Source organism: Lysinibacillus cavernae, from assembly GCF_009724685.1.
Classification (GTDB): Bacteria; Bacillota; Bacilli; order Bacillales_A; family Planococcaceae; genus Lysinibacillus; species Lysinibacillus cavernae.
In genome coordinates this window covers 56,665-172,007 of record NZ_WMEF01000009.1, presented here as the reverse complement: position 1 = coordinate 172,007, position 115,343 = coordinate 56,665, and the positions used below count along the sequence as shown (strand labels likewise).

Sequence of the window (115,343 nt, the reverse complement as noted above, 5' to 3'; positions counted from 1 at the left end):
ACCAATCGCAGATATTTTGCAATTTAATTTAATAAAAGAAGGCTATAAAGTTATTTGTGCTTATGATGGTGATGAGGCATTAAAAAGGGTTGAGGAAGAACAACCAGATTTAATGCTGTTAGATATCATGCTGCCAAAGCGTGATGGTATGGAGGTTTGTAGAGAAGTTCGAAAAAAATATGACTTCCCTATTATTATGCTAACAGCTAAAGGCTCTGAGATTGATAAAGTATTAGGGTTAGAAATGGGCGCAGATGATTATGTGACAAAGCCATTTAGTACACGAGAGCTTATTGCACGTGTGAAGGCTAATATGCGCCGTCTACAAGTGGTTGCTCCTGCAGCAGAAGAGGCTGAAGAAGAGTCTAATGAAATTGTCGTAGGATCTCTTGTCATTCAACCTGATGCTTATTTAGTAATGAAGCGTGATGAGGCGATTGAACTGACGCATCGTGAATTTGAGCTACTTCATTATTTAGGGAAACATATTGGTCAAGTTATGACACGAGAGCATCTACTACAAACTGTATGGGGCTATGATTACTTTGGTGATGTACGAACTGTTGACGTAACAATTCGCCGTTTACGTGAAAAAATTGAGGATAATCCTAGTCATCCTGCTTGGATTGTTACTCGACGTGGTGTAGGTTATTATTTACGAAATCCTGAACAGGAGTAATAGGAATGCAGAAAGTGAGCTTCTTTAAATCCATTCATGTCAAACTAGTGCTGATTTATATTTTATTAATACTGCTTGCTTTACAAATTATCGGTATCTATTTCGCTCGTGAATTAGAACGAAATTTGAAGAGCAACTTCCAAGATTCCATTTTTCAGCGTGTTGACTTGATGCAATATAGTATTCGTGAAGAAATTTTAAAGGAACGCGATGAAAGCATGCCTAAACTAGAGGAAAGCTTAAAATCAATTGTGATGGAGTTTTCTACGGGTTTAAAGGATGTTTCGAATGGGGATATTTTAGAAATTCGTGTCATTGATGATAGACAAAGAATACTTGCAACATCTGAGCTTGAGAATCAAAATTTAATAGGACAACGCTCTAATACTGACCTTGTGCGACGAGCAATATCTGCAGAAACACTCTTTGATATCATAAAATTGGATAATAAAACAAGAAATCGAGTTTGGGTATTAGCAAACCCAATTCGAGCTGGTGCAGGACCAGACGATGAAATCATCGGTGTTCTATATATTGAAGCGAATATTGAATCTGTTTTTGAACAAATGAATGATATTAACCGTATTTTCCTCGGTGGTACGGCTATGTCTTTAGTCATTACCATCTTCCTAGGTATTCTAGTTGCACGAACAATTACGCAGCCAATTGCTGATATGCGAAAACAGGCTCAGGCGATGGCGAAAGGAAACTATTCTCGAAAAGTACGAGTATACGGTACAGATGAAATAGGACAGCTTGCTATCACCTTTAATCATTTAACCAATCGTTTACAAGAGGCGCAATCTACAACAGAAGCTGAACGACGAAAATTGGATTCGGTTTTGAGTAATATGACAGATGGAGTTATTGCAACAGACCGCAAGGGGCGTATTATTCTAATCAATGACCCTGCACTGGAATTACTGCATATTTCAAGAGATATTACATTAGGCCGCCCTATTGCTTCTGTGTTAGGAATTGATCAGGAATATGGCTTTGAAGACTTAATCCACATGAATGATGCAATCAATTTAGACTTCAGTACAGCAGATGCACCATATATATTACGTGCCAATTTCTCTGTTATTCAGAAAGAGACAGGCTTTATTAATGGTCTTATTACTGTACTGCACGATATTACGGAGCAAGAAAAAATAGAAATGGATCGTCGAGAGTTTGTATCAAATGTGTCTCATGAGTTAAGAACACCATTAACAACAATGCGTAGTTACTTAGAGGCACTAGCAGATGGGGCATGGAAAGATGAAAATATTGCTCCTACATTTTTAAATGTGACACAAACAGAAACAGAGCGTATGATTCGTCTAGTAAATGATTTACTACAATTATCGCGAATGGATAGTTCAGATTATGAGTTGAATAAAGATATTGTCTTATTCAATTCATTCTTTAACCGTATTATCGATCGATTTGAAATGGCTAAATCTGATAAAGTGCAGTTTGCACGACTATTCCCAGAAACCTCCTTCTATGTTGAAATTGATACAGATAAGGTGACGCAAGTTATTGATAATATTATTTCAAACGCAATTAAATATTCACCAGATGGTGGTAATATTCGTTTTGGCTTTACTGGACAAGGAGACATGCTGAAGGTCATGATTTCAGATGATGGCATGGGTATTCCTAAAGAAAACGTAGGTCGTATTTTTGACCGTTTCTATCGTGTTGACCGTGCGCGTGCTCGTTCTATGGGAGGAACCGGATTGGGACTTGCTATTGCGCAGGAAATGATTGAAGCACATGGAGGTAAGATTTGGGCTGAAAGTGAAGAAGGACAAGGTACAACGATTTTCTTCACATTACCATATGATGCAGATGAATTTGGTGAGGCAGGTGAGTGGGAATGAAATATATAGAACCCGTTAAATCTGTTGTATTATTTCTACTTGTTATGCTAAGTGTGGTCTTAACCTTTTTGGTTTGGACTTATACGCCTGATTATAAATATATTGAAAAAACAGAGGGAAAAGAAATTTTAATTAAGCCTCAAAAGGATATGGAGGATATTATTCGTCCATACAAGGCTATTTTCCGTTCCGATGAAGAATTTACAGGTACAGTATCTAACGCTGCTATGAAGGATTTAATGAAAGCATTTAAAGGTTGGAATGTTCTAGACTTAGCGCCTGTAAACAACAATCTGGCTCCAAACTATGTGAATCAGATCATTGGCGCAGATAATCGAATGACAATCTTTTTTACTGGAGAGGTTCCTTTTTCAGCCTTTAATACTATTTTTCAATTTGCTGATAAAGAGTTACCAGAAACAACTTTCAATCGTATGATTATAGATTGGAGTAATTATAATAGTAAAGATTTAATGGTTTATTATATTAGTGGCAATAATCAATCGTTATTCAGATCACATGTCAGTGTGCCAAACATGAATCAGTTTATACAAGAAGTCATTGAGCCTGCAAAAAAATATGAAGCGTTTAAAGAAATAGAGCGAGAGGGCTACACATCTCTTTATTTGGCTAACAATAAAATTGAATCTGTAAAATATACGTACTTTATTGAAGATATTACACCAGAACTATTTAAAAATGTGTTATTCCCAGATCCAAACATTGTGCAGCGTAATGTTGAAAGTGCATCCTCTGAAAAATATACAGATGGTATGTCGTTAATGACATTAGATACAAATCTCAAATCATTAAACTATGTTTATCCTGCTGCAGAAAGCAGTATACGAATTGAGCCATCAAAGCTATTAAAGGATAGCTTTGAGTTTATCAATGAGCATGGCGGATTTACAGCAGATTTTCGTTATGCTTCAACAAACACTAATAAAAACCAAATGGATTATCAAATGTATTTGCAAGGTTTCCCTGTCTATAGCAATCATGTTATTACACGAATGACGACAATTTGGGGAGATAGCCGAATTTTCCATTATAAGCGACCATACTTTTCATTAGATATGGATATTTCATTAGAGAAAGAAATTAAAGAATTACCATCTGGTGCAGAAATTGCTGAGAAATTAAATAATTCTAGCAATATTGCCTTGTCAGATACCGATGAAATTGTTTTGGGCTATTATTTAACGCAAAATCAAGATCAGAATATATTTACTTTCGAACCTTGTTGGTTTGTTATTCGTAATGGTACATGGATTAAACTGACACCTGAAGTAATAGGAGGTGTTAAAACTGGATTGGAATAGAACAAAGTCTATTTTTATATTCGTTTTTTTGATTTTAAACATCTTCTTGTATTTTCTTTATGTAAGTCGCTATAATGAAGCGAAAGATATTGAGGTACCTGGTGAAAAAACAATAGAGGCTCGTTTAAAAGATGACAATATTACATATGGTACATTGCCAAATAATATTGAATCTGCCTCTTATATGTCGGCCCAAGTACATAAATTTACGAAGGCTGAATTTAATGATACAAACCAACAAATCAACATTCCGGATGATGATACAAAAGTTCGTGCTATTTTCATGAAACCTGTTAAATTACGAAATGTGAGTGATGATGCAAGCTTCACCGATTTTGTCCTTGCAAACGTAAATGAAGGAGCATCCTATGCCTTATGGAAAGTAGATCGTGAAGAACGTGTCGCAATCTTTTTCCAAAAGACTAATAATCGGATGTTCTATTACAACGGTTCATTAAAAATAAAATGGAATACAAACAATGAAGTAACAATGTATGAACAAACAATGATTGATAATATTGAAGAAATGGAACAGCAGGAAACGGTCATTCCACCACTTCAAATTATTCAAACTTTGTATGCAAAAGGACAGCTCAAGCCAGATTCACGCATTACGCAAATGAAGTTAGGTTACTCAACGCTTGTTAAACTAACTCGTACACAGGTATTGGTGCCAACATGGGAAGTGCGAGTTAAGTTATCAGATGGAGAAACAGAAGAGTATTTTGTGAATGCAGTGGAAGGCAAAGTCATCGAAATCCAGGAGGACAAGCAAGAGAGCGAAGAAGAAGACTGGGGAGTTGAATAATGCGATTTAGTGTTTTAGCAAGTGGCAGTACAGGAAATTCGATTTATATAGAGAATGACGATTATGCCTTTATCGTTGATGCGGGTCTTAGTGGAAAAAAGATGGAGCAGCTCTTTACAAAAGTCGATCGTAATATGAAGCAGCTTAGTGGTATCTTTGTTACACATGAGCACAGTGATCATATTAAAGGCATTGGTGTACTGGCACGAAAATATAATGTACCTATTTATGCAAACGCCAAAACGTGGCAGGCAATGGACGGGCTAGTTGGGGACATTCCTGTAGAGCAACGTTTTGAATTTGAAATGGATACAGTAAAGCATTTTGGTTCTTTAGCCGTTGAATCCTTTGCCGTTTCACATGATGCAGCAGATCCAATGTTCTACACTTTCCATGAGGATGACCGCAAGCTTGTTATAATTACAGATACAGGCTATGTCAGTGATCGTATGAAAGGTATTATCCGTGGTGCAGATTCCTTTGTTTTTGAAAGTAATCATGATGTCAATATGCTTCAAATGGGGCGCTATCCTTGGTCCATTAAACGCCGTATTTTAAGTGATGTAGGCCATGTATCCAATGAAGATGCAGCTATCGCAATGAGTGAGGTTGTATTCGATAAGACTACAAATATTTATCTTTCACATTTAAGTAAGGATAATAATATGAAAGAGCTGGCACGCATGAGTGTCACACAAACTTTGCAATCTTGCGGTATTCTTGTCGGCGAGCATGTTCATCTTTACGATACAGATGCAGAGGAACCAACAAAATTAGTCACAGTTTAATCATGAGGTCTTTAGGCAAAACTTGAAGCTGCTCAACGCATTTTAAAAAATGCATGGAGCAGCTATTTTTATGCTCATTTTATTTGTTTTTCATCTGATTTTAATGTTTGAATTGTAGGATTAGGGTAACAATTAACAAATAGCAGTAAACGAAAGGATGAGGAACATGAGTTATTTTCAAGATGATGATAAAAATAGTGATTTTTTAAAAAATGATGAAATATCGAAATCACCTCTTCAAGAAAGACTGGAGCGCGAGGAGCAAGAAATGCAGGCCAAGCGTCTAAAAAAGAAAGGTAGTGGCGGAGGAAAAGGTGGCTACTTCTTTAGCGGTCTGATCGGTGTTATTATAGGTGCTTTACTTGTATGGCTTATGTTACCTGGACTGGTCAATCAAATGCCTGGTACAACATCAAGTGGTACAGGAGAAAATAATACAACGATTAACCAAGTGGCTACAGAGGTAAAGACAGATGTTACCGCAGCAGTTGATAAGGCTTCAGCAGCAGTTGTTGGGATCACAAATATTCAAGAAATAACAAGTCAGGGCTTTTGGAGCCCACCATCGACAACAACAAAAGAAGCAGGAAGCGGTTCAGGTGTTGTTTATAAAATTGAAGGTGACAAAGCCTTTATCGTAACAAATAACCACGTTATTGAAGGAGCTAAACAGTTAGAGGTCACAATGCCAGACGGAACGAAGGAACCAGCACAATTAGTGGGCCATGATGTTTGGACAGACCTTGCTGTCATTTCAATTAGCTCAAAAAATGTAAAAACAGTTGCGACATTCGGTAACTCCGATGTGTTAAAACAAGGCGAAACAGTGATTGCCATTGGTAATCCACTTGGTTTAGACTTCTATGGCTCTGTTACAACTGGTGTTGTATCTGGTAAAGACCGTTCTGTACCAGTAGATTTAAATGGTGATGGTACGGAGGACTGGCAACAAGAAGTATTACAAACAGATGCGGCCATTAACCCAGGGAATAGTGGAGGAGCACTTGTCAACTTAGCTGGAGAATTAATAGGGATTAACTCCATGAAAATTGCCGAATCCTCTATTGAAGGTTTAGGTTTCTCTATTCCCATTAATTCAGCTATTCCAATTATCGAGGAGTTAGAGAAAAATGGTGAAATGAAACGTCCAACAATGGGTATTTCATTAGCAGACTTAACAGATGTCCCAGCATTTTATCAGCAACAAACATTAAAATTACCAGCTGAGGTGACAACAGGTGTTGTTGTAACGGATGTAATGAACAACTCAGCAGCATCAGAAGCAGGTGTCCAACAATATGATGTTATTGTTGAAATGGATGGCCAAAAAATTGAAACAGCCATTGATTTACGCAAACATTTATATAATGACAAAAAAATTGGTGATAAGCTTGCATTAAAAGTTTACCGTCAAGGTAAAATAGTTGAGCTATCATTGACATTGACTAACGGCAATACATTGTAAAGAATAAATGAAGAGCGGTGGAGATTGAAAAAGTCTCCATCGCTTTTTTTGTGAGGATGAAGAGATATTTTTATAAAATATTGTGGATAACTAGAAAATTGTGAATACTAATTCTACACAGAAATTAGTGAAAAAAAGGCACTTCTTCCATACATGCCATTCCTTTGTTACAATAGACTGTGGATAACATAGACTGAATTGTGAATAAGTTTGTGGAAATTTCGGAAAATAAGGAGACATCAAAAAATGGAAAAATACAGCTGTGAAAGCCATATAGAACACGCTTTAGACATGTTTGTAGCTGAGCAAAAAGCATTCCCAATTATGGATAAAATCGAAGAGGATAAAAAGTTATCCACAAAGTGTAACTACTGTGAACGGCCAGCAGAATATATTGTATCAAGTAAATAACTTTACACAATATATAGAAATGATATGTGGATATGTTGATAACTTTTGTGGATAATTTGTTTGTAAATGAATTGTAAAGGTGGATAACGTGTGAATATAACGATTGTATCAGTCGGCAAACTAAAAGAAAAGTACTTAAAAATGGGTATAGACGAGTACGTAAAACGCCTTGGCGGCTATGCAAAAATGGATTTGATAGAAGTACCAGATGAAAAAGCACCTGAACAACTAAGTGATGCCGAAATGGACATCGTCAAGAAAAAAGAGGGTGAGCGCATACTAGCTAAAATTAGCCCAGACGCCTATGTAATTGCCTTAGCCATCAACGGCAAAATGAAAACCTCAGAACAAATGGCAGCAGATATCGAATCTCTCATGACCTACGGCAAAAGCAAAATCGCCTTCGTCATCGGCGGCTCTCTCGGCCTACACGAAGACGTACTAAAACGAGCCGACGAACAACAATCATTTGGCAAAATGACTTTACCCCACCAACTTATGAAGCTCGTGCTGGTGGAGCAGATTTATCGGAGTTTTAGGATTATGAAGGGTGAACCGTATCATAAGTAAGTGCGGTTTTTGACTCATATTTAATGTAATAGCTTGTGCCTTTTCTTTTACAAGTTGTTCCGTTGCATATACGTGAAACCAACGTTCACTAGTGTGTAAGGAAGCTCAAATTTAATAGACTGATAACACAAAGCGAAAACTCCAAAGGTGATTGTCTCGACAACAATTACGATTCGTGAGTTTTCGCTTTGTGTCGTTATTTAAGCTTCCCAAATTGTATCTAGTGTATATAATGCTTTGTTCAAAGCACGCCGTAATTGCCAAAAATCATCTTGCACTTTAAGGGTGCTTGCTTTTCTTACATTGGTAAATGTACGCTATTTTCGAACTTCTGGTTAATCCTCATTTGCTTGTCTAGGAATAGCATAGGCTCTTTCACTTTTTTGCTTAGCGTTATAGTTTGATCCTAAAACACCTAGGAGAATAATGATTGTACCGAAAATATGATAGGATTGAATCGTTTCGTTTAAGAAAAGGACGCCAGCAATAATCGTAATTAATGTAGCTAAATTATTAAAGACACTCATTTTTGACGCTTCAATTTGCGAAAGTGCATAATTGGAGAAAAAGGAAGTTCCTAAAGATGAAAGTGCTCCAAGGTAAACAATAGCGATGATAAACGTTCCGCTTGAGAACGGTTCGATGAATTGATGCATCGTTTTCGATATCATATGGTTTCCAATAGCTACAATGTTAAAAAAGATAAAGCCAAAGAGCGTCATAACGTAAGTTATCGTAAAAAATGAGTAATGTTGCACAAGTTTACGTGCTAAAACGGTATTGTAAGCACCAGTAAGGGCTGACAGTAACATAAGGAAAATTCCTTTTACATTTTGTGAACCTGTATCTGCTCCATTCATAACAAAAATGAAAATGACACCTGAGACTGATAATAACACCGAGGCCTTTTGTAATGGTACTGTATGTTCTTTCAAATATACTGATGCTAAAATCAGAGTGAAAATTGGTACAGTAGCTAGAATAATACCGGCTTCTGAAGAAGAAGCATAGACTAGACCGAACGTTTGAAATGTGAAAAACAAAGTAGGATAAATTAAAGCTAACGGAAGAAGCTTACATACGTCCTTCTTTGTTACATTTAAGCGAATTTTTTTCAAGACAATAATAGCAGTAGCAATAACAAAAGCTATAGAAAAGCGGTGTGCCAGTGTATCAAGAGGTGATGTTGCAACAAGGCTCAGTTTTACGAACATAAATGAAAAACCGATGATGAGTGCATACATGGTTGCTGCGAAATAAGCTTTTGTTTTTTTAGACATTTTTACAAAGACTCCAATCCTTTTATCCTGCATTATCGGGCAACACCCCCACCTCAAAATTTAGCTGTCGGCAAAAAAGTTAGGTGGGGGATAAAAAACTACCACGGATTAAAGTTTCCCTTTAGTAGATATATTAGCGAAACACTTTAAAGCGCTCTTCATTTGCCAAAAATTCTTTTTCACTTGGCACTGCTTCGATACTTCCGAATGGCATTTGTGCAGTTAATTTCCAATTATCAGGAATTCCCCATTCGTCTTTCACATTTTGATCGATAAGTGGATTGTAGTGTTGAAGGGAAGCACCTAGTCTTTCTTGTGCTAGTGCCATCCATACAGAGTGCTGCGCAATTCCGGTTGCTTGTTCAGACCAGATAGGGAACTGTTCTGCGTATAGAGAGAATTGATTTTGATACTGTTGGATGACGTCTTGGTCTTCAAAAAATAAAATGGAAGCGAAGCCTGCACGGAAAGATTCTATTTTTTCTTCTGTTCGGGCAAAGTTTTCTGCTGGAACAATTGAGCGTAACTGTTCTTCGACTAGGTCCCATAATTTATCATGATGTTCGTTAAATAAAATCACTGCTCGTGAAGTTTGTGAGTTAAAAGCAGTTGGACTATGCTTTATTGCCTCCATAATAATGTCTTGAAGTATCTCTTCTGTCTGTTCTACATTTTTTCCTAGGGCGTAAATTGAACGCCTCTTTTCCATCAATTCAATATATTTGTTCTTCATATTTGTAAACTCCTTTTTTAATAATTTTTCACCACAGTATCCTACCTAAGTTCCTTTCCTTTTTAATACGTTCATTGTAAAATTTGAAATATAATAGTTCAATACTATTTTTTCTATACAAACAATAGGTTTTGGCTATAGAAAAGGAGAGATTGATATGGAGATTAGACAATTAAATTATTTCCTTATGCTGTGTAAGGAGTTACATTTTTCTGAAGCTGCTTTTAAATTGGGGATTTCTCAACCGACGTTAAGTCAGCAGATACGTGTTCTAGAGGGGGAAATAGGGGCACCATTATTCGATCGAATTGGCAAAAAAACAGTGAAAACGGAAGCTGGTGAGTTACTTGAGCACTATGCTCTAAAAGTTCATCAGGATTTAGAAAATGCCAAGAAAGCTATCTCTGATTTGATAGATTTAAACAAGGGACATTTGCGCATCGCAATACTGCCTTCGGATCTTGATTATCGCTTAACCGAGATTTTAATTGATTTTCGAAAGGAATTCCCCAACACGAAAGTGCAAGTATTTCCGACAATAGAAAGTTTAACAAAAGTGCTAGGTAATGAAGTTGATATTGGCATTGGTTTAAAGGTAGAAGCAAATTCTCATTTAGAGCGTATTCCATTCTATACGGAGAGGTACAGTCTATTTGTGAATGAAAATCATGACTTATCTCAGAGGAAGAGCGTCAAACCAGAAGAGTTGGTAGATATACCACTTGTTATGTATCCTCAAGGGAAATGTGGTCGTGACCTAATCGATAAATGGTGCGATAGACAAGGAATAACGATTAATAGTGTTATGGAAACTGGCTCGGCTACATCATTATTTCAACTCGTTCAAAAAGACATTGGTGCTACTATTCAACCTAGCCAACTTATCGAAAACTTCCAATCGCTAGGTATTCGATCAATACCCATTGAAAATGCACCAACGAGGGAACTTGATATCTTCTATCGTAACGACAAATATTTGAGTAAAGCAGCTGAAGGTTTCATGAAAAGAGTTATAGAACGATTTTAGAAGTAGAGCCCTGATTTACTTCTACAATCATTTAAACGATTCATCGACATGTTAAAATGGATGCGCACACCTTTCAAAATTCAAGAGCAAATGAATGCTTTAATAAGTTGGAACGGTAGGAAAGCACAAGCATTACACCCAATCGTTCGTGGTGCGTTGTTACATGCAATTTTTATTGGAATTCACCCATTCATTGATGGAAATGGTCGTACATCGAGATTGTTATTAAATTTAGAGTTAATGAAATTTGGCTATCCACATTATTTTTCGAATAGAAAATCGATTGGTGTATTACGATGCATTAGACAAAGCACATACGACAGATGATTATGGGGACTTTGTAGAGCTTGTTGCGAAAGAAGTTGAGGCTTCGTTAGATTTATTTATGAGTGCCGTGTGAAAATGCACTTATCCATGTTATGTAGAACCATATCATAAGTAAGTCAGGTTTTATCGTATGATTTTTATCAGTAGTTAGACATATTCAGATAAAATGAATATGTCTTTTTTTTAATCTCGTAACGCTTTAACAGTTTGCTAGTTGTTTGGGTAAAAGGGGGAGATACATGGACTTTGAGGAAATCCATCAGGCATATTTCCGTCACTAGTGTCAGATGAAAATATTGCAGAACGGTTTCTATAATATCGTCTTTGAAAGATAGCCATTATATATTATTGTCTACTTGAAAAATAACCTTCGTAAATTCCTTAAAATCATTAATATGCTTCTCTAAAATTGCTTCTAAAATAGCGAGCTCCAGTGCCTGATAATCATGTACAGCAATGTTACGAAAACCGACCATATTCATCATGGTTTTTGCTAAAGGAGCATCAATCAAGCCAGCTTCCTGCAATAGTTTAAACCCTTCACGACTAGCTTTTGGCACGCCAAGTTTACGTTCGCTGACAATATGCATTGCTAAATCAATGCTCGCCTCGCAAGCTCGTTGAATATTTAAAATGATGCTATCCTGCTTCGTGAAATCCTTTAAATTGTATGGATTACCCTCATATACCTCATGGATACGCTTCACACAACGTTCAATCGTTGTCGTTTTATTTAAAATGACATCATTCATCGCCAAATACACTTCCTCTTTCTTTTATTGCATTTATAATTGGAGCACGTTGCTCATTCAAGGTAGCATACATACTATATGCGCGCATTTTTTGACGCGTAAATTCGTTTTCATTTTTTATATAAAATGGCACACCTTCAGAAAAAATTTGCACTGTGAAAACGGTATCAATTTGTTTAATATCGACAAGGTCTACTTCGCGGCCAGAGAGTATTGCTAAGTCTCCAGCAAGCGTAAAACGTTCATAGGATGATAGCTGCTGCTCACTAAAATAAGCAAGGTCAATATCGCTATCTTGACGAGCAGTTCCTTTGGCAAAAGAGCCAAATAAAATAATGAAAGCAGGATTCAATTGTTCATTAATTGTTTGTATTAACTGCTGTTCAACTTCTCGATTTAACATGCTATCACCGTCCTTTATTTTATTATAAAGGTTAGACGAAAAAACCGCACTTAAATCCATTACGGTGAACCTTACCATAAACAAGACGATAACAAACCTTTTTGTAGGACTGCATAAAAACAAAAAAGAACCTAATCTGGTTCTTTTTTTGCTTATTAGGCTGGTTAAGTTAGTCTAATATTGTGATCTTTAATTGTTTTACGCCAAAATTAATTGCATCTTGTTGAGAAGGGAAAAAGACATCGATTCGATTTCCTTTAATGGCACCGCCAGTATCCCCTGCGATTGCTTCACCATAGCCTTCCACATAAACTTTACTACCCAGTGGAATTACAGTTGGGTCAACTGAGATGACCTTCGCATTTGGGTTTGTTTTAAGATTAATTCCAGTAGCAGTAACACCGGAACATCCCTCACATGAAGCCGTATAGGCTGAAGCTTCCACTATAAGTTCCTTTGAAGCTGTATTATTTGTTGATGGAGCAGTTGCTTCAGGTGCATTCTCCTTTGAAGCTGTATTATTTGTTGATGGAGCAGTTGCTTCAGGTGCATTCTCCTTTGAAGTAGTATTACTTGTTGATGGAGCAGTTGCTTCAGATGCATTCTCCTTTGAAGCTGTATTATTTGTTGATGGAGCAGTTGCTTCAGGTGCATTCTCCTTTGAAGTAGTATTACTTGTTGATGGAGCAGTTGCTTCAGATGCATTCTCCTTTGAAGCTGTATTATTTGTTGATGGAGCAGTTGCTTCAGGTGCACTATCCTTTAAAGCTGTTTTACTTGTTGATGAAACAGTTTCTTCAGGAATACTCTCTATTGCAGTTGTATTATTTGTTACTGAAGTTGTAGTTTCTTTTGCTGCATGAGCTTCAGGCTTTATTGGTGTGTCAGTTCCAACCGTACTCGTTTTCGTACCATCAATGATTGATAAATTTAAACCTGGATGAATGAGGTCCGTATGTAATTGGTTCCATTCTTTAATTTGCGAAACAGTGACTTGATGATTTAGGGCTATGTCCCATAGAGTATCACCTTGCTTAACGGTATATTGTTGTGCAATGCTAAGGACATCGCCAGGATGAATAAGGTTAGTAGTTATATGATTCAACGTTTTGATATTTTCCACAGATGTATTATGTGTATGGGATAAATCCCAAAGGGTATCTCCTTTTTGTACGGTAATCGTTGCAGCTTGAACATTAGCACCTAAAGTTGCCGAAAGCATTGCAACTGGTACAATTGAAATTATTTTTTTTAGCATTCATTAATCCTCCATGAGTGTTCTTAGTTGTTAATGTAAAATATCGTAACATAGATTTTTCTGAGAAAAAGAACAAGGAGGTGTTAATTTTATTTCGTCTATGGCATTTATATTGCAATAATATTGCTAACATTAAATGATACTATTTCCGTGATGAAGATACCTGATTTGTTAAGGGCTAAATGTGATAATTTTTAAACATAAAATAAATTTGATAAATGAGGGATAATTATGTCAGTTGTGAACCTGTTAGCTTCTCAACTAAGTCGAAACGATGAAGAGCCAAATATTGAGCTGGCACATAAATTAGTTAATGAAGAAAATTATACGGGCATAGAAGAAATAATTGAAAATCTAACTTGCAAAGATAAAAAGATTCAATACGATTGTATTAAAGTAGCGTACGAAATTGGGCAAGTTAAACCAGAACTCATAAGTAAGTATGTCCTGACTTTTATAGGGTTGCTAAAAAGCCCTAATAATCGTTTGGTTTGGGGCGGAATGATGGCATTAGCAACGATTGCCGAGGGAGCATCAGAAACCATTATGGCTCATCTTAATATATTAAAAAGTGCTATGAAAATTGGTTCAGTTATTACAATTGATAAAGGTGTCCTAACTCTTGCGAAGCTAGCAGCTGTCAGTAAGGAAAACAATGATGTGATTTTTCCAATATTACTCCATCACCTTGAGAAGTGCAGACCAAAGGAAATTCCTCAGCACTCGGAAAGTACGCTATTAGCCGTAACAGATAAAAATAAAGAGCAATTATTGAACGTGTTACGAAAAAGAGAAAAATACCTAACAGCACCACAATTAAAAAGAGTCAAAAAGGTTTATAAAACATTAGAAGCTTAATAAAAGTAAATTTCAAGATAATAGTAAAAATTCCCCTATGTGCCGTGCCATTCAAGTAAATTTTAGCATCATCGATGTTATTAGGAATTATTGAATAAATGTTCATAAAATAAAAACCACGCTTGGCCACGTGATGGAGAACCGTATCATAAGCAAATAAGGGTTTTATTACAAGGGGAAAAAATCGACAAAAGTAAACTCTAAATTTAAAATATGATTAAATCTAATCTATATAAAGAATAATTTAAGAGGTTGGTTACATTGATGAATAAAGGAAAAAAATCAAATTATTTGGCGAAAATTTCTTTAGGAGTTATGGGTGCAGGTTTTCTTATAACGATTCCTTTTCAAGAAACTTTTGTGGGGCGATTATTACAAGGTGGATTTGAGGCAGGACTTGTTGGTGGACTGGCAGATTGGTTTGCTGTTACAGCTCTTTTTCGTCATCCATTGGGTATCCCAATTCCACATACTGCATTGCTTCCAAAAAACCGAGATAGAATGATTACAGCTCTTATATCCATGCTTGAAAAAGATTGGCTGACTAAAGAAAGTATTAAAGAGAAAATCGAACAAATTAGTTTTGCAGATAAACTCATACAAATTGCTGAGAAAGAATTGTCTTCAGTAACTTTGAAAAGAAGAATCAGTCCCATTCTTAATGAGATAATCAGCTTTGTAAATTTAGAAAAACTAGCGCCGTTTATTGAAATGGAGTTAAAGGAATATCTTCATACTTTAAAAGTAGAAAAATTTCTTCAATCTATAATTAACCAAGCACTAAACAAAAAATTAGATGAAAAAGCTTTGGACTATATCTTGATTGAATTGGAAAAGTGGATGGCAAAAGAAGAGATAAAGCGAAACATAGGAATAATGGCCAAACAATTACTTGATAATACAGAGGCAGATGGCTTTTTAAAGGTGGCAATTAGTTCTTTTCGCAATTTAATAAATGAAGAAAAGCTGGGGAATATGCTTCAACCATTTATGCTTAAAAAAATTATTCTTTTACAAAAAGATGATAACCCATATAGGCATTTGATCCTTTCTCGTATTCGTGAAGAGTTAGAAGGCATGCAAGATAAGGAAGAATTAATGGTTGAGATAAACAATTGGAAGAATACACTAGTAAATAATTGGAGTCCGGTAGATCAAATTACTGAGATTTTAAAACAACTTCAGAAAAAATTGATACTTCTAGCCGAAGATGAAGAATTTATTGATAGGTATGTGATTTCATTTATTCAAAACTTTATAAATAGCATACTAGAAACGCCTAAAAAAATGGAAAGTATCGAAAATTGGATTCAAAAGCAAATTTTATACTACATTGATAAGAACCATTCAAAAATAGGAGTACTTGTTAAAGAAAATTTGGAAAAATTGGATAACGAAACGCTTATCAATATGATGGAAAATAACATTGGTAAGGATCTACAATGGATACGAGTGAATGGAGCTATATGTGGGTTTGCCATAGGAATTATCTTAACGATTTTGAAAACTATTGTATAGGATAAATTAGTAAGGGCCTTATTTAAATGCAAATCCATGAACCGTATCAATAATAAGTGCGGTTAACGAAAAGAACCACCTAAAACGGTGAAATTACACGTTTAAGGTGGTTTATTTTATATACCAAAATGAATCACATATTTATTTTATCGAGTACGGTTTTTTTAGGTTCCGTTTTCGAGATAGAACGCTTCGGTCATTTTTATGCTGAGTGCTTTTGTTTTTGGTCTAAAAGATGACTAAAAAAAGTTAGCAGACTGGCACAGACTGCAACTATCCCGCCGACCCATGTTACATTCAGTAAATTCCCTTGATGATATACAATACCACCTAATGCAGAACCAAATGCGATGCCTACGTTACTTGCTACTGGCATAAGTGAAGCAGCGAGTCCTTTAGCATTTGGTTGATAAATTTCGGCCAAATCTATTAAATAAAGCTGAGTAGATGTTGTTAAGAGAATGGCCATTAACGACATTAATGCAATATTTGCCAATCCCAAAATAAAATGATTTGTAGTCCAAAATAAACTTGTCAGTACTATTGCTTGCACAAGAAAAACAAATCGAAGGCGACCGATTGCATTGTGACTGGCAATTTTACTGGCGAGGATGTTACTGAAAATCGAAATAAATCCGTAGCCAAATAAGATGAAACTAATAGAATTATTTGGCGCACCCATTCCCTTCAAAATAGGAACAAGGTACGTAAAGACCGCATAGGTTGCGCCAAATCCAAGAGCAGGGATGAAGAAAGCCATCAAAATTCGTGGCTGGATTATTAAAGAAATCTGATCCCGTATCGAACTACGCACTTGGCTGAGTTTAGTAGGTAAGACAAAAAAGGATGCCAAAAATGCCACCCCACCTAAGATAGTGGTTAACATGAAAGTGGCATTCCAGCCATACCATTCGGCGATGACAACACCAATTGGCACCCCAACGACATTTGCAAGTGTGAAACCACCGAAAACAAATGATATAGCAAGTCCACGTTTGTTAATTGGCATGGTTTCACTTGCAACAATCATAGCTAGAGAGATTAATACTCCTGTTACAATCGCTGTCATAATCCGCAGTACAAGGAGCATGATGTAGCTTGTTGAAATGATGCACAAAGCATTCAGGGCGATGAAAGATCCTATCAAAAACAACATCCATTTACGTTTTGGAAAATGACTTGTTGCGGACATTACTAGTGGTGTGGCGATGGCAAATGTAATTGCAAATGCAGAAACGAGTGTGCCTGCTTTTGCATTCGTCATATGAAGGCTTGAAGAAATATCAGTTAAGATTCCGACAATAACAAATTCACTTGTCCCTAAAACAAAAGTTAATAAAGTAAGTGTTAAGATGAGTAACCAATGTTGCTTGGATAATTTTGTGTGGTGCATAAATACCTCTTTCTTGGATGAGTGTAACTGTGTCACATAGTAGAAACACAACCTAAACATCATATCATAAAATATTTTTGTGAGAAAAACTCCCTCATAATCAAATAGAAGTTAACTAAATGAAATCCATTTTTTCCTAAAGAAGGAATTTTACGATATCTCTCGAACTTTTTAATGAAGAGATCTAGTTCAACAAGCTTGCGCATTTATTTTAAAAAGTTATCTATTCGATAGGTATTGAAAATATGGGGAAAAGGAAGGTTCATGATGATTCAATTCAAAAAAAATAATATTATAGTTTTTCAAAGTGCACTATATATGACGACCACGGCAATCATTCAAACAAATGAAGCAATAATAATGACAGATCCTAATTGGTTACCTGCAGAAATTGAAGAAATTAAAGGTTACATAAACAACATTAAAGGTGATAAGCAACTATATATTATTTATACACATAGCGATTTTGATCATATTATTGGGTCAGGAGCATTTCCAGAGGCTAAGGTAATTGCATCTAAACAATTTGATGAAAATCCAAACAAAGAAAAATGTATTCAAAAAATTAAACAATTTGATCAAGGATATTATTTACATAGAGGCTATTCACCAGTATATCCAACGGTAGATATTGTTGTTTCAGAGGATGGGCATACAGTAGAATTAGATTCGATAACTATGACATTTTATCAAGCACCGGGTCATACGAATGATGGATTATTTACAGTGATCGAGCCTTATGGTTTATTTCTTTCTGGAGATTACTTGTCAGATGTTGAGTTTCCGTTCATCTTTAGCAGTTATCAAGACTATGTAAATACGATCAATAAAGCTGAAAATATTATGCTTAAGCATCAAATAACGACTCACATACCAGGACACGGTTCAACAACACAGAATCAACAGGAAATTCAAAGAAGGATAAATTGTTCAAAGTATTACTTAACACAGCTTCCTCATGATAATGGAGAGTTAGAACAAGCTTTAAGTAGGGAATATCCATTTTTTGAGGGCATGAAAAGCATTCATACTGACAATAAAGAGATAGCCAAATAAGAAGCATCAAAAGAAATTCTGTAGTCGAAAAGTTTTTGAGGGGTATTACAAGTAAAAGCAAACAACAAGGAGAACCGCTATATCCAGTCTCCTTGTTTGTTGCAACTTATAGTAAGATTTATTCCGTTAATTCGTTGGCACTATACGCTGCTAGTAATTCACGGACTTCTTCGGTTGATTTTGCGTTTTTTAAGTGAACTCTTAATTGACTAGCCCCTTTGAAGCCGCGCACATATATTTTAAAGAAACGCTGCAATGCTTTAAATGAACGCACTTCAAATTCCTTGGAATAGTGATCATGGAGGTTGAGGTGCAAGTATAGTAAGTTAAGGTATTCTTTGGCGCTATGCTCTCTCGGTTCCTTTTCAAAGGCAAACGGGTTTGTAAACACACCTCGCCCAATCATTATACCGTCGATACCATATTGCTCCGCAAGCTTTAAACCTGTTAGACGATCAGGAATATCTCCGTTGATCGTCAGTAATGTTTCTGGTGCAATTTCATCGCGTAGTTTTTTAATGTCTGCGATTAATTCCCAATGCGCGGCAACCTTGCTCATTTCGTCTCGTGTACGAAGATGAATAGATAGGTTGGCGATATTCTGTTTAAAAATATGAGTGAGCCACTCACGCCACTCCGCTACATCTGTAAAGCCAAGTCTTGTTTTTACACTAACAGGTAAACCACCTGCTTTAGCTGCTTGGATAATTTCTGAAGCTAATTCAGGACGGAGAATTAAGCCGGCTCCTTTACCTCTTTCTGCCACATTGTCGACTGGGCAACCCATATTAATATCGATTCCTTTAAAGCCCATTTCTTTCATACCAATACTCATTTGACGGAAATGTTCAGGAGTGTCTCCCCAAATATGTGCAACGATCGGCTGCTCATCTTCAGTGAAAGCTAAGCGGTTACGTACACTATCCAAGCCATCAGTATGACAATAGCTTGCCGTATTAGTGAATTCCGTAAAAAATACATCGGGTCTGCCTGCCTCACTAATGACATGGCGGAATACAACATCCGTCACATCCTCCATGGGTGCTAAAATGAAAAATGGCCGCGGTAAATCAAGCCAGAAATTATTTTGATTCATTGATGAATACCCTCTTTCCAAAATGCTATCTTGCAAAAAGATATCATATTACTTTCCTTCTACATAGTTAATTGGCTTAACTTGACTAACGAAATATCATAAGAAACGTATCATATAGTAAAATTAAGCTTAATTTTTAAGCTTAATTGAAAATAGGGCTGGGAAGGGGACTGCCAGTGGTATTTATTAAATTAAATTGTCCGAATTGTAATGGGAAAATTGAACGTAAAGAAGGACAATCATTCAAATGTCCTTTTTGTGAAACAGAAATAATGTTGAAAGAGAATAAGGTCTATTATGTTGACCAAACGATTAATAATTATTATGGAACAACTTCTCCTAATCCAGCTACACGCTCAAAAGCAAATGTTAAGGCGCTACTGATTGTCCCATTTATAATCATCTGTGTCTGCCTTGGATATTTTCTTTTGAGTAGCAATCTAATAGAACACAGCAACCAGGAAGAAATATCTGTTCGAACAATGCCTGAAAGCGAAGTCCTTTTGTTCTTTTTAAAAGATATTTTTGATAAAGGTGAAGTGATGCCGACTAAAGAAGAAATCGCAAGTGTTCGGTATTTGGCAGCCTACTATTCTGAAGAGCAGTGGCATTTTGATTACAGTTTGGACGATCCATTTACAAATAAGCAAGCTAAAATTTCTACTTATATCATTATGGATAAGTTATTAAATACACAAAAAATCCAACAAAAAGACTTTGAAGCTTTTACTGGACTGACTGTATTGAAGCTAATGAATGACTATGAAATTTCCCAAAGTGAGAATGTAAGCTTCCGACATCTGAAAGGCTTAAAAAGCTATACAGGTGGCTTTAATGAACCGTTTAGTGAAATTGCCAAATATTTTAGCGATAAAACTAAAGTTGTAGAGCTCTCTACCCAAATTAGAAGTAATAATGAACTTGCATCATTATTAGAGTTTCCCAATCTTCAATCTCTTGAAATTTCCTATGTGACGGAAACAGTTACAGATTTTCATCTGCTGAATCAGCTGCCATTAAAATCATTGTCTTTAAGTACTATCAACGATGTGAAATGGTTGTCTTCATTAACGGGTTTAGAATCATTAGCATTAGATTATAGTGAAGCAACAGATTTTAGTGCGTTCTATTCACTTAGTCAATTACAAGAATTGAAGCTTTCATCGGTAAGAAATTTAAAAACACTTGATTTTATTCAAAACATGCCTAGCCTTCAAATTCTTGACCTTGAAAATATGGATATTACGAATTTAGAACGGCTTAGAAATAAGTCATCTTTGACAAAGCTTCGTTTATCTTCTCTATATAAATTAGAATCAATTGATAGTGTAAACAGCTTAAGCTCACTTACTGAGTTGTCAATAACTGATTATAATGTCGGTGAATCATCGATAGTAGCACCTAATCTAATAAAAGCGGAGTTAACAGGTTTTTTCATACCAAAGTTAGAGGCACCCGCTTTAAAATCTTTGACTGTGTATTTAAGCACGTCGGAGTCGTATTTAAATGGAGAAGATTTACTGAAATTCCCACAGCTAGAACAACTTACAGCAATGGAATATGGAGATTTTACAGGTATTCGATCTTTAAATAATCTGCCTAGTTTGCAAACAATAAATTTAAATGAAACAGCATTTTATGACGAAACAAATGAATTATTTAATTTGCTGCATGTTAGAACGTTAAATTGCAATGAATGTAGGCTTCAAATAAATAGTCAACAACCATTTGCGAACGACGGGCTGGTAAATTTAACGTTGAATGATGTATCCTTTCGAATAGATAATGGTGACTGGGTGCATGAAGTTGATAAGATCATGCCTTACTTTGCTGGTTTTTCAGCCTTGCGTTCATTCACTATGCAAGACAGTTCACTCCAATCGTTAAGTTTCTTGGGAAATTGGCAACAAATAGAGGTGCTTCATTTGGAAAACAACGCTATTTCAAATGTAGAGCCTTTAGTGAGTCTCCCCAATTTGAAAAAGCTATATATTTTAGGAAATCAGGTGCACAATAAGTCGGTTCTAGACAAGGGAATTATGATTTATTGAGGAATTGTCTTTGGTACAACTTGTAAGCTGATGAATATATAAGAGGCAAGAGAATCTACCTCTTGCTTTCTTAGTAGTGTTATAGTTGTTAGAGGAGGGTTGAATGATGAAAAAGGCAGAAATGATGGATCAGCATTTAGATTCTTATGCAAAAAAAATTAGTAGTTCTGAAATTTGTTATGTTGTTGATTTAATTTTTAAGGTGAATTTAGATGAAACGCCTACTTTATCTAAAGAGATGGAAGGAACGTTACCATTCACAGGAAGAGAGGCAATAGATTTTCAACTACAACAATACGGTAATAGAGAAATAACAGGTGCAGACATTCGCAAATTAATAAATGATATTTTTGGTGTAAATTTAGAGGCGATATCCTCATTAGAGGGATCGAGAATTTCTTTATATTCAAAAGATCAGTGGATTGTGCAACATGAAAAAGATTTATTTGTAGTCTATACAGGGGCAAGAGATGTTGATGTGAAGGTCTTTCCTACAAATTATTTCATGGAACAAACCGGATTAGTCGGATTGCCAACTGACTTACAACACGCACTAACGAATATAGGATATTACTACAATGAGAAGATGGATAGCTACTATTTCTCAAACCCCTCAGGTGAAGCTGTTCCAGATGCTTTCAAAGGACAAACAATAGGAGCTATACTTGGGGTCATTCGACATTCTTTCTCAAAGTTGTAAACAAACAGGTTGGTATGTAAGCTTTTAGTTAGAATTGTATTATACATAGACAGTTTCATAGTGAAATCAAAAAAGTCATATAGAGGGTGTAGCATCCCCCATCTATATGACTTTTCATTTTTAGTTATGAGAACTTCAAAAGTTCTTACTTTCCAAAAGAAGACAAAAATTTAACTCGATCTCCCATCGGAGGTGTATTATGATCTGTTAAAACTACTTCTAAAACTGCTGGTCCATTTAAATTCATTAAGTTATTAATCATATCCTGGTTAATATCTTGTAGTTCTGTTACTTGGAAACTCGGTATACCCATCGCTGAAGCCAAAGCACTAATGTTAATTGGATGTTGCTCAAAAGATGGGTGAGTTCGTTGAAACTGTAACGCATGCCCATGGTACACCATTCCTAAACGAGCATTATTCATAACAATAAATAATATAGGTAGATTATATTCTTTTGCTGTTAAGATTTCCATTCCATGCATGAAAAAGCAACCATCACCTGTGATGCATACAACAGGGCGTTCAGGTTCAGCTAACTTTGAACCTATGGCAGACCCAATTCCACTTCCCATTGCGCCAAAATGGACATTAATAGTAAAGGAATCAAAGTCTAACACCTTCATATGATGAATGACATAAGACATAAATTCACCAATATCAATTGTATACCTAGTGGAGGAAGGTAAATATTTTTGAATAGTTAATAGAACGTTTTTAGTGTTATACGCCTCTGTGTCTTCAAGAATCTCTTTATTTTCTTTAACCTCAATCGAAGTCTTATTTCTTGTTAGACCTTTAGCTCTTAATTCTTCAATAAGCAATAATAAACTTAAATTGATATCACCTAGCACAGGTATATCAATCTCATATTTTCGATTGAACACAGATTGATCAAAATCCATCTGTATAGAAAAACGATTTTTTGTAAGATTTAAGTTGTAGTTATTTGTTGCTGTTTCCCCTAAACTTGAACCCACGATTAATAATACTTGTCCATCACCTTCAGCAATCAATTCTGATGCTGCCCCGTGGCCAGCAAAACCGAAAATGCCAACTAGGAGAGGATGATTCTCTGGAATGTACCCTTTGGCTTGCGGTGTTGTGATAATTGGCCAATTTAGAAGTTCTGCTAATTCTAGTAATTGTTCAACAGAATTTCTTACTCCTTGTCCTACCAAAATATAACCACTTTTTCTTTGTAATAGTTCTTCAGCTACATTTTTAATGGTATCTAATTCAGGAACGATTGCCTCTCTTTTTGGTAGAACTGGTATTTTTACGTTTTGAACTGTTTCGTGTTGAACATCTATTGGTATAGCAATATGTACCGGACCAGGCACTCCAGATATAGCGATTTCGCAGGCTTTCACTACTTCTTTTAGTAAATCCTTGGATTCTTTAACCGTTACGCTATACTTGGTAACTGGTTGGAAAATCGGTTCAGCATCCAACTCTTGAGAGGCATTTAAACCGATTGTGTTAACAGGAACAGCACCGGTTAAAAATAAAACCGGTAAATGCTCCCGCATGGCATTTGCTGCACCTGTTACTAGGTTTGTTCCTCCAGGTCCACTACAACCTATACATACACTCAGTTGGTCAGTGTATTTTGCAAAAGCCGCAGCCATGTAGGATGCTGCGCCTTCATGTTTTGTGACAATTGGTGTTAATTCACTCATATCATTGAGTTCATCGAAAAATGCATTGACCGAACCTGCTGGAATACCAAAAATATATTGCACACCGCTATTTTTTAAATACTCTAAGACTGTACGAGCAGCTTTCATAATAAATCTCCTTTGCTTATAAAATTAAAACCTAATAGAAATATTTTTTCATAATTTCTCCAGCTTTCATAGGCTTATTGAAAAAATATCCTTGCATTAAATGACAATTTTGTGCCAATAAATAGTCGGCTTGTTCTTTTGTTTCGACACCTTCTGCAATAACTTCAAGTTTTAAATTTTGAGCAAGCGTAATAATCGTATTTGTAATAGCTGCTGCATCATCCGTTAACATTTCTTGTACAAAGGACTTATCAATTTTTAATGTGGAAATCGGTAAATTTTTCAAATAACCTAAAGATGAATATCCGGTACCAAAATCATCAATGGCCAAATTTACACCAAGCCCTTTCAATTGTGTCATCGTTTTTAATGTTACCTCAGTATTTTTAACAATTAGATTTTCTGTGAGCTCTAGTTGTAAATACTTAGGTGACAGATTTGTTTCATCGAGGACATTTTTTACTATAGAAAATAAATTATTTTGTTCAAACTGATGGACTGATAAATTCACAGACATACTAATTAAAGGATACCCCTGATTATGCCATTCTTTTAATTGTTTGCAGGCTTCTTTAAGAACCCACTCACCTATAGGGACAATTAAACCTGTTTCTTCAGCAATTGGAATAAACTTATCTGGTGTGATCATTCCATGTTCTCGATGATTCCACCTTAATAGAGCTTCAACACCCTTAATTCTGTTTGTTCTATAGTTTATTTGTGGCTGATAGAAGACAATAAGTTCTTCTCGCTCTAACGCCTTATATAAATCATTTTCAAGCTTGATACTTTCAAAAGTTCTTGTATCCATTCCTTCGCTAAAGAAATGATAGCTAGTACCAGGTGTTTCTTTCGATTTATACATTGCTGTGTCTGCATTTTTGATTAATGTCTCTGTAGTATCACCGTTTTCAGGAAACAGGCTGATACCAATACTTGTTTTAATATAAATTTCATTGTCTATTAAATTGAAAGGTCTAGAGAATGAAGCATTTATACAATTAATAACCTTCAAAATGTCATTTTCACATTTAATAGAAGGTAAATAGATTGTAAACTCATCCCCTCCTTGCCTTGATACAGTTGCATCTTCTGGAACGCAAGCACTTAAACGTTTGGCAACGCTTTGGAGCAATAAATCTCCATAGCTATGACCTAGCGAATCATTTACTAACTTGAAGCGATCTAAATCTAAATAGAGAACTGCTAATTTTTCATTATTCACTTTTGCAGACTTCAGTCCCTGCGTTAGTCTGTCTAGTAAAAGAATTCTATTAGGTAAATCCGTTAAACTATCAAAATAAGCATGGTATTTAATTTTTTCTTCTAGTTGCTTTCTTTGCGTTATATCTTTAAATGTGACAACTTCGCCTACTACCTCGTCACCTTCTTTTATGAAAGAGGTTACATATTCCACAGGAAAGTTGGAATTATCTTTTCTAAAAAATACGTTGTAGCTGTTGCAATTTGTATTTAAAAAGGTTGGAACTATATTTTTAACCTCTGTTTCACAACCACTCATAATAATATCGACTGATTTCCCGATCAGTTCCTTCTCTGTTTCATAACCCAACATGAGTGCACCTGCTGGATTGCAGAACGTAATGTTACGATCAAGATCTAATCCAAAGATACCTTCACCTGCTGAATTGAGAATTAACTCTTTTTCACGGCTAAGCTGCTGTAACTCTGCGACAACCCTTTCAAGCTCTTTATTCTTGATTATTACTTCTGAGGTTCTCTCCTCAATAATAATTTCTTGCTTTTCCATATATAGCAGGTTGGATAATGCCGATGCGGTAGTATCAACAATTGATTGGGCTAACTGTAATTGAGTTTCTGAATAGAAAAAAGGTTTATCTTCAAGATTAACAATAGATATTTGTCCTAAAATTTCACCCATTGAAATCAGAGGAAACATAACTAAACCGTTTATGCCGAAATTACGACAAACTTCATGATTTGGCCTTTCATCCTCAAATACATTTGGGATAAGAATAGCTTTTTTAGTTTCAAAAACCTCCTGCATTAAAGCATCATTGCTTTCATCAATTTTTAATTTATTATGAGTCTTTAGCCAGTTTTCTTCTGTCCAATCACTATCCTTACTCAACTTCGCCGGTTTAATTCTTTTTTCTGCTAACGGATCTAATAGGTGGACACCTATATTCTTATTGTCTAATACCTTTTCTAAGTAGAAAAAACATTTATCAAGGCTCTCTTGTAGGGAAGAGCACATTGATAAGTCGCGTGTAACATCAAGCAACAACTGCTTTTCGTTTAAAAGGTGTTCTTTATAAGCTAAATTGTTGGCGTTTTGAATAGCAACAGCAGCCATATTTACATATGCTTCAACTGTTTGAATTTCTTCTTCTGTTAAATTCATTGGAATGCCATAATCAAATAAAAAAACAAGGCCAAATAACTCCTGTTCAAAGGAAATAGGAAGTACTAATAAAGATTTAATATGAAATCCCTCAACAGCTCTAGGATCAGGTCGACTATCCTTTGAGGTATCAGGAATGTAGATTGTTTTCTTAGTTTCAATTACTTCTTTTGCCAGTAAATCTATTTCGGTGTCAATAATATGCATATTCAATGTCCAACCATTAATCACTTCTGGTTTTCCTACATAACCTCTGAATGTCCCATCTTTTTGCGGCAAATAAATGCCCACGGAATCACAGTTGACGATTTCTTCAGATATTGCTATTGTTACCTGCTCCAATACTTCACGTAAATCTAGCTTCATGTTTATCATTTTCGTAATATTGGCCAGTCGAGAATACCTTGTTTGTTCTATAGACATTTATATGAACCTCCAATTTTTATCATTGTCCTGTAGAAATTATTGTTAAATATTTGCTTTATTCGTATCGAATGTCTCATGATTTTATTTTACAGTAGTAATAAACAGGTAGGTAAAAAAATCTAGAAATTAGTTAAATATCCTTAATAGTATTTTATGTTTTTTCTATTAACTTTATTATGTAGGACTACAATCCTTCTTTAAGTGGTGTTCACTTAATCAATTTATCATTAAATAGTTTAGTAAGAGTCTGTGAATTGATGTGGGAAATAATTAGATTTTTGCTATTTTGTAGAAGTGAATTTTAATTCATCTTGGAGGATGTGGTGTATTTTGTGCTGTCAATGAAGGAACAACCTTTATGCATGAATCTGTTTCCGCCTTAAGAGACATTTTGCTTGGGACTATATTTTCTACCGATTTGGATACCTGAAATTATTAGACCATAAAAAAGTTGCCTTACCCTTTAATTTTGACCACTTAGACTTAATGAATTTCGGAATAATCAACTTCCGAATAAATTTAAAGTACGTGAAGCGAAAGGGTGGTCAAGATGAAAATAGTTATAAGAATTTTGGTTAGCGTAATTATTTTAGTTGGAACTGGATTTTGCGTACTGGTTATCATGAATAGACCGATATCCGAGGAGGTAGTTTCTGAAAAAATCGAAAAACACCTAATAGAAATAGTTGAAAAAAATGATGCATTGTCTAGCGCATTACTAACAATTTACTCTGATCAGACAGGTTACTTTGAACAATTTGCAGTCGGTACTAAAAATCAATCCTCTGATCAACCTGTTCAAATTGACAGTCCATATCATTCAGCTAGCATCGGTAAAACCATGTGTGCTACTGTCTTTGGAATGTTAGTCGACGAAGGGAAAATAAACTTTGATGATAAAATTAATTTGTGGCTAGATGAGGATCTCCTTAACGGTTTATTTGTGATGAATGGCAATGATTATAGTGATCAGGTAACCTTGCAGCAATTATTGAGTCATACGTCAGGAATAGGTGATTATTTTGAAGGTCCAGTAAATAGCGGAAAAACTATGATGGAGAGGGTTTCGTCCAATCCTGACCTCTTATTTACACCAGAAGAGTTGCTTGCGTTTACTAGAGAAAACCAGAATCCTGTAGGACGACCAGGGCAACAATTTTATTATTCAGATACGGGGTATGTTTTGCTTGGATTTATTTTGGAAGCTATCGAGGGAAAAACTTATTCCGATATTTTAGAAGAAAGAATATTTGAGCCGTTGGGCATGAACGATAGTTATTTAATGTTCTATAATGATGGTCCGTCTGACATTATTGGAATATATTTAAATGGCATGGACTATAGCAACAAAAAGGCATTATCGGTAGATTGGGCAGGCGGGGGTGTTGTTACGACTATGAATGATCTGTTAACGTTCATGAAGGCTTTAGGTAATGGGCACTTACTTTCTGATGAAGTTTATAGTCAGATGAAGGACTTCAATCATAGCTTTGAAAAAGGTATTTATTATGGCATGGGCATGATGTATTTTGACTTTAGCGAGTTGTCTTTTCTATTAAGGTTTAGTTCAATAACCGATATTTATGGTGGTGTTGGGGCTACAGGAACCTATATGTTATACGATGAAAAAAAGGACACTATTTTTATTGCTAATTTTGGAGCGTTAGAATATAGGGAAAAGGGTATAGAAGAATTAGTAAAAATTAGAATGATTTATGATAGGATGAAAGTTGAATAAATACGTCTTAAGTTGTCATTAGGAGACATATGGTGGTTCAATTATTGTGTTCACATAAAGTATATGAAAAACTGAAACAAGAATTATCAAAATATCATATTGAAGTTAAGCAAGACAGTGATTTGGTACTCGTTGAAAAAGGATATGATATACCGAATGAAAAGCTAAGCATTGTATTCGATGCTATTGATTACATGGATGTCATTAGGCTACTGGTCACTGGTATTCAAGAAGATAGGCGATTTATAGATACGCTTATAGGTTTAAGTAATAATAAGTTTACAGTTATTGAACGAAGGGATGTTGTATATGTTGAATCGGGTCCTAGTGGTATTAACGCATATACAACCTCTGATCAGTATAGTATCAAAGAAACCTTGCAATATTATGAGAACATATGGGGAGTAAAAGGATTTATACGAATCAACAAATCACAGCTTGTGAATCTGCTGCACGTAAAAGAAATTATCCCCTGGTTCAACTCCAGATTTGTACTTAGAATGAATAATAACATTGAACTGGAAGTGTCAAAAATGTACTCAAAAAAGCTTCGGAATACGCTAAAAATATAGGAGAACAATAATGGAGAAAATTCATTTAGCAAATATTATAAAGTCATTTTTTCTTGGTCTCTTCATTGGCGTTATACTACTGTTATATGGCAATGAAGACGTAATATTTTCATATAAAGTCTCCATGGTATTAGCCAGCGGAAGCATTGGATTTTTAATTGGTTTTATTTCAGAATGGTTAACAACAAAACTGCCAATCAGTATAGCAAATGCACGAACTTACTTTTTAATAAATAACTTAATTGCCTTAATCGTTACTACATTGATTATGGCATCTTTAATGATGACTACAAGCAGTGAAATGCTAAATAAAGGGGAATTCACTACAACATTATGCATTGTGCTTGGCATAATTTGTATGGCAAATTTATTTGATTATCTAATGTATCGTAGAACGCAAAATAAGTTAAAAAAATTTAAATCAATGATTCAGGATAATAAGCTCTAAATTTAATGATTTCGCAAAAATATTTATTCCCTTTATACTGTGATCCGCTCAATGTATTTAGTTTTCCGCAGGGGTTGAGATAAAATGGCGTAGGGTTTCAGAACCCTATGCCATTTTTATTGAAACAGGATGGTTATGATCAAACCCTTAATTTTACTTATTGTTCAAAATAAGATTATCTTCAAAACTTGATTTTGTTATAAAATTGTTCAGCCCATTCCAATCATTTTAAAGTGTGTTAGGACAGTGTGATGGATATTGAAGGATGTCCTACTCCTAATTAGAAAATCTTTTGGATAGGGGGTTATTTGATTTGTCGTAAATAATCCGATAGTTTTATAATGAATAGACGATTAACAAGAGGAGTTGAAAAAATATGTTCGCAAGAAATAAAGGTTTTTATCTAGTGTTATCGATGCTAGCAATCATTTTTGTTTTGACGGGTTGTGGTACAACTAAGGATAGTGAAAAAACAGAAGGGAACAATGCTAAGGAATCGAAAGAAACGGTGGATTATGCATCAGAAGTGAAGGAAAATCCGATTGTGACGATTACAATGAAAAATGATGAAAAAATCGTCATTGAATTAGAGCCCACTGTAGCACCAAATACAGTCGCTAATTTTATTTCATTAGTTAAAGAAGGGTTTTATGATGGTCTTATCTTCCATCGAGTTATTCCTGATTTTATGATTCAGGGTGGAGATCCTTTAGGGAATGGTACTGGTGGAACTGATTATTCGATTGATGGTGAGTTTGCTTCCAATGGTTTTGAAAATAATATGAAGCATGAACGTGGTGTTATTTCAATGGCTCGTTCGCAAGACCCAAACTCTGCAGGTTCACAGTTTTTCATTATGGTAAAAGAAGCATCACATCTGGACGGGGAATATACTGCTTTTGGGAAAGTAATTGAGGGCATGGAAACAGTAGATGCAATTGTTGCTGCTGAACGAGATGGTGCAGATAAACCACTAGAAGATCAGCAAATGAAAAAGGTGGAAGTGGATACCAAGGGCTTTGATTATCCAGCACCTAAGGTAAATAAATAAGCAATGTGATGCTTAAGCCGATTTTTTTTACTAAAAATCGGCTTTTTTTAATGGGTGTAAGCTACAATTTCTTTTGCATTGAAATAAGCCATAAAAAATCATCCTCTATTAGTAGTTGAATGTCTTGCCCCTGATTAATTAGCTGTTCTGCTTTATGCTGTTTGGTACTTATACCACGACGTTTATCTCCGAGAATGACGAAATCAGTTTGCTGTGTAACGACCCCTTGCAACAGTCCTCCACAAGCTTTTACTTTTTTGGCAGCTTCAGAACGAGTCATCGTAGAAAGAGCGCCCGTAAAAACGATTTGTTTATTAAAAAAGGGGTGGATTAGACTTTCGGCTGGATCAGAAAGGAAGATGATTTCTGAGTTACCCTTATTAGTCATGATGGCTCTCCTTAAGGTTCTTTTTTAAATACAATTTGATCAATAAATAAATGTCTAAAATTTGGGTCTATGCTACATTAAAAAGCTAACATAGACATGAATTCACAATTGACTGCTTTTATTACTTTTAGCTGTACTGCATTTGTATTTGTGTTTAAACACAATGCCTTCATTATACAAAAATTGTGCAATTGTTTATGTTATACAGCCTTAAAAACGATATACTGTTTTGCCTCTGCGTTCGGCTTTAGTAGTTGAAGGTATAAATGGGAGGAGACATTATAATTATGATTTGAATAGAGCAGATAAAGCACTGTATTTAGCAAAACATGTAGGACGTAATCGAGTAAATGTTTATAAAAAAAGCTAAAATATACACTCATTGAAGGAATGATGTATATTTTAGCCTTTTTATTACCAATTCGTGTGGAAAACACCTTGTGTATCAATACGCTCATACGTATGGGCGCCGAAATAATCTCGTTGTGCTTGCAGAAGATTAGCATTAGATGAACCAGTTCGATAACTATCATAATATGTGAGAGAAGCGCTTAAACATGGGAACGCATTACCTACTTGAATGCCTTCACATACTACTTTTCTCAATGCGTTTTGATAGCCCTTTGCCTTTTCTGCAAAGTAGGGGTCAATTAATAAATTATCTAGTGCTGATTGATTTTGGTAAGCTTCACTAATAACATTTAAAAACTCTGCTCGAATAATACAGCCACTACGGAAAATTAGCGCGATATCCTTTAATGGCAAGTTCCAGTCATAAAGCTCAGATGTCATTTTATATTGTGTAAATCCTTGTGCGTATGCGCAGATTTTCCCCATATAGAGAGCTTGTCGTACGTATTCTACCCATACATCCTTTTCTAGATTCTGCTGATTGTTGTTTGGTCCTGTTAATACAGCCTCTGCACGAACTCGTTCCTCTTTTAATGATGAAATATAGCGAGCAAATAAGGCTTCTGTAATAATCGATGTAGGAATGCCATTATCTATAGATTGTATACTTGTCCATTTTCCAGTTCCTTTTTGACCAGCTTTATCAAGAATCATATCAATCAGTGGTAATCCTGTTAAATCATCTTTTTTTCTTAAAATTTCAGCTGTAATTTCGATTAAATAACTTTTCAATTCGCCTTCATTCCATGTTTCAAAGATATCAGCGATTTCCTCAACGGATAATCCTACATTTTTTCTTAAAAACGTATAGGCTTCTGCAATTAGCTGCATGTCTGCATACTCGATTCCATTGTGCACCATTTTAACAAAGTGACCTGCACCTTTAGGGCCAATGTACGTACAGCATGGTATACCATTCACTTGTGCTGCGATCTTTGTAAGAATAGGAGCGGCTTTATCATAGACCTCTTGATCTCCACCAGGCATGATAGAGGGACCTGTCAATGCGCCCACTTCACCACCTGAAATACCAATCCCTAAATAGCCGAATCCTAAGGCTTTCAATTCATCGTATCTACGTTCAGTATCTTTATAGTGAGAGTTACCACCATCCATAATCACATCACCTTTTTCAAGGAAAGGCACTACAGACTGAATAACTGAATCAATGGCTTTTCCAGCTGTAACCATCAAAAAAATCTTTCTTGGTTTTTCTAAAGATTGTACAAATGCCTCTATTTCATAGTAAGGAGTAAGCGCCTGTCCTTCAACTTTTTGTAGCAATTTGTCAGTTAAATCTCGTGTGTAATTATAAACGGCTACTTGCTCGCCCTTATTAGCCATGTTTAAGGCAATGTTGCTGCCCATAACACCTAAACCAATAACGCCTATTGTGTTTAACATTTATGCTCGCTCCTTTTTTAACTTTCTTAAACAAATAAACTAAGTAATAAAATAAACCCTAAACCAGCTACAGATACAATGGTTTCTAGCAACGTCCATGTAGCAAAGGTTTCTTTCATGCTTAACCCAAAATATTCTTTAAACATCCAGAATCCAGCATCGTTGACATGTGAAGCAATTAAACTTCCTGCCCCTGTTGCCAGCACTACTAAGGCAAGATTCACATCACTTTGTCCTAACATTGGAATTACTAGCCCAGCAGTTGTTAAAGCAGCAACTGTAGCAGAGCCCAATGAAATTCGTAAAATGGCAGCAATAATCCATGCTAATAAAATCGGTGATAAGGTAGTTCCATGGAATAGTTCAGCTACATAATCACCAACACCACCATCGATTAATACTTGTTTAAAAGCTCCACCGCCACCAATGATTAAAAGCATCATGCCAATATGCGAGATTGCTGTTGTACAGGATTCCATTACTTGCTTAATGGGAATTTTTCTTGCGATCCCCATTGTATAAATAGCCACTAATAAGGAAATTAACATCGATGTACCAGCTTCACCGATGAAGCGGATACCTGCTAGGAAGGCGTTATCTTCAAATCCTATTGTTTTTTGTAGCAGTGTAATAATAGTAGCAAAAGACATTAGAATAACAGGTAATAGTGCAGTGAACACACTAATTCCAAAACTAGGCGTGTCCTCTAGTTCAAAGGTTTTTTGTTCACCTAGAGAGGCAATATTCCCAGTTTTGTTGAATGATTCAGGCACTAACTTTTTAGCCACTTTTGTAAATAATGGCCCTGCTAAAATAACAGTTGGAATAGCGATGATAAATCCATAAAGCAATACTTCTCCGATGTTTGCCCCAAATTCACCAGCAATGACGGTTGGGCCCGGATGAGGTGGTAAAAATCCATGTGTAACAGATAATGCTGCGGTCATAGGGATTCCAAGATACAATATAGATACCTTCAATTGTCTAGAAATGGCGAAAACAATAGGGATTAATAGCACTAATCCTACTTCAAAGAACAGTGCAACACCGATAATAAATGAAGCTGCTACAACGGCCCATTGAATATTCTTTTCACCAAATTTATTCACAAGGGTCATGGCAATGCGCTGTGCACCCCCTGAATCAGCGATTAATTTACCTAGCATAGCACCAAGTCCAAATATTAATGCCAAGTGACCTAACGTGCCGCCTAATCCTGCTTCAATCGTTTTTACAATGACATCTAAAGGCATTCCAAGAGCCAATGCCACAACAAATGAAACAATGATTAATGAGATAAACGTATTTAATTTAAAGCCCATTATTAAAATTAACAGTGCGATAATACCAATACCTACAATAACTAATGGCATGTATTTTCCTCCTCTTTAGTCGGGCTTAATTATGCTCCTTTGATAATGAGCAATAGACGCATAATCGTCTGCTAACACCCTAGATAAACGAATGAAAATTGGAAGCAACTGTCTATATTCTTTTGCCGCCTCTTCCATTGGTGTATGTTTATAGGTGTCACCAATCATATCAGCAACAATCTCAAAGGAATTAATTTTTTCGATAGCATATAAACCTAAAATACAAGCACCAAGACAGGAACTTTCATAGCTTTCAGGTACTACTACTTCCGATTCAAAGATATCGGCCATCATTTGTCTCCAAATCTCAGAGCGTGAAAAACCTCCTGTTGCTTGAATGCGAGTTACAGGGCTTTCCATACATTCGAGTAATGCTAAATACACGGTGTATAAATTGTAGATAACCCCTTCAAGAGCAGCTCGTATCATATGTTCTTTTTTATGTGCCATTGTTAAACCAAAAAATGAACCACGTACATCTGGATTCCATAAAGGTGCACGCTCACCTGATAAATAGGGGTGGAATAGCAATCCATCAGCACCAGGTCTTACACGATCAGCAATTTTCGTTAACACCTCATACGGATCAATACCAAGTCTTTTCGCTGTTTCAATTTCCGAAGAGGCGAATTCATCTCGAATCCAGCGGAGTACCATGCCACCATTGTTTACAGGGCCACCAATGACCCAATGGTTTTCTGTTAAGGCATAACAGAAAATTCTTCCTTTTACATCTGTTTTAGGTTTATCAATGATGGTACGAATGGCACCACTTGTCCCAATTGTGACAGCTATTTCGCCTTCTCGAATAGCGTTAACTCCTAAGTTTGAGAGAACGCCATCACTTGCACCGATGACAAAAGATGTTTGTGGATCTATTCCTATTTGTCTCGCTAAATGGACATTACAGTCTGTAAATCGTTTAGTTGTTGGAACGAGTGTCGATAATTGTGCTCTTGTAATACCTGCTGTCGTTAACGCTTCTTCATCCCAATCTAATGTATGGAGATTCATCATGCCCATGGATGATGCTAATGAATAATCCACAACATATTGATTAAAAAACTTTTTAAAAATGTATTCTTTAATCCCAATATATTTCTTTGTTTTACCGGCGATTTCAGGATGCTCATTTACTAGCCATGTAATTTTGCTTAATGGGGACATTGGATGAATAGGTGTACCCGTTCTTTTATAAATTTCATGTCCATTCCATTCATCTTTAATTTTTTGTGCCCATGCCTCACTACGATTATCCGCCCAAGTAATGACAGGAGTTAACGGCTGGTCATTTTCGTCTACTGCAATGACACTATGCATGGCACTACTAAAGGAAACAAATAATAATGATTTGTCAGAATGGCACTTCATAATAGTAGATATTGCTTGAAGTACAGCCTGAAAAATCTCTTCTGGATTTTGCTCAGCTGTTGAAATATCGGGTGTATATAATGGGTACCCAATGTTTTCTTGTTGAATAACCTTACCTTGTTCACTGAACAAAACTGCTTTTGTGCTAGTAGTCCCTATATCAACACCTAACATATAGTTAGTCATTTTGTGGCTCAACCCCTTTAGATAGCATTTGCTGTGACCGCCATAGGTCTTCTACCTTCCCTTGAACATCATCGAAATTTTCATGTAAAGATTTAATCATGAGCTCACGATCCTTTGCTCTGATAGCATCGATATACATTTCATGATTTTTCACAATGCGATTGAAATCTTCATATTTTTCTTTGAAGCGCATGCGCATAGATAACAAAATTAACCCTTCCATCACGGGCTTTAAATTATTCCAAATCATTGTGATATAAGAATGTTTGATAGAGCGAATAATAGCCTCATGGAACATAACATCCTGATATGAAAACTCGTCCGCATCGTTATATTTAATGGCAACTTTCATCATTTCCAATGTTTTGCTAAGTTCCAATGCTAAGTTGGTTGTATCCATTTTTATGAGACGTTCAAATACAAATGTTTCAATTAGTAAACGAACATCATAAATTTCTTCAATTTCTTTTTCCGATAAACCGATAACAACAGCACCCATCTTTTCTAATCGAATAATATTTTCAGATGCTAGTATTCTTAAGGCTTCACGAATGGGTGAACGACTTACTTCAAAATCAGCTGCTAGTTTGTTTTCAGAAAGAATGGTACCGCTTTCAATTAATCCTGAAATAATGCGCATTCTAAGTTCGTAAGCAACACGATCTCCTGTCGAAGCTTTAGAAAGCCATTTTTGTGGATATAAATAGTCCTTAGATTCGCTCATAATATCACCTTTTTTGATTTTGAGTATACTTGTATACAAGTATTATAGTCAGAAAGAAAATAAGATTGCAAGCGACTTAATATGAACACATTTATTAGTAATAATGGAATTAGTATTAGGCATGGAAGAAAGAGCCTCAACACTATACTTAGCTAAATAAAAAATTTAATGCACATTCTTTCAGTCCTCCATGGACAAACTTTGGAGTGAGAGGTTCGTAAAACATATAAGTGGTTTTATAACTTTTCAAATAAGCGGTGGAGGGATGGTTATGTCAAATATGAATAAAAATCGTAAAAATGCAAAAGCAAAAGAAACGATAAGTGCAAGCACAACAAACCAAAAACTTCATCAGGAAGAGTTTGGATCTGAATTTGAGCTTGATGCGGCTTCAGCACAAGTAAATAACCTTGCTGAAACGCAAGGAAAATCAGGTATCAAGCAACCAGTCAGTGAGAGAACTGCGTGGCACTAGTTTATATTTGACAACTATTCAACACATTGAGCGGAAGAACTAAGGAATAAGCCTTAGTTCTTTTTATAGCCTGGGAAATATTGTGTTTATTTATGATTGAATTAATTTCTTCCGTACATATTTTTTGAGCATTTTATAATACTACATCTAGAGGAATGAAAATTCTTTTAGGAAGGGAAGATGTTAAAATTGGCTAAACACTCAGACACAAGTTGGAAGCAGGATCATCCGAGTACATTGTTTAGTAATTCGGTGCAAAAGGCAGATCGTTTGTTAAAGCATGCAAAGTCACATCCTGAGGAAATAGCTTTAGAACATGCTTTTAATCAAATTAAGCATGCAGAGAATGCACGTTTCAATGCAGAACAATATGGTGAACATTTGGATACTGTTCAGCAAAATAAAGAGTATCTAGAGCAGATTAAACAGCAATTACATGAAATGAAAGACGATATGGGTAGACAATAACAGACAAAATGGCTTAAATCCACACAGAGGGGTTTAAGCCATCGTTGTTTTAATGGTGAAGTTAACACCAAACAATGATTTCATATGGTGTAGTTTGAGCAGGAATACTTCTAGTAGAAGGGCCATAAATGACAATGAGATTTCGATTGGCAGGACTTTTGGAAAAAGGCTGCCCGTTTTTAAGCGACATAACGGTAGTAGGAGAAAGATTTAATTGCAATTGTCCATCACTACTCACAAGCTGCTGATTAAACAAGTCTACCTTTACATTTTGATAATTGCTTTCTTTGACAATAATTAAAGCACGGTATTGAGGTGGGTAGATCATCGGTACAGGTGCATCACCATCATAATAACCCGTTACCCATTCACCTGCTGTAACCACTTCATGATGAACAAAATAAGTAGAAGGAGAAATGACAAAATTGACGACACCGCCAACTCCATCTTCTAAGGTCATCATTTTATAACAACCTTCTTTGTCTCCATTTTGTCCTACTGGAAAATCACTTATTTGTGTGATGACACCTCGAAAAGATTTAAAATTAACCATAGCCATTCCCTTCTTACATATTTCATATTTGTACCGTATCACTTTATTGTATGTAGTATTGGAAATTTAGGTGACAGGCAGTAACTAGGGATTACTATTTTTTATGAACCCATCTATACTGAATATGTTTACTATAAAGCTAGAGGAGTGGAATCTATTGAAGTGGATTTCTAAAAATAAGAAAATCTTTCTATTTTTAATTTTTGTTGTCATTGTTATTGCAGGTGTACTCGATATTAAATATGAGGGCTTGTTCTATCAACTATTACCTACATCAATGCAAACATTTTTATCTGATTTATTTTAAAATGTTGAGAACCGTACCTAAAAATTAGACACGGTTATTTCATCAGGTAGTATGGGCAATCTCCAGGCAGAAATCCAAAGAGCTACCGATTTAATATAGGCAGCTCTTTGGATTAAGCACAGCAAACAAGGATTGGAAAAAATATTGTTATTCTATGCTATCAGCCCAAATCTCCTTACCATCTTCAGAATGGCTATAGGTATGAGGCACCGAAGCTTCAATGATGTCTGCAAATCCCCAATGGGAAGATAAATCTTTATAAAAATCCTTGTACAGGTTCATTTTTGAAATATCCATTTTTCTATTAAGCATCTTATTTAAAAACTTTGCTAATTCTGCTCTTGTGATTAACTCGTTTGGCATGAATGTGCCATCAGGATAACCTTCTATCCATCCCTTAGCATTAGCGGAGTTAATATACGGAAAAGCCCAATGGTTATTTGCCATATCTGTAAAGTGATTTTCTGCAGTAAGAACCAATTCAGAAAATCTTGAGGCTACAGCAGTAAATTCAGCTCTACTTATGAACTGGTCAGGCTTAAACGTTCCATCAGAATATCCTTGCAAGATACCATAGCTCAAAAGCACGTTTATTCCTTCCGAATACCAAGCATTTTCCTTTACGTCTTTGAACGTAGCATGGATTGAATGATGTTGATTTTGCTTAAGCAAACGGAAGAGTATCATAGCAACTTCCCCGCGGGTCGCAGAGTTATTCGGTCTAACGGTTCCATCAGGATATCCTTTAATAAATTGGATGTGAGTGTCCCTTTCAAGTTCAGCCTTAGTGATCTTTATTATTTTGACCTTCACCGTTTCGCTTCGTGTTACTGTATGACTCCAGTTTGTATCCACTAACTGGTAGCCTTCAGGAATTTGTAGAAGGTTAGATCCCAGAATTTGATCGACATAAGGCTTGTTGATGCGCTGGGAAGACACGAATTCACCATCGTCGTTCAGGTATTGGATGGTTACATCCAGCATGGATGGCGGTGCTACGCCGGAGCCTTGAATGCCACCTGGTTCTCCACCGGGATTGCCGCCTGGCTCACCACCGGGATTGCCGCCTGGCTCACCACCGGGATTGCCGCCTGGCTCACCACCGGGATTGCCGCCTGGCTCACCACCGGGATTGCCGCCTGGCTCACCACCGGGATTGCCGCCTGGCTCACCACCGGGATTGCCGCCTGGCTCACCACCAGGATTGCCGCCTGGCTCACCACCAGGATTGCCGCCTGGCTCACCACCAGGATTGCCGCCTGGCTCACCACCAGGATTGCCGCCTGGCTCACCACCAGGATTGCCGCCTGGCTCACCACCAGGATTGCCGCCTGGTTCACCACCGGGATTGCCGCCTGGTTCACCACCAGGATTGCCGCCTGGCTCACCGCCCGGATTAGACCCTGTATATACTGGTCTATACGTGTAGATGACCATATGGTTTGTGTCCTTTTCAACCGTTATAACCACCTGACCGCTACTACGATACTCCGCTGTTACATCCTTTCCATCGACAGTTACTTTTCCTACTTCATAGTCTGGAACTCTAACAGCTTCAGCTTTGTAGTTAGTACCTTGATCTAAATTGTTGTATATTGTAGGTGCTGCCACTTGACTGCCGTCCATTTTCAGGTGTTTAACCGTTACAGCTGAAGATTTGACGTAGTGAAATTGCACTACGTTAGACGTATAATTCCTCGCTGAATTGTTATTGACAATCATGGAAGCGGAGTACCAATCTTCAATCCCCAATCCAGGGATATCGTCAATAGCACCAGCGTACTTGTGCTTTGCTGTTAGCTTGAAAATCACTTTCTTTCCTATATATTTTTCAAATGGAAATTTACCTTCTGATAATGTCAAAGTCACTTCCGGGGAATCCTTATCATCATCATTCAAAGTAACATCATAGGTATTAGACTCAATTTCCTCACCCTCACATAGCAACTTTATGTCGGCAAGACCATTTTCTAGTAGCATGTAATGAAGAACAGGGTTAACAACTACAGACTTGTATCCCGTTGTATCTGCCAGAAACGCTATTTCCGCTTCAAACACGAAGTCTTCGTCAAGAGTCTTTGCTGTTACTTCTTTATAGGAGTGTTCATCAGCGTCTGAAACTTGCAGTTTAATTACGGGAGCATAGCTGCCAATGAACTGACCATTTGGCCAATAAAATGCTGCGAACAAGTCTCTACCGCCAACAGTACTATCCTCAGTATCTAAAATTGTTGCTTCAATCCAATAATCCTCGATATGTCGTGGTTCAATGACCTTAGTTTTGAAGGTTATTTTATAGGAATGTGGCTGCGCAAGCAGATCCGAATCCGTGATTTTAACTTTGATGTTAGAACCATCTTCAGTAAACTCATACTGCGAATCGTTTAAAAGCCCCTTGCCACCTGGAACTATTATCCCAGCTTTATTATAATTAGCCTGCACAACCGCAATAGAGCCAGGTACATACTGATGTTGCTTATCGATTGTATTTATTATAGTCTGGATGTCAAAAATCTGATGAGGATCAATTCTCATCGTCCACTGAATTATGGTGTCTTCCTTTGCGTCATCATTTGCCACACCCCAATATGAAAAAATATATGAGTCTGGGAGTGGAGGCGTTCTCTTAATGGTAACTGGAACTGTAACCGTACTTTGTGCCCCTTTAAAGTCCACTTCAAAGGCCAAGTCAACATTCGCATCGGCATCGTATACGTATAAATTAACGGCTGCCCCCAGTTTAAGTGTAGCTTCAAATGAAGTGTACTTTACTATCCCTTCAGTAAACACGATCGTGATCAGGTTATGAGTTATCGTAACTTGAGCCACAGTCTCATTTTCTTCACCAGTTAAATCAAGTGTTGATGCCACGCCCAGCAGCTCCTCAGGTATCTTTATCGTGACCGTATCGCCAGCTTGAATACCTTCTTCACTTTTTAATGTCACATCCAGATTCACACGTGTCTGAGGTTGTGGTAGTATAGCAGAGCCATCTTTGGCTGTTACCTTAATCCCAGTGAGGATGCTTGTTTCTAATGCTTCCGCTGTTACTGGAGTTTCCTCTGTTACTGGAGCTTCCTTTGTTACCGGAGTTTCTTCTGTTACTGGAGTTTCTTCTGTTACTGGAGTTTCCTCTGTTACTGGAGTTTCCTTTGTTACCGGAATTTCCTCTGCTGACACTACAGAAAGGGGAGTTATTAATGGAAGGATTATCCCCATAATTAAAGTAAGTATCACTGTCAATATTATTAATTTATTTAATTTAAATGTCATTCCCTTTACTCCTCTCCTTGCTTATTTTCTAGATAAAATGAAATACAGCCAATCAATCCAAATAATTGCATAAATTAGCTCCTTTCAAAACTTAGTAAAGTTCAATACAATCGATATGGATTGTACTGAACTGATAGACACTTCTATTATGGAAAAAAAGTTAAGAGGATTGGGTTTCAAAATTGCTTTTTCTGATTCCGTAAATGATATGTTACTTTTCACGTACTTTTAAAAGTTTCATTGTGTAGAACAACACAGCTTGTTTATGTGGGCTCAAAAAGAGAAGAGGGATATATATAATTTTAGTTTATTCCTGTTTTTTGTTTACCATATTGAATGGCTCAGACGATAGTTTAAGCCGTCTTTGTTTTAATGGTGAAGTTAAAACAAAGCAATGATTCCATATAATTAAAGTAATTAAATAAAGAAGTGAAAAAGTAAAACAGAAAACTTATTGTCACTATAAGTTTTCTGTTTTTCAATGGTATTATAGGAAAAATTTCATCGTAAAGAAGGAAGTGAAAGTATAATGGATCAATGGATGAAAGCACTTGAAACATTCTTGAAAGATTGGCAAGGCAGAGAGGATGTCATAGGGGCTCTAGTTTGTGGGAGTTACGTTACTGGAAATCCCTCAAAGCACTCTGATATCGATGTTCATATTATTTTGGCAGACCATGTAGAGTGGAGAGAAAGAGGCAATCATGTGATTAATGGCTTTTTAATTGAATACTTTGCGAATCCACCAGGTCAAATTCGAAGGTACTACCAAGATGATTTTAACGAACGTAGGACTATGTCTATGGTGCAATTTAAAACAGGTAGAATCTTATTTGATTATACTGGAATAATAAATGTATTAAAATTAGAGGCTAATGAATGGTTAGGTAAAAATTATAAAGCAATAAATAATACGCTTCTTGAAATAAAAAAATATAGTTTATGGGATGCACTAGATAACTTAAAGGATTGTTATGAACAAGAAAGAAAAGACTTTACCTTTGCCTATCATAACGCATTAGCAAATTTGTTTATGGAGTACTGTCATTTTTTGAATTTAGAAAGGATACCCTCTTATCAAATTTATGCCTATCTTGAAGATTCAAACTACCTTCAAAAATATAGTAAACGAGCATTTCCAGATGATTCTTTTAAAAACGTGTTTGTCCATGCCATACAGGAAGAAAATGCACAGCAGAGGATGGCGTTATATGAAACATTAGTCGATTATGTGCTAATACAAATGGGTGGTTTTCATATAGATGGCTGGCATATACAAAGCCCAATCGATAGTTCATCTTGAGGAATGTGAGCTAGTCTAGAAACAAGACGGGCACCCTATTCCATGTTATTATATAAGTATAATAATAAAAAAGAATCTATTTTTTATGAAAATGTCAACCATTTTTAGGCCGATTATTCCATAAAGCTTAAAAAATCCTAGTTTTATCTAGAATAAAAAGTGAGTTTTTTTCTTGAATTATGAATAGAAAGGCTCGAAAAAAGCTGATAACTCTCATATAAATAGTTGATATTTTAATCTTGAACTAATTGTGATAAACTGCAATAAGGTAATAATTGATACAGAAATGGTGTGCTCCGAGGTTGGTCCATGGCTTACAGTACTTCTAAAGCGGGAGTGCTTACATCCTTTCTGCAAATCTTAATATATAAGGAAGGTAAAAATGAGTAACAGACAAATTAAATCAGATGTTATCTTAATTGGTGCCGGAATCATGAGTGCAACTTTGGGAACATTACTTAAAGAATTAGCACCAGATTGGAAAATTACAGTGTTTGAAAAGCTTGAGAAAGCAGGCGAAGAAAGTTCTCACGAATTGAACAATGCTGGAACTGGACATGCTGCACTATGTGAGCTGAACTACACTTCAGAGAAAAAAGACGGATCAATCGATATCAAAAAAGCGATTAATGTTAATGAACAGTTCCATGTTTCAAGACAATTTTGGTCGTATCTTGTAAACAATAAGCTGATCAATAATCCACAAGACTTCATTATGCCTTTACCACATATGAGTTTAGTACAAGGGAAAGAAAATGTTGAGTTTCTAAAAAAACGTCATGAAACGATGATAAAAAATCCTTTATTTGAAGGAATGGAATTCTCAAATGACTCTGAAACACTAAAAAAATGGATTCCACTTATTATGGAGAACCGTCCAGAAGATGAAGACATTGCTGCAACGAAAATTGACACTGGTACAGATGTTAACTTTGGTGCTTTAACTCGTATGTTAATTGACCACTTAAAAGCAAAAGATGTGGATGTTAACTACAACCATAGTGTTGAAAGTTTAAAACAAGCTAGTGATGGTTCATGGGAAGTACATGTACATGATTTAGACGGCTGTAAAATGGAGTATCATTCAGCAAAATTTGTCTTCCTTGGAGCTGGTGGAGGAAGCCTAGAATTGCTACAAAAATCAGGTATTCCTGAAGGAAAGCATATTGGTGGATTCCCAATTAGCGGTTTATTCTTAGCATGTAATAAACCAGAAGTGGCTGAACAGCATCATGCAAAAGTATACGGAAAAGCAAAAGTTGGTGCCCCACCAATGTCAGTTCCGCATCTTGATACTCGTTATATTGATAATAAAAAATCATTACTATTTGGACCTTTCGCAGGTTTCTCTCCGAAGTTCTTAAAAACAGGTTCAAATATGGATCTATTTGCTTCTGTAAAACCGCATAATATCACAACATTATTAGCGGCAGGCGTTAAAGAGATGGGATTAACGAAATATCTTATCCAACAACTAATGCTTTCAAAAGAGCAACGTATGGAAGAGTTACGTGATTTCATTCCAAATGCGAATAGCGATGATTGGGATATTATCGTAGCTGGTCAACGTGTACAAGTAATTAAAGATACAGAAGCTGGCGGTAAAGGAACACTTCAATTTGGTACAGAGGTTGTAAGCGCTTCTGATGGATCGATTGCAGCTTTACTTGGAGCTTCACCAGGTGCATCTACTGCTGTACATGTAATGCTTGAAGTTCTTAATAAATGTTTCCCTCAACATATCAATGAGTGGGAAACAAAAATTAAAGAAATGATACCATCTTACGGTTTATCGTTAGCAGAAAACCCAGAGCTTTTAAAAGAAATTAATGCAACAACAGATAAGGCACTTGGTTTAAAATAAAGGTAAATAATGTAGTTTTTTAAGGAAGAGCTCTCAATCTATTTAGGTTGAGAGCTCTTTTTAATTTATGAACATCTTTTCCTGGGAAATTTTGTAGTTACAATATTTATTTAAATGATTAAGCTACAAGACATTGGGACATTTCATGAAATATCAGAGATTGCAATATATATCTATACGGGTAATATAGGTGTTAGTCATAGATGGAATATAGTAAACCAAATCTTAAAGCGTTAAAGTATTAATATCTTTAACGCTTTTTTTATTGTTCTAAACTCGAATCTTTGATAAGCAGAATGCAATAGAGTGTTTGACATATGCGGCACAATAGAACAGTAGGACAGCTACTAGTAATGCTAGAGGAATGCTGAATATAACGGGGAGTTCTACACCATACCAGATGCCCATTTTAATTTGGTCCAGTCCGAATGTCCGTAAAAAGCCAGCTAGTATTGATAAAACGGCGCTCAGGAGTAAGCCAGCGTAAAGAACAGACAATACAACAAGAGCCAATGAGCAGAAAAAAGCTTGTAGCAATTTTAGGAATGTCATTCCTTTTCCCTCCGTATAACATGATGTACCTTTGCGGTAGGAGCAATAGTATATTCATCAGAATAGTAAAGTGTCTCAATCTGACAATTTTCTCCCACAACGACAACTTCACCGTCAACAACCTCTGCTTTTGTATAAGAGAGTTGTAAGTGTCTCCCGTTTATGGTTTGACAACTTAATTTTTTCTTAAATAAAGGAAGAAGCGTAACTTTATCTTTTTCTATTAAAATAGTCTCAGCCATTAACCTGCCTATTTCACTTTCCCCTGACAATTTTAAATGAACATCCGTTGCCTGAATTTCTACAGCCTTTACTATTCCAATTGCTTCGAATAGTTGGCACTGCATTTTTTCTTCAACCACCAATTTTCCCGTACTGTGGATCTTACGGACACGACCAGTTCGTATTTTTAAATTCCCTGCGTTTGTCAGTTCATCCATTTCACAATAATCCTTTAAAGTACATGAACCTGTGCTGTTAAATGTCTGTGTGGTAACAGGAAAGTAAAAGGAGCTATGGCCATGAGTGGATACTTTTTTTAAATGTACTTCTTGGTGTATAGATACAGCTCCTCGAATATTTAATTGCTCATATTCGGCATCCAGATTTTTAATACTGCCATTCGTTAGTGTTAAAGTACGAAGTTTTTGAAACATAAAAAGTCACCTCAGTTTATTTAATTAATATATATTTTAATAACTAAAATATATATTAATTAAAGTATATGTAACTTCCATTTGTCAAGAACCAAGAATACCTAAAGTTGAACAATAAAAAAAGGATTTCAATGTTGTTGAAATCCTAAAAAATTTTATTCATTAATTGATTTACCTCGCGTAAGATATTGGACATGTCTGTGAGTTTATCCTGAGAAAACTTTAAAAAGATTTCTTGGACCTTCTTGTCACCCGTATTTGTTAAAGCCATTTTGACCACACGACGATCATTATTTTCTCTCATTCGTTGTATCAGCTCTAACTTTTCCAGTTTATCGCACATGGAAGTCACAGCCCCAGGCGTTACGCTAAAGAAATCAGCAATTTCTGTTGCCTTCATACCGTTATTTATTTTTAGTTGAAGAAGTAGAATTAACTGGTTTTGTGTTAACGCTTCCCCTTCTGATAAAAGCTCAACAAACATTTTTGACTTTTGCTGTATTTCCAGCATTTCTTTCATAATGATTTCTACATTGTGTAGGTTTTCTACCATTTAATCACACCCGTTAAAATATTTAATAATTGAATTATATAGCAAGTAAATAAATCTTTCCAAGAAGAAATGATTTTATAATTCTTTACGTTATGTGAAGAGGGAATATTTAATTCGTCGCGTTATTTAGCAATTGTCCTTCTAGATAGCAAATTTGCCCCAATATTTGATAGACGGATAACGGCTTTTCCTTATTTTCTTTGTTAATAAGTTAAGTTGTTTATGCTCAGCCGCTGTTAGGTAAGTTTCTTCAATCTTTGTCATATTAATAGGGGGAGAAAACGAGTACGGTGTCTAAGAAATGTGGAAAGAGCATGTAATGACAAGTCATCAAACATGCTCTTTTCAATATGAAGATTTACTTATTTAAAGGTCGCACGCATCCATTCAAAAAATCTATCCTTTTCTTCAAATTGAGGGTAGTGTGCGGATTGTTCATAAGCTATAAATTCCTTTTTTTTCGCATTAATTTGATCAAAGTATGTCTTTGCTGCCTTGGATGATGTTTGATAGTCATAGTCACCCATTACAAAATAGAAGGGCAATTCAAGTTTAATGACCTTAGTAGGGAGTGGGTGCTGCATTACCTCATTTAATAATGTATTTTGAGAGAATGATAAACCATAGTTATAGCGGATAATATCTAATAAATTATACTCCGTACTGAAAAACATCCCTAACATGTTTCCATCCGGATTATCAATGAGTCTTGAAGCCCCACCATATTTGTTTACGTAATTTCGGGGTGTAAATGTCTTACCACTGTTAATTTCTTCAGTTAACTTTTGTAAATGTAAAACATCGTCTGTGTTGCCTTTTAGTTGAGCTTGGTTGATGGTGTAATGTAAACTATCGATTTCACTTTCAATGGTATTACTCATTTGACCAATACCGATATAAGCTTCGTACTTTTCAGGAGCCTTAGCTGCAGCTTGTGTGGCGATATAAGTACCATAGGAGTGGCCAATTAAGATAACTTTTTCTTTGTCTAGACGTTTGGCTATATAATTAGTCAGTGCTAATAAATCCTTCACCAGCAAGTCAGACGAAAGATTAGAATAGTCTTCAAAAAAATGATAGGATTTCCCACTAGCTCGTTGATCATAATTGACTACTGTAAATTCAGTTTCTAATAAATCTTGATATTTTTTAGCGTAAGGTATTTCAGAGCAACCAGGTCCACCATGTACAAAAATGATAACGGGATTATCTTTGTTATGCCCACGTATCATTATTTCATGGTCACTGCCATTGATTTCTACCTGTTCTAAAGTACTAATGCTGTTAGTCTTTTTTAAAGAGGATGTCCATGTTGGAAAAAGAAGTGCCATTAGTAGAAATAAGGTAAGGAACATGACAAGATATTTAATAAATTTTTTAATAGATTTCATAGAATACCCTCTTTACATGCGTTTCATAAAAGTAGCATGATACATTCTTCTTTTATACACATAAAAGTACATACTAAGAGGCCACCATAGCGTAACAAAAATAGGGTAGATTGCCCAAATAACGCTTGGTGAAGAAACAATGTTCACTATAATGAAAAAGATACTAATGAGAATTGTAGCTGTAACGGAGAATGCTACAAAAGTTTTTCGTTGAGCATGATATAAAGCTAAAGGCCACCACATGACTAAAAATGCGGGATAAATCGCCCAAGGATATTGAGGAGACACAATGATATTGAGTAAAGAATAATAAATGATTGTGGATGCACAGCCAAACAGTGCGGTTTTTAATGTTTTTGCTTTTTCATCTAAGTACATAAGGATTGGCCACCAAATAATTGGATAAATAGCGTAAATGAACCATAAATGATTTGGTGCGTATATATAATTCTCAATAATAAGAAATGCGATGATCATGACACTACAAACGATGGAATATTGCTTATACATTTTTTTAGACATAAAAAACAAAGTGATTGGCCATAGCAAAAGTAATAAACAAGGATAGATAAACCACATTGTTTGAGGTGATGTCGTGTAGTTGACGATTCCTAAAAAGATCATCGTCATCAAACTTCCGGCTATAGAAAAGTTAATAAAGTTCTTCATGTTTATTCACCCCATCTCTTACGTGACCACACAAAGTACATGGATAAAGGCCACCAGAGTATCGCGAATATTGGATAGATTGCCCAAATCGTATGTGGTGTGTAATAAAGATTAATAAAAATAAAAAATGCAATAATTAAGCCACTACCCCAAATGGAAAACTCTAAGTTCAATTTAGCCATGTTTTTCTTTGCAGGTTCCTTGACGCCGAGTTCTTTTTTTAAGTCTTCAATATCTCCAAATTCTACAATTGCTTTATTGATGGCATCCTCCTGTTCTTTTCCTTGGTCCATTAAATAAAATACTTTTTCTTCAAGATTTTCAATGATTTCTTGTTTGACCAATTCAGTCTCGTTGTTACGAGGAATATCCTTAAAAAGCTCATCAATATGGTTTTTTATTCTTTTCATTCTAAGCCCTCCATAAATAAATCGATTATTTCTTTTACTTCCGACCATTCTTTCACTAACTCATTTAAATAGGCTTTACCTAATGAGGTAATGCGGTAATACTTTCGTTTGCCACCATGTGAAACATCCCCATAATAGGCTTCAATAATTTCTTTTTTCTCGAGACGTTGAAAAACAGCATACAAAGTTGCTTCTTTAATTTGAAATCGATTGTTTGTACGGAGACTTATTTCCTGAGAAATCTCGTAGCCATAACGGTCTTTTTCTGAAATTAGCCGTAAAATAATCGAATCCAAGTGTCCTCTGATAATATCGCTGCGAACCATAAGTCACCTACTTTATTTTATTGCTCTATCTGTCAGAGTAATATTAACAAACATTACTCTGCCTGTCAAAGTAATTTTTTTCTCTTTTATTATGCAGTTATGTCGAGAGCCTCTCCATGAAAAAACTCCATTCACTGAAAAGCCCAGAAGGACAATTTCATAGCGAATGGAGTGTGATCAATATTTTTACATATACAATGCAGCAAGAAAAATTCCTAAGGATTCATCATAAATGTCATCAAACTGGCTTATTGGCAGAGGATTAGTACCACTTCCTAACTCAACGGTAAAGCCAGGTCTACGCCAATCTTGGATAAACCAATCTTTATAGCCTGCATAGCTCCCAGCAGATTGAATGGGCTCATAGCCACTTACGCGACTAAACTCATTAACAAGCACCTCTGATTCTGGAGGTTCAAGATTTTCAAAGCCCCAATAAATAACGCGGCCCTGTGTATGCAAGGCTAGTACTCTTGAAAAATCGCGTTGCTTGGTCAAGTCAGCTATTGCAATGGCTTCAGGTTCGGATAAAGGACTTTCGCCACTATAGTCTCTTGGTCCAGGTGTTTTAGGATTACGAGCTCTTTCTAGTTCCCATTTTGCAGGAAATTGATCATTCAAATCAATACCATGGATATTTGCTTTCCAACCAGAAAAATCAGAGCTAGCATTATTCCATGCAATTAGTTGATTATTTAATGTTTCATCACTTGGAGGGCCTTGTATAACTAAATCTACACCATCAGGATTCACCATCGGCACTATAGAAAGGTTCGTTTGCTGATAAAGAGAGAATGGAGAAACGCCACGAATACTACTTTGATTGGTGAGGGCGAGCAAATAGTCATTTAAAAATGTTAGAATAATAGGTGTAGTAATCCATTCGTTTGCATGGAATGAGCCGTTATAGTGAACTCGTTTTGCTCCATTGCCGATTAACAGCTCAGGTAGTTCTTTCCCTAAAACGGAACTTCCAATGATTGATCTGAGGAGAAATGGATATACGTTAAGAAGCTTTTTAATATCATTCATCATAATGTTGTAAGTGTAATTTTGCTTTCCTTCAACTAAACGCCATGTAATACGTTGAGGTATACGAATCATCTGCCCAATTTGTAAGCGATTTGGATTGAGACCAGGATTAACGAGTAAAATGGCGACGAGGGGAAGGTTTCGACTTTGTGCAATCTGCCAAAAAGAGTCCCCTTGCTTGATCTGATAGTTGATGGTCACAAACCCAGGAATACGAATGCGTTGTCCAACTCTTAAAAATTGAGGATTTATATTTTGATTGGAATCTAAGATGAGTTGAAGAGGTATTCTAAACACTTCACTGAAATGCCAAAGTGAATCTCCTGGTCTTACGATTATGTCCACATGTACTCTCTCCTTAATTAGAAATGGTTCGGTTCCATATAAAATGTATATGAAAAAGGCATAGACTTATTAATAAGAAATTGGCAAAATTTCTTTGTTACAACTACTAAAAGAAGAGATACTTCGTTGTTTTTGCATGTATACTAGTAACAATAATAGATTTAAAGAAAGGTAGAGGTAGGAAAACCAAATGTTAAATAGATTGAAATTGGGTATACGCTCCAAGATTACATTAGGTTATGTCGTAATCATTCTTTGCTTACTTATAGAAGTTGTCGTACTAAATAATCAAATTACTTCTTTGCAAAAGGAAAGAAATTTTATTATTAAGTACGATTCTAATGTTCAAGCTTTAACCAATGAAATTGAAAAATATATATTGGACATGGAATCGAGTCAGCGAGCTTTCATCATTACAGGTGAATCAAGTTATCTTGAGCCCTATGATAATGCAGCTGAAAATTGGAAAATAGATTTTAATGATCTCTATCAACAAATGAAAGATAAACCAACCCAGCAAGAAAAGTTAAAAGAGATAGAGGAAACTATTGAACATTGGATTGATACTTCTGGCAAGCCAACTATTCAATATAAAAAGGATAATAATACAGAAGCGTTAAATGAGTTTTTTAAAGTAGATAACGGGCGCCAAGATATGGAAAAAATGCGCAAATTATTTGATTCATTCCGCTCAACGGAAAATGCATATACACAAGCAAAGGCAAGTCAGTTAGACAAACAAAATAGTAAATTAACTAGTGGTTTATTTGGCATCTTAATTTTAGTTTCTGTCATTGCCATCGTTATAGCTAGTGGAATTTCTCGTTCAATTGTGAAAACAATAACGGAAGTAACCCAAACAATTCGAGAAATGGCAGCTACGAAAGGAGATTTCACTAGAAGAATCCATGTGAATACAAATGATGAAATAAATGATCTTGCTGATGCAACGAATATATTATTAGAGTCAGTAGAAAAGAGAGAATGGTTACAAAGCAATATTGCTGAGATCGTGACAAAATATCAAGGTCTTTCAGCAATTACAAAATTGGCTGAGACCTTCCTGTCAGAAATAGCGCAGAAAACACAAGCCTCTCTTGGTGCGTTCTATGTGAGAGAAGTGACAGAGAACCAAGTACAGTTCGTGAAGACGGCTGCTTTTGCTGACGGAGATGATCGTGTCGGTATGGATAGTTTTAAAATGGGACAAGGTTTAATTGGGCAATGTGCATTAGAAAAACGAATATTATTTTATAATAATATTCCGGAAGATTATCGTTTAATTAGAACAGGATTAGGTGAAGTAAGACCTCAAAATATTTTATTGATTCCTGTAATCTTTGAAAATGAAGTTATAGCAGTGGTTGAAATAGCGACTATGGCTAAATTTAGTAAATTGCAACAAGAATTAGTGAAGCAGGTCACAGAAAACTTTGGGCTAACAGTGAATAGTGTTTTGGGCCGTATGGAAATAGTTCGCCTATTGAATGATTCTAGAGCAATGACAGAAGAATTACAGGTTCAATCTGAAGAGCTTCAGACGCAATCTGAAGAATTACAAATGCAGACGGAAGAGCTGACAATGATCAATGAACAGCTTGAAGAGCGCACGAAAGACGCCGAGTCAAAATCAAGTGAGCTGGAGAAGGCGAAGAAGGAATTAGAAGAAAGTGCGGAACAGCTTATACTTAATTCCAATTACAAATCTGAATTTTTAGCCAATATGTCGCATGAATTAAGAACACCATTAAATAGCATATTAATTTTATCAGAGATGCTAGCAGAAAATAGCCAACATAACTTAACAGACGAGGAAATAGAGTTTGCTAAAGTTATTCATTCTTCTGGCGAAGATTTACTTGCATTAATTAATGATATTTTAGATTTATCAAAGGTTGAGGCAGGAAAGCTTGATATTATTTTTAATGAAGTGAATATGAGCGAAGTAACTGTGCAAATTGAACATACCTTTGCACCTGTTGCGATGAAGAAAAATTTAGCATTCCATATTTCAAAGACGGATCAAGTTGTGGATGTGTTCTATACTGATGAAAAAAGATTCCATCAAATTCTAAAGAATTTATTATCAAATGCCTTTAAATTCACAGAACGTGGCTCAGTAACTCTGGCGATTAAGCACCTTACTCAACATCAACTAACAAATAATATGTTGGATATAAGTGCAGATTGGCTAGAAATCACCGTGTCAGATACCGGTATAGGTATTCCAAAAGATAAACATCAGCTAATTTTTGAATCATTCCAACAGGCAGATGGAGCTACGGTTCGAAAATACGGTGGAACAGGACTTGGTCTTTCTATTTGTAAGGAGTTTGCCAAATTGCTTGGCGGTTGGATTACGCTACAAAGTGCTGAGGGTCAAGGCAGTAGCTTTACGTTAACGATTCCAAGCTTACCAAAGGGAATCGAGGAGGAGCATTGCCAAAAGCTCGCAATGAATGAAGTCGCCGTTACTGTGGAAGAGGAGCAAATAGAAGAGCAGCCACAGCAAGTAGAGGAAGCACTTCAACAAGAGGTAGAGGTTTTTCAAGGGAAGAATATTTTAATAGTAGATGATGATAACCGTAATATATATGCATTAAAAACGGCATTAGAAAAAAGAGGTATGAACATTCTAGTTGCTAAAGATGGACTTGAAAGTTTAGAGGTAATGCAAGCGAATCCTGACATCGATCTCGTTCTGATGGATATTATGATGCCGAATATGGATGGCTATGAAGCGATGACTATTATTCGTCAACAAATGAAACGAATAGATTTACCAATCATTGCTTTGACGGCAAAGGCTATGAAAAATGATCGCGATAAATCATTGCAGGCTGGTGCATCTGACTATATTAGTAAGCCATTAAATTTAGATCAATTATTCTCGGTTTTAAGAGTCTGGCTAGTTTCTAAAGGGAGTTAAATGAAAATGGAACAATTTCAGCCTTTGGACCAAAATATACAATTAAATAAGCAAACAAATTTAGAAATTGATTTGTTATTAGAGGCTATATATCGTTTATCGGGCTTTGATTTTCGACAATATAATCGATCATCCATTTCACGTAGAATCTACAATAGGATGACAATCAATAACATTCCAACGATTTCACGCGTACAAGAAAAGGTTATTCACGATAAAGAATTTTTAGAGCAGATTTTGAATGATTTTTCGATAAATGTCACTGAAATGTTTCGTAATCCTAGTTTTTTTAAAGCTTTTCGTGAAAAAGTTATCCCGACTTTACGAGAGTACAAAGAAATACGTATTTGGCATGCTGGCTGTGCGACAGGGGAAGAAGTATACTCTATGGCCATTCTGCTTCAAGAAGAGGGGTTAATAGATAGGGCTGTTATTTATGCAACAGATATGAATGAGCAAGTATTAGAAAAGGCAAAGAAAGGTGCTTTTCCTCTTCATAAAATGCAGGCATATACGAAAAACTATATGCTTGCTGGGGGTTCACATGCTTTTTCGGAATACTATAAAACGGACTATCAATATGCCTATTTCCATCCAACGTTATTGAAAAATATTATTTTTGCTCAGCATAATTTAGTGACAGATCAGTCATTTAATGAATTCCATGTTGTTTTGTGTAGAAATGTCCTTATTTATTTTTCACCTAAGCTCCAGAGTCAGGTTCATCAATTATTTTATGAAAGTCTAAGCAACAAAGGGTTTTTATGCTTAGGTGATAAAGAAACATTGCGATTTGAAGAGGTAATTTTAAAGTATAGAGAAATTGATGGTAATGAAAGAATTTATCAAAAAATGTATTAACGAGTAAGAGGCTATCTTCAGCGATAGCCTCTGCTTTTTATTTAAATGGAATTAGTGCTAGCTTGAATCATTAATACACACATATCATCGGGCTGGTTATCTTGTTTGTCTTTAGGCAGTAAGTTGTCGATTAGGCAGTTAGAATAATCCCATTTGGAGGATGTTAGCGTTTGCAAATGCTTTTCGGATTCTATTTCACAGGGTCCCATGGCCTCTAATACGCCATCTGTAAACAACACAATTTGAATATCCTGTTCATACTGAATACATTGTTTTTTAACTTTAATTTCATCGAAAAAGCCGACCGCACAGCTACCTTGATTTAATGGAATACATGTTTTTTCATCAATTAGTGCATAACCAGGAGGATGACCAGCGTTTATGTATTCGATTGTTTTTTGTTCTGTATCGATCACTAAATAAATCGCTGTAAAATAATAGAGATTATTATCTTTTCCATCTTGTAAAAGCGTCATATAACGATTCAGTTCTTTAATGACAAGTTCTGGGTCGTTTAATTGTTTAACAGCCTCTCTTAAAACGGAGGAAATGAACATACAAACGAGCGCTGCGGAAATACCGTGGCCCATCATATCCAATAGAATAACGGCATAGCGATGATCGTCTATTTTGTGCCAATAATACATATCTCCTGCTAGATTAGAGGATGGTAAGTAAGAGACTTCTATACGGATATCTTTTTCATTTAATGGTGGACTGAGAAGGCTCCTTTGTACATGAGTGGCTAAATCCAATTCATATTGTATTTTCTTCTCATGCTGAGTATGCCAGTCTAATTCGGCTTTTAAACGTAATGCCACTCGCATTCTAGCAAGCAGCTCCGTTTTATTAATCGGTTTTGTAATATAATCTACACCACCAATGTCTAGTGCTTCTGCCAGTTTATTTTTATCTTCAAGTGCTGTAACAAATATGATTTGAATATCTTTTAATCTTTCATTTTGCTTAATACGTTTGCAGGCTTCAATACCATCTACTTCTGGCATCATAATGTCTAACAAAATTAAATCTACTGAATTTCCTGTTGGATTTGGTTCCTCTAATTGTAAATAATCAAATAGCTCATAAGCAGATGAAAGAGAAACACAGTTATCATAACCTGCATTTTTTAGTATTTTTTCAATGACAAATAAATTAACTTGATTGTCATCTACTAGAAGAATGGTCATAGTAATTGCCCCTTACTCTGATTGAATTTTGCAGATTATTATGCATGTATATAAATTACTTTCAACTCTATTATTATACAAAACATCAGAGAATAAAGGTATTGTGGCGATTTGAGTGTAAGGTTTACTAGGCATGTAGAGGATTTATATTTTAGCTTTTTTAAACCCTTGATAAATATCAAATGCATTTGCCAAAACGGCAATGATCATGCTGACGAGCAAGATTTTATCAATAGAAAAGGTAACTTTAGCTGAGGTTGTTTCTGTGATAGCTGCAATATATGGAATAGAGGCACTGTGAATAAAATCTTGGTGCGTAGCCATTAAAATAAACAAGATAGTTCCTACACTTTGAAGCAATGCATTGGTTATGGCGATTAGCATTGTCCATTGACCAGCACGCCATTTTAAAAAGGTTAAAGCGAGACTAACGATAATACATAGCAGGATTACAGGAGCAAACGATTGTAAAACATTTTGATTAAAGATTGGCATAACGAATTTCAAACTGCCATTGTCATTCGTTGTATAAATACCTAAGAGACGATAGGCATTCCAATAAACAAAAGCAAAAATAATGGTCCCTAAAAGGCTAAAAATAGTGTCATTTATTGTGATGATCTTATCTTTAGGAATCGTTTTAAGTTTTATTAGATCATCAGGTGACCATTGCTTAGGGTCTCTCAAAAAAGGTAATTGGATCTTATCAGGACCAGATCGATCTAAGATGATAAAAATAACGGTAATCCAAAACAATACGTGAAATAATACAGAAATAATTGCGGCAATGATTATAGCAAATGCTGAAATAATTGTTGAGAGAAGTGCTTCTTCTCCTGAATAGAGCACAATTTTTTCAATTACTTGAACAACAACGGTTATGATAATCGCCCATGGTATGACTAGTTTTATCGTTCTTGTGTAATGATCAAATACATCTGGGCCAATTAGAAAGCGAGGTGTATCATGATAGCTTGCAGCAACTTCTACGGGATTTCCGAGTTTTTTTAGTGCTTCTTTTACATCAGATTCTGAATATTCCTCTGGCAACATATCCTCAATAGTAGCTTTTAGCTCAAGCTCTATCTCTTGACGCTTATTTTTATGTAGCCTTTTAGACACTTCTTGAATATACGAATCAATTAAGGTCATTCATATTCCTCCTTTATTCATTTTCAGGGCTCATTATTTTTCATTGGTAATATATGTTATTATGGGGTATAAAAATTAGTATGAAATCTTCATGAACAACATGCAACAATTTGAAAATGGAGGGAAAATAGTGAGAGTTATAGGGGAATTATTAAAAGAACAAGACTTTTTATCTTTTGTGAATATCGTTGTTGGCGCCTATCCTGGAAGAATGGATGGATCACAGCCAACAAAAGAGCAGTTGAAAAATCTTTTTATGCAAAATCAGAGCAATGACGAATCTCATGGTTATTATGGGTTATGGGAAGATGATAAACTCATTGGCGGTATGCGATTACATGACTTTCAAATGAACCTGTTCTCTAAAATGCTACCAATTGGCGGGGTGGGGCTTGTTGCAGTTGATTTATTACATAAAAAAGAGAAAGTTGCAAAAGAACTAATCCAGCATTTCTTGAACAGTTTTATAGAAAAAAATGTTCATTTTGTTGCTTTGTATCCGTTTTAGACCAGATTTTTATAAGAAAATGGGTTTTGGATACGGACCTAAAATATCTCAATACTTAGTTGAACCTTTAAGCTTTCCGAAGGGACCAACGAAAAGGCATCTCAAATATTTGAAAGTTGAGGATCAACAACAGCTAATAGACTGCTATCACAGAGTAGCGGCTAAAAAGCATGGGATGTTTCTCAAAACAAAATCAGAGCTATCCTCCATTTTTAAGAATGCCGAAAATTATGTGATTGCAATGGAGCAGGAAGGTACTGTACAAGGCTATATCGTCTTTTCTTTTAAGAAACAGAGTGAAAGTAATTTTATGTTGAATAATTTGGTGATTAAAGAGTGGATATATGAGACCCCTCAGGCTTTGTTAGAGCTAAGCACATTTTTAAACAGTCAGGCAGACCAGGTAAATAGAATTGAGTGGAATACGCAAGAAGAAAATGCCCATTTCTTTTTAGGGGACATACGAAATGGTACAAATCATTTAATTCCAAGTGTCTACCATGCAAGTGCCGTGTCAGGAGTTGGACTGATGTACCGTATTATGAATGTGAAAGGCTTTTTTGAAGAGTTAATGATACGCAATTTCAACGGTGTCACCCTGACATTCAAATTAACAGTCAGTGATTCTTTACTAGTTGAAAATAATCAGCAATTCATTATTGAAGCTGTTAATGGCGCAATCAAAATTTTAGATAGTGGTAGCTATGAAGTAGAAGTAACGATAGATATAGCTGAGCTATCCTCACTGGTGATGGGTGTGGTAACGGTCCAAGAGCTGTTTATGCTTAGTCTAATACGAGTTAGTCATGAGCAATACTTGCAGGCATTACAGCAGTTTTTCTTTGTGATTGAAAAGCCTACATGTATAACAGCATTTTAGAATAGAGATGGCTCTTCCTGTAGGCTAGTGCTCTTTTTTTATAAAAATGGATGATCGCGTGGGTCTCTCAAGTGGTGTGATATTAATTATAAAGTAGCTTATTATAAGTATTAAAATAATCAATGAATAAATTAAGGTGTTAAGAGGATGATCGTGCTCCACGATAATTAATCGAATCATAGCTGTAATACCTATATATATAAAGTATCTGAGCGGAAAATGATAATCCTCTTTAAAATATTTAATAATCATTGTGATGAACTCAAAATATAAAAAGAAAATAAGGATATTGGCAAGGAATAGTTTATAATCGCCACCTTCCTTAGCGAATAGTAATATTTTCAGAAATTCAATTAGCTCCTTTAAAAGTAAAAACGATAGGATGAGAGCTAGTAGCACAAGGCAAACATTGAGAAATAGTTGTAAAGATTTTGGTACAGCTTTAATGAGCTGCGAGTAAGTTGGATTTTTTTGATTCATGCAATTCCTCCAATCGAGATTGGTTTTACGAGTCCTAAATACATCATCATATGGTCAAGTAGTAGTATATTATGATATGAATATAACAATTTATCGTAAATCTTTTTTTGGGTTTTTGTAAAGTTTTGGTATATTTTCATGAAAGAAAGTTTTCAAAATAATTTAGTGGTATGCTAAAATAGATGTGCATGAATATAAAAATTTAAAAGGGGTTTTTAGAATGGCAAAAGCTGCAAAAACTGATGCGAAAATTACACCAGAACGTTTAGAAGAAGCGTTAAATGTTCGTGACCGTCTTATTATCGAACTACTTGTACAAGTACTAGATGAAAAGCTAGTAATTGAACGCCCTGTACTACGTGAACGTCTAGGAAACCTTGTAGATCTTGCTGATCATGATGCAGAACTAAAGGAAACAATCCACGCAGTTATCAACAAACTATAATGATAAGAAGAATGCTACGCACAATTCGTAGCATTCTTTTTTTATCGTTCTTTAGTTCCGTGTGTCATGTAAAGCGTTCTACTAAGTCGTACATGCGCTCTGCTTCTGTGTGAAGTTCCATCGAGGAGTGCATGATAGATGTTACTGCTGACTTTTGTTCGTCAATGGAAGCATTAATTTGTTCAGTAGCTGCGGCAGATTGTGTAGCTACGCTTGCAATTTCCTTAATCGCATTTATTACGACAATGCGATTTTCTGCCATTTCATTCATACCCTCATCCAGAGAAGTAAGGTGGGCTGTAATGTCTAGAATGGAGTCAGCTAGGAAAGTAAAGGCTCCTTTTACTTCAGTAATCGACGTTGCCTGGCTTTGTGAAAGGTTTAGGGTATTTATCATTTTAGCATCCGAATTAGCAGTATCGATCTCAATACGTTGCAATAAATTTCTGACACGATTAGTAGCTTCATTAGTGTCTTCTGATAAATGTCGTACTTCCTCTGCCACGACAGCAAACCCTTTTCCATGATCACCTGCACGTGCAGCTTCAATACTGGCATTTAATGCTAATAGGTTTGTTTGCTCAGAAATGGATGTAATCGTTTGTACGACTTGATGAATCTCTTTCATTTGACTTGTTAGACTTGAAAAATTAGCTCTTAACTCTTCTATCACTTGTGTAAATTCACTTGAATTTTGCAGTAAGACATCTACTTTTCGTCTACCATTTTCTTGAGATTGATTGATGATATTCATATTTTCAGTAATCTCACTATATTTATCAGTAGCATTTGAGATGAGTGATGATAGTGTTTCAACTTTACTAATGGCCGTTTCTGCTTCCTCAGCTTGCACAACAGCTCCTTTAGAGATGTCATTGATTGCTTGATGAATTTCGTCAGCAGAAGCAGTAGTTTCCTCTGTAATGGCACTAAGCATTTCTGAGGAAACCCTCATCTGGGATGCACTATCCTTTGTGTTGTTGACCATTTCATGTAAGCTATGTTTCATATCATTCACGTTATTAGCTAGTATGCCTAGTTCATCTTTAGTGGTAACAGGTATGTCATCGCTAGTCAGCTTGCCTTTAGCAATATCCGATGTAATCACCATGATTTTACGTATATAGGCAGTCATCCGACCCGAGAAGAACCAGAAGAGGGCTACGCCAATAACGGTTGCTAGCATCGTCATACCTAGTGTGTAGAATAAAACATTTTTAGTGCCTGCATTAAAATCCATTTCGTATGTACCAGCTGCGATAATCCAACCCCAATGCTTGTCCATTTCTACATAAGTAATTTTAGGCGCAACGACTTCAGGATTTGAGGGTAGAGCCCAATCATAAAGGACATATCCTCCACCAGCCTTTGCTGCTTCAATCATTTCTCGTACAAAATATCGTCCATCCTTTGTTTGTAAATCGGAAATATCTTGTCCTTCGAGAGATGGATGAGTTTCGACCATACCGTTATCTTGAAAGGCATAGAAATAAAAATTATCTCCGTATTTGACAGGATTATCAATGGATCGCTTATTATCTTCAACTTTTTTACCAACAATCTGTGTTCTTGCACTTTCCTGAGCTTCCTCTAAAGTTAAATTACCCTTTTGAACTTGTGCATCTAATTGTTCAATTAATGCAAGTATGCCAAGTGTGCCATTTTTAAGACTTTGGCGACCTATCTGATCCATTTCACTTTTGGCCACAAAATAATTGACTGCTCCGACCAATACTGTTGATATTAGAATAACAATAATAGATAGACTTACCAATTTATTACGAACTGACTTAATCATAGACAAAACCTCCGTTCCTCTATTGCTTAGAAAAATAATACTTTGTAGTTATATTATAATATAAAGTTTTCAAATAAAATAGAAAATTCAGAAAATAAATGTCATTTTATAATAGCGTGTATTCACGGCACTTATAAAGTAATTGGATGAGTAGGTTCAATGTAAGAAACCCCAACGAAGAACACTATGACTTCGTTGGGATTTCGATTTATTAATACACTTTATCTCCGTTGAAGATAGAGTTTTTCACTATAACATAATCAACATTTCGAATAGCTTCTAGCTTTGTGCCACCAGCATAAGAAATAGATGATTGTAAGTCTTGTTGCATTTCGATTAATGTATCTTTAATGCTTCCCTTGTGCTCAACATACATTTTCTTACCTTCAACATTTTTACGTTCGCCTTTTTGGAATTCGGAAGCAGAACCGAAGTATTCCTTCACCGTTTTGCCATCGATTTTGATTGTTTCACCAGGTGATTCTTCATGACCAGCAAATAATGAACCAATCATCACCATTGAAGCACCAAAACGAACAGATTTAGCGATATCTCCATGTGTACGAATACCACCGTCAGCAATAATTGGCTTTGTAGCAGCCTTTGCACACCAACGTAGTGCCGCTAGTTGCCAGCCTCCTGTACCAAAGCCTGTTTTGACTTTTGTAATACATACTTTACCTGGTCCAATCCCAACTTTCGTAGCATCTGCACCAGCATTTTCAAGTTCACGTACTGCTTCTGGTGTTCCAACGTTACCAGCAATGACAAAGCTGTTCGGTAAGTATTTCTTAATATGTTGAATCATACGAATAACTGCATTTGAATGACCATGTGCAATATCAATTGTAATAAATTCAGGTACTAAATTAGCAGCTGCTAATTCTTCGATAAATGCATATTCCTCTTCTTTCACACCTACACTGATTGAAGCAATTAAGCCATTCCCTTGCATTTCTTGAATGAAATTTATACGTGTTTCTGGTTGGAATCGGTGCATGATATAGAAGTAACCGTTTTCAGCAAGTTTCTTAGCAAGATTTTCGTCAATAATTGTTTGCATATTTGCAGGTACTACAGGAAGTTTAAAAGTATGCCCTCCTAAAGTAACAGAAGTATCACATTCTGAGCGACTTTCTACAATACATTTTGCGGGAATAAGTTGAATATCCTCATAGTCAAATACGTTATCCATTATATACACTCCTAAAATACGAATATTTTTAAATATTTGTTTTAAATTGTTCGCCATTTGGTAATTTACATGATTTTCGAGTAAATGTCAAAGCTTTTGCAAAAATAAATAAAAAATTTAAAAATCAAAGTAATAAACTTATTTTGTAGATGCATTATTCTAGTTATAATTTGTGTTATGATTTGTAATCCATGTACAATAGAGTTGTTTCAAAAAATAACAAGGGAGTGTTGGAAATGGCAGTAGAGGTGTATTTAGTTTTTAATGGGAATTGTCGAGAAGCTGTAACATTTTACGAAGATGCTTTTAATACGGACAAGGCTGAAATTATGACGTTTGGAGATTCACCACAAAATCCTGATTACCCATTACCAGAGGAAGCAAAAGATCTAGTCATGCATACACGACTTTCTGTATTTGGTAGTAGAATTATGTTCTCAGATACATTTCCAGGCTCACCGTTCTCAGTTGGGAATAATGTTACGTTAGCAGTTGTTTCTGATGATGACGAGCAAATGCGAAAAGCATTCGATAAGCTTAAAGATGGTGGAAAAGTTACGATGGAGCTACAAGAAACATTTTGGAGTAAATGTTACGGCTCACTTACAGATAAATTCGGCATTGAGTGGCAATTTAGCCATGAAGTAAATGAATAAAATAACATAATTTAAAGCCTGATGATATTATACATCTAATATCATCAGGCTTTTATTAGGTATTAAAGCGATCTACATAGCCTTGTAACTCATCTGCCATATCAAGTAACGTTTTAGCAGAAGAGGCGATTTCCTGCATCGATGACAGTGTTTGTTCGGTTGAAGCAGCAACTTCCTCAGAGGCAGCTGCATTTAGTTTTGCATGGTCTGAAAGTTCAATGGCTGTTGCAGACACTTCCTCAACAACGGCTGACATTTCTTGAGCCGAAGCTGATATATCTTCCATTTTCGGTGCTATCTCTCGAAGACTTTCAACGATACTCGTAAATTTCTTTTTCGTATCCGCAGATAGCTGTAAACCTTCTTGAACGTCAGATGAAGCTTGCATCATCGTTTGAACAGATTTAGCCGTATCCTGTTGAATTCCTGTAATAAGAGTAGAAATTTGCCCCGCTGATTGATGGGATTGTTCTGCTAATTTGCGTACTTCATCTGCTACGACTGCAAAGCCTTTGCCATGTTCACCAGCTCGTGCTGCTTCAATTGCAGCATTCAGTGCAAGAAGGTTCGTTTGGTCTGAAATGGCGCTAATAATTTCTATGATAGAACCAATTTCTTTTGTTCGATCAAACAATGATTTAATCATCGTATCGGACTGTGTCACAGATTCATGAATGGAAACCATTTGATTGACTGTTTGCTCAACAGATTGACCACCTTCCTCAGCTAACTGGATAGCCTGATTAGACAGGTCTGAAACTTGTAGGGCGCTATCTGCTACTTCTACGACGCCTTTTGCAATCTCCTCGATGGAAACAGCATTTTGTTCGATTCCCGTTGTTTGTTTTTCAGTACTGATAGCTACCTGCCGCATAGCCTCTGTCACCTGTTCAGATGCAGCAATATTTTGTTCAGCATTTGCCGAAAGACCTTGTGCAGAGGTTTGGACATGTTGTGAGCTTTGGTCAACATTGCGAATCAACTTTTTTAAGCTAACTTTCATCGAGACAAATGCCTCACCAAGCTGTCCAATTTCGTCTTTAGTATGAATATCAATAAACTCCGTCAAATCACCTTCGCTAATTTTTAGTGCACTCACCTGTAATCGTTTAATAGGGTTAACAATGGATTTAATCATAGATAGCATAAAAATAATACCTACAATAATAGAAATACCAATAATCAGTAATGTGATAGTAAATGTTGCGTTAGCAGCTTCTGTAGCCTCTGCGATAAACATTGTACCGATTACTTTCCAACCTGTAAGTTCATTTGTCTCAAAACGTAAATGACGATCACCCTCAGTAATAATGCCTTCCTGTTGTTCGTAAATTTTTGAAATATATTCTTCTGTAGCTACTGATCCGCTTTCTTTATCTTTTTGTGCGATATATAGCTTATTACTATCTAGTAGGGATGCAAAACCAGTTTCTCCAATACGCGTTTCGTCTGTTAGAGCACTTAGAACAGAAATAGTTAAATCTAAGGCAATTACACCAGAATCATCTGGAAGAGCTTGCATAACTGTAACTACGATATTATTTGTTGATTTTGAGATATACGGAGAAGTGATGGATGCATGTCCTTTATTCTCAATAGCTTCTGTATACCAAGGTCGTTCACGTGGATCATAATCACTTGCATAATCGTGGGCTGGTTCATCAATCATTCGACCTTCCGAAGTTCCAATGTAAATTAATTCAACCTCTGGATGAGTATTCATGTATTCCTGAAATAGATTTTTCAATTCAACATTTTTATTTTCTTGTAAATAAGATTGATTTAGTTTTTGTGCAAAATACTCAATGTCATGTACTTTAGGAGCAATTGTATTTGTAATATTGCTATTCAGCATACGCACACTTTCTTTAGCACTTGCTTGTTGCTCTTCTATAATCTGACTTTTGGTACTTTTAAAGGAGGTATACCCGATTAAAAGTGCGGGAATGAGAAGTATCATTAAAAATGCAAAGATGAGTTTCTTTCTTAAACTAATTCGATTCATACAGTATTCCTCCTTAAACGACAGTATTTAATTGTAATGGAATTGAACAACGGAAGCTTTAGATCATGCCTCTAATAGCTTCATTTTTATTTGTCACATTAGTCGTTCAAATGTTTAATCTGATTCTAAGAGGAAAATGTATAATAATCAATATAGTTTTCTGAAAAATCTGGAAAATAAAGTTATACAACGGTACTTTTTGTAGAAAAATAGCTTAACTTGTAATTTTTCATCTTTATCAAAAGAAAAATCTGAGTTCAATACTGTATTGAACTCAGATTTATATAAAACTATTTAATATTTAAAACGATTCACATAGCCCTGTAATTCATCCGCCATATCAAGTAGCGTTTTGGATGCAGAGGCAATGTCCTGCATAGACGATAGAGTTTGTTCTGTAGAAGCAGCAACTTCCTCTGTAGCCGCAGCATTTAATTTAGCATGATCTGATAATTCAATGGCTGTTGCTGAGACTTCTTCCACGACTGCAGACATTTCTTGGGCAGATGCAGAGATATCCTCCATTTTTGGTGCGATATTTCGTAGGCTCTCAATAATATTCGCGAATTTCTTACTCGTTTCCTCTGTCAATTGTAAGCCGTCTTGAACATCTGCTGACGCCTTGACCATTGTTTGTACAGATTTAGCTGTATCCTGCTGAATACTAGTAATTAGCGCAGAAATTTGTTCTGCTGATTGATGGGATTGTTCTGCTAATTTTCTAACTTCATCCGCCACTACTGCAAAGCCTTTCCCATGCTCTCCTGCTCGTGCTGCCTCAATAGCGGCATTCAGTGCCAGTAAATTTGTTTGATCTGAAATAGCACTAATCATTTCTAAAATGGAACCAATTTCTTTCGTACGATCATAGAGCGTTTTAATCATTGTATCTGACTGCGTAACAGATTCATAAATAGAATTCATTTGCTGAACAGTTTGCTCGACAGATTGTCCACCTTCATCCGCTAGTTGAATAGCGTGACTGGATAGGTCAGATACTTGCATGGCGCTGTCTGCAACCTCAACAACTCCTTTAGCTATTTCCTCAACTGAAATAGCATTTTGATCAATACCCGTTGTTTGTTTTTCTGTGCTGATTGCCATCTGTTGCATGGCTTCAGCAACCTGCTCTGAGGTCGCAATATTTTGTTCAGCATTGGCAGATAAATCTTGGGCGGATGTTTGAACATGTTGTGAGCTTTGATCGACGTTGCGAATTAATTTTTTCAAGCTAACCTTCATAGAGATAAAAGCTTCACCAAGCTGACCGATTTCATCTTTAGAATGAATTTCAATAAACTCGGTTAAATCACCTTCACTAATTTTTAGCGCACTTTGTTTAAGTCGATTAATGGGATTGACAACTGACTTAATCATGAAGAGCATAAAAATAACGCCAACTAGAATTGAAACAACAATGATTATCAAGTTTATATTCAATGTTGAGGCAGCAGCCTTTGCAGCTTCCGCAGTAAACATTGTGCCAATTACCTTCCAGCCTGTTAATTCATTTGTAACAAACTGCAAATGGCGGTCTCTTTCAATGACAGTACCGCTATCTTGTTCATAAATTTTTGCAATATAATTTTCTGTTGCCTCAGTACCACTTTCTTTATCTGGCTGGGCAATATAGATTTTATTGCTGTCTAGGAGAGAGGCATATCCAGTTTCTCCAATACGAATATTATTCGTAATGTCACTTAATGTAGAAATGTTAAGATCTAATGCCATTACCCCTGAACCATCTGGTAAAGCCTGCGTGATTGTAATGACAATGTCACCTGTAGATTGTGTAACATATGGTGCAGTAATTGAGACCTCGCCATTATTATCTAAGGCCTGCTTATACCAAGGTCTTGAACGAGGATCGAAGCCATCAGGATATTCTTGAGCAGGCTCATCAAATAATTTGCCATCAGCAGTACCAATGTAAATCAGTTCTACTTCAGGGTGCATCTGAACATATTCGTTTAATAATGATTTAAGTTCTGAAACGCTATCATCATGAAAGTAGGTTTTACTAAATTTTTTTGAAAAGTATTGCACATCTTTTAATTTTGGTTCAATCATGTTCGTAATATTGGTATTAAGAATGCGTACACTTTCTGTTGCACTTGCGTGTTGTTCTTCTGATATTTGCTTTTCAGCGCTTTGGTAAGAAACAATGCCAATTAACAGTGTTGGAATGAGAAGCATTGCTAAAAACGAAAAAATAAGCTTTTTTCTTAAACTTAGTTGTTTCACTTGTATTATCCTCACATAATATTTTATATTCTATACTTTTCCCTAGAAGGTAAATAATTCTCATTCTATCAGAAATAAAAGAAAAGTTAAGTACTTTAGATTAATTAATTGCTAGTAATAGATAGTAGTATCAATTATTCGAAATTTCCCTAAATTGATTTTGTTAATAGCTATATAAAGCTACTTTTTGATGTATACTAATGCTCAAAAGAGGAGGGAAATATGTCATGATTCATCAAATTGGACAAGTAATGCTCTATGTTAATGACCAGGATGTGGCTGTAAAGTTTTGGACAGAAAAAGTGGGGTTTGTAGTTGTTGCCGAGCAGGAAGAAGCAGGAATGCGTTGGATTGAAATAGCACCAACGACTGAGGCTCAAACATCGTTTGTGTTACACAATAAAGAAATAATAGCCAAAATGCAGCCGGAGTTAAATTTAGGTACACCTTCTATTATGTTTTACGCTGATAAAATTGAAGAAATGTACCAAGATTTTCAGGCAAAGGGCATTAAAGTAGGCGATCTAGTTATGATGCCAATGGGTAGGGTTTTTAATTTTGCTGATCCTGAAAATAATTATTTTGCCTTAGTTGAGAAATAAATATAAATGACAGAAATCTGCTTGTTTTTCGCTAAATTATCTAGTGAAAATGAGCAGATTCCCTTTTTTATCTTATTTAATATAGGTCGTCTCCTATGATAAATCCTCTCCAAAAATGCCAACTGTTTGCCGATCTATTGTAAAGTCATGACCATTCCATTTTAGAATGTTTTCCACATAGCCTAATCCATCGGCATGATATCTGCCCGCAATTTTTTGGTACGCTAAAATTTCATATGTCCCATCTCGGTCATAATCAACAGGGTATAGTCCGCTAAAAGGATCTACCCAACCTTCAATGGGTTGTTTTAATGTGCCATCTGGATTATAAATTTCTGCTAAGTATTCTGCTCCCTTATATTGTAAATCGATTGTGTATCTCATAGCGGGATTCGTACTTTGAACAACAGCCTTGTAGTGGTCTACATAATTGACGCTATATTTAAGTTTGCTATTAAATGATTCTGCATCAAAAATAGAACGAACTTGGTTGTTGATGGAGGAAAATATCTCGCCATTAATAATTCCTCCGCTACCTCCAGTATCAGAGACAACCAAAATATCCTCAATATGATTACTAGTGAAATCGCCTAGAAAAATGGTCGGATTATAGCCCGTATTTTGTTTCAATGGAATTTGTTCGATTTGTCGTGTTTGCCCATAAAAAATAATTAATGTTATATTCTCCCACAAAGGACTATCCGGCTGTTTAGTGCCCATTAAAAAAATAGTTTCAAAAAAGCCATCGCCATTAATATCGCCAAATTTAGTTTGAATCACCTGTGGAGCCAAATTAGATAAGGTGCCAGCATTTTGTGGCGAATGTAAATTATTAGTCATTTATACACCTCTTTCATTAGTCTTAGCATATGTTGTAAACAAAGCTTGGTGCATAAATTGAAAGTTAAAGTTCAAACATTATAATTCATATTAAACTTACAAAAAAACTTGAATTTTACCCATTGACATTTTTAAATGTGAAAAGTATTATAAGTGTCAACGAATCAGAAAATTCAGTACCGAATAGTATCTCACTACAATATGTGGTCAGAGATTTTTTTTACTATCAATTCTTAGTAAATTTATATGATTTATATATATTAGGAAGAAGGAGATTTACTTGAAGAATTTATTTGTAAAAACGGAGGGACAACGATTTTGGTTAGATCAGCTAGCAGCTATTGCAGAGCCAATCAAGGCTGAGGCTGCTGAGGTAGACGAACAATCTCGTTTCCCGTTCGAAGCGCATCGATTACTTATGCAAATTGGCTATCCACAACTAACTTTACCAAAACAATATGGCGGAGAGGGCTTATCTGTCTATGATATGGTCCTTGTACAGGAAACATTAGCAAGCTATGACGAGAATGCTTCGCTATCTCTTGGATGGACATTAGGCGTTGTCGGTGAAATATATGAAACAAAACTATGGACCGAGGATGTATTAACAGCGTTCGCTGAAGAAATAAAGAGAGGTGCCATAATTAATAGAGCTGTTAGTGAGGCGGCAACAGGTAGTCCAACGCGTGGAGGCCGACCAGGAACAAACGCAGTTGCTACAAAAGATGGGTGGTTGTTAAATGGACGCAAAATCTTTACGACTGCGTCACCTGTGCTAGATTATTTCCTTACCTCTGCTTGGATTGAAGAAAAGCAACAAATCGGTTTCTTCCTCATTCATAAAGATTCAGCAGGGCTATCTATTGAAGAAAATTGGGAAATGTCTGCGATGAGAGGTACAAGTAGCCATGACCTCGTGTTAAAAGAGGTCATTGTGGCGAATGAACATTTAGTAGAATTACCAATTCACCCAAGTGGCGGTAAGATAAATGGCTGGATACTACATATTCCAGCTACATACTTAGGTATTGCACAAGCTGCGCGCGACTATGCTGTCCATTTTGCCAATCACCATCAACCAAATAGCTTGAATGCTCCAATCAGTACATTACCAAATGTACAACAGCTTTTAGGAGACATTGAATTAAAACTTCATCAAGCGCGTTTTGTGTTGTATGGGGTGGCTGAAGCTTATGATGATCCAGCTAGACGTGGACTTTTAACAAATGAAATGGCTGTTGCTAAACATACAGTAACAAATATGGCCATCGATATCGTTGATAAGGCAATGCGTGTTGTTGGAGCGAAAAGCTTGCAGCTAACCAATCCATTACAACGCTATTATCGCAACGTTCGTGCGGGTCTTCATAATCCGCCAATGGATGATATGACTATTATTAAATTAGCAACTGCTGCTATTGAACAGCAAAAATTAAATAAAAATCAATGATCATTACATGGAGAATAAGGAGAAATGTTATATGAAGAAGAATAAGGTTTTTCAATTTGCTGCGATTGGATTGGCTTCCATAGCACTATTAACGGGTTGTAATTCAGGAGCATCAGCCGATAAGGATTCAGGCGATGGTGAAAAAGTACGTACAGTAAAGGTTGCCTATGATCAGGCGTCAAAGCCTATTAGTTATATAGACGATAGTGGAAATCCAACAGGTTATGATGTAGAAGTAATGAAATTAGTGGATGAATTATTGCCTGATTATCAATTCGAATATGTAGGGACAACAAGTGATGATTTATTGATCGGTGTCGAGCAAGGGAAATATCAGGTAGGGGTAAAAAATGCATTCTTTACACAGGAGCGTACAGAAAAATTCATTTTCCCGAAGGAATTTTTAGGTTTAAGTAGCGCGGGACTAGTATTGCGTAAAGAGGATGAGGGTGTGAAAACATTAGCTGATTTTGCGAAAAAGGGCTATTCGTTGGCACCAATTGCTGCTAACAACGCGCAATACACAATTATCGATGAATATAATACGACAAACCCAGACAATAAAGTAAAACTTGAGGCTGGTGACGCATTTACGGTCGATGTTGTGCAGTGGGTAAATGAAGGTCGTGTTGACGGTGGTGTCATGATTGAGGGACCATTTAAACAACAAGTACTTGCAGAAGATGGGCCTTATTATAACTTAAAAGATGAGGTTGTCTATAACGAATTTGCAGTCATTAAAACATGGCCACTGTTCAATAAAAAGGAACAAGAGTTTGCTGATGCTTATGACAAAGCTATAGCACAAATTAAAGAACAGAAGAAAACAAATGAATTAAGTACGGAGTTCTATGGTCGTGATTTATTTGAAGTGCTAGAAAATGTTAATCGTTAGTTTAAAACGTAACAATTAATAAGGCTGTTGAGTCAGTTACACTCAGCAGCCTTTATTCATAAAAATAAAAGTTGGTGAGGAAATGGATAAATATTTTGATGCAACATATATTTGGAACGCAATACCGGTGTTATTACCATTTTTAAAAATTACGTTCTTAGTTGCAGGGTCCTCTATTATCTTAGGCACATTATTCGGCTTATTGTTGGCGGCTGCCAAGCTATCTTCAGTGAAATGGTTACAAAAATTAGCAAATCTGTATACAACGATTATGCGTTGTACACCATCCATTGTCTTATTATTTCTTGTCTATTACGGTGTCCCAGCACTAGCAGAAAATTTCGGTCTCAATCTCCATTCAATAGATACCGCTATCTTCGTTGTCGTAACATTCACCTTACAGTTTGCAGCAATTATGTCGGAAGTAATACGATCCGCCTATTTAGCTATTCCAAAAGGGCAGTTTGAAGCAGCTGTTAGTGTGGGTTTAACACCATTCCAGGCCTATCGTCGAATTATGTTCCCTCAGGCACTTGTCGTTGCTTTGCCAAACTTTGGGAATGGGATGATTGCTTTATTACAAGAAGGTGCACTTGCTTATACAATCGGTCTAATTGATATTGTCGGTAAGGCCAATTTAATTATTGCAAGTAATATTAATGCACATGCCCTAGAAGTTTATATTGCATTAGCTATTATTTATTGGGTGTTATCTATTATTATTGAAAAAATATTTACTATATTAGAAAAAATATTTGGTAAGGGTAAGAAGACCTTAGAAACAACTTAAGGAGGCGTAACTGTGAATTATCAATTTTTACTTGAAACATTTTTTGTGGCATTATCTGGTGTTCCCATCGCACTCCTTGTCACAGTTGTTGCTTTGTTGATAGCTCTGCCACTTGGTTTTTTGCTGGCACTTACTAGGATTAATAAAATTCCAGTTATCCATCATCTAGCAAAAATTTATGTTTCTTTCGTGCGAGGAACGCCAATCATTATACAAATCTTTATTATCTATAGTAGTATCCCGTTACTATTAAAAATTATTTTTGAAAAATATCATATTGCGTTTGATATTTATAAAATTAATCCAATTTGGTATGCGTTTATTGTGTTTGCATTCAGCTCAACGGCCATCTTAATAGAGGTGTTTCGTTCGGCGTTAAGTACCATTGAAAAGGGACAATTAGAGGCAGCACATTCAGTAGGCTTGACAACGTTCCAAGCATATACTCGCATCATCATTCCGCAAGCATTAGTAGTTGCACTGCCAAATATTTGTACAGCTACGGTTAATCTCATTAAAGCTACCTCTTTAGGTTACGCAATGTCTCTACCTGAAATTACGTTGAAGGCAAAAGTAGCAGCGAACGTTGGCTACAATTACGTGGAAGCCTATCTGGATATCTTTATCGTGTACTTAATTTTATGTAGCACAGTTGAATACTTATTTAAGCGATATGAAAAATATTTAAGCAAATACAAAGTGGCAAATGCCTAAGGGGTGAACGAGCATGTTAGAAATTAAAAATATTCATAAATCATTTGGTGGCAATGAAATTTTAAAGGGCGTTGATTTAGCGATTGATAAAGGTGACGTTGTTGTTATTTTAGGTCCTAGTGGTTCAGGGAAAACAACATTATTACGTTGTATCAATTTTTTAGAAAATGCTGATCAAGGGCATGCGACATTCGGTGATATTCAAGTCGATTTTCAACATGTAAAGAAAAAAGACGTACATGCGATTCGCCAGCGTGTCGCATTTGTCTTCCAAAATTATAATCTTTTCACAAATAAAACGGCGTTAGAAAATGTCACGGAAGGGTTAATTATTGGACGTAAAATTCCTAAAGCACAGGCAGTGGAGATTGGTAAAAAGGCACTTGATAAAGTAGGCTTATCAGAAAAATATGATGCCTATCCAAGTCAGTTGTCGGGTGGTCAGCAGCAACGAGTAGGCATTGCACGTGCAGTAGCGTTGAATCCTGATATTATTTTATTTGATGAACCAACGTCTGCACTCGATCCTGAATTAGTAGGTGAGGTACTGCAAGTCATGAAAAATATTGCAGCTGAGGGTACAACGATGCTTGTAGTGACACATGAAATGGGCTTTGCCAAAGATGTTGCCAATCGTGTTATTTTCATGGATGGAGGCGTTGTTGTAGAGGAAGGTAGCCCTCACGATATTTTCGTAAGCCCAAAAGAGGAGCGCACAAAGAAATTTTTAAAACGTGTAATCCCAGAAGATTACACGTTCTATATATAAAAATAACAGGAGGATCTGTAACGTACAGATTCTCCTGTTGCCTATTATTGAAGGAAATAAGTTAATTTGTTAATGGAGTATATGTGCAACTCGTGCATAGCTCTTGTGCAGGCTGTATAGAAATAGTTACGTTCGCTTTCCCTTGAGTAATTAGCAGCGGATGCATTGTAAATGAGTACAGCATCAAATTCGATGCCTTTTGCCATATAAGCTGGAAGTAATAATATGCCCTTTTTAAATTGCTTGGTGTTGTGGGTAATTAGTTGAATATCTATTTGATCGCCTAATTGTTCAAATACAGCGGAGCATTCAGCTGCAGTTTTACAAATGACAGCAATTGTTTCAAATTTGGCAGATAGATTGTTGATGCTTTGAATAATTTGATCAATTAATTCCACTGCATTCGGCACAATGGTAATCGATGGTTCTGGACCATTGCGGTTAAATGCCTCTACCACACTACCGTTATTCAAAATTTTCGCAGTGAGTTGAATGATTTGTTTTGTCGAACGATAGCTTTTCGTTATAATCATTTTTTCTGCATGCTCGCCATATAATTGAGGGTCCAGCAGGGAAGGGTTATCAAAGGTGTGCGGATGAATTGTTTGATGCCCATCTCCTAAAATCGTCATACGTGCTTTTGGAAATAAATGCTGTAATACGGTCAGCTGGAATGGTGAATAATCTTGTGCCTCGTCAATTAGGACATGACGGATCATTGTATTTGTCTGTTGCCCTTCAATTTTGTCCTGTAAATATAAAAATGGCGCTGCATCCTCATAAGCAATCAGACGTTTTGCTAAATTAGGGAGTGTTTGCTCGCAAATATCCTCCCAATTGTCGGGCATAAGGTGTTGCATTTCATTATAAATAGCACTATTCAGATCAAAGAGTTGACGATACGTACCCATTATATGAACAAACTTTAACTGACTAACAGAGTTACGTAATGGTTTAAAGTGTTTTTTTACAAGTTGTCTCGCTAATTTTTTCTGTTCTTGATCAAAATCATCGAATGAGTTTTCTGTATAGCGTCCCTCATATAAAAGCTCGCTGTAAGACTTGGAGTAGTCTTCCTTGTCTAATAGCTCAGTCGCTTCTTCTACCCATGACTTTGTGCGTTCTGCCCTTTCAAATTTCGTTAGTTGTTGCAATAGCCATTCTTTTACTAACTGTAGTCGGTTCGGTATCGACATGGTAGAAGGGAAAGAATAGAAGTACTCTGTAATTTCCAGTGCAGTAATAATTCGATCTCCACGAAAAACAATATTTTTAAATAACAAACCTTCCTTGGATAAATGACTTATATATTGGTCCAACAATTGTTTGTAAGCTAGACTGGCTTTGAAAGAAATGCTATTTAACTTAGTTAGATAAAGGTCATCATCCTTTTCAGTTAAAAGATCTTCGAGTTGCTCATAAGGATATTCCAATTGGAACTGTCGACCTAGTCGCTTTTCAGCATACTCTATAAAAGTTAATTGCTGCATATTATCTTCACCTAGATCAGGTAAGACCGTATGGACATATTGATTAAAAAGTTGATTCGGTGTGATCAATAAAATTTGATCGGCAGTCATTTCATTGCGATAGCGATACAATAGATAGGCTACGCGTTGTAGAGCAACAGCTGTTTTACCACTACCTGCAACACCTTCTACTATGAGGTATCGTGAGTTAATATGGCGAATAATCTTATTTTGTTCACCTTGAATCGTTGCAACGATACTGCGAATATGCTCATTTGCATTTTGTGCGAGGATATCAAGCAATAAATCATCACCAATTGTAAGACCTGTATTAAACATGGATTGTAGTTGACCATTTTTAATTATAAATTGCCGTTTTAGTAGCATTTCACCGTGAATTTCTTCTGCTGTTGTTTCATAAGAGGAATCGCCAGGAGTGTAATCATAATACATACTTGATATAGGTGCTCGCCAGTCATAAATGACTATATTTTCATCCTTTGCATCCAATAATGTGGCAACACCTATATAAATTTTAAAAGGTTCTTTATGACCGTTTTGTAAAAAGTCAATTCGAGCGAAATAGGGTGATTGCTGTAAACGTTCATAAACCTTCACATTTCGAATTGCGCGTTGCTGTGCAAGCTCTGAATCGGATAGAAGTTCTACCTGTTGCTTAATCGCAAAAAACGTTTCGTCAACATCTTCAGCGGTATCTAAATTGACTCTGACATCATTCCAAAAAGTTTTCTTTAATGCGACAGCATTTTCTTTGAAGCCCTTCTCTTTACTTAGTAATTCTTTGATTTTGTAATCAATGATGGTTAAACAATGCTCAAGGTAATGATTTTCTTCTAGCCATTCTTTTTGATTTTCCAAAGTTTACTCACATTCCTCTCCATAGTTATTCGCTTCCTTTGACAGTAACCCTCACCTATATAGATGGTGAAATGAAGGTAATTGTGATTCTCTTTCAATGGTTGTCCAAACACCTTTTGAATAAAGCAAAAGTATCAAACGCAATGATCTCAAGGGGAATTAGGATGGTTATTGAATCAGGAAATTTATCATACATCTACTTCAGAAAGAAGTATAGTCTAATAATACTTATGAATTTATGCTATAATAAAATTAGTAAGAAACATAAAATTTATCGTTAAAGGCTGTTCCACAAATAGGTGGAGCAGTCTTTTTTATATGTTAGAAAGCCCAACATTATTCCTACTTTCAAGAAATTGTTATTCATTTTGCAATTTTTATTTGTACTAGAAGCAGAAATAAATTTGAGGAATTATCATATATTGATGTTCCTCATTCTTCCTTTTAAATTGCTTGCAGCTTTAGTAATCTGGTATTGAAGACTTAAGGATTGTTCTTTTAATACGATATAGAAAATTGAAGGGAGGTGAAAATGATGAAGGTAATCTTTACAGTGGGGTTGCCTGGAAGTGGAAAGAGTACATTTGTGAAGCAGCTTGCAAAAAGAGAAAATGCGGTTGTCCTCTCGAGCGACGCTATACGACAGGAGTTGTTTGGTGATGCAACCAAGCAGAAACCACGTGTGATTTTTCGTGTATTATATGAGCGACTTAATGACTTTGTGGCAAAAGGTTTTTCTGTCATTGTAGATGCCACAAATATTGAACGGGAGCGAAGAATGTTTGCGCTTGGCAAATTACCAAGCACAATTAAGAAGGAATGCTATTACTTTGATACACCTTATTCAACCTGTGTGGCAAGAAACCAACAACGGAAGCGGCATGTACCATTAATAGTGATGGAGAAAATGAGGAAGCATTTAGAATTTCCAACTGTAGGAGAAGGGTTTGATGAAGTGCATATTGTACACAAATCAAGTCCCTATGAAGTTTCTCGACAACAATTTATTTCACTTATTCAAAGCCAACCTACTTATGAAGAGCTTTTTCATACACTTCAATTAGTCCCACTTTTTAAAGAAATTTATCAATTCAATCAAGAAAACCCATACCATCAATTTTTATTATGTCAGCATACGTATTTTGTTCTTGCGTATATCAATGAATACTATATGGAAAGCGACAAACTGGCACTACAAATAGCTGCATTGTTCCATGATGTTGGCAAGCCATTTTGTAAAAAATATAAACCATTGCAACAGCGCTATGGCTATTTTGGACATGAAAATGTATCTGCCCAAATGGTTTGTCATTTTTTATTAGCGTTGGGCTTTGAAAAGGACTTTGTTTTAAAGGTTGTTCATTTAGTGCAATTTCATATGTTAATCCAGTATGGGGGCGATAGAGGTGGAAGCCAAATCTATCATTTGTTAGATGGCGATTTACTAACAAGGCTTTACTTTTTCCGTGAGGCAGATCAATTTGCCAAATAAACAATAGAGAAAGGAAGTGGAGATATGACGAAATTAAAGAAATACCCAAGGAGCTTTCATTTACCGTGGAGTAGAGGCTATACCCATGACGATAAGGTTGCTAAAAATGTAGATCATTTTATAGGAAAAGAAGTAGTTGTGACAGAAAAATTAGATGGGGAAGGTACAACACTTTATAGAGACTACATGCATGCCAGAAGCATCAATTCAGCCAACCATCCTTCTAGACATTGGGTAAAAACATTTCATGCGAGTTTTGCTTATCAGATTCCAATTGATTGGCGATTATGTGGAGAAAATGTTTATGCTAAGCATTCAATTTATTACAAAGCATTAACTAGCTACTTTTATTTGTTTAGTATTTGGAATGAAGAGAATGTTTGTTTAAGTTGGGATGAGACGGTTGCTTTTGCAACTGAGTTAGGTATTGAAACGGTCCCTGTTTTATATCGGGGTATTTTCGATGAAGAAGAAATAAAGCATACTTTTACTGGTAAATCACTCTTTGATGGTGAGCAAGAAGGTTATGTCATTAGAAATGCAAACGCATTCCATTATGATGATTTTCGATATAATTTAGGGAAACTTGTGAGACCGCATCATGTTCAAACAAGTGAACATTGGTTACAAGAAGAAGTCATTCCTAATCGTTTAAAATAAAGCAAGATAATTAATGATAAAATGAAAGGACTGAGAAAAATGTAATACTATAAAATTTGATCAAAAATACTATATATGAGGAAGTGTGCATGGGCTGCATATCCCTAATGAAAAGGGATTACAGGTTCGATTCCTGTCATCTTCACTATAAATAAAAAATGAACTCTCGTCATTAGTAGGAGAGTTCATTTTTTGTTTGTTATTTTGTGTAATTATCGAAGTAACCTTGAATGTAAATCATAGGTGTTCCTTTGTCGCCTGACCCAGATGTCAGGTCAGATAGGGAACCAATTAAGTCTGTTAAGCGACGAGGTGTTGTTCCTTGTGCAGCCATTTGACCTGTTAAATCTTCATCTTTATTTTGAATGTATTCAGAAATCGCGGCTTTTAATTCTTCTCCTCGAAGGTCTGCAAAGTCGTTATCTGCTAAGTATTTCAATTTGACCTCGTTAGGCGTACCATGCAAGCCTGCTGTGAATGCTGGTGAAACAACAGGATCAGCAAGCTCCCAGATTTTACCCACTGGGTCTTTAAATGCACCATCGCCGTAAATCATAACTTCTACAGATTTTCCTGTCGCTTCTTTGATTTTTGCTTGAATCTCGTCAACAATCGGTTGGCACGTATGGGGGAATAATTTAACACTATCCTCTGTTGCTTTGTTAGAGCCAAGAAGACCATACTCAGCATTGAAACCAGAACCGTTGATGGATTCAGCTAAAATGTTATCCAGGCTGTAAACTTTTTCAGCACCATTCGCTGTTAGCATACGCTTCGTGCGGAAACGTGTATGAATATCACATGTTAATACACTCTTTGTATAATTTAAAATTGTTTTTGGGTTGTTGGAGAAGATGACTTCACATGTAGCCCCTTCTGCTTCAATTAATTCTTTATAGTATTCAATGTAGTCTACACCAGTAAATGTGTGTTTTTTATAGCCAAAATGCTCACGGAATTCAACCTCATTTAATGTATCAGTCCAAGGATTAATTCCTTTTACATCTAGCTCATCGATATCTACAAGGTGATTACCTACCTCATCAGATGGGTAGCTTAGCATTAATACAACTTTATTAACACCCTTAGCAATACCACGTAAACAGTTTGCGAAGCGGTTTCGACTTAAAATTGGGAAAATAACACCCACTGTATCATCACCGAATTTTGCCGCCACGTCTACAGCGATATCATCAATAGTTGCATAGTTACCTTGTGCACGAGCCACGACAGATTCAGTTACTGTGACAATATCACGATCCTCTATAGAGTAACCTTCAATTTTCGCAGCATTTAACACTGTATCTACAACAATTTGTTCAATATTATCGCCTTCGTTAATAATAGGACCACGAAGACCTCTTACTACTGTACCGATTACACGTTCCAATTTAATCTCTCCTCATACTATCAATGTAAAGTGAAATAAAATCCATATGATTTTACTATAAGCCTCATTGATGATATAAGTAAAATTAATAGTTCGTATAATAGCTATAAGAGGTGCTTATATGATAGGTAAATTAGATTTATATCGTGTTTTTTGTGTTGTAGCTAAAAATAATAGCTTTTCAAGAGCCGCTAAGGATTTATATATGACACAGCCAGCTGTCAGTCAGGCTATGATGCAATTGGAGAAAGAGCTCGGTACACGTCTTTTTAACAGAACGCCTAAAGGTGTGACATTGACAACGGAAGGTAGTCTACTTTTTGAATATACGAATTCAGCTTTAGGGCTTTTAGATGCTGGTGAAGAAAAGTTACTAGAGTTCAAAAATTTAACTACAGGGCAATTAAAGATAGGTGTAGGAGATACCATTTCACGTTTCTTCTTAATGCCTTATTTAGAAGCATTCCATACAATGTATCCGAGTATTAAATTGCAAATGTTAAATGGTACAACCTCTGAAATATGTAATTTTATCAAATCGGGTGAGGTAGATATTGGATTTTGTAATTTTCCAATAGAAAATTCGACATTACAGTTAACGGTATGTACAGACATTCAAGATATTTTTGTGTGTGGGGAGAAGTATAAGACACTCTCGTCTAAATGTTTAAGCTATGAGGATCTTTTGAAATTCCCGCTTATTTTTCTTGAGAAAAAATCGAATTCACGAAGATATGTAGAAGATTATTTATTTACAAAGGGAGTTCGCATTGAACCAGAGTTTGAATTAGGATCACATGATCTTGTGCTCGAGTTTGCTCGTAGTAATCTTGGTATCGCATGTGTAACAAAGGAATTTTCAAAGGATTATCTTCAACAAGGGCACCTTTATGAACTAGCATTAAAGGAAAATATTCCAGCAAGAAGTATAGGTATGTGTTATTTAAAGACAGTGCCTCTTTCTAGAGCAGCGACAAAATTTGTCGAAATCATTGAATATAAGCGTTTGAATACAAGAAGGTCAATAAAGAAAGCTTAGCAACGAAAAGTTGGCTAAGCTTTTTTTAATAAACTAGTAATTAGCATATCAACATTACGTTTATTTTTCATGGTTGGTGAGCAAAGATAAGAAAATGTCCGCATAAAATGTTGGCCTTCAAGGGGCAAAATGATCATATCCTCATTTTTTAATTCGCGTTCAATGACACAGGCAGATAATAAGGAAAGACCAAGTCCTTGCATAACACTCTCTTTGACCCCCTGATTACTGCTAATGGTCAAAAGCGAGTGTATTTGTAGACCATTTGCTCTGAATAAATGATCTAAATAATAACGTGTACCTGAGCCTTCCTCACGTGCAACCCAACTTTGCTGTTGCAGTTTATCGGCAGTAATAGGTTGTTGTTTTGTAAGAGGGTGGTTACTTGCACTGACAATAAATAATTCATCCTGCATAAATGGTTTAATCAATAGTTCATTATCCTGAGCCTGCCCTTCTATTAGACCGATATCAACTTGCAGTAATTTTGTATATTGAATGATTTCTTTTGTATTGCCAATAATAATTTGAAGCTCAAGTTGAGGGAATTGCTGTTGTAAGCTTGCTATGATGGGGGGCAATATATATTCTCCAATCGTAAAGCTTGCACCGATTACTAGTGTTCCTTGTACCTCTTGGTGATAGGCTGCAATATCTTCTCTTGCCGCTTCAGCTATAGCCAGAATTTGCTTTGCACGTTTATAAAGAATCTCACCGGTTGGTGTAATTTGCACCGATTTTGGTGAGCGAATAAATAAGGTTGTTTGTAATTCTTGCTCTAGATTTTTAATGTGTAAGCTAACACTTGGTTGTGAAATATGAAGTATTTCCGAGGTCTTTGTAAAATTATTGACTTCAACCAGTGTGATGAACGTTTTTAAAGCATCATATTGCATATCTCCACCTCAATTATTAGAAATATTAATAATACCTATTATATATATGTATTTTACTAATAGTGAGCTTTTTAATAAAGTAATAATCAACAAGGGAGAAAGAAGTGAACAACATGGTAAATAGACAAAATAAAGTAATATCCACCCTTAATCCAAATTTTTTGAAGGGAATTTTGTTAACACTCCTTATTGCATTAGTAGCAAAATATATTGCCACATTTCCTTTCTTTTCGATATTGGGACAGTTGGTTATTGCCATTATATTAGGGATGGCTTGGCGTGCAGCATTTAAAGTCCAGGATTCATGGCAAGTGGGAATTGCATTCTCCAGCAAGAAGCTGTTACGGTTTGGTATCATCCTATTGGGCATGCGTTTAAACTTAGCAGATATCTATCATGCAGGAGCAAACGTTTTTTTAATTGCAGTCATTAATTTGCTATTTGCGTTAATAGTTGTGTATGGACTAACAAAAATTTTTAAGGTTGATCAGAAGCTAGGGATTTTAACAGCTTGTGGTACAGCAATTTGTGGAGCTGCTGCTGTAGTGGCAATCGCACCTCAAATTAAAGCGAATGAAAAGGAAACAGCAGTAGGGGCAGCAATTGTTGCCTTATTAGGAACAGTATTTACGCTGATTTATACGGTACTTTATTCTATCATCGACTTAACACCAACTGCGTATGGCATTTTCGCAGGTGGTACCTTACATGAAATTGCCCATGTGATTGCGGCAGCATCTGCAGGCGGAAATGAAGCCATTGATATAGCGGTCATTGTAAAATTAACACGTGTTGCACTGCTTGTACCAGTAGCCATTATGATCGGTATTTTCTATCGAAGAATGGACAAAAGTGAAGAGAAAAAAGCATTTTCACTTTCTATCATTCCATGGTTTATTTTAGGATTTTTAGCGATGAGTGCTATCAATTCGTTAGGGATTATTCCTGCTAATGTAGCACAAGCCTTCGTAAATACTGCTTATATTTTAATTGCCATGGCGATGGCTGGCCTTGGTTTGAACGTTGAGATTAAAACGTTTAAGGAACTTGGTGTAAAGGCATTTATCGCTGGCTTAATTGGTTCAGTATGTCTATCCATATTGGGCTATATACTAGTCATTATTTTATAAGAGAAAAAGACCCTGCATGGTATTCAGTCATGCAGGGCTTTTTAGATAGAATCAGAAGATCATGTATAAGAAATTTAATTGCCGTTTATTAACGTAAAGCTTCAATAGAAGATGCTAATTCAGCAACAACTATTTTGCTGCCGATAAGTGGACTGTCAGCTTTTTCTCCCTCAGAACCTGAATTTGGACGATGATGAGCTGCAGCAAATGCATCGCTATTACGCCATGCTTGGAAATGCTCCTTGGTTTCCCAATACATATTAACACTCATTTCGTCATAAGTAGGATCATCGGTTGAAATTAACACCTCTACTTTATGGAAGCCTTCAAATTGTTGGAGTGGACCTGGCTTAGTAAAGTTTGGTGCCATTCTCGCAGCAAAACCTGGTTTCACTTGAATACGATTAGTCACAATAATCATACTTTTCCCCCTTTAATCTCATTTACTAGGTATTTGAATGAGTTATCACTGATTATCATTCGCAATCAATGATAAGTGGCTTAGGAAGACATTGTCAATAGATGTCCTCGGTATATTCGCTTACAGAAGTTTATGGGATGCGTATAGGCTGACATTTAACTGACATAAACCGGTGCTATAATAAACATAAGAGCGTACTAGTGGCGAGGTGAATGACTATGGCAAACATTTTAGTAGTAGAAGATGAATATGCAATAAGTCAGGTTTTAAAGGTTTATTTACAAAAAGTGGGTTATAGTGTAACGCAATGCTTCAATGGTGGAGAGGCCTTAGACATGTTTCGTGAGACACAGCCAGACCTAGTGTTGTTAGATATTATGTTACCAGAGAAAAATGGTTGGCTCATCTTAAAAGAAATAAGAGAGCGAAGTACCTGCCCAATTATTATGTTAACAGCATTAGGAGAGGTTAATTACCGCTTAGAAGGATTTGATCACGGTGCAGACGATTATATTGCTAAGCCCTTTATAGCGGATGAAGTCGTTGCAAGAGTGAAGGCTGTTTTAAGACGTGCTGAAGGAAACCCTAATTCATCCACTATAAAACGTTATGGGACTTTAGAAATTGATAGTAAAGCACATAGAGTGCTTCTGAGTGGAGAGGAGATTGTATTAACACCAAGAGATTTATCGGTGCTTTTGTTTTTAGCTGACCATCCCAACCAAACGTTTACACGAGACCAGCTAATCGACCAAGTTTGGGGTTGGGAGTATGAAGGTAGTGATCGAGCCGTAGATTTAGCAATAAAGAGGCTTCGTAAGGCATTAAAAAAATGGGATGAGATAGAAGGAGAAATAAAGACACTACGAGGATTGGGGTATCAGCTAAGTGTTAAAAAAAAATAAGCGAATATCTTTACTCCAATATTGGACAAGCCGTTATTTACTAACACTGTTTATTGGATTAGCTATTATTTCCTTGATCTCTGCCGTGTGGATTCGTCATGCGACATTTGAAAATCGTTTAGAGATGATGGAGTTTTTAGCAGATGAGACGGTCTATCGCTTAACAGATACAACGGGTCCTAATACTGGACCAAACGGTATTCCTGGTTTCATTGGGGATCGAGAGCGCTTTAGCATGAGAGATATTGATCCTATTTTGTATGTTATCGATATAGAGGGGAATATACTGACAAGTAATCGCCCTGTTCCTCCTGGTAGTGCTAAAAATATTGCTAGCTTGTTGGATGGAGAAGAGGGTACGAAGGAAATAACGGGTGGCCTAGAGCCTGTTCAATATGTGGTTAAAAGGAAAATAGAAAATAATAATCAGTTAATTGGCTGGGTGCTCGTTATGGAGAAGAAAGACAATTTAACAAGGGTGAATCAAGCATATGGTCAGCTGGCATTATTAATTGGGGCATTGGCCTTATTAGGCTGGATTGCAATTTACTTTTTGTCAAAACGTTTAGCCCGTCCAATCAAACAGGTGGCGGAGGCAGCAAAACATGTACAGGAAGGCAATTATGCTGTTGATCTGCCTCAGGATAGTAAGGAAAAAGAGGTGTATGAGCTAGTTACGTCCTTTAAAAATATGGCAAGCAAGTTAGAGCAATTGGAGAAAACTAGAACAGAATTATTAGCGGGCGTCACCCATGAGTTGAAAACACCTGTCACTTCTATAAGTGGTTTACTACAAGCTGTAAGAGATGATGTTGTAACAGGTCAGGATGCAATGGAATTCATTGAAATGGCTATGGTTGAAACGACAAAAATGAAAACGATGGTTGGTGACTTACTTGCTTTTAACCATTTTGCTGTTGATGCTATCCCTGTGAAGCTAGAGTCTGTAAATGTTAATCAGCTCTTGCGCGATGCGGTGGCACAGTGGGAAGTAATGCAGGATGATGAAAATGTAAAAGTAACTGTACACTTAATAGAACAATCAATAAATGTTCAGGCAGATATTGTCCGTATCCAACAAATCATTACAAATCTCTTAACTAATGCTAAACAGGCGATGGACAAAGGAACGATAACGCTGAAGCTGCTAGATCAAGGGAATACGCTTTCGATGATTGTGAAGGATTCAGGTTATGGTATCCCTCTAGAGGATCAGGCATTTATTTTTGAGCGTTTTTATAGAGGAGAGAATAAAAAATACTCTATTCGAGGATTAGGTTTAGGATTACCACTTAGTAAAATGATGGCACAATCAATTGGTGGAGACTTACGATTAATCGAAAGTAATACTTCTGGAACATCCTTTGAATTAGTATTGCAAAAAGCTACTACGCTGTAAGAGCGTGGTAGCTTTTTTATGTTGTGCTTCTAGTATCTCAGAAACGACACGTAAATGGCTTTGTAAAAAAATAGTTGAATATGTAAAGCTGACATCTGCCTGACACAAATGCACTTTATAGTAGACGGTGTAGACGAGGAACGAACAGAAGAGGATAACCGTAATGAAGAGTTCGTCATGTACTAGTTAGCAAATAACGCAAGAGGCAAGGTTGCTTACTGAGTTTGTACACCGTCAGTATGACACTAATAAGTAGGGAAGGTGATGGAATGCCTATAGTAACTTCATATAATCCAAATGGTCGCAAGGAAATTAAACAGGCGATCTCCTATCCAGATTATGCGTTAATAAAGACCAAGCTTCAGCATGTTATGCAAATAGACAAGCATGCGGGCATGGATGGTAAATATTTAATTCGAAGTACGTACTTCGATAATTTTGCCAATAAAGTGCTAACTGAGAAAAAAGAGGGCTTTATCAATCGAGATAAATATCGGGTACGAATATACGGCAAATCAAGTGCCGTTATTAATTTGGAGCGGAAGAGTAAGCGTAACAATATAACTTTTAAAACAAAGTGCGCGATATCTCAAGCCGAATATGAAAAAATGCGTGTCGGACAAATATCCTGGATGGAGGCTGACGACCGAGGACTGGTTCGAGACTTATATCAAGAGATGAACTATAGCCAACTTAGACCAACAACGGTAGTGGATTATGAGCGAGAGGCATATGTTTATCCGTTTGGAAATGTGCGCGTAACTTTTGATAGTAAAGTGCAATCCAGTTTGCGTAATACAGATATGTTTAATCAGAGCTTACCGATGGTGGATGTACTGGAGCCGAATCTTGTGATTTTAGAGGTAAAGTATGATGAATACTTACCAGATATCATCAAGTATTTACTACAATCTGTGGATACACGAGCTGAGGCATATTCAAAATATCAACTTAGTCGTATGTACGGCTAATAAAAAGGAGAATAAACGATGGATTCAATTAAATTTAGTGATATTTTTAAATCCAACTTTTTAGAAAAAACAACATCATTTTCATTAATCGATTCAATTATTGGTTTAGTCGTTGCATTTTTTATAGGGCTTTTCATTTACGCCGTTTATAAGAAAACCTTTAACGGTGTTATTTACTCACATTCATTCAATATTTCATTACTTATTATGACAATGGCAACAGCACTAGTAATAATGGGAATCAGTTCAAACGTTCTGCTATCACTTGGTATGGTTGGTGCTTTATCTATTGTACGTTTCCGTACACCTATTAAGGACCCTATGGATTTAGTCTATATTTTCTGGGCCATTGTTTCAGGTATTTTATGTGGTGCAGGTTTTATTCCATTAGTCATTATTGGCGCTGTGTTAATCGGGCTTGTATTACTAGTGTTTGTTAATAAAATTACTGTAGAAAATCCTTATTTATTAATTATAAAATTTGAAGAAGAGCTAGCAAACGCTGAGGTGGAGCGAATTATCGCCGCACAAACAAAAAAATTCGCACTCAAATCGAAATCGATTATGCAAAATGACGAGATCGAAACAACTTATGAAATTCGTGTAAAACAAAATGATGCGAAACTGATGGATCAATTGACAAAAGTGTCTGGTGTGAAATCGGCCATCATGCTTAGTTACGATGGGAATTTTACAGCGTAATGACCTCTATAAGAAAAAGGACTATGAAGAGAGGTGCCAGCTATGATTAAAACCCGGATTGTCTACCTATGTATGACGATTCTACTCCTTCTCTTTGTCGTGATATATGCTGTACTTCCGAATGTAGGCATTGAAACGAAAAATAGCGAGTTCTCTTATGAGAATTTAGTTTTTAATAAGAATAAAGTAACCACGGTTGATATCGAGATTGCTGAGGAAGATTGGGCTGACATGCTCGAAAATGCCGCGGCTGAGGAGTTAAAACAGGCGGATATTACAGTAAACGGCAAGAAAATTGAGAATGTTGCAATTCGAACAAAGGGAAATCTAACATTACAATCGGTTGTTAATAGTGACTCAGATCGCTATAGTTTAAAAATTGATTTTGATTATTATGATGATACACAAAGCTTATATGGCTTGAAAAAAATAAATTTAAATAATAATTATAGTGACTCTACATTAATGCGAGAGTATATCTCCTATGAATTGATGGAGCAGATGGGTTTACCAACGCCAGCACATTCCTATATGTATGTCACAGTAAACGGTGAGGAACGAGGTTTGTTCCTAGGAGTAGAAGCAGTCGATGAGACATTCCTAGCTAATAACTACGGTTCAAATGATGGTTTTTTATTTAAGCCTGATGGGATAGGTAGTGATTTAAAATATATTAGTGACGATATCGCAGACTATACAGGAATAGGATTAAAAACAAATGAAGGGAATATTGATCAATCCAAGCTTGTTGAAATGGTAGATGCTATTAATAATGGCGGAGATATAGAAAAATTTATTGATGTCGATGAAATGCTCCGTTATTTTGCCGTCAATACTGCACTTGTCAATTTAGATAGTTATCAAGGGAATTTGAAACATAACTACTATTTGTATGAGCAAAACGGGATGTTTTCAATTATCCCATGGGATTACAATATGTCCTTTGGTGGCTTTGGTGCTGGAGGAGGTAGAGGTAAAATGGGTGGAGGAGATGGTCAAAATCCAGCCAACGCTTCTACTAATATGCAAAGACCATTTGCCCAAAACAATGAACGACCTGATCAGGCAGACGGTGGTGATAAGCAACAACAAGGTGACGGCTTCAACATAGGAATGGGCATGTCAGGCAACCTGTTAGACGAAAGTGCTATTAATTTTAGTGTGGAGACTCCTGTTTCTGGTACAACTTTAGAGGAGCGGCCATTGCTGAATGCCTTGCTTGCTAATGAGGCGTACCGTGCTAAATATGAGGAGTATTTAGAAGAACTAGCGACAACATATTTAACAGAAGATAATGTGCAGGCTATTACAAAAAAGGTAGCTGTGTTAATAACTACCTACGTCGAAGCCGATCCAACCAAATTCTCTACTACGGAGCAGTTTTTAGAGGCAGTTGAAGGCGAAAATAGCTTGCCTGAATTTGCTAAACAGCGCTCCGAATCTATTTTGAAGCAGTTGTCTGGGGAGCTTTTTGTGGAAACGTCTACCACAACTCAAGGTAATATGGGCATGCAGAATCTTAATGAAAATGGTGAAATGAATTTTATGCCGGATAATTTTGATCCGAGTCAGCTACCAGAGGATTTTGATCCATCAGAAAGCCCGCCGTTTAACAGGGAAGAAAACGGTCCAGGAGAAAGACAGAATGGCGAACCTATGCAACGTCCTGATGGAAACGGTCCTCCAATGGGTATGCCTGGTTCAACCGATGAAGCACCAAATCAAGCAACGGTTATTGATAAAAATACGGTATTAACAATAGTTGCATCCTTAGTAGTGCTCATTCTAGCAATCTTCTTTGTTTTTAAATTTAAACGTAGAGGTCGTTAAAAAATAACCATATCCAACACTTTTGGGTATGGTTTTGCTTTACATCGTGCTAAAATAAAGCATTCTTTTCTGAGGAGTCTTTTCATATGAATGAACAGCAATTTGATAAATATTTGCAGATCAACACTGTGGGAGAACAATATGGTTTTCCAAAGCTTGCACACTATCATCGTTATGAACCAACGCCATATATGGGGCTGGAACAATTATTTGCAACGTATGATATGCCTGATAACGCTGTGTTTATCGATATGGGTTGTGGGAAAGGCCGAGTTCCAATTTATGTGCATCATAAGTTTCATATTCCAACGATTGGGATAGAAATGGATGCAGGCTTTTATGCAGAGGCTGAAGAAAATAAGCGCACTTATCTTCAAAAAAGGCGAGTACATGCGCCCATTTCATTTATCCATACAATAGCAGAGGCTTATGAAATAAAACCATGTGATAATGTGTTTTTCTTTTTTAATCCATTTTCGATTCATATTTTTCGTACAGTCATTCATAATATTTGGGAATCCTACGAGCGGCGAATGCGAGATATTCATATAATTCTATACTATCCGCCTTACGATTATTTACAATTTTTACATCATGGAACCCCATTCGAATTACTTCATGAAGTGCATTTAGAAAATGAAACAAATATTAATGAGCGCCTTTGTGTGTTCTTATTAAAAAAAGCTTAGAGCAATGGAAAACCAGCTCTAGGCTTTTTATGTTTGAATGACTCTGCCGTTCAGTAAATATTTTCAGGGAAATAATCAGATAAGAAAACAAATGCTCTAGTATAGAGACCTTATTGTAAGAAAATAATTTCAACTGATAGTTTTTTACTATTCTAAGTTTATAATTAAAAGATAATTCACAAATAACTAATTATACTGAAAAATCACTCTAGACTAAATATAAAGAATGTTTTACAATGTAAAAGGCTTATATGAATAATATTTTTCATTCGTTTTAGATAGTTATAAATAATTATTTTTGCTATTGAGTTAATGAATTTAATTGTTTATAATTATCAGAAATATCTAATATTTTAGAAATTTTCAGGGGGAATTTAATTATGAAAGAGAACAAAAAGCTTAAGAAGTTCGGTTCACTTTTAGTAGCATCTTCATTACTTGCTGGTGTCCTTGCTGGTTGTGGTGCTGGTGATGATTCAAGTTCTGGTGGAGGCTCATCATCAGGAGGAGGTTCCTCTGATGGCGATACCATTAAAATCGGTGCCAACTTAGAACTTTCAGGAAATGTAGCATCTTATGGTTCTTCTATCGGGCTTGGCGCAGAACTTGCTGTAAAAGAAATTAATGATGCTGGCGGTATTGATGGTAAGAAAATCGAACTAATTAAAGTAGATAATAAATCGGAAAACTCTGAAGCAACTTCAGCAGCTATTAAACTAGCAACGCAAGATAAAGTAGTAGCAATGTTAGCTCCTGCAACTTCAGGTAATACAGTAGCAACTGTTCAAATTGCAAATGACAATAAAATTCCGATTGTTACTGGTTCTGGTACAGCACCAAATATAACAGTAAACGAGGATGGCAGTGTTAATGAATATGCATTCCGTACATGCTTTATTGACCCATTCCAAGGAATTGTAGCAGCTAACTTTGCCTCAGGTGAACTAGATGCGAAAAACGTAGCTATTTTCGCAGATAATGCATCAGACTATGCAAAAGGTTTAGCAAAATCCTTTAAAGAAACGATCACTAAGAGTGGCGGAAAAGTTGTAAAAGAAGAGGCTTATGTGGCTAAGGATACAGACTTCCGTACACAATTAACAAATATTAAAGCAGCAAATCCAGACTTTATCTTTATCCCTGGATACTATGAGGAAGTTGGTTTAATCGTTAAGCAAGCACGTGAAATGGGTATTGATGTACCTCTGATGGGTGCTGATGGTTGGGATTCTCCAACTTTAATAGAACTAGCTGGTGCTGAAGCACTGAATAACACATACATCACAAACCACTACTCTGCAGAAGATCCGGATCAAAAAATCCAAGATTTCGTAAAGGCATTTAAAGCAGCAAATGGTGACAAAGCACCTGACGCATTCAACGCACTTGGCTATGACTCAATTTACTACATTGCTGATGCGATTAAACGTGCAGGATCTACAGATGGAGAAGCAATTAAAAACGAATTAGCTGCAACAAAAGATCTTTCTTTAGTAACAGGTACTTTCTCAGTTGACGAAAACCATAACCCAATTAAAACAGCAACAGTTCTTGAATTTAAAGACGGTAAACAAGTGTTCAACTCTAAAGTTAATCCTTAATGTTTTGTCAGTAAGGGGGAGGCGGGTAAACACGCCTTCCTTTTTTGTGTTTTAGATAACTAGAATGATTGAGTAAAACATAACTTTCTAGTATAGATGCATGTACTGTTTTTTCATTTTTCAGAAAATTCAAAGGAGTGAATGCGCATGGAATGGATACAGCAACTTGTGAATGGTATTTCACTAGGAAGTATCTACGCGTTAATAGCGTTAGGGTATACGATGGTATACGGAATTATCAAGCTGATTAACTTTGCCCACGGTGATGTTTTCATGATTGGGTCATTTATTGGCTTTTACGCAATTGCTAAATGGGAGCTTGGCTTCTTCCCAGCACTTTTATTGGCAATGGCAGTTTGTGCAATCTTTGGTGTCTTAATCGAACGTATTGCTTATAAACGTTTACGAAATGCAACACGTATCGCAGCTTTAATTACAGCAATCGGTGTATCGTTATTGATTGAGTATACAACGATTTTCTTCAGAGGTGCGCAACCAGCAGCTTATCCTGAAGTTTTTAAAAATAAATCATTTGACGTTTTTGGTGTGCAAATCAGTAGTACATCGATCTTAATTTTATCAGTGGCAGTTGTACTGATGATTCTTTTACAATTCATCGTACATAAAACAAAAATCGGAAAAGCGATGCGTGCCGTTTCTCATGATGCGGATGCTGCACGTTTAATGGGGATAAATGTTGATAATACAATTTCTGCAACGTTTGCTATTGGTTCAGCTTTAGCTGGTGCGGCAGGTGTTATCTTCGGTGTTTATTATACAAAAATTGACCCGTTAATGGGCGTTATTCCAGGGGTTAAAGCATTTATCGCAGCCGTTCTTGGTGGAATTGGTATCATTCCAGGCGCTATGGTTGGTGGTATGTTATTAGGTGTTGTGGAGTCATTAGTAAGTGCACTAGGCTTCTCGTTATGGCGAGATGCAGCGGCATTTGTCATTTTAATTTTAATTTTAATCTTCAGACCATCGGGTATCTTTGGTAAAAATGCCCGTGAGAAAGTGTAGGTGAGCGGTTTTATGAAAAAGTCTAAAGTTTTCTGGGGCTATGCCGTAATAGCGCTAGTCATCTATGCAGTTATCCAATTGTTGATTACGACTGAAGTAATTGATATGTACTATAAAAATATGTTGATTACTATGTGTATTAACATTATGCTGGCTGTCAGCTTGCATATTGTTATTGGGGTTACTGGGCAATTCTCGATTGGGCATGCTGGGTTCCTTGCAGTTGGGGCATATGTGTCGGCTATCATTACAACAAAGTTAATGTTGCCATTTCCGTTGGCTATCTTTTTAGGGGCGCTAGCAGCAGCAGTTGCCGGTTTAATAGTAGGGATTCCAACTCTGCGTTTAAAAGGAGATTATTTAGCGATTGCTACTCTAGGATTTGCGGAGATTATTCGTATTGTCTTTTTAAATACGGATTATGTTGGTGGTGCAGCAGGGATGCAGGTTAAATATTTATCTAACTGGACATATGCATTCTTTGGCGTAGCTTTAACTATTCTCGTCATCTCAAACTTTACAAATTCTCGTCATGGTCGTGCATGTATTTCTATACGTGAAGACGAAATTGCAGCTGATGCTATGGGTATTAATACAACTTACTATAAAGTTGTTGCATTCGCGATTGGTTCTTTCTTCGCAGGGCTAGCTGGGGCTATTTTTGCGCATAACTTTTATATTATCCAACCGACAACATTCGGTTTCTTAAAATCATTTGATATTTTAATTTATGTTGTGCTTGGGGGCTTAGGAAGTCTTTCTGGTTCGGTGATTGCTGCGATTTTCTTAACAGTAATATCTACTTATCTAGCAAACTTCCCTGAGACTCGTATGATTATTTATAGTTTAGTTTTAATTATTGTGATGCTTTATCGTCCAACAGGCTTGATGGGAACAAAAGAAATTACGGATCTATTTAAGTTTGGTAAAAAAGGAGGTACAAAATAATGACTGGAAACCTTCTTATTAATGTTGAAAACATGGGTATTCAATTCGGTGGTTTAAAGGCGGTACAGGGTGTTAATATGTACCTTAATCAAGGCGAATTAGTAGGACTTATTGGGCCAAACGGTGCTGGAAAAACAACCAGCTTTAATATGCTGACAGGGGTTTACACACCAACGGAAGGTACAATTACTTTTGATGGTAAGAAAATAAATGGGCTTGCACCATACCAGGTTACGCAGAAGGGGATTAGCCGTACGTTCCAAAATATTCGCTTATTTAAAGAGTTATCAGTTCTAGACAATGTTAAGGTAGCCAACCATTCTCTTGCTAAGCATTCCATGTGGTCTTCTATTTTTCGGTTACCAACCCATTTCAAGGGCGAGGCAGAAATGGAGAATCAATCGATTGAGTTCTTAAAAATCTTTGGCTTAGATGTCTATAAGGATGAGCTAGCAAAAAATTTGCCATACGGGATGCAGCGTCGTTTAGAGATTGCTCGTGCATTAGCTGCGAATCCAAAGCTACTATTACTGGATGAGCCAGCAGCAGGGATGAACCCGCAGGAAACACATGATTTAATGGAGTTAATTGCATTCATTCGTAAAGAGTTTGGCTTAACAATTTTGCTAATTGAGCATGACATGAGCTTAGTTATGGGTATCTGTGAACGCATTTATGTACTCGATCATGGACAATTAATCGCTGACGGGACACCAGAAGAAATTCGCAACAATCCAAAGGTAATTGAAGCGTACCTTGGTGAGGAGGTTATCGGCTAATGCTAAAAGTACAAAATATCGATGTTTATTATGGCAACATCCAAGCATTAAAGGGCCTCTCTTTAGAAGTAAATGAGGGTGAAATTGTAACGTTAATCGGTGCAAACGGTGCTGGAAAAAGTACATTGTTAAAGACATTGTCAGGATTATTGAAGCCCAAAGGTGGCATTATTGAATACGAAGGTTTCTCTATTGCTGGGAAAGCGGCACAAACAATTGTTAAATCCGGTATTTCTCACGTTCCAGAAGGTCGTCGTGTTTTTGCGAATATGTCAGTAGAAGAAAACTTAGAACTCGGTGCGTACCTGCGTAATGATAAAGCTGGTATTAAAAAAGATATGGATCATGTTTACGAGTTATTTCCACGTCTTTTAGAGCGCCGCAAACAGCAATCAGGTACATTGTCAGGTGGGGAACAGCAAATGCTTGCGATGGGCCGTGCCTTAATGGCAAAACCAAAGCTGTTATTAATGGATGAACCTTCGATGGGCCTTGCACCACTGATGGTTAAAAATATTTTTAATATTATTGAGCAGGTCAATAAAGAGGGTACAACCGTATTGCTAGTTGAGCAAAATGCTAATATGGCTCTATCTGTCGCTAACCGTGCGTATGTTCTTGAAACAGGCCGTATTGTTTTATCTGGTTCAGCAAAAGAGCTTCAAGAGAGCGAGCAAGTAAAAGCAGCTTATTTAGGTGGTTTATAGAATTTAAAGGGCATCTCGAAAATGAGATGCCCTTTCAGCTATGTTGACTTTTACTCCGAGTTGGTGCTTTCCACAAGCTTTGCTCCAATCTCCACGTCCGATTCAAGGTAAGGGCAATACCACATATCGAAATGCCTCCCTCAAGTGATGTGCCTACACTTCTCATGATTAACTTATCATACAGTTGATGTCTTTTTCGGCTGTTCTTATTATAGAAAAATCAAAGGTAGCATTTTTACTTTATTATTTGGTAAGGTGGACAAAAGGAGTGATGCTTTTTGAAGTATTCAGCACAATATTTTATTAAACAATTAAATCTAGCCGAACATCCAGAAGGGGGCTATTACATTTCATCATTTCGGGCCTCAGACGATATAGCAGTGAGAGATGTTCAGAGGCCCATTTATACAAGTATTTATTTCTTATTACGCTCACAAGATATATCCCATTTACATCGATTGCAATCAGATGAGTTATGGTATTATCATGCAGGAAGCCCACTAACAGTTCATATGATTTTCCCAAATGGTACATATGAAGCGAAGAAGCTTGGCTTGAATGTAGAAGCAGGAGAGGTACCGCAAATTGCAGTACCGAAAAATACAATTTTCGGCTCATCAGTGGAGGAGTTAGATACATTTAGTTTAGTTGGATGTATGGTGGCCCCTGGCTTTGATTTTGAGGATTTTGAATTGTTTACACAGCAAGAGCTTTTAACTGATTACCCTCAGCACGAGGAAGTTATTCGTAAAATGGCATATACATCAATTAAGTAAAAAAGTAGCCGTCTCAATTTATGAGACGGCATAGTTTGTTCACCAAAAAATTTCTTCTGGATATTTGAGTTGAATTTGAATAACATGTAATGCTTGTTTTGTCGCAATGGCAGCTTCCATTAGGTTTGATTTTAACGCTACATATTCATGGTCCTCTACCATTAATCGCACAGCAAATGCCGCTAAATGTGCTTTACGTTCTTCTTTACTTAACTGGATATATTCTAGATTCAGAACATCCACGTATTGTGTAGCAAAACGGAAGGTTAATGGATTTTTAGCATGTAGCATTCGTATAAATACAATATAATCTTCCTCGTTAATCTCTTGCTCTAAACAACCAGCTATGGCAGCTTGAAACTTGCGTATAGTAGCAATGTCATTATCCCATATAGACGCATTGTTTAACTTCTGGTGCAAATCAATGAAGTCATTTAAGGTGATAGCGCTAAAGATAATTTCTGGCCAAAGAATTTCTGTTGAAAAATAAACATTCTTGTTTGGAAAGATCAGTTCATGTTGTGTAAGGACATTCTTGTTAAGGCCATTACTCACAAACTCTAGGTGATGTTCGCCAAGCATCGCATGTCTTAGTTTATAGCAAACGCTTAAAATACGCAGTCGAGGACCTTGATAATCATAGTATTTATTCTCATCACCGGTTACTTTGTAAATCGCATTAATTAGTTCATCTAAATCCCAAAAATCACCGCTAATTCGTACGCCTGTTAGTTGCTCTGTACTTTGAATGGATATCATAGTCTTCGCCCTCCCCCTTAAGCGTTTATTTTGGTGTGTAGTTGAGTAGTTTGAATAGTTCTGTTCGTTCTTTATCTGTTAAATCACGCCATTGGCCCACTTTTAAATTACCAAGCTTAATATTCATAATACGAATACGCTGTAGACGCTTAACTGAATAACCCAAGGCTGAACACATTCTTCGGATTTGACGATTTAAGCCTTGTTCTAAAATGATTTTAAAAACTTTGTCTGATATCTTTTCAACATAGCAGGGTAATGTTGTTGTATCTAGAATATCGACACCAGCTCCCATTTTTTTGATAAATTGCTCTGTTATAGGTTTATCAACTTGAACAATATATTCTTTTTCATGGTGATTTTCCGCACGTAGAATTTTATTGACGATATCACCATCATTGGTTAATAGCAATAGCCCCTCAGATTCCTTATCAAGACGTCCGATGTGAAAAATACGCAAGGGGTGATTTACAAAATCTACGACATTGCCTTTTATATGACGTTCTGTTGTACTTGTAATGCCGACAGGTTTGTTCAGACCAATGTAGACAAGCTGTTGTTCTTTCTTTACCTCTTTTCCATCAACGCAAACCATGTCGCCGTTGTCTACTTGACTACCAACTGTCGCTTGTTCTCCGTTAATCGTCACTTTTCCTTCTGCTATCCATTTATCAGCACCGCGACGAGATATAATGCCTGTTTCACTTAAATATTTATTAATACGCATATTGTTCTCCTATATTTTATATTATTTTTAAGTATACCTTAACGCCGTGCATACCGTGAATTCTAGAAGCTTTTCTAGCAAAAATAAATTGGTTGGAAAAGTTTTTCAAAAAGTTGAAATTATTTTATGTTTCTGACAATATAGTAGGTGAGAGGGTTTCTATGAAAATATTGTTATTCCGATATAAAATAACGTTTTTTGTAGATAGTTCTCATTAAATTGTGTAAAGGGGAGAAGTAAAATGGTTTATGCATTTCCAAACACTGAAGGATCGGTAGTTCAATTCAAAGAGAAATATGATAATTATATTGGTGGCGAATGGACACCCCCAGTGAAGGGTCAATACTTTGATAACGTTACTCCTGTTACTGGACAAGTTTTTACACAAGTAGCACGTTCCACAGCTGAGGATATTGAACTGGCACTAGATGCAGCACATGCTGCTAAAGATGCATGGGGAAAAACATCACCGACAGAACGCGCAAACATTTTACTTAAAATTGCTGACCGTATCGAGCAAAATTTAGAAAAGCTAGCCGTTGCCGAAACATGGGATAACGGTAAAGCGGTTCGCGAAACATTAAATGCAGATATCCCTCTTGCAATTGATCATTTCCGTTATTTTGCTGGAGTATTACGTGCTCAAGAAGGCTCAGTAAGCCAAATAGATAACGATACAGTTGCTTATCACTTCCATGAGCCGATTGGTGTAGTAGGCCAAATCATCCCGTGGAACTTCCCGTTATTAATGGCAGTATGGAAACTTGCACCAGCACTTGCAGCTGGAAACTGTGTCGTATTAAAACCTGCAGAACAAACACCAGCATCCATTATGGTGCTTGTTGACTTAATAGGAGACTTATTACCATCAGGTGTTATTAATATTGTTAATGGATTTGGCTTAGAAGCAGGGAAACCGCTTGCATCCAATCCACGTATCGGGAAGATTGCCTTTACAGGTGAGACGACAACAGGTCGCTTAATTATGCAATATGCTTCTCAAAACCTTATTCCAGTTACATTAGAATTAGGCGGTAAATCACCAAATATCTTCTTTGAGGATATTATGGATAAAGATGATGCGCTATTAGATAAAGCAGTTGAAGGCTTCGTATTATTTGCTCTAAACCAAGGGGAAGTATGTACATGTCCTTCACGTGCACTGATTCAGGAATCTATTTACGATAAATTTATGGAGCGTGTATTACAGCGCGTAGAAGCCATTAAAGTTGGCAATCCACTTGATCCAAACACGATGATGGGTGCGCAGGCTTCAAGTGAACAAATGGAAAAAATTCTTTCTTATTTAGATATTGGTAAGCAAGAAGGCGCAGAATGTCTAATTGGGGGAGAGAAAAATAGTGTAGGAGAAGGCTTTGAAAATGGCTACTACATTAAACCAACTGTCTTTAAAGGACATAATAAAATGCGTATTTTCCAAGAGGAAATTTTCGGCCCAGTTGTTGCTGTAACAACGTTTAAAACGAAAGAGGAAGCATTAGAAATTGCGAATGATACATTATATGGCCTAGGTTCAGGTGTTTGGACGAGAGATATTAATACAGCCTATCGCTTCGGTCGTGAGATTCAAGCGGGCCGTGTTTGGACAAACTGTTACCATGCTTATCCTGCACATGCTGCGTTCGGTGGCTATAAAATGTCAGGTGTTGGTCGTGAAAATCATAAGATGATGTTATCTCATTACCAACAGACGAAAAACTTATTAGTTAGCTATAGTGAAAACAAACTTGGTTTCTTCTAATTCGTAGGGAGGTGCATGAGCGTGGTCGAACGTGTATTAGCTACTGCAGAAGCGCTTGCACTAATCAATCTATTAAAAGAAAAACATGGACCTGTTATGTTTCATCAATCGGGAGGATGCTGTGATGGCTCCTCGCCAATGTGCTATCCACAAGGTGACTTGTTATTAGGTGATCAGGATGTGTGCCTTGGTGAGATTGGTGGTGCTCCTTTCTACATGCACAAAAATCAATATGATTACTGGAAGCATACACAAATCATATTGGATGTTGTTGATGGCAGAGGTGGGATGTTCTCATTAGAGGGCGTTGAGGGAAAACGTTTTTTAACAAGGTCAAGAGCCTTCACATCAGAGGAGTTACAAGAGCTAGGGTTAATTTAATGATGTATTTTTACAGCGGCAGAAAAACTTTGCCGCTGTTTTTTATATTAATTTTTGAGGAAAAGAGTATGTAAAGCTATATTGTTAGTTGAGTTTCGTAAAAATAAAAATAGCTGTAATCGATCCTTTAAGGTCACAGTAAACAATAATTTTCTTGTGGTTTTTGCTATCATCTTCATTTCCTCCTTTTAGTGTTGTTAATATTTCCTATTAAATCAAACAAATTAAGTAACATACATTAAATTAAGTTTACTTTTTATGTTAATTGTTACAAAGAGGGTGAATCTTTCTCTCAATATGTAACGTAAAATGGGTAAAGGAGTGTGCTAAATATGGATTACGTAATGATTGAAAATGAATTTACAAATACGGTAGAGGATGTATCAAAAGCTGTTGGCTGGACAGTGGATCGAAAAATTGTTTTAGCTATTGCCAGTACTTTTGTTTCATCAGGAAAAACTTTTGATGCAGTGAAGTATAAAAATGTATTGCAAGAGATGAAAAAGCAGTCCTCATGGATGTCTCCTTTACGAACAACAGTTGGTTATAGCATTGCAGCCAATTTAATGGAGCAAGAGGATACTGAAAAAGCAGTCGAGAATTTACTTACAAATGTGAATATCATGAAGGATGCAAAATTTAGAAGCGGGAATTTTAGCTATATTGGCGCACAGTTTTTAACAGAGGATGAAAAGGACAAAGAAGCGCATGCACGGGCAGCTAGAGCCTTATTTGACGCGATTCGTAAACATCACCCGTTTTTAACATCCTATGAGGACATTCCATATGCAGTATTGTTAAGTAGCCCATCTGATGATGTTGAATTACGTGCAGAAACAATGAATCGCTACTATAAAGAATTAAGAACATATAATTTTAATGCTGGTAATGAACTCCAATGGCTATCACAGGTATTAACATTTTCATCACCACAATTTGATCGTCAACTAGCACCAAATGTTGTGACAATTCGCGATACACTCAAAAAGCAAAATGTAAAAGTAAAGGCTATGCATTATCCTTTACTTGGATTTTTAGCCCTATTAGATATTACTAATAATCAGCTTCAAGGTATTGTTGATTTATATCACGAGTTAAAGGATTTGAAATTATTAAAATGGTATCGGGAATTTGTACTTTTTATGGCTGTACAAATTGCTATTTACGATATGGCTAAAGTGGAGAAATCCCTGTCCATGACCATTATGTCTTCTATTGAATTATTAATTCAAGCACAGCAAGCGGCGATGATAGCGGCGGTAAGTGCAGCCGCCATAGCATCTAGTTCAAGTTCTTCGTGATAGAATAAAGGAGAACTTGATTATTTGGAGGTGCATTTGAAGGATGAAGGAAACTAAACTGTGGATTAATGGTCAATGGCAAGATGCGGAAGAAAACTATGAGCTAACATCTCCTTATAGTGGTGAGGTAGTTGCTCTTGTGGCAAAAGCATCGGTTCAAGATGTAGTGAGAGCTATCGAAGGTGCACAGCGGGCATTCCAATCATTTAAAAAGACAACAGCCTACGAACGTGCCGAAATATTATATAAAGTTGTTGATATTATGCGACAGCGAAAAGAAGAATTTGCAGAGATTTTAGCATTAGAAGCAGGGAAGCCAATAGCAGCAGGATTAGCAGAAATTGAACGTACCATCGCAACCTATCAATTTGCAGCAGAGGGAGCTAAACAGGCAAAAGGTGAGACTGTACCGATGGATGCAGCACCTGGAGCAGGAGATCGTATAGGCTGGACAAAGCGAGAACCCTTGGGCGTGATTTCAGCCATTACACCATTTAATTTTCCGTTTAATTTAGTGGCTCATAAATTAGGGCCAGCATTTGCAGTAGGTAATACAGTTGTATTAAAGCCAGCTACACAAACGCCATTAAGTGCCATTGCTATGGCAGAGATTTTCAGTGAAGCAGGTTTACCAGATGGAGCGTTGCAGATTGTCACAGGAAGTGGCAGCGAGCTCAGTGATACCCTTGTCACACATTCACACGTTAAAAAGGTTACTTTCACAGGCAGCGGTAAAGTTGGTTTGAGAATAAAAGAAAAAGTTGGTTTGCGTAAAGTAACTCTAGAGCTTGGTTCTAATGCAGCGGTAATTGTTGAACCATCTACCCCAATTGATAAAATTATCAGTCGTTGCGTAAGCGGTGCTTTTAATTTTGCTGGACAAGTATGTATTTCATTACAACGAATTTATGTACATTCGTCCATTATTGAAGAATTTACTAAAGCATTCGTTGCAGAGACTGAAAAACTTATAGTAGGGGACCCATTAGATAAAAATACAGATGTTAGTGCCATGATTAATTCAAACGAAGTTGAACGAATCAGAGGGTGGGTTGAAGAGGCACAGAAACAAGGTGCAGTTATAGCAACAGGTGGCGTATTTACAGACCGTACTTTAACACCAACAGTTATGACGAATGTGACAGCTGATATGAAAATTGTTTGTCAGGAAACATTCGCACCAATCGTCTCAATTGTTTCATATGAAACATTAGACGACGCGATTCGACTAGTGAATGAGTCGGACCTTGGTCTAAACGCTGGTATTTACACGAATATATTGTCAGATGCCTTATATGCGGCAGACGAATTACAGGCAGGTGCAGTCATTATTAATGATATTCCGACATTCAGGGTAGATAACATGCCATATGGTGGAGTGAAAATGAGTGGTTATGGACGGGAAGGAATTAAGTGGGCAATAGAGGAAATGACCGATTTGAAATTTATTTCGATGAAAAAATCGTTCTAAATTTGCATCAGCTCTTTTTCTGCGATACGATGACGAAAGAACATACATGAAGGGAAGTTACAAGAATTATGCCAAACAGCGCAGTACCAATGAGCCAATCACGTACGGTTCAATCGCGTCTCGTATTACCCCCAGACACAAATAATCACAATTCTATTTTCGGTGGAAGAGTGTTAGCCTATATTGATGAAATCGCTGCTATTACAGCAATGAAACATGCGAAGGGACATGTAGTTACAGCTTCTATTGATTCGGTTGATTTTTTATCTGCCGCACATGTAGGAGATATTCTGGATATTGAAAGTATTGTTTCGTCTACAGGACATTCTTCAATGGAGGTTTATGTTCGCGTTGTTTCTCGCAATATTGAGACTGGTGAGGAAAAATTAACGACAGAATCATTTGTTACTATGGTTGCAGTAGATGAGGAAGGGAAACCCGTACAAGTTCCTGCGATTTATCCTGAAACAGATGAGGAAAAACGTTTGTTTGAAACAGGACCAGCAAGACGAGAGCACCGTAAACAAAAACGTGCATTGCCACATTAAGTACAAAGGGAACTTCGCTTATAAAAGTGAGGTTCCCTTTGTGGTTTTACATATTTAGCTCATTTACAACATTAATGAGGGAATCAGAAGATGATGAAACAAGCGTAGCTCCCTGTGATAATTCTGTGATTAAATTAGAGATGGCTGAAATATCTCTTGATGTATTTACATATTGCTGTTGAATACCAGAAACAGCGTCGGCGATATCATTAAATGATTTGGATAAATTTTCCTGTGTATTGACACTGTGCTGAATTTTTTGATCAACATTAGTCACTGAATTGGCCATAGTCGTAATATTACTTTCTGTTTCTTTAATGAGATGCGATACGTTTTGTACAGCATTTTTTGTTTCCTCTGCAAGTTTACGAACTTCCTCAGCTACAACTGCGAAACCTTTACCGTGTTCTCCAGCTCGAGCAGCCTCAATTGACGCGTTTAATGCTAATAAATTTGTTTGATCAGCAATGCCTGTAACAAGTCCAACAATCTCAGAAATTTTTTGAGAAGAGGTACGTAACTGATTCATTGTTACCTCAAGACTGTTGACACTTTGCAGAATGACTTGGATTAAATCATTTTGTTCTTTAAGCTGCTGTTGGCCACGTCTTGACTTTTCTTGTGTATCCGCAACGAAGCTCAATCCTTGCTTTGTCGCTACAGCAATATCATCTGTTTGAGAGGATATCACTAATAATGACGCTGCTGTTTCTTCACTAATGGCGTTAAGTTCCTCCGCTGTACTTTGAATTGTTGTAACAAGGGCATTTTTTGTCTCATCAGCAACAGAACGAATGCGCTCTTCCTCTTTTTCATAGGCCTCAATAACAAGCTGTTGCTCAAAATTAATAATTTTACAAAAAGCATTTATGGCACGAATTGCATCTTTTTTCGAGATATCTACTTCGTCTACAAAATTGGTGAAAGTAGATGTTAGTGATTGGAATGATGCAATATACCATTTAGATTGCAAGCCAATTCGAACGTGAGTCTCAGCAATGGCTTTTCTTTCTGCAATGTAGGCATCATTAATATGACTTTCAAAAATATCACTTAAATGTTTATGTAACGTAATTTTCAAACGATCAATCTGCGATGTTCTATTAATAATGTCGAGTAAAGTTTGGCTCAAACTAATAGCAGCATAAAATTGCTCCACCATTGCAGGAATTAAGTCCTTTGCTAACGGCTGTAGTTGCTTAATGATAGCTAAATCTTCAACTGTTAAGTTTAAAAGTTGCAATTGTTTTTGAAGATTTGGGTGGTTCGATACATCTAGTTGTACATCGCTCTTAAAATTTTCAGGTGTTAATGTAACGGAATAGCTAGAATTGCTGTTTTTTGAAAACCAACTCATTTTTATTTGCTCCATTCTTAATATCCATAATAAATTGTAAGTAAAAAAGCACTTTTGAAATTTGTTAAGTTTGTAAATTTGATAAATAAATAGTATTAAATCTATTTTACTATTATTTGCTGAATATTTGGTTAAAAATTTGGTTATTTCTTTAATTTTTTACTTTAATGTCAGTTCAATTAGTGAAGCAAAGTAAATTTGAATTTAAAATAGGAAACCTGTAAAATACGAACTGTTTAGCAAGGTAGAAACTGTACATAAAAAGGATTGGAGGAGGTACTACATGGAGAAGAAACGCTTTAAATTTGTTATTCCAGTTATGGTTATTGTTGCAATTGGTGCGGTTTATATGTTACGAAACTATTATGCGGAGGTACCAAATGTTGAGCAATTATTAATTGTTATATGCGCAACATTAGTGTCGGGGGTACTAGCATACTTTTTATTCCCACAACAGGGTGAAAATAAAATTGATGACCGTGGACCCTATTAAACCTGGATAAAAGAGGCTGCTCGTTTTATTACAAAACGAGCAGATTTTTTAGCAATTAGGGCTTAAATAGTTTAAACCAGCCTTTATGTTTAAAGATGACAAGCATAAAGATAGCGATAATAATCATGATCCCTAGTACAATAAAATAGCTATATTGCCCATGAAGCTCAGGCATATGATCGAAATTCATCCCATATACACCGGCAATAAAGGTTAGCGGGATGAAAATGGTTGACACAATTGTTAAGGTCATCATAATACCGTTCATGCGACTTGAACTCATGGCCATATAACTATCCCGCATATCCGCTGTAAGCTCTCGATTGGATTCAACCATTTCTGTTAGTTTAAGTAGATGGTCGTATATATCTCCAAAATAAGCCCTTTCCGATTTGTTTAATGAAAAACGATAAGAATTAAGTACTCGATATAAAAGATCGCGCATCGGTAAAATTGTCCGTCTTAAGTCAAGCAAATCACTACGAAACTCGAAGACAATCTTCATGGCATTTACGTTGCTTTGGTATGTAAGTTCGCCTTCTAGTGCACTTAAATGATCTTCAATTTTATAAACAAGTGGGAAATAGCTATCAACGATTTTATCGATTGTTTGATACGTTAAAAAAACAGTGCCACGTTCCCAATTCTTCGGTTGGTTTTCCAACATCTTTTGTACCTTATCTATTTCAGGAACAGGGCTTTTATGAAATGTCACTATAAACTTATTGGAGGCAAAAATATTAACCTCCTCCGCAGCTAACGTTTCTTCGTTTAATCGATGGATAACGAAGAAATGAAAATCATCATAAAAATCGAGCTTTGGACGCTGTAATCGCATTAAGCAATCTTCAATAGCTAGTGGGTGGAAATGGAAAAATGTATCTAACAATAATTCTTCCTCAGCTGTAGGGCAATTAAAATCAACCCAATACCATTCGAATTCTTGTTGATGTATGACTTCCAAAGGGAAATCTTTTAGCAGTTGTTGTTGCTTTGTAATTCCAATGGTGCGTATCAATACTTTCACCTCAAATTATTTACTACGTACGAAATATATTTTTAGAGCTCCTCTTTAAAGCATACCCAACCACCAAACAAAGTAGTGGCAAAAAATCTAGAAGGTTTAGTAAAGCCTGCTTGTTGTAACAGTGTTAAAATATCTTCTTCACACATAAACGAAAGGGAGCGAATGGATTTTTCCATCTCTGCTATATCAGACACGGAAAGCTTTGTATGCTGTAGCCAATAAGAACGCCATAAATCAAATTGAAGTTCCGTTTCTAAAGAGCCTGGCTGACCATATTTTGATGCAAGGACGAATGGTGCTCCAGGTTTTAAATGTCTTGCTATTTCCTTTAATGTGGACAGCTTTTCTTCATATCCCTGAATAAAATGAAGAACAAGGACACAGCTAGCTGCATCATATTTTATGGAGGGCAGTGGCGTATCCAGTATTGTTCCTTGAAGGAATGACATAGTATTGGTTAGATCGTGTAAACGTTCTTTAGCTATTTTGAGCATGGATTCTGATGGATCAATGCCAGTGAAGGACCAGTGTGGTCTTCCTTCAGCAAGCTGTAAAATTTCATTGCCGCTCCCCGCACCCACAATTAACATGTCAGCCTTTTCTGGCAATGTGGAATGATAAAAGGTTTGTATTAAACGCAGCATCGCATCATAGCTTGGTAACGTGCGGCGAATACCCTTTTCATATTCGTTTGCTAATGTGTTGTTAAATTCCAACTTTCATCACAGCCTTTCAAAAAGTTTTTGAAAAAATCTTTTTTAATGTGAAACTATTACGGGTATAGTTCCGTAAATAGTAGTACATAAAACAAAGACAAAGTACAAAGAAAGGGTTGATATATATGGAGACGAAATGGTCTAAAGTAATCATACACGCAAGTGCATTTTTTGCGCCATGGTTAGTACCCATTATTTTCTTCTTAATTAGTTCGGATGAGGAGGTAAAGGCAATTTCGGTTCAAGCATTGCTGTTCCAAATTGTCATTGGTATTTTAATCGCTATCTCAGTTGTTTTAAGTTTTGTCCTCATTGGATTACCATTCTTAATCATTTTCGGCATTATGCTATTTGTTGTACCGATTATCGGTATCGTAAAAGCATTGTCTGATGAGCCATGGCGTTATCCAATTGTTGGTCGTTGGGTATAATTTTTATAGACGCAAGTATATGCTAGTTGCATATGCTTGCGTTTTTTCTATGGCTAATAAGGGTACATTAGGTATATGAGCAAACGATAAAACCTAACGGATTCGATTGAAAAAGTGCTATTTTCAGCGCTTAAATAGGCATTTTTAAGACTTTTCATTTTTCTCTGGGCGAAATCATTGCATTTTTTTTCAAGCGTTTTGTATAATATACTCAAAGAAAGTCAAAGATAGTCAAAGTCAGTGAAGCAAGCGAGGTGTATTCCTAAAATGCGTAATATATCAGACATCATAGAAGGTTACTTAAAGCAAGTACTTGAATTAGGTGGAGAAGGGCATATTGAAATTAAACGTAGTGAGATTGCTGATAAATTTCAATGTGTGCCATCACAAATAAATTATGTTATTAATACAAGATTTACTGCTGAGCGAGGTTACCTTGTTGAGAGCAAACGTGGTGGTGGTGGATACATACGAATTTTACGTGTCCGCGCGAATTCACAGATTGATTTAATTGACGATGTTCTCAGGCAAATTGAAGGTGGGGCATCGCAAACGGTTGCTGAAGATTTAGTATATCGGCTCATTGATGAGCAGGTAATTTCAAAGCGAGAAGCGAAATTAATGTTAGCAGCAATTGATCGCTCAACGATCGATTTACATCTCCCTTTAAGGGATGTCATTCGAGCAAAAATAGTACGAGCGATGCTGACAACAATTAAATATGAACAGCTAAAATAGTGAGGTGATGGAAATGATATGCGAACATTGTAAACAACGTAATGCGACAGTTACTGTAACACAAGTTCAAAATGGGCAAAAGGTGGAACACCATTATTGTGACGTCTGCGCCTCACAGTTCCATCCATTTCATGCAGAATTTAAACAAGAGCCAGTATCTATTCAACAGTTATTATCTAACTGGTTTGGCTCGCCTACATGGCAAAAGGTGGGGGAAAAACAACAAGTACAACCACAGCAGCAAACATGCCCACAATGTGGATTTTCGTATAAACAATTTTTAAAAGAAGGTAAATTTGGATGCCCTAGTTGTTATGACACATTTAGTGAGCATTTACCTAAGCTCTTTAATCGCATACAGGCAGGCCCCCAACACATCGGTAAAATGCCTGGTGCTCGCAGTAATGTGTATGTTATTAAAAAGCAAATTGAGGATATCCGCAAGCGTATGAAATCCGCTGTGGATGAAGAACAATTTGAAGAGGCAGCAAAGCTTCGTGATGAAGTGAAAGAGTTAGAGAAGCATCTACAATTTGAAGGTGGTGATGTGTCATGATGATTGAATCATTTTTAGAGCGTGCGACCCCAACTTGGATGCATATCGAGGATGATTATTCAGATATTGTCATTAGTACACGTATTCGCCTTGCTCGAAATTTAGATGGTTATCGTTTCCCATTAGCTTTCTCAGAGAATGAGGCATTGCAGGTGGAACAGGCAGTTACACATGCAGTGAGTGATAGCCCAACGCTTCAAAATGATTATGCTTATTTTGCTATAAAGGATTTAACGTCTATGCAACGTCAAATTCTTGTAGAAAAGCATTTGATTAGTCCGCAACTTGCTAAGAAAGAGCAAGTGGGCTCCATACTTCTCTCTGAAGATGAATCTGTAAGCATTATGGTGAATGAAGAGGATCATTTACGCATTCAATGTATGACAGCAAGTTTTCAACTTCAAAGTGCCTATGAACAAGCAAATAAAATTGATCGTATTCTAGAGAAAGTATTACCTTATGCATTTCGAGATACTTTTGGCTATTTAACAAGTTGTCCCACGAATATTGGAACGGGTCTTCGAGCATCCGTCATGATGCATTTACCCGCTCTTACATTAACGGGACAAATGAATCAAATTATTAATGCCATGACACGCTTAGGAATGACTGTAAGAGGTATATATGGTGAAGGAAGCGAAAATTTAGGAAATGTTTATCAAGTGTCTAACCAAATCACACTTGGAAAGACAGAAGAGGACATTTTAGCAGACATACAAAGTGTCGCTGAAAAAATTATACAAAAAGAACGCCATGCAAGAGGTAAATTGATGGAAAAAGCAGAACTTGCTCTAGAAGATAGAGTGTATCGAGCTTTAGGTACCCTTACTCATGCAAGAATTTTAACAAGTGAGGAAGCTGCTACCTGTCTATCTAACGTTCGCTTAGGGGTAGATTTACAGTTGATTGAAGGTATTCAAGCAACAACCTTAAATGAATGTGTTGTTAGTATGCAACCAGGTTTTTTACAGCACTATGCAGGAGAGGTACTGCCCCCTGCTGAACGAGATCGTGTACGAGCAGAAATGCTCCGTGAGGCATTATTTCAAGAACATGCGAATAAGCCTATAAATGGGGAAAAAGGAGAGGATTTATATGATGTTTAATCGTTTTACACAACGCGCGCAAAAAGTATTACAGCTTGCTCAGGAAGAGGCTATTCGTTGGAAGCACGAATCCATTGGCACAGAGCATATTCTATTAGGGCTTATACGTGAAGGCGGCGGTATTGCTGCAAAAGCGTTAGAAGCCATAGATATTAGTCCTCAAATGATTGAAACGGGTATTGAAGAATTAGTTGGTAAAGGTAAAGAAGATGTTGGCCCAATTGTTCACTATACGCCAAGAGCTAAGAAAGTTATTGAACTATCTGTTGACGAATCACGTAAATTAGGTCATTCGTATATCGGCACAGAGCATTTATTATTAGCCCTTATACGTGAAGGTGAAGGGGTTGCAGCTCGCGTTTTAAACAATGCGGGTGTGGGCTTAAATAAAGCACGTCAGCAAGTATTATTGCTACTAGGTAATAACGATAATGCACAATCTGGACAACAAGCAGCTCAGGCTGCCAATACGCCAACGTTAGATAGTCTAGCACGTGATTTAACACAAATTGCACGTGAAGGTACGTTAGATCCTGTTATTGGACGAAGCAAGGAAATTACACGCGTTATTGAGGTATTATCACGTCGTACAAAGAACAACCCTGTACTAATTGGTGAACCGGGTGTTGGTAAAACAGCTATTGCAGAAGGATTAGCTCAGCAAATTATTAATAATGAAGTACCAGAAATCCTTCGTGACAAACGAGTAATGACGCTGGATATGGGGACTGTCGTTGCAGGTACAAAATATCGTGGTGAATTTGAGGACCGTTTGAAAAAGGTGATGGATGAAATTCGCCAAGCTGGCAATATCATTTTATTTATAGATGAATTGCATACATTAATCGGTGCAGGTGGAGCAGAAGGTGCAATTGATGCATCCAATATTTTAAAACCATCTTTAGCACGCGGTGAGCTTCAATGTATTGGTGCAACAACACTTGATGAGTACCGCAAATATATTGAAAAGGATGCAGCTTTAGAGCGTCGTTTCCAACCAATTCAAGTAGATGAACCTACAGTGGAAGAAGCTATTCAAATTATTCAAGGTTTACGAGACCGCTATGAGGCGCATCACCGTGTAAAAATTACAGATGAAGCGATTGAAGCGGCAGCTAAAATGAGTGACAGATATATTTCTGACCGCTTCTTACCGGATAAAGCAATCGACTTAATTGATGAAGCCGGTTCTAAAGTACGATTACGTTCATTCGCAGTGCCACCTAACTTAAAGGCACTTGAAGATAAACTTGAAAATGTTCGCTCTGAAAAAAATGCTGCTGTATCAGGTCAAGAATTCGAAAAAGCAGCATCATTAAGGGATACAGAGCAAAAGCTGAAAGATGAAATTGAAGCTACACGAAAAAATTGGAAAGAAGAGCAAGGCAAAGCCGAATCTAAGGTGACGGTGGACGATGTTGCAGCAGTTGTATCAATGTGGACAGGAATTCCAGTAGCTAAAATTGCTTCTGAAGAATCTTCGAAGTTATTACAACTTGAAGAAGAATTACACAAACGTGTTGTAGGGCAAGGAGAAGCGGTAGAAGCTATCTCTCGTGCGATCCGTCGTGCAAGAGCAGGTTTGAAAGATCCGAAACGACCAATCGGTTCATTTATCTTCTTAGGACCTACAGGTGTTGGTAAAACAGAGCTAGCAAGAGCACTTGCCGAAGTGATGTTTGGTGATGAGGACGCTATGATTCGTGTCGATATGTCTGAGTATATGGAGAAACATTCAACTTCACGTTTAGTGGGTTCACCTCCAGGCTATGTTGGATTTGATGATGGTGGTCAACTGACTGAAAAAGTACGTCGTAAACCATATTCTGTAGTATTGCTAGATGAAATTGAAAAGGCACATCCGGATGTTTTCAATATTCTACTGCAAGTTCTTGAAGATGGTCGTTTAACAGATTCTAAGGGTCGTGTAGTAGACTTCCGCAATACAGTAGTCATTATGACTTCAAACGTTGGTGCGGATGCTTTAAAATATCAAAAAAATCTTGGTTTCAATGTAGGTGGTGTAGAATCTAAGTATAAAGACATGAAGGGTACGATGCTGGAAGAATTGAAGAAAGCATTCCGCCCAGAATTCTTAAACCGTATCGATGAAATGATTGTCTTCCACGCATTAGATAAAGTGCATTTAAAAGAAATCATTGCAATGATGGGCAATGCACTAACAAAACGTTTGAAAGAGCAGGATATTTCTTTAGAGCTAACAGATGCAGCGCTTGAAAAAATTGCTGAGGAAGGCTACGACCCTCAATATGGTGCTCGTCCACTACGCCGTGCATTACAAAAACAAGTAGAGGATCGATTATCAGAAGAATTACTGAAAGGTAATGTTGAGAAGGGTAATCATGTTGTCATAGATTATGTAAATGGCGAATTTATTGTACAGAAAAAAGAGGGAGTTTCCATCTCTAAATAATTTCATGCAAAGACAGTGAGGCTTTTAGTGCCAAGCTGTCTTTTTTTTTGTACAATTAATGATAAGAACAAATATTCGAGGTGAAAACAATTTGGCTAAGAAAAAAACGAAATTTGTATGCTCAGGTTGTGGCTATGAATCTGCAAAATGGATGGGAAGATGTCCAGGGTGTGGTGAATGGAATAAGATGGTGGAAGAAGTTGAAATGGTGGCAAAAGGTCCACGTGGTGCATTTCAGCATTCTGCTACGGTAACCCAAAAAGCACTTCCGATTATCCATGTAGAAGCTACTGAAGAATCTCGTGTAGAGACGGAAATGGCCGAACTGAATCGTGTATTGGGTGGTGGCATTGTACCTGGCTCCCTCGTACTAATCGGGGGTGACCCAGGGATTGGGAAATCAACGCTACTATTACAGGTTTCAGCGTTGCTCTCCAATAAAGGGCACCGTGTACTTTATATTTCTGGAGAGGAATCCATTCGTCAAACGAAGTTACGTGCAGAACGTTTAGGGGTGGTTTCTCAAGAGCTGTACATATATTCAGAAACGAATCTTGAATTTTTAAACCAAACAATAGATGAAGTGCAGCCGAAATTCGTCATTGTCGATTCGATACAAACAGTTTTTCATCCAGAGGTAACAAGCGCACCAGGAAGTGTATCCCAGGTCCGTGAATGTACAGCAGAGCTTATGCGAATTGCTAAGACAAAAGGGATTGCTATCTTTCTAGTTGGACATGTAACCAAAGAGGGACAAATTGCTGGGCCTCGTATTTTAGAGCATATGGTTGATACCGTATTGTATTTTGAAGGAGAAAGACATCATAACCATCGTATTCTACGAAGTCAAAAAAACCGTTTCGGCTCTACAAATGAAATTGCCATTTTTGAGATGCTTCAAGGAGGATTAAAGGAAGTTCTGAATCCTTCTGAGTTATTTTTGCAAGAACGTTCACAAGGAGCAGCGGGTTCAACTGTTGTTGCATCAATGGAGGGGACAAGACCAATCCTTGTTGAAATTCAGTCTTTAGTTACACCTACAAGTTTTAATTATCCTAAACGTATGGCAACAGGTGTGGATCAAAATCGGGTGCAATTGCTGATGGCAGTGCTTGAAAAGCGTATGGGTCTCATGCTACAAGCTCAGGACGCATATATTAAAGTTGCTGGTGGTGTCAAACTAGATGAGCCAGCAATAGATTTAGCCGTGTTGACAAGCATTGTGTCTAGTTTTAAGGATCAGGCGGTTCGAGCAACAGATTGTTTTATTGGGGAAGTCGGCCTGACAGGCGAAGTACGTCGAGTATCGCGTATAGAGCAGCGTGTCATTGAAGCGGCAAAGCTTGGATTTAAAAGGGCATTCATCCCAGCATCGAATATAGGTGGATGGGATTTTCCACAGGGAATTGAAATCGTTGGTGTAGAAACGATAAAGGATGCATTAAATAACTGCTTCAGAGAATTGTAAAGAAAATTGTGCATGTTGGATACCATTCTAACATGCATTTTCATTCATTTTTATTGAGAAAATCGGAAACTCAAGTAAAGGGATAGGCGTCCTAGATAATATCAGGAGAAAGTCGCCAGCAGATGTCACAGATTATAAGAGAGGTCTGCACGACGCATTTCAGTTAACCGTTGCCACAGAACGTGACGGTTTTAGGTTTACTTCTACTCGTTAACTCGAAAAAAACTAGACGCCATTACGCCGAGGCGTAATCGATCCACGTTCGTTCAATAACATCAAAAATAATAATCAATTTGATGAGCTGGTGAAAGATTTTCTACAGTAAACTATGTATAATCTTAACTAACAATAGGAGGTGACAGCTTGTGAAAAAATTTGTTCAAATTGCGTTTTTACTGATTGGAGGAGCATTGGGCCTTGTTTTCTTACCGCCATTATACGAATTGCTTCATTTATCATCTAATCCTTGGCTAGATAATCCTTATGTATCAGTAGCATTAGGCGCACTTTTACTCTTTACACTATCATTTGCATTTTCCGATTATTTTGTAAGACTCATTAGCTGGATGGAAGAGGTTCTGTTTAAGGTGCCGATAGGAGATTTATTATTTGGTACGCTTGGTTTAATAATTGGGCTGATTGTAGCGTATTTCTTAGGCTTTGCTATTAATAGTGTGCAGTTCCCTGTTATTACAGAGGTACTCCCTATTATCCTGTCTTTCGTACTAGGATATTTAGGGTTTCGTCTAGGTTTTAGAAAAAGGGATGAATTAATACAACTCTTTACTTTACGCAGTAATAACACAAAGAAAAAAGCTGCTGAAGGTGCTGAACTACAAGAAGTACGTGGGAGCTACAAGCTGTTAGATACGAGTGTTATTATTGATGGTCGTATTGCAGATATTTCTGAAACAGGCTTCATTGAAGGTATCTTAGTTGTACCCCAATTTGTCCTTACAGAGCTTCAGCATATTGCAGATTCTTCCGATACGTTAAAGCGTACAAGAGGTCGTCGTGGTTTAGATATTTTAAGAAAATTACAAGATGAACGTAAAACAAAAGTTGAAATTACGGAAGAGGATTTTGAGGATGTACAAGAGGTAGATTTGAAGCTTGTCCGACTTGCGAAGAAAATGGGGAACGACACACAGATTGTCACGAATGATTTTAACCTTAATAAAGTCTGTGAGCTACATCATGTGAAAGTATTAAATATTAATGATTTAGCGAATGCTGTGAAGCCTGTGGTAATCCCAGGTGAGGATATGCAAGTTGTGGTTATAAAGGACGGAAAAGAGCATAATCAAGGAGTTGCCTATTTAGATGATGGAACGATGATTGTTGTTGAAGGTGGTCGTAGCTATATCGGACAGGCAATTACAGTTACGGTAACGAGTGTGTTGCAAACATCAGCAGGTCGTATGATATTTGCTAAGCCGAAGGACGATTAGGATGTGGAAAAATGCAATATGAAGTAGTTTTACCTGCAGCGGGAAGCGGAAAACGCATGGGTGCAGGACAAAATAAATTATTTTTAAAACTTTTGGAGAAGCCTATTCTTATACACACGTTAGAGGTGTTTCAACAAGATCCCTCTTGTACAGGTATTTGGCTGGCAGTAAAACCAGAAGAACGTAGCTATATTCAAGAAATGCTCGAGCAATTTAAAATTACAAAAGTGAGAGGCTTGCCTGATGGTGGGGCTGAACGACAACATTCGGTTCATTCGTGTATGAAAGGGATGCAACAGGTAGACATTGTGCTTGTACATGATGCGGCTCGACCTTTTATTACGCATGATATAATCGCCAACCTTGTCCAAAATGCTCATGAATTCGGTGCTGCTATTGCAGGGGTTCGAGCGAAGGATACAATGAAAAAAGTTCGTAATGGTGTCATTGAAGAAACAGTTGATCGTGACAGCTTATGGATGATTCAAACACCACAAGCCTTCCAATTTGATTTAATTGTAGAGGCTGAGGATGTTGCTGAGAAAGTTGGTTTTCTTGGCACTGATGAAGCAATGCTAGTTGAACGTCTAGGACATACAGTGCATATTGTAGAAAGCAACTACGAAAATGTCAAAATGACAACCCAAGAGGATTTAATATTTGGCGAAGCTATTTTACGAAAACGAGCATTGCAAATAAACGAATAGTAAGCTAAAAATCTCATTGGCGATTATTGCTAATGAGATTTTATCTTGATTCAGCAAATGTTTTTCGCTGGTGTACAATGTCCGCTGAAATAGGAGAGCATCGTTAAAAAGCACCTTATCCTGTGATAACATCATGCTGCACGGTGCAGGTTAGTTAACTGTGGTCACAGGAAAATGATCACTATTTGCTATTAGCTCAATTTCCTAGGAAATATGTTAAAATGTGAGGGTATAATAGTGAGTAAATATAAAAGTGAAAGAAGGTGAATGAGACTACATTTTCAGCAAACAAAAGGGCTGGTATATCCACATGTTTTGCTAAAGTAGTCTCTCTAGCATATGTTTCGAATTGGACAAGGTTTTGATGTACATGCATTTGAAGAAGGTCGTCCATTAATTATTGGCGGCATTACGATCCCTCATGAAAAAGGGCTAGTTGGACACTCGGATGCCGATGTTCTTTTACACACTGTCACAGATGCTGCTTTAGGCGCAATTGGTGAGGGGGACATCGGCCGTCATTTTCCAGATACAGACCCTGCATTTAAGGATGCAGATTCAGCAAAATTATTAGCGTATATTTGGAAAATTGTTGAGGATAAAGGCTATGTTTTAGGTAATGTAGATTGTACAATTATGGCACAGCGTCCAAAAATGGCACCATATATTGAACAGATGCAAAATCGCATCGCTGAATTGTTGCATGCTGAGCCATCACAAGTCAATGTGAAGGCAACAACAACTGAACGTTTAGGCTTTACTGGTCGTGAGGAAGGTATTGCGGCGATGGCAACAATTCTATTAATTAAGAAGTAAAGGTGGGTTAACTCTGCTTTTATTTCCTGTAACAGAGTGGTAAAATGAACAAAGTCAATTTTTTGATCGAAAATTTAGGAGGCTTTTAATATGACGAAAGAAGTTCGCGTTCGTTACGCGCCATCTCCAACAGGTTTTTTACATATCGGTGGAGCGCGTACAGCATTATTCAATT

109 protein-coding genes, 1 tRNA gene and 1 pseudogene (2 of these 111 only partly in view) are annotated in these 115,343 nt (G+C 36.5%); 69 read left to right on the top strand and 42 right to left on the bottom strand.

Annotated features, from left to right (window positions below):
• The 8 genes from yycF to rlmH all read left to right on the top strand — a co-directional run.
• Positions 1-679, top strand: the 3' portion of a protein-coding gene (gene yycF, locus GJU32_RS17165; protein ID WP_155593149.1) for a response regulator YycF. 35 nt of this gene lie to the left of the window's left edge; only the last 679 of its 714 coding nucleotides appear in the window; its start codon lies off the left edge, out of view; it ends in the stop codon at positions 677-679.
• A 5-nt stretch (positions 680-684) separates the two neighbouring features.
• The gene (gene walK / locus GJU32_RS17160) at positions 685-2,550 is read left to right on the top strand and encodes a cell wall metabolism sensor histidine kinase WalK (protein ID WP_155593148.1); all 1,866 of its coding nucleotides are present in this window, start codon (positions 685-687) and stop codon (positions 2,548-2,550) included.
• Positions 2,547-3,872, top strand: coding sequence for a YycH family regulatory protein (locus GJU32_RS17155; RefSeq protein ID WP_155593147.1), 1,326 nt, complete (start codon positions 2,547-2,549; stop codon positions 3,870-3,872). Before walK ends, GJU32_RS17155 begins: the two co-directional genes overlap by 4 nt.
• Positions 3,873-3,900: 28 nt before the next feature.
• Positions 3,901-4,680 (top strand): two-component system regulatory protein YycI, encoded by a 780-nt coding sequence (locus GJU32_RS17150; RefSeq protein WP_230875080.1) that lies wholly within the window; start codon positions 3,901-3,903, stop codon positions 4,678-4,680.
• On the top strand, positions 4,680-5,468 hold the full coding sequence (locus GJU32_RS17145) for an MBL fold metallo-hydrolase (RefSeq protein WP_155593146.1): 789 nt from the start codon (positions 4,680-4,682) through the stop codon (positions 5,466-5,468). The genes GJU32_RS17150 and GJU32_RS17145 overlap by 1 nt, the downstream gene beginning before the upstream one ends.
• A 166-nt stretch (positions 5,469-5,634) precedes the next feature.
• On the top strand, positions 5,635-6,933 hold the full coding sequence (locus tag GJU32_RS17140; protein WP_155593145.1) for a S1C family serine protease: 1,299 nt from the start codon (positions 5,635-5,637) through the stop codon (positions 6,931-6,933).
• A 246-nt stretch (positions 6,934-7,179) separates the two neighbouring features.
• Complete coding sequence (locus GJU32_RS17135) at positions 7,180-7,344, top strand: CxxH/CxxC protein (protein WP_155593144.1); 165 nt, start codon at positions 7,180-7,182, stop codon at positions 7,342-7,344.
• A 90-nt stretch (positions 7,345-7,434) separates the two neighbouring features.
• Positions 7,435-7,914, top strand: a complete 480-nt coding sequence (gene rlmH / locus GJU32_RS17130; RefSeq protein WP_155593143.1) for a 23S rRNA (pseudouridine(1915)-N(3))-methyltransferase RlmH — start codon at positions 7,435-7,437, stop codon at positions 7,912-7,914.
• Between the two features lie 335 nt (positions 7,915-8,249).
• On the opposite strand, the gene GJU32_RS17125 is transcribed toward rlmH, so the two are convergent.
• Complete coding sequence (locus GJU32_RS17125; RefSeq protein ID WP_196426728.1) at positions 8,250-9,194, bottom strand: DMT family transporter; 945 nt, start codon at positions 9,192-9,194, stop codon at positions 8,250-8,252.
• A 133-nt stretch (positions 9,195-9,327) separates the two neighbouring features.
• Positions 9,328-9,927, bottom strand: coding sequence for a nitroreductase family protein (locus GJU32_RS17120; RefSeq protein ID WP_155593141.1), 600 nt, complete (start codon positions 9,925-9,927; stop codon positions 9,328-9,330).
• Between the two features lie 157 nt (positions 9,928-10,084).
• On the opposite strand from GJU32_RS17120, the gene GJU32_RS17115 reads away from it, so the two are divergent.
• A complete protein-coding gene (locus GJU32_RS17115; RefSeq protein ID WP_155593140.1) occupies positions 10,085-10,954 on the top strand; it encodes a LysR substrate-binding domain-containing protein in 870 nt (289 codons plus the stop codon).
• A 48-nt stretch (positions 10,955-11,002) separates the two neighbouring features.
• Positions 11,003-11,281, top strand: a complete 279-nt coding sequence (locus GJU32_RS17110) for a Fic family protein (protein ID WP_230875079.1) — start codon at positions 11,003-11,005, stop codon at positions 11,279-11,281.
• A 338-nt stretch (positions 11,282-11,619) separates the two neighbouring features.
• On the opposite strand, the gene hepT is transcribed toward GJU32_RS17110, so the two are convergent.
• The 3 genes from hepT to GJU32_RS17095 all read right to left on the bottom strand — a co-directional run bounded on the left by hepT (position 11,620) and on the right by GJU32_RS17095 (position 13,694).
• Positions 11,620-12,033, bottom strand: a complete 414-nt coding sequence (gene hepT, locus GJU32_RS17105) for a type VII toxin-antitoxin system HepT family RNase toxin (RefSeq protein ID WP_155593186.1) — start codon at positions 12,031-12,033, stop codon at positions 11,620-11,622.
• Positions 12,026-12,436, bottom strand: a complete 411-nt coding sequence (gene mntA, locus GJU32_RS17100) for a type VII toxin-antitoxin system MntA family adenylyltransferase antitoxin (protein WP_155593139.1) — start codon at positions 12,434-12,436, stop codon at positions 12,026-12,028. The genes hepT and mntA overlap by 8 nt, the downstream gene beginning before the upstream one ends.
• Positions 12,437-12,605: 169 nt before the next feature.
• Complete coding sequence (locus GJU32_RS17095; RefSeq protein WP_155593138.1) at positions 12,606-13,694, bottom strand: LysM peptidoglycan-binding and 3D domain-containing protein; 1,089 nt, start codon at positions 13,692-13,694, stop codon at positions 12,606-12,608.
• 231 nt (positions 13,695-13,925) lie between these two features.
• On the opposite strand from GJU32_RS17095, the gene GJU32_RS17090 reads away from it, so the two are divergent.
• Positions 13,926-14,552, top strand: coding sequence for a hypothetical protein (locus GJU32_RS17090; protein WP_155593137.1), 627 nt, complete (start codon positions 13,926-13,928; stop codon positions 14,550-14,552).
• A 264-nt stretch (positions 14,553-14,816) separates the two neighbouring features.
• Entirely contained in the window at positions 14,817-16,070 is a 1,254-nt protein-coding gene (locus GJU32_RS17085) for a DUF445 domain-containing protein (RefSeq protein WP_155593136.1), read from the top strand.
• A 202-nt stretch (positions 16,071-16,272) separates the two neighbouring features.
• Here GJU32_RS17085 and GJU32_RS17080 read toward each other — a convergent pair whose 3' ends face one another.
• A complete protein-coding gene (locus GJU32_RS17080; RefSeq protein ID WP_155593135.1) occupies positions 16,273-17,463 on the bottom strand; it encodes an MFS transporter in 1,191 nt (396 codons plus the stop codon).
• Positions 17,464-17,730: 267 nt separating this feature from the next.
• Between GJU32_RS17080 and GJU32_RS17075 the strand changes: the two genes are divergently transcribed.
• On the top strand, positions 17,731-18,519 hold the full coding sequence (locus tag GJU32_RS17075) for an MBL fold metallo-hydrolase (RefSeq protein ID WP_155593134.1): 789 nt from the start codon (positions 17,731-17,733) through the stop codon (positions 18,517-18,519).
• Positions 18,520-18,637: 118 nt separating this feature from the next.
• Here the strand turns inward: GJU32_RS17075 and GJU32_RS17070 are convergent, their stop codons facing one another.
• Positions 18,638-19,615: a tRNA dihydrouridine synthase gene (locus tag GJU32_RS17070; RefSeq protein ID WP_155593133.1), complete on the bottom strand. Its 978-nt coding sequence runs from the start codon at positions 19,613-19,615 to the stop codon at positions 18,638-18,640.
• 176 nt (positions 19,616-19,791) lie between these two features.
• Between GJU32_RS17070 and GJU32_RS17065 the strand changes: the two genes are divergently transcribed.
• On the top strand, positions 19,792-21,666 hold the full coding sequence (locus GJU32_RS17065; protein WP_155593132.1) for a leucine-rich repeat domain-containing protein: 1,875 nt from the start codon (positions 19,792-19,794) through the stop codon (positions 21,664-21,666).
• Between the two features lie 106 nt (positions 21,667-21,772).
• Positions 21,773-22,366, top strand: coding sequence for a hypothetical protein (locus GJU32_RS17060; protein ID WP_155593131.1), 594 nt, complete (start codon positions 21,773-21,775; stop codon positions 22,364-22,366).
• Between the two features lie 145 nt (positions 22,367-22,511).
• Here GJU32_RS17060 and GJU32_RS17055 read toward each other — a convergent pair whose 3' ends face one another.
• Positions 22,512-24,155, bottom strand: a complete 1,644-nt coding sequence (locus tag GJU32_RS17055) for a thiamine pyrophosphate-binding protein (protein WP_155593130.1) — start codon at positions 24,153-24,155, stop codon at positions 22,512-22,514.
• 31 nt (positions 24,156-24,186) lie between these two features.
• A complete protein-coding gene (locus GJU32_RS17050; RefSeq protein ID WP_155593129.1) occupies positions 24,187-26,964 on the bottom strand; it encodes an EAL domain-containing protein in 2,778 nt (925 codons plus the stop codon).
• A gap of 553 nt (positions 26,965-27,517) precedes the next feature.
• Here GJU32_RS17050 and GJU32_RS17045 point away from each other — a divergent pair.
• The 4 genes from GJU32_RS17045 (at position 27,518) to GJU32_RS17030 (ending at position 30,776) form a co-directional block, all read left to right on the top strand.
• Entirely contained in the window at positions 27,518-28,705 is a 1,188-nt protein-coding gene (locus GJU32_RS17045) for a serine hydrolase domain-containing protein (protein ID WP_155593128.1), read from the top strand.
• A gap of 29 nt (positions 28,706-28,734) precedes the next feature.
• Positions 28,735-29,277 (top strand): LytTR family DNA-binding domain-containing protein, encoded by a 543-nt coding sequence (locus GJU32_RS17040; protein WP_230875078.1) that lies wholly within the window; start codon positions 28,735-28,737, stop codon positions 29,275-29,277.
• A gap of 10 nt (positions 29,278-29,287) precedes the next feature.
• Positions 29,288-29,725: a hypothetical protein gene (locus tag GJU32_RS17035; protein WP_155593126.1), complete on the top strand. Its 438-nt coding sequence runs from the start codon at positions 29,288-29,290 to the stop codon at positions 29,723-29,725.
• A gap of 376 nt (positions 29,726-30,101) precedes the next feature.
• Positions 30,102-30,776 carry a peptidylprolyl isomerase gene (locus GJU32_RS17030; RefSeq protein ID WP_155593125.1) on the top strand — a complete coding sequence of 225 codons (675 nt, stop codon included), beginning with the start codon at positions 30,102-30,104 and terminating at the stop codon, positions 30,774-30,776.
• A 61-nt stretch (positions 30,777-30,837) separates the two neighbouring features.
• Here GJU32_RS17030 and GJU32_RS17025 read toward each other — a convergent pair whose 3' ends face one another.
• From GJU32_RS17025 to GJU32_RS17005, 5 genes are all read right to left on the bottom strand, one after another.
• Positions 30,838-31,164 carry a BRCT domain-containing protein gene (locus GJU32_RS17025; protein WP_155593124.1) on the bottom strand — a complete coding sequence of 109 codons (327 nt, stop codon included), beginning with the start codon at positions 31,162-31,164 and terminating at the stop codon, positions 30,838-30,840.
• A gap of 414 nt (positions 31,165-31,578) precedes the next feature.
• Positions 31,579-32,979: a decarboxylating NADP(+)-dependent phosphogluconate dehydrogenase gene (gnd, locus tag GJU32_RS17020; RefSeq protein WP_155593123.1), complete on the bottom strand. Its 1,401-nt coding sequence runs from the start codon at positions 32,977-32,979 to the stop codon at positions 31,579-31,581.
• A 26-nt stretch (positions 32,980-33,005) separates the two neighbouring features.
• A complete protein-coding gene (locus GJU32_RS17015; RefSeq protein WP_155593122.1) occupies positions 33,006-34,352 on the bottom strand; it encodes a GntP family permease in 1,347 nt (448 codons plus the stop codon).
• A 15-nt stretch (positions 34,353-34,367) separates the two neighbouring features.
• A complete protein-coding gene (gene gntK, locus GJU32_RS17010) occupies positions 34,368-35,909 on the bottom strand; it encodes a gluconokinase (protein ID WP_155593121.1) in 1,542 nt (513 codons plus the stop codon).
• Positions 35,902-36,633 carry a GntR family transcriptional regulator gene (locus GJU32_RS17005; RefSeq protein ID WP_155593120.1) on the bottom strand — a complete coding sequence of 244 codons (732 nt, stop codon included), beginning with the start codon at positions 36,631-36,633 and terminating at the stop codon, positions 35,902-35,904. The genes gntK and GJU32_RS17005 overlap by 8 nt, the downstream gene beginning before the upstream one ends.
• Positions 36,634-36,904: 271 nt before the next feature.
• On the opposite strand from GJU32_RS17005, the gene GJU32_RS17000 reads away from it, so the two are divergent.
• Together GJU32_RS17000 and GJU32_RS16995 are read left to right on the top strand one after the other, a co-directional pair.
• A complete protein-coding gene (locus GJU32_RS17000; protein WP_230875077.1) occupies positions 36,905-37,108 on the top strand; it encodes a hypothetical protein in 204 nt (67 codons plus the stop codon).
• A gap of 189 nt (positions 37,109-37,297) precedes the next feature.
• Positions 37,298-37,576, top strand: coding sequence for a hypothetical protein (locus GJU32_RS16995; protein WP_155593185.1), 279 nt, complete (start codon positions 37,298-37,300; stop codon positions 37,574-37,576).
• Positions 37,577-37,637: 61 nt separating this feature from the next.
• Here the strand turns inward: GJU32_RS16995 and GJU32_RS16990 are convergent, their stop codons facing one another.
• On the bottom strand, positions 37,638-38,129 hold the full coding sequence (locus GJU32_RS16990; protein WP_155593118.1) for a hypothetical protein: 492 nt from the start codon (positions 38,127-38,129) through the stop codon (positions 37,638-37,640).
• A 157-nt stretch (positions 38,130-38,286) separates the two neighbouring features.
• On the opposite strand from GJU32_RS16990, the gene GJU32_RS16985 reads away from it, so the two are divergent.
• Positions 38,287-38,436 (top strand): hypothetical protein, encoded by a 150-nt coding sequence (locus GJU32_RS16985; protein ID WP_230875076.1) that lies wholly within the window; start codon positions 38,287-38,289, stop codon positions 38,434-38,436.
• A gap of 147 nt (positions 38,437-38,583) precedes the next feature.
• On the opposite strand, the gene GJU32_RS16980 is transcribed toward GJU32_RS16985, so the two are convergent.
• The gene (locus tag GJU32_RS16980) at positions 38,584-41,709 is read right to left on the bottom strand and encodes an S-layer homology domain-containing protein (RefSeq protein WP_155593117.1); all 3,126 of its coding nucleotides are present in this window, start codon (positions 41,707-41,709) and stop codon (positions 38,584-38,586) included.
• A gap of 541 nt (positions 41,710-42,250) precedes the next feature.
• On the opposite strand from GJU32_RS16980, the gene GJU32_RS16975 reads away from it, so the two are divergent.
• Both GJU32_RS16975 and mqo read left to right on the top strand, forming a co-directional pair.
• Positions 42,251-43,012 carry a nucleotidyltransferase domain-containing protein gene (locus GJU32_RS16975; protein WP_230875075.1) on the top strand — a complete coding sequence of 254 codons (762 nt, stop codon included), beginning with the start codon at positions 42,251-42,253 and terminating at the stop codon, positions 43,010-43,012.
• Between the two features lie 382 nt (positions 43,013-43,394).
• Positions 43,395-44,876, top strand: coding sequence for a malate dehydrogenase (quinone) (gene mqo / locus GJU32_RS16970; RefSeq protein ID WP_155593115.1), 1,482 nt, complete (start codon positions 43,395-43,397; stop codon positions 44,874-44,876).
• A 270-nt stretch (positions 44,877-45,146) separates the two neighbouring features.
• On the opposite strand, the gene GJU32_RS16965 is transcribed toward mqo, so the two are convergent.
• The 8 genes from GJU32_RS16965 to GJU32_RS16930 form a co-directional block, all read right to left on the bottom strand.
• A complete protein-coding gene (locus tag GJU32_RS16965; protein WP_155593114.1) occupies positions 45,147-45,428 on the bottom strand; it encodes a hypothetical protein in 282 nt (93 codons plus the stop codon).
• Positions 45,425-46,084, bottom strand: coding sequence for a hypothetical protein (locus GJU32_RS16960; protein WP_155593113.1), 660 nt, complete (start codon positions 46,082-46,084; stop codon positions 45,425-45,427). Before GJU32_RS16960 ends, GJU32_RS16965 begins: the two co-directional genes overlap by 4 nt.
• 145 nt (positions 46,085-46,229) lie before the next feature.
• Positions 46,230-46,637 (bottom strand): MarR family transcriptional regulator, encoded by a 408-nt coding sequence (locus GJU32_RS16955; RefSeq protein ID WP_155593112.1) that lies wholly within the window; start codon positions 46,635-46,637, stop codon positions 46,230-46,232.
• A gap of 362 nt (positions 46,638-46,999) precedes the next feature.
• A complete protein-coding gene (locus tag GJU32_RS16950) occupies positions 47,000-48,028 on the bottom strand; it encodes an alpha/beta hydrolase (RefSeq protein WP_155593111.1) in 1,029 nt (342 codons plus the stop codon).
• A 12-nt stretch (positions 48,029-48,040) separates the two neighbouring features.
• Positions 48,041-48,697: a hypothetical protein gene (locus tag GJU32_RS16945; RefSeq protein WP_155593110.1), complete on the bottom strand. Its 657-nt coding sequence runs from the start codon at positions 48,695-48,697 to the stop codon at positions 48,041-48,043.
• A 2-nt stretch (positions 48,698-48,699) separates the two neighbouring features.
• Positions 48,700-49,107, bottom strand: coding sequence for a permease prefix domain 1-containing protein (locus GJU32_RS16940; RefSeq protein WP_155593109.1), 408 nt, complete (start codon positions 49,105-49,107; stop codon positions 48,700-48,702).
• Positions 49,104-49,433, bottom strand: coding sequence for a PadR family transcriptional regulator (locus GJU32_RS16935; RefSeq protein ID WP_004233468.1), 330 nt, complete (start codon positions 49,431-49,433; stop codon positions 49,104-49,106). Before GJU32_RS16935 ends, GJU32_RS16940 begins: the two co-directional genes overlap by 4 nt.
• A 186-nt stretch (positions 49,434-49,619) precedes the next feature.
• Positions 49,620-50,810 (bottom strand): M14 family metallopeptidase, encoded by a 1,191-nt coding sequence (locus GJU32_RS16930; RefSeq protein WP_155593108.1) that lies wholly within the window; start codon positions 50,808-50,810, stop codon positions 49,620-49,622.
• A gap of 190 nt (positions 50,811-51,000) precedes the next feature.
• On the opposite strand from GJU32_RS16930, the gene GJU32_RS16925 reads away from it, so the two are divergent.
• Together GJU32_RS16925 and GJU32_RS16920 are read left to right on the top strand one after the other, a co-directional pair.
• The gene (locus GJU32_RS16925; RefSeq protein ID WP_155593107.1) at positions 51,001-53,739 is read left to right on the top strand and encodes an ATP-binding protein; all 2,739 of its coding nucleotides are present in this window, start codon (positions 51,001-51,003) and stop codon (positions 53,737-53,739) included.
• A 6-nt stretch (positions 53,740-53,745) separates the two neighbouring features.
• On the top strand, positions 53,746-54,600 hold the full coding sequence (locus GJU32_RS16920) for a CheR family methyltransferase (RefSeq protein WP_155593106.1): 855 nt from the start codon (positions 53,746-53,748) through the stop codon (positions 54,598-54,600).
• A gap of 41 nt (positions 54,601-54,641) precedes the next feature.
• On the opposite strand, the gene GJU32_RS16915 is transcribed toward GJU32_RS16920, so the two are convergent.
• The gene (locus GJU32_RS16915; protein WP_155593105.1) at positions 54,642-55,790 is read right to left on the bottom strand and encodes a SpoIIE family protein phosphatase; all 1,149 of its coding nucleotides are present in this window, start codon (positions 55,788-55,790) and stop codon (positions 54,642-54,644) included.
• Positions 55,791-55,934: 144 nt separating this feature from the next.
• Positions 55,935-56,942: an HAAS signaling domain-containing protein gene (locus GJU32_RS16910; RefSeq protein ID WP_155593104.1), complete on the bottom strand. Its 1,008-nt coding sequence runs from the start codon at positions 56,940-56,942 to the stop codon at positions 55,935-55,937.
• Positions 56,943-57,042: 100 nt separating this feature from the next.
• Between GJU32_RS16910 and GJU32_RS23450 the strand changes: the two genes are divergently transcribed.
• Both GJU32_RS23450 and GJU32_RS23445 read left to right on the top strand, forming a co-directional pair.
• Positions 57,043-57,450, top strand: a complete 408-nt coding sequence (locus GJU32_RS23450; protein ID WP_230875074.1) for a GNAT family N-acetyltransferase — start codon at positions 57,043-57,045, stop codon at positions 57,448-57,450.
• A gap of 109 nt (positions 57,451-57,559) precedes the next feature.
• Positions 57,560-58,330 carry a GNAT family N-acetyltransferase gene (locus tag GJU32_RS23445; RefSeq protein ID WP_230875073.1) on the top strand — a complete coding sequence of 257 codons (771 nt, stop codon included), beginning with the start codon at positions 57,560-57,562 and terminating at the stop codon, positions 58,328-58,330.
• A 24-nt stretch (positions 58,331-58,354) separates the two neighbouring features.
• Here the strand turns inward: GJU32_RS23445 and psiE are convergent, their stop codons facing one another.
• On the bottom strand, positions 58,355-58,810 hold the full coding sequence (psiE, locus tag GJU32_RS16900; RefSeq protein WP_155593103.1) for a phosphate-starvation-inducible protein PsiE: 456 nt from the start codon (positions 58,808-58,810) through the stop codon (positions 58,355-58,357).
• 220 nt (positions 58,811-59,030) lie between these two features.
• Here psiE and GJU32_RS16895 point away from each other — a divergent pair, with 220 nt between their 5' ends.
• The gene (locus tag GJU32_RS16895) at positions 59,031-59,255 is read left to right on the top strand and encodes a hypothetical protein (RefSeq protein WP_004233486.1); all 225 of its coding nucleotides are present in this window, start codon (positions 59,031-59,033) and stop codon (positions 59,253-59,255) included.
• A 64-nt stretch (positions 59,256-59,319) separates the two neighbouring features.
• Here the strand turns inward: GJU32_RS16895 and GJU32_RS16890 are convergent, their stop codons facing one another.
• Together GJU32_RS16890 and guaC are read right to left on the bottom strand one after the other, a co-directional pair.
• Positions 59,320-61,053, bottom strand: a complete 1,734-nt coding sequence (locus tag GJU32_RS16890) for a methyl-accepting chemotaxis protein (protein WP_196426727.1) — start codon at positions 61,051-61,053, stop codon at positions 59,320-59,322.
• A gap of 211 nt (positions 61,054-61,264) precedes the next feature.
• Positions 61,265-62,248 (bottom strand): GMP reductase, encoded by a 984-nt coding sequence (guaC, locus tag GJU32_RS16885; protein ID WP_155593102.1) that lies wholly within the window; start codon positions 62,246-62,248, stop codon positions 61,265-61,267.
• Positions 62,249-62,484: 236 nt separating this feature from the next.
• Between guaC and GJU32_RS16880 the strand changes: the two genes are divergently transcribed.
• Positions 62,485-62,904 carry a VOC family protein gene (locus GJU32_RS16880; protein WP_155593101.1) on the top strand — a complete coding sequence of 140 codons (420 nt, stop codon included), beginning with the start codon at positions 62,485-62,487 and terminating at the stop codon, positions 62,902-62,904.
• 55 nt (positions 62,905-62,959) lie between these two features.
• On the opposite strand, the gene GJU32_RS16875 is transcribed toward GJU32_RS16880, so the two are convergent.
• Both GJU32_RS16875 and GJU32_RS16870 read right to left on the bottom strand, forming a co-directional pair.
• Positions 62,960-64,909, bottom strand: coding sequence for a HAMP domain-containing methyl-accepting chemotaxis protein (locus GJU32_RS16875; RefSeq protein ID WP_155593100.1), 1,950 nt, complete (start codon positions 64,907-64,909; stop codon positions 62,960-62,962).
• Positions 64,910-65,203: 294 nt separating this feature from the next.
• Positions 65,204-67,153, bottom strand: coding sequence for a methyl-accepting chemotaxis protein (locus GJU32_RS16870; protein ID WP_155593099.1), 1,950 nt, complete (start codon positions 67,151-67,153; stop codon positions 65,204-65,206).
• Between the two features lie 227 nt (positions 67,154-67,380).
• Between GJU32_RS16870 and GJU32_RS16865 the strand changes: the two genes are divergently transcribed.
• A complete protein-coding gene (locus GJU32_RS16865) occupies positions 67,381-67,755 on the top strand; it encodes a VOC family protein (RefSeq protein WP_155593098.1) in 375 nt (124 codons plus the stop codon).
• A 93-nt stretch (positions 67,756-67,848) separates the two neighbouring features.
• Here the strand turns inward: GJU32_RS16865 and GJU32_RS16860 are convergent, their stop codons facing one another.
• Positions 67,849-68,595: a hypothetical protein gene (locus GJU32_RS16860; protein ID WP_155593097.1), complete on the bottom strand. Its 747-nt coding sequence runs from the start codon at positions 68,593-68,595 to the stop codon at positions 67,849-67,851.
• 280 nt (positions 68,596-68,875) lie between these two features.
• Between GJU32_RS16860 and GJU32_RS16855 the strand changes: the two genes are divergently transcribed.
• The 5 genes from GJU32_RS16855 to GJU32_RS16835 all read left to right on the top strand — a co-directional run bounded on the left by GJU32_RS16855 (position 68,876) and on the right by GJU32_RS16835 (position 73,213).
• The gene (locus GJU32_RS16855) at positions 68,876-70,045 is read left to right on the top strand and encodes an acyl-CoA dehydrogenase family protein (protein WP_155593096.1); all 1,170 of its coding nucleotides are present in this window, start codon (positions 68,876-68,878) and stop codon (positions 70,043-70,045) included.
• A gap of 31 nt (positions 70,046-70,076) precedes the next feature.
• Positions 70,077-70,940 (top strand): transporter substrate-binding domain-containing protein, encoded by an 864-nt coding sequence (locus tag GJU32_RS16850; RefSeq protein ID WP_155593095.1) that lies wholly within the window; start codon positions 70,077-70,079, stop codon positions 70,938-70,940.
• An 82-nt stretch (positions 70,941-71,022) separates the two neighbouring features.
• Positions 71,023-71,730, top strand: a complete 708-nt coding sequence (locus tag GJU32_RS16845; RefSeq protein WP_155593094.1) for an amino acid ABC transporter permease — start codon at positions 71,023-71,025, stop codon at positions 71,728-71,730.
• A 12-nt stretch (positions 71,731-71,742) separates the two neighbouring features.
• Complete coding sequence (locus GJU32_RS16840) at positions 71,743-72,444, top strand: amino acid ABC transporter permease (protein WP_155593093.1); 702 nt, start codon at positions 71,743-71,745, stop codon at positions 72,442-72,444.
• A gap of 13 nt (positions 72,445-72,457) precedes the next feature.
• Positions 72,458-73,213 (top strand): amino acid ABC transporter ATP-binding protein, encoded by a 756-nt coding sequence (locus GJU32_RS16835; RefSeq protein ID WP_155593092.1) that lies wholly within the window; start codon positions 72,458-72,460, stop codon positions 73,211-73,213.
• Between the two features lie 44 nt (positions 73,214-73,257).
• On the opposite strand, the gene helD is transcribed toward GJU32_RS16835, so the two are convergent.
• Positions 73,258-75,561: an RNA polymerase recycling motor HelD gene (gene helD, locus GJU32_RS16830; RefSeq protein ID WP_155593091.1), complete on the bottom strand. Its 2,304-nt coding sequence runs from the start codon at positions 75,559-75,561 to the stop codon at positions 73,258-73,260.
• Between the two features lie 535 nt (positions 75,562-76,096).
• Here helD and GJU32_RS16825 point away from each other — a divergent pair.
• The 3 genes from GJU32_RS16825 (at position 76,097) to GJU32_RS16815 (ending at position 77,858) form a co-directional block, all read left to right on the top strand.
• Positions 76,097-77,053, top strand: coding sequence for an AAA family ATPase (locus tag GJU32_RS16825; RefSeq protein ID WP_155593090.1), 957 nt, complete (start codon positions 76,097-76,099; stop codon positions 77,051-77,053).
• Between the two features lie 24 nt (positions 77,054-77,077).
• Positions 77,078-77,713 carry an RNA ligase family protein gene (locus GJU32_RS16820; protein ID WP_155593089.1) on the top strand — a complete coding sequence of 212 codons (636 nt, stop codon included), beginning with the start codon at positions 77,078-77,080 and terminating at the stop codon, positions 77,711-77,713.
• A gap of 77 nt (positions 77,714-77,790) precedes the next feature.
• Positions 77,791-77,858 (top strand) — tRNA-Ser (locus GJU32_RS16815).
• Positions 77,859-77,912: 54 nt separating this feature from the next.
• Here GJU32_RS16815 and GJU32_RS16810 read toward each other — a convergent pair.
• Positions 77,913-79,103 (bottom strand): coenzyme F420-0:L-glutamate ligase, encoded by a 1,191-nt coding sequence (locus tag GJU32_RS16810; protein ID WP_155593088.1) that lies wholly within the window; start codon positions 79,101-79,103, stop codon positions 77,913-77,915.
• 121 nt (positions 79,104-79,224) lie between these two features.
• Here GJU32_RS16810 and GJU32_RS16805 point away from each other — a divergent pair, with 121 nt between their 5' ends.
• Positions 79,225-80,142: a LysR family transcriptional regulator gene (locus GJU32_RS16805; protein ID WP_155593087.1), complete on the top strand. Its 918-nt coding sequence runs from the start codon at positions 79,225-79,227 to the stop codon at positions 80,140-80,142.
• 14 nt (positions 80,143-80,156) lie between these two features.
• On the opposite strand, the gene GJU32_RS16800 is transcribed toward GJU32_RS16805, so the two are convergent.
• On the bottom strand, positions 80,157-81,038 hold the full coding sequence (locus tag GJU32_RS16800) for a LysR family transcriptional regulator (RefSeq protein ID WP_155593086.1): 882 nt from the start codon (positions 81,036-81,038) through the stop codon (positions 80,157-80,159).
• A gap of 113 nt (positions 81,039-81,151) precedes the next feature.
• Between GJU32_RS16800 and GJU32_RS16795 the strand changes: the two genes are divergently transcribed.
• A complete protein-coding gene (locus GJU32_RS16795; protein ID WP_155593085.1) occupies positions 81,152-82,168 on the top strand; it encodes a YeiH family protein in 1,017 nt (338 codons plus the stop codon).
• A gap of 88 nt (positions 82,169-82,256) precedes the next feature.
• On the opposite strand, the gene GJU32_RS16790 is transcribed toward GJU32_RS16795, so the two are convergent.
• Positions 82,257-82,589 carry a heme oxygenase gene (locus GJU32_RS16790; RefSeq protein ID WP_155593084.1) on the bottom strand — a complete coding sequence of 111 codons (333 nt, stop codon included), beginning with the start codon at positions 82,587-82,589 and terminating at the stop codon, positions 82,257-82,259.
• A 218-nt stretch (positions 82,590-82,807) separates the two neighbouring features.
• Between GJU32_RS16790 and GJU32_RS16785 the strand changes: the two genes are divergently transcribed.
• The 12 genes from GJU32_RS16785 to GJU32_RS16730 all read left to right on the top strand — a co-directional run bounded on the left by GJU32_RS16785 (position 82,808) and on the right by GJU32_RS16730 (position 94,919).
• Entirely contained in the window at positions 82,808-83,494 is a 687-nt protein-coding gene (locus tag GJU32_RS16785) for a response regulator transcription factor (protein ID WP_155593083.1), read from the top strand.
• Positions 83,478-84,893, top strand: a complete 1,416-nt coding sequence (locus GJU32_RS16780; protein ID WP_155593082.1) for a HAMP domain-containing sensor histidine kinase — start codon at positions 83,478-83,480, stop codon at positions 84,891-84,893. Before GJU32_RS16785 ends, GJU32_RS16780 begins: the two co-directional genes overlap by 17 nt.
• Before the next feature lie 269 nt (positions 84,894-85,162).
• The gene (locus GJU32_RS16775) at positions 85,163-85,864 is read left to right on the top strand and encodes a polyphosphate polymerase domain-containing protein (protein ID WP_155593081.1); all 702 of its coding nucleotides are present in this window, start codon (positions 85,163-85,165) and stop codon (positions 85,862-85,864) included.
• 18 nt (positions 85,865-85,882) lie between these two features.
• Positions 85,883-86,566, top strand: a complete 684-nt coding sequence (locus GJU32_RS16770) for a DUF4956 domain-containing protein (protein ID WP_155593080.1) — start codon at positions 85,883-85,885, stop codon at positions 86,564-86,566.
• Positions 86,567-86,638: 72 nt separating this feature from the next.
• Complete coding sequence (locus tag GJU32_RS16765) at positions 86,639-88,396, top strand: CotH kinase family protein (protein WP_230875072.1); 1,758 nt, start codon at positions 86,639-86,641, stop codon at positions 88,394-88,396.
• A gap of 86 nt (positions 88,397-88,482) precedes the next feature.
• The gene (locus GJU32_RS16760) at positions 88,483-89,085 is read left to right on the top strand and encodes a class I SAM-dependent methyltransferase (protein WP_155593078.1); all 603 of its coding nucleotides are present in this window, start codon (positions 88,483-88,485) and stop codon (positions 89,083-89,085) included.
• A 380-nt stretch (positions 89,086-89,465) separates the two neighbouring features.
• A complete protein-coding gene (locus GJU32_RS16755; RefSeq protein WP_155593077.1) occupies positions 89,466-90,686 on the top strand; it encodes an ABC transporter substrate-binding protein in 1,221 nt (406 codons plus the stop codon).
• Between the two features lie 147 nt (positions 90,687-90,833).
• Positions 90,834-91,709, top strand: coding sequence for a branched-chain amino acid ABC transporter permease (locus GJU32_RS16750; protein WP_155593076.1), 876 nt, complete (start codon positions 90,834-90,836; stop codon positions 91,707-91,709).
• A 12-nt stretch (positions 91,710-91,721) separates the two neighbouring features.
• A complete protein-coding gene (locus tag GJU32_RS16745; protein ID WP_155593075.1) occupies positions 91,722-92,657 on the top strand; it encodes a branched-chain amino acid ABC transporter permease in 936 nt (311 codons plus the stop codon).
• A complete protein-coding gene (locus GJU32_RS16740) occupies positions 92,657-93,436 on the top strand; it encodes an ABC transporter ATP-binding protein (protein ID WP_155593074.1) in 780 nt (259 codons plus the stop codon). Before GJU32_RS16745 ends, GJU32_RS16740 begins: the two co-directional genes overlap by 1 nt.
• Positions 93,436-94,143, top strand: coding sequence for an ABC transporter ATP-binding protein (locus tag GJU32_RS16735; protein ID WP_155593073.1), 708 nt, complete (start codon positions 93,436-93,438; stop codon positions 94,141-94,143). The genes GJU32_RS16740 and GJU32_RS16735 overlap by 1 nt, the downstream gene beginning before the upstream one ends.
• Before the next feature lie 278 nt (positions 94,144-94,421).
• Positions 94,422-94,919 (top strand): cupin domain-containing protein, encoded by a 498-nt coding sequence (locus GJU32_RS16730; protein WP_155593072.1) that lies wholly within the window; start codon positions 94,422-94,424, stop codon positions 94,917-94,919.
• Between the two features lie 39 nt (positions 94,920-94,958).
• On the opposite strand, the gene GJU32_RS16725 is transcribed toward GJU32_RS16730, so the two are convergent.
• Together GJU32_RS16725 and rluF are read right to left on the bottom strand one after the other, a co-directional pair.
• Positions 94,959-95,678: a DUF6904 family protein gene (locus GJU32_RS16725; RefSeq protein WP_155593071.1), complete on the bottom strand. Its 720-nt coding sequence runs from the start codon at positions 95,676-95,678 to the stop codon at positions 94,959-94,961.
• Between the two features lie 25 nt (positions 95,679-95,703).
• Positions 95,704-96,405, bottom strand: coding sequence for a 23S rRNA pseudouridine(2604) synthase RluF (rluF, locus tag GJU32_RS16720; protein ID WP_155593070.1), 702 nt, complete (start codon positions 96,403-96,405; stop codon positions 95,704-95,706).
• A 241-nt stretch (positions 96,406-96,646) separates the two neighbouring features.
• On the opposite strand from rluF, the gene adh reads away from it, so the two are divergent.
• The 5 genes from adh to GJU32_RS16695 all read left to right on the top strand — a co-directional run bounded on the left by adh (position 96,647) and on the right by GJU32_RS16695 (position 101,868).
• Entirely contained in the window at positions 96,647-98,167 is a 1,521-nt protein-coding gene (gene adh / locus GJU32_RS16715) for an aldehyde dehydrogenase (protein ID WP_155593069.1), read from the top strand.
• A gap of 21 nt (positions 98,168-98,188) precedes the next feature.
• Positions 98,189-98,548 (top strand): DUF779 domain-containing protein, encoded by a 360-nt coding sequence (locus GJU32_RS16710; RefSeq protein ID WP_155593068.1) that lies wholly within the window; start codon positions 98,189-98,191, stop codon positions 98,546-98,548.
• A 332-nt stretch (positions 98,549-98,880) separates the two neighbouring features.
• Positions 98,881-99,849, top strand: a complete 969-nt coding sequence (locus tag GJU32_RS16705; protein WP_155593067.1) for a DUF4003 family protein — start codon at positions 98,881-98,883, stop codon at positions 99,847-99,849.
• A gap of 43 nt (positions 99,850-99,892) precedes the next feature.
• A complete protein-coding gene (locus tag GJU32_RS16700) occupies positions 99,893-101,320 on the top strand; it encodes an aldehyde dehydrogenase family protein (protein WP_155593066.1) in 1,428 nt (475 codons plus the stop codon).
• A 68-nt stretch (positions 101,321-101,388) separates the two neighbouring features.
• Complete coding sequence (locus GJU32_RS16695) at positions 101,389-101,868, top strand: acyl-CoA thioesterase (RefSeq protein WP_155593065.1); 480 nt, start codon at positions 101,389-101,391, stop codon at positions 101,866-101,868.
• A gap of 46 nt (positions 101,869-101,914) precedes the next feature.
• Here GJU32_RS16695 and GJU32_RS23785 read toward each other — a convergent pair whose 3' ends face one another.
• Together GJU32_RS23785 and GJU32_RS23780 are read right to left on the bottom strand one after the other, a co-directional pair.
• Positions 101,915-102,559 (bottom strand): methyl-accepting chemotaxis protein, encoded by a 645-nt coding sequence (locus GJU32_RS23785; RefSeq protein WP_230875082.1) that lies wholly within the window; start codon positions 102,557-102,559, stop codon positions 101,915-101,917.
• A gap of 120 nt (positions 102,560-102,679) precedes the next feature.
• A pseudogene (locus GJU32_RS23780) lies at positions 102,680-103,225 on the bottom strand (protoglobin family protein); the annotation flags it as partial.
• A gap of 283 nt (positions 103,226-103,508) precedes the next feature.
• On the opposite strand from GJU32_RS23780, the gene GJU32_RS16685 reads away from it, so the two are divergent.
• Positions 103,509-103,718, top strand: coding sequence for a hypothetical protein (locus GJU32_RS16685; RefSeq protein ID WP_155593063.1), 210 nt, complete (start codon positions 103,509-103,511; stop codon positions 103,716-103,718).
• Positions 103,719-103,773: 55 nt separating this feature from the next.
• Here GJU32_RS16685 and corA read toward each other — a convergent pair whose 3' ends face one another.
• The gene (gene corA, locus GJU32_RS16680; RefSeq protein WP_155593062.1) at positions 103,774-104,736 is read right to left on the bottom strand and encodes a magnesium/cobalt transporter CorA; all 963 of its coding nucleotides are present in this window, start codon (positions 104,734-104,736) and stop codon (positions 103,774-103,776) included.
• A 41-nt stretch (positions 104,737-104,777) separates the two neighbouring features.
• On the bottom strand, positions 104,778-105,461 hold the full coding sequence (locus tag GJU32_RS16675; RefSeq protein WP_155593061.1) for a class I SAM-dependent methyltransferase: 684 nt from the start codon (positions 105,459-105,461) through the stop codon (positions 104,778-104,780).
• A 125-nt stretch (positions 105,462-105,586) separates the two neighbouring features.
• On the opposite strand from GJU32_RS16675, the gene GJU32_RS16670 reads away from it, so the two are divergent.
• From GJU32_RS16670 to gltX, 10 genes are all read left to right on the top strand, one after another.
• Positions 105,587-105,892, top strand: a complete 306-nt coding sequence (locus GJU32_RS16670) for a DUF4870 domain-containing protein (protein ID WP_155593060.1) — start codon at positions 105,587-105,589, stop codon at positions 105,890-105,892.
• A 267-nt stretch (positions 105,893-106,159) separates the two neighbouring features.
• Positions 106,160-106,630 (top strand): CtsR family transcriptional regulator, encoded by a 471-nt coding sequence (locus GJU32_RS16665; RefSeq protein ID WP_155593059.1) that lies wholly within the window; start codon positions 106,160-106,162, stop codon positions 106,628-106,630.
• Between the two features lie 13 nt (positions 106,631-106,643).
• Positions 106,644-107,186, top strand: a complete 543-nt coding sequence (locus tag GJU32_RS16660; protein WP_155593058.1) for a UvrB/UvrC motif-containing protein — start codon at positions 106,644-106,646, stop codon at positions 107,184-107,186.
• Positions 107,183-108,292, top strand: coding sequence for a protein-arginine kinase McsB (locus GJU32_RS16655; RefSeq protein WP_155593057.1), 1,110 nt, complete (start codon positions 107,183-107,185; stop codon positions 108,290-108,292). The genes GJU32_RS16660 and GJU32_RS16655 overlap by 4 nt, the downstream gene beginning before the upstream one ends.
• Positions 108,282-110,726 carry an ATP-dependent Clp protease ATP-binding subunit gene (locus GJU32_RS16650; protein WP_155593056.1) on the top strand — a complete coding sequence of 815 codons (2,445 nt, stop codon included), beginning with the start codon at positions 108,282-108,284 and terminating at the stop codon, positions 110,724-110,726. Before GJU32_RS16655 ends, GJU32_RS16650 begins: the two co-directional genes overlap by 11 nt.
• Before the next feature lie 91 nt (positions 110,727-110,817).
• Complete coding sequence (radA, locus tag GJU32_RS16645) at positions 110,818-112,194, top strand: DNA repair protein RadA (protein WP_155593055.1); 1,377 nt, start codon at positions 110,818-110,820, stop codon at positions 112,192-112,194.
• 365 nt (positions 112,195-112,559) lie between these two features.
• A complete protein-coding gene (locus GJU32_RS16640; protein WP_155593054.1) occupies positions 112,560-113,645 on the top strand; it encodes a PIN/TRAM domain-containing protein in 1,086 nt (361 codons plus the stop codon).
• A gap of 11 nt (positions 113,646-113,656) precedes the next feature.
• Positions 113,657-114,352, top strand: coding sequence for a 2-C-methyl-D-erythritol 4-phosphate cytidylyltransferase (ispD, locus tag GJU32_RS16635; RefSeq protein WP_155593053.1), 696 nt, complete (start codon positions 113,657-113,659; stop codon positions 114,350-114,352).
• 339 nt (positions 114,353-114,691) lie between these two features.
• Positions 114,692-115,168: a 2-C-methyl-D-erythritol 2,4-cyclodiphosphate synthase gene (gene ispF / locus GJU32_RS16630; RefSeq protein ID WP_155593052.1), complete on the top strand. Its 477-nt coding sequence runs from the start codon at positions 114,692-114,694 to the stop codon at positions 115,166-115,168.
• Between the two features lie 90 nt (positions 115,169-115,258).
• Positions 115,259-115,343: the 5' portion of a glutamate--tRNA ligase gene (gene gltX / locus GJU32_RS16625; RefSeq protein WP_155593051.1), read on the top strand. 1,376 nt of this gene lie beyond the right edge of the window; only the first 85 of its 1,461 coding nucleotides appear in the window; its start codon is at positions 115,259-115,261; its stop codon lies off the right edge, out of view.

What these genes read in the sequence shown, in the direction of transcription:
- walK (WP_155593148.1), top strand. Translation starts at nt 685, where the DNA reads ATGCAGAAAGTGAGCTTCTTTAAATCCATTCATGTCAAACTAGTGCTG.
- GJU32_RS17155 (WP_155593147.1), top strand. Translation starts at nt 2,547, where the DNA reads ATGAAATATATAGAACCCGTTAAATCTGTTGTATTATTTCTACTTGTT.
- GJU32_RS17145 (WP_155593146.1), top strand. Translation starts at nt 4,680, where the DNA reads ATGCGATTTAGTGTTTTAGCAAGTGGCAGTACAGGAAATTCGATTTAT.
- GJU32_RS17140 (WP_155593145.1), top strand. Translation starts at nt 5,635, where the DNA reads ATGAGTTATTTTCAAGATGATGATAAAAATAGTGATTTTTTAAAAAAT.
- GJU32_RS17135 (WP_155593144.1), top strand. Translation starts at nt 7,180, where the DNA reads ATGGAAAAATACAGCTGTGAAAGCCATATAGAACACGCTTTAGACATG.
- GJU32_RS17125 (WP_196426728.1), bottom strand. Translation starts at nt 9,194, where the DNA reads ATGTCTAAAAAAACAAAAGCTTATTTCGCAGCAACCATGTATGCACTC.
- GJU32_RS17120 (WP_155593141.1), bottom strand. Translation starts at nt 9,927, where the DNA reads ATGAAGAACAAATATATTGAATTGATGGAAAAGAGGCGTTCAATTTAC.
- GJU32_RS17115 (WP_155593140.1), top strand. Translation starts at nt 10,085, where the DNA reads ATGGAGATTAGACAATTAAATTATTTCCTTATGCTGTGTAAGGAGTTA.
- GJU32_RS17110 (WP_230875079.1), top strand. Translation starts at nt 11,003, where the DNA reads ATGTTAAAATGGATGCGCACACCTTTCAAAATTCAAGAGCAAATGAAT.
- hepT (WP_155593186.1), bottom strand. Translation starts at nt 12,033, where the DNA reads ATGAATGATGTCATTTTAAATAAAACGACAACGATTGAACGTTGTGTG.
- mntA (WP_155593139.1), bottom strand. Translation starts at nt 12,436, where the DNA reads ATGTTAAATCGAGAAGTTGAACAGCAGTTAATACAAACAATTAATGAA.
- GJU32_RS17095 (WP_155593138.1), bottom strand. Translation starts at nt 13,694, where the DNA reads ATGCTAAAAAAAATAATTTCAATTGTACCAGTTGCAATGCTTTCGGCA.
- GJU32_RS17090 (WP_155593137.1), top strand. Translation starts at nt 13,926, where the DNA reads ATGTCAGTTGTGAACCTGTTAGCTTCTCAACTAAGTCGAAACGATGAA.
- GJU32_RS17085 (WP_155593136.1), top strand. Translation starts at nt 14,817, where the DNA reads ATGAATAAAGGAAAAAAATCAAATTATTTGGCGAAAATTTCTTTAGGA.
- GJU32_RS17080 (WP_155593135.1), bottom strand. Translation starts at nt 17,463, where the DNA reads ATGCACCACACAAAATTATCCAAGCAACATTGGTTACTCATCTTAACA.
- GJU32_RS17075 (WP_155593134.1), top strand. Translation starts at nt 17,731, where the DNA reads ATGATTCAATTCAAAAAAAATAATATTATAGTTTTTCAAAGTGCACTA.
- GJU32_RS17070 (WP_155593133.1), bottom strand. Translation starts at nt 19,615, where the DNA reads ATGAATCAAAATAATTTCTGGCTTGATTTACCGCGGCCATTTTTCATT.
- GJU32_RS17060 (WP_155593131.1), top strand. Translation starts at nt 21,773, where the DNA reads ATGAAAAAGGCAGAAATGATGGATCAGCATTTAGATTCTTATGCAAAA.
- GJU32_RS17055 (WP_155593130.1), bottom strand. Translation starts at nt 24,155, where the DNA reads ATGAAAGCTGCTCGTACAGTCTTAGAGTATTTAAAAAATAGCGGTGTG.
- GJU32_RS17050 (WP_155593129.1), bottom strand. Translation starts at nt 26,964, where the DNA reads ATGTCTATAGAACAAACAAGGTATTCTCGACTGGCCAATATTACGAAA.
- GJU32_RS17045 (WP_155593128.1), top strand. Translation starts at nt 27,518, where the DNA reads ATGAAAATAGTTATAAGAATTTTGGTTAGCGTAATTATTTTAGTTGGA.
- GJU32_RS17040 (WP_230875078.1), top strand. Translation starts at nt 28,735, where the DNA reads ATGGTGGTTCAATTATTGTGTTCACATAAAGTATATGAAAAACTGAAA.
- GJU32_RS17035 (WP_155593126.1), top strand. Translation starts at nt 29,288, where the DNA reads ATGGAGAAAATTCATTTAGCAAATATTATAAAGTCATTTTTTCTTGGT.
- GJU32_RS17030 (WP_155593125.1), top strand. Translation starts at nt 30,102, where the DNA reads ATGTTCGCAAGAAATAAAGGTTTTTATCTAGTGTTATCGATGCTAGCA.
- GJU32_RS17025 (WP_155593124.1), bottom strand. Translation starts at nt 31,164, where the DNA reads ATGACTAATAAGGGTAACTCAGAAATCATCTTCCTTTCTGATCCAGCC.
- gnd (WP_155593123.1), bottom strand. Translation starts at nt 32,979, where the DNA reads ATGTTAAACACAATAGGCGTTATTGGTTTAGGTGTTATGGGCAGCAAC.
- GJU32_RS17015 (WP_155593122.1), bottom strand. Translation starts at nt 34,352, where the DNA reads ATGCCATTAGTTATTGTAGGTATTGGTATTATCGCACTGTTAATTTTA.
- gntK (WP_155593121.1), bottom strand. Translation starts at nt 35,909, where the DNA reads ATGACTAACTATATGTTAGGTGTTGATATAGGGACTACTAGCACAAAA.
- GJU32_RS17005 (WP_155593120.1), bottom strand. Translation starts at nt 36,633, where the DNA reads ATGAGCGAATCTAAGGACTATTTATATCCACAAAAATGGCTTTCTAAA.
- GJU32_RS17000 (WP_230875077.1), top strand. Translation starts at nt 36,905, where the DNA reads ATGTCAAATATGAATAAAAATCGTAAAAATGCAAAAGCAAAAGAAACG.
- GJU32_RS16990 (WP_155593118.1), bottom strand. Translation starts at nt 38,129, where the DNA reads ATGGTTAATTTTAAATCTTTTCGAGGTGTCATCACACAAATAAGTGAT.
- GJU32_RS16980 (WP_155593117.1), bottom strand. Translation starts at nt 41,709, where the DNA reads ATGACATTTAAATTAAATAAATTAATAATATTGACAGTGATACTTACT.
- GJU32_RS16975 (WP_230875075.1), top strand. Translation starts at nt 42,251, where the DNA reads ATGAAAGCACTTGAAACATTCTTGAAAGATTGGCAAGGCAGAGAGGAT.
- mqo (WP_155593115.1), top strand. Translation starts at nt 43,395, where the DNA reads ATGAGTAACAGACAAATTAAATCAGATGTTATCTTAATTGGTGCCGGA.
- GJU32_RS16965 (WP_155593114.1), bottom strand. Translation starts at nt 45,428, where the DNA reads ATGACATTCCTAAAATTGCTACAAGCTTTTTTCTGCTCATTGGCTCTT.
- GJU32_RS16960 (WP_155593113.1), bottom strand. Translation starts at nt 46,084, where the DNA reads ATGTTTCAAAAACTTCGTACTTTAACACTAACGAATGGCAGTATTAAA.
- GJU32_RS16955 (WP_155593112.1), bottom strand. Translation starts at nt 46,637, where the DNA reads ATGGTAGAAAACCTACACAATGTAGAAATCATTATGAAAGAAATGCTG.
- GJU32_RS16950 (WP_155593111.1), bottom strand. Translation starts at nt 48,028, where the DNA reads ATGAAATCTATTAAAAAATTTATTAAATATCTTGTCATGTTCCTTACC.
- GJU32_RS16945 (WP_155593110.1), bottom strand. Translation starts at nt 48,697, where the DNA reads ATGAAGAACTTTATTAACTTTTCTATAGCCGGAAGTTTGATGACGATG.
- GJU32_RS16940 (WP_155593109.1), bottom strand. Translation starts at nt 49,107, where the DNA reads ATGAAAAGAATAAAAAACCATATTGATGAGCTTTTTAAGGATATTCCT.
- GJU32_RS16935 (WP_004233468.1), bottom strand. Translation starts at nt 49,433, where the DNA reads ATGGTTCGCAGCGATATTATCAGAGGACACTTGGATTCGATTATTTTA.
- GJU32_RS16925 (WP_155593107.1), top strand. Translation starts at nt 51,001, where the DNA reads ATGTTAAATAGATTGAAATTGGGTATACGCTCCAAGATTACATTAGGT.
- GJU32_RS16920 (WP_155593106.1), top strand. Translation starts at nt 53,746, where the DNA reads ATGGAACAATTTCAGCCTTTGGACCAAAATATACAATTAAATAAGCAA.
- GJU32_RS16915 (WP_155593105.1), bottom strand. Translation starts at nt 55,790, where the DNA reads ATGACCATTCTTCTAGTAGATGACAATCAAGTTAATTTATTTGTCATT.
- GJU32_RS16910 (WP_155593104.1), bottom strand. Translation starts at nt 56,942, where the DNA reads ATGACCTTAATTGATTCGTATATTCAAGAAGTGTCTAAAAGGCTACAT.
- GJU32_RS23450 (WP_230875074.1), top strand. Translation starts at nt 57,043, where the DNA reads ATGCAACAATTTGAAAATGGAGGGAAAATAGTGAGAGTTATAGGGGAA.
- psiE (WP_155593103.1), bottom strand. Translation starts at nt 58,810, where the DNA reads ATGAATCAAAAAAATCCAACTTACTCGCAGCTCATTAAAGCTGTACCA.
- GJU32_RS16895 (WP_004233486.1), top strand. Translation starts at nt 59,031, where the DNA reads ATGGCAAAAGCTGCAAAAACTGATGCGAAAATTACACCAGAACGTTTA.
- GJU32_RS16890 (WP_196426727.1), bottom strand. Translation starts at nt 61,053, where the DNA reads ATGATTAAGTCAGTTCGTAATAAATTGGTAAGTCTATCTATTATTGTT.
- guaC (WP_155593102.1), bottom strand. Translation starts at nt 62,248, where the DNA reads ATGGATAACGTATTTGACTATGAGGATATTCAACTTATTCCCGCAAAA.
- GJU32_RS16880 (WP_155593101.1), top strand. Translation starts at nt 62,485, where the DNA reads ATGGCAGTAGAGGTGTATTTAGTTTTTAATGGGAATTGTCGAGAAGCT.
- GJU32_RS16875 (WP_155593100.1), bottom strand. Translation starts at nt 64,909, where the DNA reads ATGAATCGAATTAGTTTAAGAAAGAAACTCATCTTTGCATTTTTAATG.
- GJU32_RS16865 (WP_155593098.1), top strand. Translation starts at nt 67,381, where the DNA reads ATGATTCATCAAATTGGACAAGTAATGCTCTATGTTAATGACCAGGAT.
- GJU32_RS16860 (WP_155593097.1), bottom strand. Translation starts at nt 68,595, where the DNA reads ATGACTAATAATTTACATTCGCCACAAAATGCTGGCACCTTATCTAAT.
- GJU32_RS16850 (WP_155593095.1), top strand. Translation starts at nt 70,077, where the DNA reads ATGAAGAAGAATAAGGTTTTTCAATTTGCTGCGATTGGATTGGCTTCC.
- GJU32_RS16845 (WP_155593094.1), top strand. Translation starts at nt 71,023, where the DNA reads ATGGATAAATATTTTGATGCAACATATATTTGGAACGCAATACCGGTG.
- GJU32_RS16835 (WP_155593092.1), top strand. Translation starts at nt 72,458, where the DNA reads ATGTTAGAAATTAAAAATATTCATAAATCATTTGGTGGCAATGAAATT.
- GJU32_RS16825 (WP_155593090.1), top strand. Translation starts at nt 76,097, where the DNA reads ATGAAGGTAATCTTTACAGTGGGGTTGCCTGGAAGTGGAAAGAGTACA.
- GJU32_RS16820 (WP_155593089.1), top strand. Translation starts at nt 77,078, where the DNA reads ATGACGAAATTAAAGAAATACCCAAGGAGCTTTCATTTACCGTGGAGT.
- GJU32_RS16805 (WP_155593087.1), top strand. Translation starts at nt 79,225, where the DNA reads ATGATAGGTAAATTAGATTTATATCGTGTTTTTTGTGTTGTAGCTAAA.
- GJU32_RS16800 (WP_155593086.1), bottom strand. Translation starts at nt 81,038, where the DNA reads ATGCAATATGATGCTTTAAAAACGTTCATCACACTGGTTGAAGTCAAT.
- GJU32_RS16795 (WP_155593085.1), top strand. Translation starts at nt 81,152, where the DNA reads ATGGTAAATAGACAAAATAAAGTAATATCCACCCTTAATCCAAATTTT.
- GJU32_RS16790 (WP_155593084.1), bottom strand. Translation starts at nt 82,589, where the DNA reads ATGATTATTGTGACTAATCGTATTCAAGTGAAACCAGGTTTTGCTGCG.
- GJU32_RS16785 (WP_155593083.1), top strand. Translation starts at nt 82,808, where the DNA reads ATGGCAAACATTTTAGTAGTAGAAGATGAATATGCAATAAGTCAGGTT.
- GJU32_RS16775 (WP_155593081.1), top strand. Translation starts at nt 85,163, where the DNA reads ATGCCTATAGTAACTTCATATAATCCAAATGGTCGCAAGGAAATTAAA.
- GJU32_RS16770 (WP_155593080.1), top strand. Translation starts at nt 85,883, where the DNA reads ATGGATTCAATTAAATTTAGTGATATTTTTAAATCCAACTTTTTAGAA.
- GJU32_RS16765 (WP_230875072.1), top strand. Translation starts at nt 86,639, where the DNA reads ATGACGATTCTACTCCTTCTCTTTGTCGTGATATATGCTGTACTTCCG.
- GJU32_RS16760 (WP_155593078.1), top strand. Translation starts at nt 88,483, where the DNA reads ATGAATGAACAGCAATTTGATAAATATTTGCAGATCAACACTGTGGGA.
- GJU32_RS16755 (WP_155593077.1), top strand. Translation starts at nt 89,466, where the DNA reads ATGAAAGAGAACAAAAAGCTTAAGAAGTTCGGTTCACTTTTAGTAGCA.
- GJU32_RS16750 (WP_155593076.1), top strand. Translation starts at nt 90,834, where the DNA reads ATGGAATGGATACAGCAACTTGTGAATGGTATTTCACTAGGAAGTATC.
- GJU32_RS16745 (WP_155593075.1), top strand. Translation starts at nt 91,722, where the DNA reads ATGAAAAAGTCTAAAGTTTTCTGGGGCTATGCCGTAATAGCGCTAGTC.
- GJU32_RS16740 (WP_155593074.1), top strand. Translation starts at nt 92,657, where the DNA reads ATGACTGGAAACCTTCTTATTAATGTTGAAAACATGGGTATTCAATTC.
- GJU32_RS16735 (WP_155593073.1), top strand. Translation starts at nt 93,436, where the DNA reads ATGCTAAAAGTACAAAATATCGATGTTTATTATGGCAACATCCAAGCA.
- GJU32_RS16725 (WP_155593071.1), bottom strand. Translation starts at nt 95,678, where the DNA reads ATGATATCCATTCAAAGTACAGAGCAACTAACAGGCGTACGAATTAGC.
- rluF (WP_155593070.1), bottom strand. Translation starts at nt 96,405, where the DNA reads ATGCGTATTAATAAATATTTAAGTGAAACAGGCATTATATCTCGTCGC.
- adh (WP_155593069.1), top strand. Translation starts at nt 96,647, where the DNA reads ATGGTTTATGCATTTCCAAACACTGAAGGATCGGTAGTTCAATTCAAA.
- GJU32_RS16705 (WP_155593067.1), top strand. Translation starts at nt 98,881, where the DNA reads ATGGATTACGTAATGATTGAAAATGAATTTACAAATACGGTAGAGGAT.
- GJU32_RS16700 (WP_155593066.1), top strand. Translation starts at nt 99,893, where the DNA reads ATGAAGGAAACTAAACTGTGGATTAATGGTCAATGGCAAGATGCGGAA.
- GJU32_RS16695 (WP_155593065.1), top strand. Translation starts at nt 101,389, where the DNA reads ATGCCAAACAGCGCAGTACCAATGAGCCAATCACGTACGGTTCAATCG.
- GJU32_RS16685 (WP_155593063.1), top strand. Translation starts at nt 103,509, where the DNA reads ATGGAGAAGAAACGCTTTAAATTTGTTATTCCAGTTATGGTTATTGTT.
- GJU32_RS16670 (WP_155593060.1), top strand. Translation starts at nt 105,587, where the DNA reads ATGGAGACGAAATGGTCTAAAGTAATCATACACGCAAGTGCATTTTTT.
- GJU32_RS16665 (WP_155593059.1), top strand. Translation starts at nt 106,160, where the DNA reads ATGCGTAATATATCAGACATCATAGAAGGTTACTTAAAGCAAGTACTT.
- GJU32_RS16660 (WP_155593058.1), top strand. Translation starts at nt 106,644, where the DNA reads ATGATATGCGAACATTGTAAACAACGTAATGCGACAGTTACTGTAACA.
- GJU32_RS16655 (WP_155593057.1), top strand. Translation starts at nt 107,183, where the DNA reads ATGATGATTGAATCATTTTTAGAGCGTGCGACCCCAACTTGGATGCAT.
- GJU32_RS16650 (WP_155593056.1), top strand. Translation starts at nt 108,282, where the DNA reads ATGATGTTTAATCGTTTTACACAACGCGCGCAAAAAGTATTACAGCTT.
- ispD (WP_155593053.1), top strand. Translation starts at nt 113,657, where the DNA reads ATGCAATATGAAGTAGTTTTACCTGCAGCGGGAAGCGGAAAACGCATG.
- ispF (WP_155593052.1), top strand. Translation starts at nt 114,692, where the DNA reads ATGTTTCGAATTGGACAAGGTTTTGATGTACATGCATTTGAAGAAGGT.